We start from the raw sequence: 115,343 nt of genomic DNA, 5'->3' as shown, positions 1-115,343 counted from the left end.
GTCCAAAGTCGTAAGTCAGATTCGTTCTTTTGACTCATGACTTTAGGCTCATGACTAGCGACATTTTATGATTTACACGACACTAGTGCTTTCTGGAGATATCTTTACGGATCTTGCTTAAAAATTCAGGCGTGATGCCCAAATAGGAGGCTATTTGCGTACCAGGTAATCGTTGTGATAACTCGGGGTAATGATCTAAAAAACTCAGGTAACGTTCCTCGGCGGTTGAACTGATGGCCTGTAGTATGCGATTCTCCAGCTCTACATACCGGTTCTCTACAATCACCCGGAAATTCCTGTCGAACTTGGGGATATTGGTGAACAAATAAAACAGGTCTTCCTTTTTTATCTGCAAAATAACGGATGGCTCAATGGCTTCAATATAAACCCGGCTTGGTTTATCGGTATAAAAACTGTCGAGTTCCATTATCCAGTCATTTTCAGCAACAAACTGCAGGTTATGTTTAACGCCCTTTTTATCAACATGGAATATTTTAAAGCAGCCTTCAGCAACAAAGGTATAATGCTTGCAGATATCACCCTCCTGCAAAATGAATTGCCTGCGTCTTATTATCCTTTCGGTAACCCGACTCGCAAGCTCTGCCCGCTCAGCTTCATTAAGCGGCAGGTAGTTATCAAAGTTGGCGAAGAGTTTGTTGATAGTCACGGGTGCTTATAAAGATTGTTATTGGTTCGAATATACGAACTAAGGATGATTGGCGGGCAATGTAACGACATCGCCAATAGGTTTAATATCTTAAAAAAATACATTGATATGCCATGCTTATTATTAGCAATAAGTAATTTTAAAGATGCAAAGTTTGTTAAACGCGATACGGAGTTATATACCTCTTTCCACTGATGATGAAGAAGTAGTACATCAATTATTCCGTAAAAAGACATTGAGCAAAGGCGAGCACCTGCTTGAAGCGGGTAATGTTTGCCGTTACGTGGCATTTATTGAGACCGGGCTGGTACGCTATTACGCCACTGATGACAAAGAGGAAAAAACCAATTATTTTAACAAAGAAGGCGACTTTGTGTGCGATTATATGAGTTTTTTACCACAAACGGCATCCTTTGTAAGCATACAGGCACTGGAAGACACGATTTTATATGTGATCAATCAATCTGATCTGCAAACATTTTACAGGGATGTTGAGCATGGCGAAAGATTTGGCCGCCTGGGTATTGAATATGTTTTTGTACAGGCGATTAACCAGATAAGATCATTGTATATCGATCCGCCAGAGATACGCTATCAAAAATTTATTGCAAGTTACCCGGATATCAGCCAAAGGATACCCCAATATTATATTGCCTCCTACGTAGGTGTTAAGCCGCAATCATTGAGCCGTATCCGAAATCGTATGGCCGGCAAGCATTAATTAACCTGGGTGCATGAACGCCGGTTTTTGATTATAGAATTTTGTGTTATTAAAATATAATAACACATGAAAACAATTAATGAAATTACACCTTGGGGCACCCGCTCCGCATCCTATTGGATGACCCTGCTCATAGCAGCCGGAATTATTTTTGTAGGCCTCCGCTTTATTATTAACCCGGCAGCAGGCGCTGATGGCTATGGGATACCCTTTGCCAATGCAAAGGATTTTCCGTTTGGGAGAATAAAAGGGATACGCGATATATTTTCGGGCCTGGTGCTTTTACCATTTTTATTGATGCGGATGCGCTTTGCCACAGCCTGCGTATTTACCGCCGCCATTATTATACCGGCAACCGATTGCGCAATTGTACTGGCCACCAATGGAGCCGGCGATATACAGCATTTGCTCATCCACGGGTTAACGGCCTTATATATGGCTATAACCAGTTTTTTACTTTTCAGGAATAAACAAGCTTAAATTTTTCGATCATGACTATTTTAATAATAACACAAGGTAATGATATACTAATTTACCCCGCTATCCGAAGTTTCCAAACTTCGGATTAACTATGCCTGTAGTCTCCGACTACAGTACCTCAATCTCAGTATTAACACATCTTCATCTTTGGGGATCTTATTCATCTTATCATCCATAAAGCTTGCATATCAAAACATTCAAAACAAATACTTGATTATCAGATTTTTTATGTTACTTAGAGTTAAACTATAACCTATAAGGCAATATTTATTAATCTAGATTAAAACCCATAAAAACTTTTACCGCCATTATTTGATTATCACAAAATCATTACCATGCTGCAAGGTCTTTATTTATACGAAGTAATTTTGATGATAGGCGGGAGCATATTGTTTCTTGTACTGATTTTCTTACTCATTTGGGATGTTATAAAAGGCAAAAGCATTACCTCATTATTACCATTTTTTTTGTTCCCGATTATAATGATCGGGTGGTCAACCATAAAATCAATTAGCTATTCTAATGGTACAGTTGAAATACAAAAAACAGCCGACTCATTAGCCAAAAATCCCGCAGATACCACATTGCAGGTGAAACTGGAAAAATCGGTAGCTGCTTTTGATACCACCCGTGCCACCAAAGATACCGTAGCGCTTAATGCTATATCCAAAGCATATTACGCCCTCGGAAAATATACTGATGCCACCCGGTACAATCAAAAAACCTTAGCTATCAACCCCAACATGCAATCGGCGATCAATTTAAAAACAGGGATAGAAAAACAGGTTGCTATAAAAAACAATTTTAATAAAAGCATAACACAATTAAATACCTGTCTGGCAGCCATAGATGCCAATAAGGGCCAACCAAACACTGCCGTAACACGGCAAATTATTGGGACATTAAAAAACATAAAACAGCCTGTTTATACCGATGCAACATCGAGCCTGGTTATTGCTAAAGCGCTTGCCTCGGTAGATAAAAAAGAACAATCAATGCAAATTGTACAAAAGGTACTGGAGGCCGACCCGCAATCGCAGGAAACATTGCAGGTAAAACAGAATATTGAAGCCGGAAAATATAAACCGGTAGTAACAGATTCTGCGCAAACAAAAAGCCTCGACACCAAAAAATTCAACCTTATTATTAAAAAAGCAATTCCTGTTAAGCAATAAGGTATGTTACGCGATCATAATGGAGAGCCGGGTAATAATCGCTTACCCGGTTTTGGGGTATTTTAATAAAAGATAAATTTCCTTAAACAATTATTATCCGGCAAACATACTATTCAACTGCTCCAGCACCTCTTCCCGTCTTGTACGTAACCCGGCCGACATGCCTACCGCCGCTTCATATTCATCATTTTTCAGAGCCGCCATTGCGCCTTCAATAAACTCTGCAACCGGAATTCCGCCATGCGATTGGCTTTTATCTTCGCGCCTGTCGTGCCCAAGCTCGGTATCAACTGATGGCGGGATAATTTCATACACCTTTATACCGGTTTCGGCAAGCTGATAACGCAGCGATAGGGTTAAGGAATGCATAGCTGCTTTTGTGGCGCAGTAAATTGCCATCATGGCAATAGGCACAAACGCCAGGCCGGAAGTAACATTAATAATGGCCGCATCTTTTTTCCCGCTTAAATGAGGAACAAACAACGAAGTGAGATGAACCGGGGCAGTAAGATTGGTTTCAATTTCTGAACCTATTCTATTTAAGTCGATACTCTTTTTAAAATCGGTGATCAATTGCACACCGGCATTGTTGATCAGGATATTGGTATCCGGATGATTCTCGCTGATCCAGGCAGCCAGTTCAACCCTTTGCGCAGCATCGGCAACGTCAGATACTTTGGTGATGATTTCAGGCAGGCGGCTTTTGATAGCTTCCAATCTATCGGCCCGGCGACCGGTTATGATCACTTTACTGCCTTCCTTTATAAATTCTTCGGCAAAAGCAAGGCCTATGCCCGATGTTCCGCCGGTTATTAATATGGTGTTTCCTGATAAATTCATTTGGTGCTTTTTAATTATCTTGTGAAACAAAGATGAGTAGAAAAGCAGGTTAACGGTTTGCGAAAATCAATCCATCATTTGCAAATTTCAAATCAAAACAATTAAAACTCAACGCTATCAGGAATAACACCTGCAAAACATTTACCCTGTATATGGGTTTAAAAGCTAATTAATAGTTAGATATTCAAAATTTATACCATAACAGTGCAGTTTAACTCCGTTTACAAAAAGCCTTCTTTATTGAAATTCCTGTTCTTGTCCTTGTTTATCAATATTGGGGGATTTGCCTATAGTCAAACTGTTCCTGCCGATTCACTTAAAGCGGATTCACTGCATCCCGAAGTAGTTAAAAAAATGCCATCGCGCTCCTACAACATCAACAAGCAATATGATTTTGGCGATTTAACCCGCAATATTATCCACCCGCATAAAAAGGCCGATACTTTGCACCATGGCTCAGGTATTACAGTTGTACCAAATATAGCGGCAAATCCAACCATTGGTGCGCAGATAGGTATTAAAGCCGTGGCTGGCAGGCGATTAGGTACCGACCCAAGTACACTGCTTTCGGTTGGCGCAACATCAGCATCTATTACCAGTAAAGGCATCATTTACTTTTACCTCAACCATAATATATTTACTAATGCCAATAAATGGAATTTTCAGGGCAGCCTGGTAGTTTCAAAAACGGTAACGCCTGATTATGGCGTCGGAATAGGCCGCGACCTGTCCACAACCAATGATCTTGCTAAGATACTGGAAGACCCTACTCATAAGGTTTATCCTATCCATTCCTATTTTTTCCAGGTTAGGGAAAAGGCTTATAAGGAGATATCTAAAGGGCTTTTCCTGGGCGCAGGCATGTCGTTTGATATCAGGAGGGATATTCAAAACAAGGACAGTACCGACCATTCAACTCCATCCGGTGTATATAATACGCAGCACGACTTACCACAGGACCATTATTCGGCAAACGGCTTTCTGTTTAATGTGGAGTATACCACGCGAGATAACCCAAACCGGGCCTACAAAGGCATTTATTTTGATGCCGGCTTCAGGATCAACCAAACCTGGATAGGCAGTACAAAAAATGCGGTACAATTTACTACCGATATCAGGAAATACATCAGTTTATCAGAAGAAAACCCCGAAACAGTGTTTGCCCTATGGAACTGGGGCTCGTACCTGCTAAGCGGCACCATCCCTTATCTTGAGCTGCCGGGTACAGCCCGCGATGGTACTTTCCGGAGCGGCAGGGGCTACACCACCCAATACTTTAAAGGCACAGAGTTTAATGATACCGAGGCTGAATTCCGCTTCCCGATATTGGCCAACAAATTTATCAGCGGCGTGGCTTTCGGCAATTTGCAAACCGGCAATGACGAACAGGGCACTAAAATATTCCAGGTATTTCAACCGGGTTATGGCGCAGGCTTACGCGTGCTGTTCAACAAAGCAACCCGTACCAATTTGGCGCTTGATTATGCCTTCGGGAGGTTTGGCAACAAAGGCTTCTTCCTCAATTTGAATGAGGCCTTTTAAGGTATTTGTATGAATGATAGCTTTATTATCTTTACATAAAAGATCATCATCATGAAAATAGTCAGGGTTCAGTACACCACCACAAAGGAATACGCTGCCACTAACCAGGAGAACATTAAGGGGGTGGTAAATGAGTTAAAGCAGCTCAATCATCCGGGTATTAAATACAGTACTTATTTACTGCCGGATGGAAAAACCTTCATGCACTTCGACCAGTTTGAAAATGAAGAAGCGCACCAGTTTTTGATGTCGCTTACATCATTTAAAAAATTTGCCGATGAATTGGAGGCAAGTGGTTTGGAGGTAGAACCGAAGCTGGAATTGCCGGCTTTGGTGGCCTCTACTGAGGTGTTTTGGGGGTAAATGCGACTGGTTAACTACACACATATTGATCTATTTTGAAGATTAAAAAAGGGTGTCATACTGAGCGGTAGTCGAAGTATGCGGGCAAAGGCCTCTGCGCTCACCCTTCGACTATCGCTCAGGGTGACACCCATATCCAATACTTGTAGAGAACTTATTTTCTGCTCTCTTTAATCTAACCATAAATCCTAATTTTCCACAAAACCATCTTCCTACATTTAATGTACTATTAATGAACATTATACCTAAATTAAGGAAAGCAAATGGAAGCAACAAACACTTCAACCTATTGGCTCACACGCTTTGTGATCCTGCGTTTGCTGGGTGTAGTTTACGCAGTTGCTTTCCTGGTAACCATTAACCAGATCGTTCCTTTAATTGGCGCAAACGGATTACTCCCGGTTGATCTATATTTTAAAGAGATCAGCGATTCAATAGGGTCTACTACCGGCTTTGTGCGCCTGCCCTCCATATTCTGGTTTTGGCATTCAGATACAGCTTTATTAATATTCGCGTGGGTGGGCTTTGTATTGTCATGCATAGTTGTGGCAGGTTACGCTAATGCGCCCTTACTTGGTGTATTATGGTTTCTGTACCTGTCGTTTGTGCATGCCGGACAGGATTGGTATGGCTACGGCTGGGAGATCCAGCTTACCGAAACAGGTTTTCTGGCTATTTTTCTTTGCCCGCTGCTGGATATGCGACCATTTCCACGCTATGCGCCGCCCATGCCCATTATTGTTTTATTTCGATGGCTTACCTTTCGTATTATGCTTGGTGCCGGGCTGATCAAATTCCGGGGCGATAAGGTATGGCGCAACGCTACCGCGCTGTATTATCACTTTGAAACGCAACCCATCCCCGGTCCGCTGAGCAGGTGGTTTCATTTTTTGCCGCGGATAGTATTGAAAACAGGCGTATGGTTTAATTGGCTGGCAGAACTTATTGCACCATGGTTTGTGTTTTGGCCGAGACTTGCACGGCACATTGCCGGAGGGGTGATCATACTATTCCAGCTTACCCTCATCCTTAGCGGCAACCTTTCGTTCCTAAACTGGCTTACCGTTGTACCTGCGCTGGCTTGCTTTGATGATAGCTTTTGGGCGAAACTATTTCCTGAAAAACTGGTTAATAAGGCACAGATAGCCGCTGATAATGCTAAAACATCCACACCTATGCTCACCACCGCATGGAGCATTACGGTTATTGTTGCCCTGCTAAGTATACAACCTGTAATTAATATGTTGTCGCCTGTGCAGATCATGAATACTTCATTCGACCCGTTGGACCTTGTGAATACTTACGGCGCTTTCGGCAGCGTGGGCCAGCAGCATTTTAATGTGGTATTTGAAGGAACATCAGATGATAATCCCGGCGATAATGCCACCTGGAAACCTTATATATACAAAGGCCTGCCGGTTTCGCTTGATGAGCGGCCACCACAGATAGCGCCCTACCAGTTACGGCTCGACTGGCAGATGTGGTTCGCGGCCATGTCATCGCCGGATGAATACCCCTGGACTTATAACCTGGTGTGGAAGCTGCTGCACAACGATCCTGGCGCTGTAAGCTTATTTGCAGGCAATCCCTTTCCTAATAAACCACCACGATTTATAAGAGCTGTGCTTTACCGCTACTTCTTTGCAAAACCGGGCAATCCTCAGGGCCGCTAGTGGAACCGTGAGCAGATCAGTATATGGATACCACCCACAGCAGCCAATGATCCGCATTTGATAGAGTTTTTGACAAGCGTGGGTTGGCTGAGGTAATTTCGGAATTTGGATGTTCGATTTCGGATTTATTTTGTTTTTGCCTTGTTGGCGTCACTACAGGTGGCCGGGAGATAGGAAAAGGAAGCATTGGCCTCATGCGATTCCCGCCTTGGGGCGGGGAAGGGTGGGGTTTAGTAGTTTATTTGATTTTTAAACCCCTCCCTGCCACTTCAAACCCAATCACACCCCTCCCGTGGGAGGGATTTAAAAATCTCGTTGTGTGAAGTTTCTAAATCGCACTAATATGCTTGTAGTCTTCAGACTACCTGATGAAAAACACCCGCACCATGTTGGTGTTATCTCCAACACGCCACGAATTTACTAAGCCTTTTTAACCAGATAACGTTTCCTGAGCCATTCACGCACCGGCTCATCATAAAGCTTAAGGCAGGCGTAGGCAATGGTAACGGCAAGAATAAGCACTCCCAATCCAACCCAAATACCATACGCCATTGGTACCTTATTATCCACCACCCAGGCGGTGTAAAGGTATATGAGTGGGTAATGCGTGATGTAAATAGGATAAGAGATATCGCCAAAAAACTTGCAAACTTTAATACCCGACTTGCTCTTTATTTTACCACCCGCGCCTATGGACACGATCAGCGGGAAAAGAATAATAATGCAGAATGATTCATACAAACCGTTCATCCAGAGATGCTCAGGGCCGCCGATCCTCGGCATAAAAAGTATAATAACTATCATGAGGCTGCAAACAGCAAAGGCCCATTTAATATGTATCAGCTTTCCAACCCGGCATAATAGCATGCCTGCAAAAAATGGATAAAGCAAACGCGTAAAGCCAATATTAAGCTGGGTTTTATCAACGCTCCAACCACCAATAACATCGCCCTGTGGCCCCATTACGGTATAGTGGATCAGCAGTAAAGCGAATATTACTACAAATATGCTCAGCAATGTTTTAGAGAATTTACGGAATATCAGCGCATACAGAATATTAGCGATGTATTCAAAAAACAACGACCATGCCGGGCCATTCAGCGGGTGCATTTCCTGCCAGCCACGGATATCCAGGCCCGGTGTAAGCGGGATCATGGTGAAACCAACCAGCATAACTAGCAGCATTTTCCAAACCGGTATTTGGTTGATGATCGGAAAAAGCGTACCACCCTGAAAATAAAAAAGCAGTGCACCTATGATGGTACCCATAATAACCATTGGCTGTAAACGGATCAGGCGGCGTTTATAAAAGTCCCATTGGGTCATTTTTCCCCAACGGTCATCATAAGCATAAGCCACCACAAAACCCGACAGCAGGAAAAAGAAATCAACCGCCAGATAACCGTGATTAATCATTTGAGTGAAACGATTATCGTTTGCATAAGCTTCAAAAATATGAAAGGTAACAACCAAAATGGCAGCTACGCCACGCAGGCCGTCGAGGATTTCATAATGACTTTTAGTTTCGAGTTGAGCAGGAACTTGATTCATTTATTGGTAAAATAGGTAAAAGGGGTATTTGGAGTACGGTTTGTCCTTTGTTAAACGCGAAATATCATAACGCTTCAACAGGAAGCAATAATAAGATGATTTTAGGACAATCGCAATTTAAATCACACAGCTACCTGAGGCTTTTAATCTTTTTGTACAGCATCTCGTTTACGGGAGCTTGCAGGTTATATTGCTTACCCATTGCTAAAACAGTACCGGCAAATAAATCTACTTCTGTTTCCCGTCCGGCTTCCACATCCTGTAGCATAGAAGTTTTTCCCGCAGAATCTAAAGTGCCCAGAATTTTCAGGAAATCATCCACATCTGCCTGCGTTAAATTTACACCGTAATGGACCGAAAGCTCCATTACTTCCCCGGCTGCAGCCAGCATCAGCTCACGTGCCTCGCCCGGTAACTGAAAAGCACCGTATGGGGCTTTTAATACGGCAGAGGCTTGGTTTATGCCGGTGTTCATCATAAACTTGCTCCAAAGCGCTTTGTTCATATCAACCGGGACATTATAGGGGATCTGCGCCTTATCAAATAGTTCTTTCACAAACTTAACCCTGTCTGATAGTTCGTGATTATCCTTTTCGCCAAATACGATCTTACCCGGATTGGTATAACGGATCTCCGAGCTTTCGCGAACAGCATCCATCCCAACACCATACGCATACAGCAAATGTTCATGGCCAATTCCGTTGCCGATTAGTTCTTCGCTGGATATACCGTTGAGTAAAGAAATAACTATCGTATTTTCACCAATAAAGCTTTTAATATCCTGTATAGCCTGCGCGAGCTGGGCATTTTTTACGGCTATAATTACCAGGTCAGCTTCGCCATGACCATGGCTGGGGGTAATAAATTGAAAGGAGATTGTTTTACCGTTTACGGTTAGTCCCGTTTGCTGGATTGTTTGCTGCCGTTTTAGGTCTGCAATTATTTTTACTGAATCTGGGAAAGCATCATGTAATTTTGCCGCAATAAGGCCGCCTAACGCACCTAAGCCTAAAAGGTATATGTTTTTAACAGATTGATCAGGCATAATATGTACAGGTTGATTTAATATTACTCAACTTGTAGTCGCAAACTTACAAAATCTCTTCTTTCTTATGGTTCAGTTTGTAAACTGAAACCATGCGCCACCACGAGCTGGAAGCTCGCGGAAGCAGATGTAGAACCTCATAGGAATTGTTATTTGATTTATACAAACAATGGATTGATTGACACAAACAAGCATCGGGCTTTGCTTGTCATCTTTGTAAAAAAATTACAAGATGGAAAATAAAAATAAAATAGCACTGGTAACCGGCGGCAGCCGCGGACTGGGAAAAGACATGGCCTTACGCCTGGCAGAGAAAGGATTAGATATCATACTCACTTATAACAGCAACGAAGAAGCTGCACAAAACGTAGCTGCGCAAATTGAAAAACAAGGGCAAAAAGCAGCCATACTGCACTTAAATACTGGCGATCTTAAGTCATTTGCCTCTTTCGCCGCAAGGTTAAAAGATGTTTTAACCAATACCTTTAACACCGGCCATATTGATTATCTAATCAACAATGCCGGTATTGGTGGTTATTCACCCATTGCTGAGGTAACCGAAGAATTCTTTGACGGGCTAATGAACATCCATTTTAAAGGCGTCTATTTTCTTACCCAAAAGCTTTTACCGCTGATAAATGACGGCGGGGGCATTGTAAATATTTCGAGCGGACTTACCCGTGTTACAGTACCGGGCTCATCGGTATATGCCTCACTGAAAACGGCGGTGGAAACATTTACCAAATACCTGGCGAAGGAACTGGGTGAGCGAAAGATCAGGGCTAATGTTGTGGCTCCTGGAGCTGTCATGACCGATTTTGGTAACGCGCATCTTCGCTCTGATGAACAACTACAGAAAATGGTGAGCAGTGTAACCGCCTTAGGCAGGCCGGGCGTTGCGGAGGATATTGGCGGTGTAGTAGCCTTTTTATGTACCGAAGATGCCCGGTGGGTAAATGGGCAGCGTATTGAAGTTGCAGGTGGTATGCAATTATAATTGAAAACAGGTAATATTCAAAAAAGGGTGCCACCCTGGGGTACTCGAAAGCTAAGCGTAGAAGCCTTTGCCCACATGCTTCGAGTGCCTCAGCATGACACCTTATGTGATTAGTAGAAGAAACTTAACCCGCTGTACGAAGTTTAAAACTTCGTACCACTATGCTCGTAGTCTCCGACTACACAAAACTTCTACTTTTTTAAATTGAATTTAACTTGATCAAGATATTTTTCAAGTTTTTCAATGTTCTGTTTTTGCCCGTCATCAGCTTTATGTACCCTGATTATAGTTTCACGCATTTCTGCAGTATCGAATAGCATAGACCAATCCATTTGGGTTTCTTCACCTTTGGGTTCAAAAAGAATTGTAGCAATAAAATGCGGATTGAAGTGTTCAAACACAATTTTCTTAAACGGAACTATCTCCTTAAAAATGCTTCTGTTTGCATAGTCTGTCCCATCTGGGCCGTGCATTGTCAATGTCCATTCTCCACCTTCTTTTACATCCATTTTGTGAATAGTAGAGGTGAATCCGTTTGGCCCCCACCAATTTATAACATGTTCGGGGCTGGTCCAAACCTCCCACATCAATTCAATGGGAGCTTTAAATGTTCTTGTAATCTGCATTTCACGATTTTCTGTTCTTTCCATAATTTCTATCATTTTGAATTTTTGTTATATAATTATCAAGGTTATCAAACCGGGCTTCCCAAATCAGGCGTAATTGTTCCATCCAAAGGTCAATTTCTTTCATTTTATCGATTTTGATCTGATAATAAATCTCCCGGCCCAGTTGGTTTGATTCTACCAATCCACATTCGGTTAGTATTTGAATATGCTTGGAAATTGTGGACCTGGCGCCATCAAAATTATCGGCTATCGCACCTGCTGTAATGGTTTGTGAAGCAAGAAGAACCAGGATTGCCCTTCTTGTGGGGTCGGCTATTGCCTGAAAAATATCTCGTCTTAATATCATTATGCCGTCATTTGACGACAAATATACGTGACGCCAAATAACGACACAAATTTTATTTCATATTTTTTCGATTGACACAAAATGTAATCAACAAAGAATAATAAAAAAGGTATAAAATTGGTTGATATATCAACCAATTTTATACCTTTGCTGTATGACTCAAAAAAACGATCTTCCTGTTCCGCCAATATTGGTCGCACAAATTGGCCGTCTTTATAATAACATGTATAAAGGATGTGATAAAAATTTTCGTGAGCATGGATTTCCCCTCGAGATGGACCAGGTGCCGGTTCTTCTAAGCCTATATTACACAGGAGGGGTATCACAACAGGCTATCTGCTCAAACCTGCGACGTGATAAAGCATCCGTTAATAGAACAATATCTTTTTTAGTAAAAAACGATATGGCTATAGTTATTAAGGACACCGTTGATAAGCGAAAAACATGTGTGAAATTAACAGCAAAAGGAGAAAGCCTGGCAATGCAGGGCGATACTATAATTGAAAAGTATAACACTGCACTGGCAGCGGGGCTAACAGAAGTGGAAAGAAAAGAGTTTAACAAAATAATGCTGAAGTTGATCGAGATAGTCGATCCTCACTAACGTGACAATTTTTTAATCATAAAAAACATTTAACAAAAATGAAAACGAGCTTATTCTTGATAAGCATGCTATTGCCTGTACTTAGCTATTGCCAAAACGTTGATAGCATTAGCATGCACAAAAAATTTATAACAACTGCACCATTGCTGGGTGGTGTAACTGTAAGTAATGTTGTATCGCCTGTTGATGTTAACGGAAGTACTTTCACAATGCAGCAACCTATTGTTGATATCGGTATCCCCTTATATAAAGATTTTTCAGCAGCTCATCCCATTTTTATAAAGACAGGCATCCGTTACCAGGGCCTTTTCCTTTCAAACGAACATAATATAGGCAGTGATGAATTTCACTCTATAACCATTCCTTTGTTGGCAAACTATTCCCTTTCCAGCATCACCAGTATCTCATTTGTAGGCTTGGCAACCATAGGATCTGATTTTAACCGAAGTATCACAGCCGGGGATATTCTTTATACGGCCGGTATACGCATTGGTTTTCGCCCCAGTCAATCTTTCAAATATGGTATCACGCTCGCCTATACCAGCAACTACTCCGGCAAGTTCCTGCTGCCTATACCTGATATCGACTGGGCGATCAGTAACAAATTAAGTTTAACTGGCGTTATACCCGTCAGAGCATCCTTAAAGTATAAGCTATCAGAAATACAATCACTGGGTATTACAGCAGCAGTAAACGGAAGTATGTACCGGTTAAATGAGGGTGAGGAACAGCAATATATCCATTTGCAGCAGAATAGTGCAGGCCTCATTTACGACCTTAAACTTGCCCGGCGATGGAAATTAAATGTTATAGCCGGCCATACGTTTATGCAAAAGCTGCAAACATTTAATATAGATCAAAAAGTACCATTCGACGGGCTTACTAAGCTCAACGACCGGAAACCTAACATCTCCTACCGTCAAAATTCATTTATATTCCAGAGTGGGATTAGTTATGATTTTTAAAAATCTGACGGTTTATTTGTTATCGGTTTGTTGACCTTCAAACTTTTCGCTAACAGAAATCGCACGCTGTGCGAAGTTTCCAAACTTCGCACGACTATGCTTGTAGTCTCCGACTACATAAACGCAAAAAAGCCTCTAACAAAAGTTAAAGGCTTTTTTTATCCGGATAGCTTCAACAGAACTATAACCGAGAGCCATTTATTAGCTGCATTGCAGTCTTTAGGTTCCCTTTCATCATATCAAAGTGGAGCATAATTTTATTATTTAAAAACTACGCTTCCTTTTTTGCCTAAAGTTGCCACCTTTTCTTTCTTCCCTAAAACCGCTTTAATAGTTTTATAGACGTTTTTACCGGAATAACGGCCACTTACCTTCCAGGTCAATGTTTTAGTTTTATCGCTCCAAAAATAGGCTGTTGTTCTTGTATCGTCTTTGGTATAATTGTAGGATGTATCATCATCCTCAACCATTTTAAAGCTGCCGTTTTTTCCGGGGTAGATATGGATTTCAAGCGGAGTACTGGAAGTTTGTTCAGAATATTGAATAACAGGACCCACCGGAAGTATTGTACCTGCGCGAACATATACAGGTATTTCATCGAGCGCCTTATCAACTGCAATAGTTTTCGGGCCTCTGATCACATCGCCGCTATAGTAGTTATACCAGGTATCATTAGGGAAGTAGATTTTCCGTTTACCACCTTCATTCAATACCGGCGCAGCCAATAACCCCTTACCAACCAGCCATTCATCCGTCATGTTGGCAATGGTTGTATCTGTTGGAAACTCCATCACCAATGGCCGCATAATAGGGGCGCCGGTGTTATAGGCCTCATGCCCCAGGCTATAAATATAGGGGAGTAATTGATAGCGAAGGTTAAGCGCTTTGCGTATTGCTGCTTCGCCGTCATTGCCCCAAAGAAAAGGGAAACGCGCGGTGGTGCCAATATCGGAGTGGGAGCGCATGATCGGGAAAAATACGCCCGCCTGAAACCAGCGGACTAACAGCTCTTTAGCTGGTGTGCCGTGGAAGCCACCAATGTCGCAAGCACCGTAGTACATTCCTGCAAGGCTGAAATTAAGCAAGTCCTTAGGCACGTCAGCCAAATACGGCCAGGTTGAATAAATATCGCCGCTCCAGGTACAATAGCCAAATCGCTGATTACCCGGGCTAAATGACCTGTTTAGTGTAAAATGACGATAATTTGGCCGGGCGGATGCCAGCAAGTCGCGCTGGGCGGTATTCCACCAATAATAACAGGTATAATAAGATTCGCCTTCGTCGTCCCACCAGGCATCAACACCTGCGTTAAGTAGTGGCCTGGTTTTTTCTTCGAACCATTTTCGCAGCCCGGCATTGCTAAAGTTCAGATCACGGCTATCAGTTTTCGGGTTGATCAGCCAGCCGTTTTTCCTGGCTGTATCCAGCAGCAGGTTATTTCCCAGCCTTGGTTTACGGATACCAATAAATTTAATTCCCTGGCTTTTCAATTCGGCTATCTGTTTGGCCGGGTGGGGGAATAATTGGGGGTTAAATGTAAAATCGGTAAAGCCTTCCTTACCTTCTTTTTTTACTGAATAATCAGGTGTGGTGGTGTACCACTCAAAATCGAAGATAAAAGCATCTACCGGCAATTTATGCGTGCGGAATTTAGTTTCAACATTAGCTATATAAGCACTGTCGGCCCAACCCCATTGGCTTTGCAGGTAACCAAATGCCCATCTTGGCGGTAGTTTGGGCCGCCCAATAAGCTTTACATATCCGCTTGCACCATCATACATGGTTTTGGCAGGCCACAGATATAAATTTGCTGTTTTCCCGGCAAACGTCCAGGTTAAGGCCGTCTTATTCTGGGTCCGGTTCCAGGTTGCCGGGTTATTGTCATTTGCCGAAACGCCAAACGCACTGTAACCTGCGCTATTCCAAAAATAGGGAATGTCGGCAACGCCATTTCCCGCAGAAGAATTAGACTCGTTTTTTTCAAGCTTTTTTGTCGATTTATTTCCAGAGCCATAAAGCTCCCCTTCTGTAGTATGGGTGATTTTTATCGAAGTATCTGTAGATGAAAAAATGCCGTCACGGATAAGCATCCGGCCGTTAGCATCGTATAAAGACCATACCTCGGTATCAATATTAATCATCAATTTCCCATACGATGTTTTAATCCCGTATGACGGAGGCGACGAAATCACCGTATAAGACGTCATAGCTTTGTTGCTCTCGTCAATAAAAACACTTTTAATGGTGGATGGCGCTATAGAGTCGTTTAAGCTTAAACAAAATGCTGCATCTTTAACAGCTAATAACCCTATTTGCTGCCCACCTGCTTTTACCAATATTCCGTGTGGGATTTTAGTGATTTGAGCATTAGCAGTAAAAATTGCAGCCGACTGCAAAACAGCGATCAGTAATAAAATCAGTTGTCCTTTTTTAAGTTTCATTTTTGAGCAGGAAATTAGTGTTGTGGCTATTGAGCCATTGGTTGGTGCCAAGTTATAAATAATTTGCTAAACCGGTTTTGTGAATGGTGGTTTTTTTTAAATAATAAGTTCGTGAGTCATATGCTGATCGAATTTTAGTGCAGATCTTAAAATGTAGTAGCAAAGCATAACTTCGATCTACCTAAATATTATGGGCATCCTATACCAGGGTGATAATTAAATATTAAAGCCCAAAATCAACCAATTACAAACGTTTGCGTTACATTTTTACCCGGGGGCTTAAAATACTTGCTCTTGCCACAAAATGATTGACTTTCCCGAATTAATTATTAGTCATTTGGGATTTAGATGCTTAATTTAAAATAACCGTCAAACAAACGTTTGTGTTGAGTTGAGTGGTATATTAATTAGGCATTTGCTTTAATGCCTTCCTAAATTGGGATCGAATTAGTAAATATCTAACATTATTCACCTCTCTACTAATCAAATAAATTATGAACCAACCTTATTAACCCTTTAAAGAGGGTAAATAACAATCGATGCCAGAAGAGAATTTTCAAGAAAAAAATCAATAAAGCTAAAATGACTAAAGCTATAAAAAGGACTGTTTTATTATTCTCATTGTTGTTTTATACTATTGGGTTATTTGCCCAGGTAAAAAAGCAGCAAACACAGGTTTGGACCCCGGATAATGGTAACGGTACATTTACCAATCCCTTGATGTGGGGCGATTGGCCCGATCCTGATATTATTCGTGTGGGTGACGAATTCTATTTCATTTCCACCAGTATGCATTATGTTCCCGGTTGCCCTATTGCTAAATCAAAGGACCTGGTTAATTGGGAGATGGCAGGCTACGCTGTTCCGCGTTACGATGAGGATCCCCGCTATGATATGAAGGGCGGTAGTATGTATTTGAACGGTTCCTGGGCATCTACGCTTCGTTATCATAATGGCACCTTTTATGCCGGCTTTTGTACCCCGAGCGGATTCGGTACAAAAGAGGGACATTTTTCTATATGCACAGCTAAGGATGTCAATGGGCCATGGACCAGAACCATTTTTAAGGAATCACTGTATGACCCAGGCTTGTTTTTTGATGACGACGGAAAAGTTTATGTAGCGCACGGACAACAAAAACTATTCATAACGGAGTTGAACAGTGATGCCCGTTCCGTAAAAGTTCCTCAAAAAGAAATATACAACAATCCTAAATATCCCTACTTGGAGGGTTCTCATTTATACAAGGTAAATGGCAAATACTACCTGCTGGGGTCTACAGGCGGAACAAAGGGGCGACAGGTCTGTCTTCGTTCAGATAACATCTACGGGCCTTACGAATCAAAAGTAGTTATCAATGACGATCATACTTATCCCGGCAATGGACTGCATCAAGGGGGTATGGTACAATTGAAAGATGGTTCCTGGTGGTTTATTATTATGCAGGATCGCGGCCCTATTGGTCGCGTGCCTAACCTGGAGCCTGTTACATGGGTAGATGGCTGGCCCATGTTAGGAGAAAATGGCAAAGGAGTAGATACCTTTAAAAAGCCCAATGTAGGGGGCGTTTACCCTATCACAGTCCCCGCTACAGCTGATGAATTTAATTCGCCCAAGCTTGGTTTACAGTGGCAATGGAATCATAACCCCGATCCACAAAAATGGTCACTGACTGAACATAAAGGGTATATGCAATTGAAAGCGAACAACGCCAAAAATTTGGCTGATGCCCGCAATACGCTTACCCAACGTGTGCAAGGCCCCTATTCAGAAGGCTCGGTTGAAATGCAGGTGAACGGCATGAAAGATGGTGATGTAGCCGGATTTGGTGTTTTTCAGTTTCCTTATGCCTTTGTTTCGGTGCAACAAAACGGGACGAAAAGGACAATTGTAATGGTTAATAATGACACCACTATTACCACTGTAAACTTTACGGGTAATACGATTTGGTTTAAGGCCAGTGTTACACATATTGGCTTTAAAGCATCATTTGCTTATAGCGTTGATGGCAAAAACTATCAGCCTATAGGTAATGAATTGAAAATGGGACTGGGGTTAGATTGGACAGCCAATCGTTTTGCATTGTTCAACTATAATACCAATAAAACTGGCGTGGGTGGTTACGCTGATTTTAACTGGTTCCATTACACAAATATTGAACCGGCAAAAAGCTCCGCCAGCGTTCCTGTGATTAAGCAGTTCGCCCATCCCGACCGTATTAGATACGACGGGAACAGCATGAAGATTGAAGGCAAAGATTTTTTCATGTATAGTGCGGCCTTCCATTATTTTAGATGCCCGAAAGAACTATGGCGCGATAGATTTAAGAAAATAAAGGAAGCCGGTTTTAACACGGTTGAGACTTATGTGCCATGGAACTGGCACGAACGTGACATGCCTGCCAGCATCTCGGATACATCTAAATTTGATTTTACCGACCTGAAGGAGTGGCTAAAAATGGCGCAGGATGAATTTGGATTATATACCGTAGTTCGTCCGGGGCCATTTATTTGTGCGGAATGGTCTGGTGGTGGATATCCGCAATGGCTAGCAAAATATGGCCCAGGTAAGGGTGATTTTTGGCTACGTAGCGCCGATCCGGAACATATCAAATGGTCGGAGCATTGGTACAATGCAGTTTGTAAGGTGCTTGCCAAAGAGCAGCTTACCCGAAAGCCAAAAGGCAGTAAAGGGATTATTATGGTGCAGATTGAAAATGAGTATGATGCTTTTGATGGACCAGGCAAAGAGGATTTATTGAGAGCACTTTACAGATCGGCAAAAAACAATGGTATTGATGTGCCGATATTTACCTGCTTAACAGCTGAATGCCGTGAGAGTAAAAAGCCTGAGCTTTCACAGGTGTTCGATTGTGATAATTACTATGTCGGGTTAAATGAAGCACCGAGCTGTGCCTATCGTATGGCACAGTTGCGGCGCAGCCAGCCTGATGCTCCCGGGTTTGTTACCGAATTACAGGGTGGATGGTTTTCGCTGGTAACCGGCAGGCTCAGCGACGAAAACTATTCCGATGCCCGCCACTTTAACGCTATTGGGTTAATGAGTTTATTGGGTGGTGCCTCCGGCCTGAATTATTATATGTTTTATGGCGGAACCCATTTTGCTGGCTGGGGTGCGCGTGGCATGACTACCAGCTATGATTATAATGCTGCAATACGTGAGAATGGAGAATTATCACCTAAATATTTTGCCGCTAAAGGTATTGGCGAATTCATTAAAAAATATGGTGATAAACTTTTGTATACCCAGGGAGGTCCTTGCGAACTTAAAGTTGCGGGCAATGCTGCTCCCAAAGAACTTTTTGGTGGCGTGCGTATAGCACCCGATGGAACCAAGTTTGTTTTCCTGCATAATACCGATGCAAAAAAATCACTATCAGGTACAATAACAATTGTGCCCGGAAAAATTGTTCGTCCCGCTGATCCGATCTATAACATCAATCAGAATGGAGAGAAAGTACTTATCAGTACAACAGGTGCAGATACTTCGGCAAAGCTTACTATCAGCCCATTTGAGGTAAACTATGAACTTGCGGACCTTGGCGCTAAAGTGCTGGTAATACCTCCGGGTGCTACTCCCGATAAAGGGGAGTGGTGGCCCAAAAGCCAAACTACTGAAACTCATTTAAGCCAAGTCCCTGCTCGCGTTCGTATTGCTACTGCAGTTAAGCACGATGACCCTTTTGCAGAAGCAAAATGGCAACCATTGGAAGACGGAAAATCGCTGTCAGAAATAGGAGTGAATGATTTCCGGTATAGCTACTATCGCTGCCGGGTAAATCTTAATGCTGATCAGGTAGCAACTGAAACCAAGTTACTATTCAACATGTTTACGCGTGATATTGTTATGGCGCAGGTGAATGGCAAACTTGCCAAACGTATCTTCCCCGATAAAGCCGATGCACAATCATGGCCTACCCGTGATTGCTTTACCCGGATTGATTCAAACACATTCGATAATCAGTTTGATGTAACCGGATTACTAAAAAAAGGTGATAATGAAATTGTGGTGGTTTATGAAAATTTAGGCCATGCGCATGGCTATATGCCAATGGAAGAACTTGCCGGTATTAAGAAAGGCGGTTTATCAAATACTACAAAAAGCATTACGCAGCCGCTTCAATGGCAGGTAGCCCAGGATTTGGCCGGGGTTACTAACGGTTGGACTCTTCCGGATTTCGATGCGAAAAAATGGAAAAAGGTTGCGCTTGATACAATTACTGTTATACCACGGAAAGGAAATAGAATTCAACCTAAAAATACGCCAACGGCATTGGTTACCTGGTATAGAGTGGAATTTGAATTACCAGCCTCTGCCAGTCAATCAACATGGCTAGCCCGTATCAACGCATCCGGAAATGGCTATATGTGGCTGAATGGGAACAATATCGGCCGCCATTGGGAAGTGGGCCCGCAACGTGAATTTTATTTACCGGAATGTTGGCTGAAATTTGGGAAAGGTGAAAAGAATGTATTGGTATTTGGCCTACGACAAACAGATTCCGGCGCATTTATAAAGGCATTGGAAATTGCACCGTATTCAATATCATCAATAACCGCATTGTAAATTCGCTCTTTTATTAAGCTTTTTTCTATTGATAGTCAGTGCCCAAATTAAATGATGGTAAACAATTTATAAATCTATAACACTAACTGTATGCTGCAATTTATATCAAACTCCTATTCAAAAAGTTTAGGCCTTTTATTATTGGGTTTGCAGCTAATGCTGGCTAACTACACATTAGCCCAATCGCGCCAGGTTTTAGCAATTAACCAGGACTGGAAGTTTAAGAAAGCATCCTATAACACCAATATTGCTTTTGCCGATGGTAATTGGGAAAATGTGACTATCCCGCATACCTGGAATAATAAGGATATGCAGAGCGGCAAGGGCTTTTATACAGGTGATGCTTTTTATAAGAAAGAGATTGTTGCAAAAAATGAATGGAAAGATAAACGGGTTTTTATCCGCTTTGAAGGAGTAGGCACAGTTGCTGATTTATATGTGAATAATAAATTTATAGGTGAGCATAAAGGCGCTTACTCGGCTTTTTGTTTTGAGATCAGCAACTCATTAAAATATGATACGACCAACACCATCTTAGTAAAAGTTAATAATGAGGAACGCACTGACGTTATCCCAACCAACAATAGATTGTTTGGCGTATTTGGCGGAATTTATCGCCCTGCCGAACTGATTATTACCAATAAGATTAATATCACCACAACCGATTATGCCTCGCCGGGCATTTATATCAAACAAAATACCAGTAATAAAAAAGCCGATATTACAGTAACGGCCAAAATAGAAAACAAAGAAGACCACACGCGGCAAGTAATTGTGCAAACAGCGATCTGTGATAAGGATGGGAAAATAGTAAAACAAATACAGCGACAGGCAACGGTAAGACCGCAGGGCATCAATATCATTGATCAGCAACTTCAATTGGCCAATCCGCATTTGTGGAATGCCCGTAAAGACCCTTATTTATATTCGCTTACCACTTCAATCATTCAGGATGGTAAGGTAACAGACGCAGTTACCCAGCCACTTGGCTTGCGGTACTTTGCGATTGTAGCGGGTAAAGGGTTTTATTTGAATGGCGAGTCTTACCGTTTATATGGTGTTTGCCGCCACCAGGAATGGCAGAGCTCTGGCAGCGCATTAAGCAATAAACAGCACGAAACGGATCTGGATATGATCTATGAAATAGGTGCTACCTCTATCCGCTTTGCCCATTATCAGCAGGCTGAATATATTTACTCTAAATGCGATAGCCTGGGATTTGTGATCTGGGCCGAAATACCATTTGTAAACGCCGTTACCACGCACGAGGGCGATAATGTATATTATGGAGATGTTGACCACCCTGTTTCGGGCCAAATTGACCCAGGGGTTAGCTGACTTTTGGGTTGCAGCAAATGCTATAAAAGCATGTACAAAAATAGTTATTTAAAAGGTAATTTCATTAATGGCTGTTTTCTGGTTCAACATTACGTTTTCTTCTCATAGATTCTCCCTTTAACTCGATGCGGTGTGCATCATGAACGATCCGGTCAAGGATCGCATCAGCAACCGTTTTTTCACCGATCACTTCAAACCATTTGCTCACTGGCAACTGCGAAGTGATGATCAGCGAGGTCTTACCGTGCCTGTCCTCAATGATCTCCATTAGCGCAGCCCTGCTTTGTGCATCAAAAGGCTGGATACCAAAGTCGTCGAGTATGAGCAATTGCTGTCTTTCGATCTTAGCCAGCTCTTTCATGTAGGAGCCGTCCGCCTTGGCCATCTTCAGTTTAGCGAACAGTTTGGGTGTACTGGTGTACAATACCCGGTAGCCCAATACACAGGCCTGGTAGCCCACAGCAGAAGCAATATAGCTTTTACCGATACCGGTACTGCCGGTGATCAGCAGGTTCTCGAAGCGGTCAACAAACGTACAATCTGCCAGGCGCATGATCTGGTTGCGGTCGATACTTCGGTCGGCATGATAATGAACATCTTCAATTGAAGCTTTATAGCGGAACCGGGCATATAGGATCGTGCGTTCGATACGCCTGTTCTGCCGGTCGTCCCATTCTGCATCTACCAGGTGGGCCAGTAGTTCATCTGCCGTGTAATCGTTTGTTTTACCGGTTTCCATACTGCTTTTAAAGGCATGGAACATGCCGAAGAACTTCATCTTCCGCAGTTTGTCTAAGGTGCTTGTGTTCATGTTATTGTTGTTTTAAATGGTTATTTGTAATAGTCTTTTCCCCGGATATTACCATGATCAGGCATGGGTAGCTCATCGGCAAATATGCTTTCCTCATAGTTGTCCATCTTGTTTTCCAATATGGTTTGTATCGTTTTATAGCTATAAAGGCCATAACTGAGCCCTCGCTGACAGGCCATTATTAACCGGTCATTCCCTGCTTTTTTTGCAAAGCCAAGTACCCCCAGGCAGGATTTGTAAGCCTGTTCGGGGTGTTGTTTACGCTCCAGTATCTGAAGGATATATAGCCTGACATCCTCATGAATGGAGGCCGCCCAATTGAGGAACATATCTGGTGTCCAGTCACTTTTAAAGCGGTGAGCGCTGGCCATGTGTTCTTTGTCAGTAGTATAACCATAGGGGTTCTTTTCGCGCGGGTGCAAAGCGATACGCTCATAATTGGAGTAGATCTCTACAATAGTGCGGGAGTATAATAGCTTAACCCGCTTGCCGATGAAGCGATAAGGCACACTGTAATAGTGTTTATCAGGGCCGAGATTGACATGGCCATTCTTGATCACCCTGGCATAAAAGTGTTTTTTGAACTGGTAACGCAGGACAGGTAGCGGTGCCAGGGCCCCACGCTCGATCTCTTCAAACTGTAGTATCCTGCTATAATTGCGACCCTTAAGCAACTGGCTGTTATGGACTTCCAGGGCCTGCCAGATCGCTGTATTGAGTTCTGTTAAAGAATGGTAGACATGCTTGTTTAAAGGGGCGTATACCTTGGTATAAATGATCTTAACGGCACCTTCTACTAATGCCTTGTCACGCGGGCGGTACGCCCGCGCTGGTAGAATGGTAGTCCCATAATGGTCGGCGAAGTCTTCAAATGTTTCGTTAAGGGTTGGTTCATAGCGGCTGCTTTTGGTTACAGCCGCCTTCAGGTTATCCGGTACAATGGCGGCAGGAACGCCGCCGATAAAGTGCAGGGTATTCTCGCAGGCTGCGATAAAGTCTTCCTTTTGCTGGCTCATAACAGCCTCTACATAGGTGAGCTGACTGGCCCCAAGGATTGCTACAAAGACTTCTACTTCAATGACTTCACCGGTTTCCTTGTCCGTATAGCTCATCTTTTCACCCGCAAAATCAACGTATAGCTTGTCTCCGGCCTTGTGATCCATGTGCATGGTCGGGTTGACCCTGGTCTTCCATTGGTTGTAATACGTGCAAAACTGGGTGTACTTATAGCCGTCAGGAAACTCTTTGATATAGGCTTCCCACAGGAGTTGCCGGTTCATACCGGTCTTTTTGAGCTCTTTATCGACGTGCGGAAAGCAGCGCAGCATGGATTGCATACGGCTGCTTGGCTGGTTGTTTTCCCTGGTCTTGCCGAAAATATCTTCCAGTTCCTTATCATTCAGGCTATTAACTTCTTCAAAGGTAAAGCCGCTCTTCTTAAGGACGGCCAGGTACTTTCTTACGGTATTCCGGGATGAATCAATCTGGGCAGCTATAAATCGCGTGCTGCGACCCTGGCTGTTCATCCTTAAAATCTTTCTAATCTTACTCATGCTGATTGTCAAATTGGCCATCTTAGAACGGGTCTTTTGCCCTCAAAAGATGGTTGCTTCTACAGCATTTGCTACGAGTTTTGGTGGGTCAGTTTGCCCCGAAATACCATGGTCAGTTTGCCCCGAAACAGTGGGTCAGCTTGCGCCGAAATGGTGTGGTCTCATTCATCATAATCTCCACCTTGCCGCTGATATAGCTTTTTACCTGCTCGAAGTATTGCCTTAAACTCCCGTCCAGTTCGTCCACTTTCAACAGTATGCTTTCAAACATGATATCGCAGGCTGTTTTCAGGTCTCCCTTTTCTGCGATCAGCCTGCCTCTTTCGTCTTTCTTCCTTTGGTACTGGTTTAATAAAGTAACCTGTTTGACAAAGGCCTGGTACAGTTCGTTGAGCCGCCTGATCTTATGCACTTCGTCGGGCAACTGTATTTTATTGGCGTATGGGTTAATGACCTCATAAGGTTTTAACAGCCGGATACAGTTTTGCAGAAAAGCTTTGATGTCTTTTTCTTTGCCGGTATCGGTCAGGCCTGCCGCCTTGTCGTTCTGATATTGGATGATCTTTTGGGTCTGTGCCTTGCTTTCGTCAACGGCGATCAAAAAAGCCCTGCCCATATTGTCCTCATAGATTTCGCCTTTAGTAGTGGCCGACAGGCTGGCTATCGGCCCTCTTACCGTTTTTACCGCCGCCCGGATATTGCCGCTTTCGTCTTTGATACTGGTGCTGCTGGTCAGCACCTCCCGGCTCATCAGTTCCCGCAGGGCGAGTAGGGCTTCTTCTTTCATGCCGTCCAGGTCTTCAAAGCATAACAGCGTATGCGAGAGTTCGTATTCGCCGTAATTATAAAAGCTGCTTTCCGTTACCCTGGTCAATGCGGTTACATCTTCCGGCGGCATCAGCCCCGCTATTTTGATAATCAGGTGCGTTTTACCGCTGCCGCTGCTGCCCTGTACCAGGGCGTGCAGCGTGTCATTCATTTTGTAACTGGATGCGATACAGTATAAAAAGATACGGTTGGTTTCTTCGCCCGTTACGCCAGCCTTGCCGATCAGCGCATTGATATTTTGGATAAGGCCGGGTTTGTTTAAGAAGTCCAGGCACTTCTTTTTGCTTTCTTCGTTCATTTGGTATGCCGGTGCCCCGGTGGGGTTTTCGTTAGATTTTGTAACTTGTTTATCCCGTTCCGCTTCCAGCAGGTCGGTCAACAGGCTGATGTCTGTTTGTAATAAGTCTGCCCGTAAGTTCAGTTTATCGGCGGCCTCTTTCGTGTTGCGCTCCACATCCTTGTCATTATACAGGTCGTATTTTAAGCGGCTTTTCAGGTAGGGCAAAGCCGGGTTTTCTATCGCAAGCGTTATTTTTAAGCTGTCCAGTTCTTTTTTTAGCCCGCCCTGCACGTAATATTTGGCGGTGGCGGTCGTGAATTTGATTTGGTGGGGGTTACTGCAATCTAAGGCCGGGGTTGCAGGGCTGATAACGACTTCGTCATTTTTTTCAGTTGAAAAAAGAACCTGGCCGCTTTTGGGTTTTTGCTCCGCTCTTTCATCGAGCAGGTGGATTAACATTTCCGCTTCATGCCCCTGTGCCAGGCTATTGATGTCTTCGCCCTCCGGCGTTTGTACCGCTGTTATTTTTGTATTTGGTAATAATTCGGATAAGGATTTGCCGTACTTTTTTACCGCTGCCGTGCCTGCCTGGTCGCCGTCAAAGAAGAAGATCACTTCTTCCAGGTCTGTTAAGCCTTTGATCGCTTTTATATGTTCATCGGTCAGGCCATTGGTGCCGTAACAGGAAAGTACGCTGTAAGCTGCGGAGATCTGCGGGATTTGTAACAGCGTGGCCGCATCAATGATGGCTTCGGTCAATATCAGCTTTTTGGTATCAGGTTTCGGGTAAGCCGGGTACAGGCCTGCCCGGTCTTTCAGGTAAAAGTGTTTGCTTTCCTTGTCGTTTAAGGTGCTTCTAAAGTAAAGGCCTGCGATATGCCCGTCTTTGTCTTTCAGCCCGAATACCACGCACCATTTGCCGAAAACGTTATAAGCGGCTTCACCAGTTTTGCTTTTATTCCCGCTGTCCTGTAGCAAGCCCACTGCTATGCAGCTTTTGATCAGGGCTTCGTCTTTCCTGGTGCCGTGGTGGTACTGCCCTGCATTATAGCCGACCTCCGTTTGCTTAAAGTCAAGGCTACGGCTTTGCAGGTATTCCTGCGCTGGCTTGCTGTTATGCACCGCATTTTTAAAGTAGCTGAACATTTTGGTGAGTACCGCTTGCTTGGTTAACTGCTGCGCCTGGTTACCGGTGTTGTGGCCGCCGATCAGCTGCACCGCTTTTTCTATGGCCTCGTGCTTGGTCAGGTTTTCCTTGTGCATAATAAAGTCGATCACGTCCATACTCTTGCCGTGGGTGCTGCAATTGCTGCTGAAACAGTACGCCGTCTGCGTTTTGTAGTACACCTGCAAACTCGGCGTTTTATCTTCATGGAACGGGCAGCATAAACGGGCTTGCTTGTCAGGGTACAACTGGTAATGCTGTAATACCGACTTCATTAATAGCTGCGTTTTGATGTCTTCTATTTCCATTGAAATTTATTTTTACATTTCTGAAATCCTACAAACTTGCCGTAAAACTATAAAACCTGTATGACTAAAACAAACATTGATGATTTTTATCCTACAAGTTTTGTTTATATCTTTACATAATCACACATTTAGGTGCATTAAATCATACAAATATGACTTTCGGGGAACGTTTAACACTGGTGAGAAAAAGGAAGAATCTATCCCAGGCGGAGACTGGTAAAAAGATTGGTATCAATGGGGATGCCTACGGAAGATATGAACGTGGCGAAGTGAGGCCTACCATAGAAATGGCGGTAAAGATCGCCCAGGCTCTGGAAGTATCATTAGATTACCTCGCTGGTAACTCCGATATTGAACTGGATAAAAACACCCTTGACAGGGTACAGGAAGTAACTAAACTTACCGATAAGGACAAGGATCATATTTACATAACCCTTGATGCGCTTATTAGGGACTTTAAAAACAAAAAAGCTTATTCCCATTAATATTTTCAGACTATGGCAGAGACAATCCACATCGGCAGAAAGATAGGGCGCATAAGAGAATTGCGTGGCATCAAACAAGAGTTTTTGGCTTCTGAATTGGGCGTTAGCCAGCAGTCAATTTCCCGGATTGAGCAAAGCGAAACCGTAGAGGAAGACAAGCTGCAACAGATCGCCCAGGTGTTGGGCGTTACTGCCGAAGCCATTAAGAACTTTAGCGAAGAAGCCGTGATCAATATCATTTCAAGTACACTGCATGATAATGCAGGTTCTGTTAACAATAACTGTACCCTCAACTTTAACCCGATGGATAAGCTGCTCGAAGTAATTGAGGAGAACAAAAAGCTTTATGAACGTTTGCTGCAAAGCGAACGTGAAAAGGTTGAACTGCTGAAAGCAGGTAAATAACAAGCCGGTTATTTTAGCTTATACATTTTACGGATCGCTTCATTTTCCATAGTCGTTTCATGAAGTTGAAGCAGTACGGTATTTAACTCCTGAATAGTAAGAATGGCATGCATCCCCAATTTTGCAATAAGGATATGGGTGCCGGGCGGCACTTCTGCAAACTCTTTTTGGCTCACTAATTCGGTGGCCTGTTGGATAACCTTTAAACGTCTTTGGCTGGCCATTTCTTCGTTTACCAGGAAGTAATCCGGCGGCAGATCAAACAATTTGCCAAGCTTTATACCCTGCGCTGCCGATATATCGGCTAAACACAATTCTATTTCTTTATAGGTGGTTTCATCAACTTCTAAAAAAGCTGCCATCTTTTGCTCCGTTAAGCCTTTGGCTTTACGGGCTACATATAATATCCTGTTCATTGCAAGCCCGGTTTTGAGTGTTACCAGGCAGCAAAGTAAAAGCCCATTTATACCGTGCCGAACCCATCAGGTTTGTTCTTTACAAGCTGGCCGTTGTTTTATACAAGTGCAAAGCGGGGTTTAGGGGCGGCCAAGTTGCGCAGGCCGACCAATCCCTTACCGCCAACTGGCGGTAGGGCAAGTAAGTTTTTGGGGTACCCAAAAACACAACTTGCAACTATAAAAACAAACACCTTAACAGATAGTCAGATAGTTGTATATACAGCTAAACAGATAGCCTTAATGACAACAAAGCCCGGCATGGCCGGGCTTTGTTGAAACACCATTATAGCTATCAATCAATTTTATACTACAACTTACAATAGGTATTTATAAACTTTTAAAAGAAGTAAAAGTGAACCAAAGATGATTAACCACAACCAATATTTTTTATATGGTCGCCACTTTTCATCTGTTGAAACTTTGAGTATAATACCTATAAAAATCAGCAAAAGAGAAGAAAAAAAACTAAGAAATATACTAAGTGTCATATGATCAATTATTTAATTACCTGGCAAGTGATTCTATAATAAAAACTAACCCAACAATTATACCCATAATCGCAGTTATCCAAAAATGAATATATTGACTTATCCATTGCCCTTGCCAGTTGGTTTTTTCAGAAGCTGGCTTCTTCCTTATAATGTAAAACAACATAAGTAGTCCTCCAATAAAAAAAGCGATTCCCCAAAAAAAACGTTGCAAATCCATACTACTTTTCTTTCTTTTTATCTAAACTTTCTTTATACTTATCTACCACTTTATCTGTTTGGCTTTTAACACCTTGCAACATAAGGCTATTTAGTCCGCCAGCCATCACCTTCGATAACTCTGATGCTCCCGGCATTGCATCGTCGAGTGCTTTCTCCCCTAACTTTTCCAACCCTCTATTTACAGCCTCGTTGGTAACTGTAACAGCAGCTTTTTTATCATCACCTGTTATTAATTCAACCCCTACTTCGAGAAGTGTGCCTACGCCAGATACTATTGCACCTGAAGTTGCAACTGCGGCTCCCGGCGCTGCTCCAACTCCCGCTACAGGTGCCCCAGCAATTGCCATAACCGCACCCGCAGCAGCCGTTTTATCGCCTGTCTCCTGCATGCTTTTTGCTGTGCTTAAAAGTGCTTCTTTATGATCGGTAGTCCACTTTTGCGTTGCTACCCCTGCTTTAACAACTGCGGTTGCAGTTTGATTATAAGCGCTTTTGGTGGCTGATACAGCTGTATTATAAACAGCTTTCGTTGTAGCTACAGCATTATTATAACTACTTTTTGCTTGTTTTACTGCATTATCTAACCAATCCGGCCACTGGCCATCCGGGTCTTCAAATCTTATAGAATTATCAAACCCATAAACATAAGGTGACCATCTTCTACCTTTTTCCGCCATTGGGTCAATGGTTGTCCATCTTGCTATTACTGGATCGTACATTCGGTGACCATAGTCATAGACACCTAATTCTTCTTGAAGTTCTTTGCCATTGTAAAGGTACTCATTCTCCCCTGCACCACTTTTTCATTTAAAGAACGAACCGCCCTGCACGGCTTTTCAGCCGCCGTTTAGTGGCGTTAAGGTAAGGTTTTTATTTTCAATTGAAAAAAAGAAGAAGCCGTTTTGATTACCCCAGGCGATACCCGACCGCACCCACCGGACACTTTAACATAACAGCTTATTATCGTACTATCGTCCCATAATGCCATTATGTTAAGCAGCGAAGCTGCCCGTTGTCCGGCTTTCCCCATGCTTGCCCTGCGCACCTGGTGAATGGTAAAGCCGATCATCTGTACCGCAAAGGTAGCCGCCGAAGCCAGGGCAGTAAAGGGACTTTCGCGGCATAAACCCGCAAGCCTTTCACCCACATGGCCATTTATTCCACGTTCCCTTGACAGCCCCGTCTTCTCCCGCTTTTTGGTGCTTAACAGTTAATCAGCTAAACCTCTATGCCCTTATTTATATATGCAGATAGACCTATAGACAGCTAAAGGAATAGACCAATAAACAACTAAGCAGCTATACAACTATACGCAGGTAAAGCAATTAGCCGATAAGCAGCAAGTTTGTGTTTTTGTGTCCACAAAAACTACCACGATGCCTGTCGGCTCGTGGCAAACTTGCCTTTGCGCCCGCTGGTTGCAAAGGTCTTTCAGCAGTTCCCCGGCGACTTCGGAGCAATGGGGCAAGATTCGATTGTCGGACAATCGTTTATCTTGCTAAACGCCAAAAGCGTTTGGCCGCAAGATTCAATTGTATTACAATTGTACATCTTGCTGATTTATAAAAAGCTGTTTTTATCCGCCTGAAAGGCCAACGTTTTCGGGCTGGATGTAAGCGTGGGTAGAGGGCTGGCCGTGCGGCTTGCATCCGGCACGTAAACGCTCCAACGGGGGTTTGGGGGCTTTGGAAGATAGCCCCCAATTAAACACAATGCCATACGCCTGTGGCTTGCGCCTTGTCTGAACGGAGTGAGTAGCGCACTCTTTTTCTGTGCAGTGGCAGGGGTTGGGTCGGGCGGCTATTTAACATAATGGCCTTATGGGACGGCTTGGGTTTTGGCGGCGGAACGGTGCGGCCGTACCATAAGAAGCTGTTATGTTATGTAGCTTTGGTTTCGCGCGCAGGCAAGGCCGGGGATTATGCCAATGGATGGTGTTTTTGGATTTCCGTTTTCAGGGTTTCAATATGGCTCTGCTTGTATTTCTCGGTAGCATCCGGGCGTTTATGCCCGGCAAAGACCTGTACTACCCGCACGTCGTTCCCGGCGTTCAGCAGGTTCATGATGACGCTTTGCCTGATGACCTGCGCCGTCAAATGCCGTCCGGGGTACAGGTGGCCGTAAGTTTCTACCAGGTATTGTATTTCAGGAATACTCAAAGGCCGCCCTAATTTGGACAGTAAAAGTTTGGTGCTGCCGCCTGTTCTTTCGGTTATTAGTTTTGGCCTGGCTTCGCTGATATAACCATGCAGTAACATGACCTGCTCCGCTTTTAAAGCTAATGTCCGCTTATTGGTTTTGTCGGTGCCAGGCACGAAGATACTGGCAGCACTTAGGTTAATATGCTGAATGTCCAGCTGCATCATTTCCCCGATCTTTAAGCCCTGGTTAACAAATAAACTCATAACTGTTTTATTTCTGTCCGCTAAGAACGGGTATCTTTCTTTCCTGGGGAGTAATAGTTTTTGCAGATCTTCTGTGGTAAACAGGTCTTGTAATTGCAAGGGCTTGGTTTTATTGTCCCTTAACCGGATGGCCTTTGCAGGGTTGTCTTTGCGCTGCCCGGTATAATAAAGGTAATGGTAATATTTCTTTAAGGCTTGTAATATCCGGGTAACCGTCCGGGCGTTGCTGTACCTGCCCCGCAGTTCGCCGATATAGCCTGTTACTTCCTGATAGCCGTACCCGCTGGCTTTGGGGTGGCTTTGCAGGTAGATATTAATGTCCCTCGTATAGTTTTTAACGGTGGATGGCGGGTGCCGCTCCTGTAAGTATCCCTGTAATGTCATTTCAATTGCTGTAACTGTCTTTGATGGATATGGGTATAAACCTGCGTGGTATTCAGGCAGCTATGCCCTAAAAAGTCCCTTACATAAGTCATTTTTACGCCGTTTTCCAGCAGGTGGGAGGCGATGCTGTGCCGCAGGTGGTGCAAACTGATCTGCCCTTTTAAATGGGTAAGGGCTGATTTTTCCAGTAGTTTTTTTAACAGCGTATCATAACCCAAACCTTGCATCCTGCTACCGCTGTTGTTTAAGATAAACGCAGCCCCCTCCAAACCTCCCCCGGTTGGGGAGGCTTTTAGTGCATAGTGGCTGCGTTCATATAGCAGGTAGTTTTTAAGGCCGTCCGCTACTTTCTCCGTTAGCGGTATGGCTCGTCTTTTTTTGCCTTTGCCCTCCCTTACATACAAAAGCTGCGCCTTGAAATGGATGTCGTTTATATTCAGGGCTACCGCCTCGCTCCGGCGCAGGCCGCAGCCGTAAAACAGGTTAAGCGCAGCTTTGTCCCTTAACGTTCCGGCAGCTTCGTACAGGCCGCCGATTTCTGCCGGGCTTAATATGATCCTTTCCGCTTTTACAGGGGCGGCAAACGCTAATGCGCTCATGGGGTTTTCTTTGATCTGCCCGGTGCGTTCCAGGTACGCAAAGCATGTCCTGATGGCAAACAGGTGCTGGCTGATCGTGCTGCCGCTCAATGCGCCGCCCCGGTACAGGGTGGGGCGCTGCTGCAGGTAGGCATGGTGCGCCGTGATATGGCCTTGCTGTATTTTCCGGATGCTGTTAATTTGCTGCTGCTCCAGCCGGGATAAGAACTCTTGTAAACAACGGGGATAGGTTTTTACGCTGCTGCGCCCGTAACCTAATGCTTCCAGGTCGGCCTTATATTCCTTTAATAACCTATGATAGTTTGGCTGGTGTATGATGTATTTTTCCATGTGCTGGTTGGTGTTTTTGAGAAACAGTGAACGCCAGGGGTAAAAGCTTTTATTATCAATACTTTAAGTGTTCACGCTGGCGTTCACCTGTTTGTGAACGCCAGTCTTTTACAGGTTTTGCAGCTGGCTGGCCAGTTGCTCTTTTAGCCTTGCCCTTAATGCGGACATATCGTCCCAATGGGTTATTTTGTAATGAAAACCCCGGTTGATATGCCCGCCGCTTTGCCGGATGTATTCTAAGGATAACAGCTTGCTCATATAGTTATGTTGCAGGGTCTTGCCCATTTTAAGCTGCTGCCTTAACTCTATCCGGGTAAACTCGTGGTCTTTGCCCTTGCCGCTGATATAGCTTTTTACCTGCTCGAAGTATTGCCTTAAACTCCCGTCCAGTTCGTCCACTTTTAACAATATGCTTTCAAACATGATGTCGCAGGCGGTTTTCAGGTCTTCCTTTTCTGCGATCAGCCTGCCTTTATCGTCTTTGTTTCGCTGGTACTGGTTTAATAAAGTAACCTGTTTGACAAAGGCCTGGTACAGCTCGTTGAGCCGCCGTATTTTATGGGCTTCATCGGGCAGCTGTATTTTGTTGGCGTAGGGGTTAATGACCTCGTAAGGTTTTAGTAACCTGATACAATTTTGCAGAAAAGCTTTGATGTCTTTTTCTTTGCCGGTATCGGTCAGGCCTGCCGCCTTATCGTTCTGATATTGGATGATCTTTTGGGTCTGTGCCTTGCTTTCGTCAACGGCGATCAAAAAAGCCCTGCCCATATTATCCTCGTAGATTTCGCCTTTGGTGGTGGCCGACAAACTGGCTATCGGCCCTCTTACTGTTTTTACCGCCGCCCGGATGTTGCCGCTTTCGTCCTTGATGCTGGTGCTGCTGGTCAGCACCTCCCGGCTCATCAGCTCCCGCAGGGCTAACAAGGCTTCTTCTTTCATGCCGTCCAGGTCTTCAAAGCATAACAGCGTATGCGAGAGTTCATACTCCCCATAATTATAAAAGCTGCTTTCCGTTACCCTGGTCAATGCGGTTACATCTTCCGGCGGCATCAGCCCCGCTATTTTGATAATCAGGTGCGTTTTACCGCTGCCGCTGCTGCCCTGTACCAGGGCGTGCAGCGTATCGTTCATTTTGTAGCTGGATGCGATGCAGTATAAAAAGATACGGTTGGTTTCCTCGCCTGTTACGCCTGCCTTGCCGATCAGTGCGTTGATATTTTGGATAAGGCCGGGTTTGTTTAAGAAGTCCAGGCACTTCTTTTTGCTTTCTTCGTTCATTTGGTATGCCGGTGCCCCGGTGGGGTTTTCGTTAGATTTTGTAACTTGTTTATCCCGTTCCGCTTCCAGCAGGTCGGTCAACAGGCTGATGTCTGTTTGTAATAAGTCTGCCCGTAAGTTCAGTTTATCGGCGGCCTCTTTCGTGTTGCGCTCCACATCCTTGTCATTATACAGGTCGTATTTTAAGCGGCTTTTCAGGTAGGGCAAAGCCGGGTTTTCTATCGCAAGCGTTATTTTTAAGCTGTCCAGTTCTTTTTTTAGCCCGCCCTGCACGTAATATTTGGCGGTGGCGGTCGTGAATTTGATTTGGTGGGGGTTACTGCAATCTAAGGCCGGGGTTGCAGGGCTGATAACGACTTCGTCATTTTTTTCAGTTGAAAAAAGAACCTGGCCGCTTTTGGGTTTTTGCTCCGCTCTTTCATCGAGCAGGTGGATTAACATTTCCGCTTCATGCCCCTGTGCCAGGCTATTGATGTCTTCGCCCTCCGGCGTTTGTACCGCTGTTATTTTTGTATTTGGTAATAATTCGGATAAGGATTTGCCGTACTTTTTTACCGCTGCCGTGCCTGCCTGGTCGCCGTCAAAGAAGAAGATCACTTCTTCCAGGTCTGTTAAGCCTTTGATCGCTTTTATATGTTCATCGGTCAGGCCATTGGTGCCGTAACAGGAAAGTACGCTGTAAGCTGCGGAGATCTGCGGGATTTGTAACAGCGTGGCCGCATCAATGATGGCTTCGGTCAATATCAGCTTTTTGGTATCAGGTTTCGGGTAAGCCGGGTACAGGCCTGCCCGGTCTTTCAGGTAAAAGTGTTTGCTTTCCTTGTCGTTTAAGGTGCTTCTAAAGTAAAGGCCTGCGATATGCCCGTCTTTGTCTTTCAGCCCGAATACCACGCACCATTTGCCGAAAACGTTATAAGCGGCTTCACCAGTTTTGCTTTTATTCCCGCTGTCCTGTAGCAAGCCCACTGCTATGCAGCTTTTGATCAGGGCTTCGTCTTTCCTGGTGCCGTGGTGGTACTGCCCTGCATTATAGCCGACCTCCGTTTGCTTAAAGTCAAGGCTACGGCTTTGCAGGTATTCCTGCGCTGGCTTGCTGTTATGCACCGCATTTTTAAAGTAGCTGAACATTTTGGTGAGTACCGCTTGCTTGGTTAACTGCTGCGCCTGGTTACCGGTGTTGTGGCCGCCGATCAGCTGCACCGCTTTTTCTATGGCCTCGTGCTTGGTCAGGTTTTCCTTGTGCATAATAAAGTCGATCACGTCCATACTCTTGCCGTGGGTGCTGCAATTGCTGCTGAAACAGTACGCCGTCTGCGTTTTGTAGTACACCTGCAAACTCGGCGTTTTATCTTCATGGAACGGGCAGCATAAACGGGCTTGCTTGTCAGGGTACAACTGGTAATGCTGTAATACCGACTTCATTAATAGCTGCGTTTTGATGTCTTCTATTTCCATTGAAATTTATTTTTACATTTCTGAAATCCTACAAACTTGCCGTAAAACTATAAAACCTGTATGACTAAAACAAACATTGATGATTTTTATCCTACAAGTTTTGTTTATATCTTTACATAATCACACATTTAGGTGCATTAAATCATACAAATATGACTTTCGGGGAACGTTTAACACTGGTGAGAAAAAGGAAGAATCTATCCCAGGCGGAGACTGGTAAAAAGATTGGTATCAATGGGGATGCCTACGGAAGATATGAACGTGGCGAAGTGAGGCCTACCATAGAAATGGCGGTAAAGATCGCCCAGGCTCTGGAAGTATCATTAGATTACCTCGCTGGTAACTCCGATATTGAACTGGATAAAAACACCCTTGACAGGGTACAGGAAGTAACTAAACTTACCGATAAGGACAAGGATCATATTTACATAACCCTTGATGCGCTTATTAGGGACTTTAAAAACAAAAAAGCTTATTCCCATTAATATTTTCAGACTATGGCAGAGACAATCCACATCGGCAGAAAGATAGGGCGCATAAGAGAATTGCGTGGCATCAAACAAGAGTTTTTGGCTTCTGAATTGGGCGTTAGCCAGCAGTCAATTTCCCGGATTGAGCAAAGCGAAACCGTAGAGGAAGACAAGCTGCAACAGATCGCCCAGGTGTTGGGCGTTACTGCCGAAGCCATTAAGAACTTTAGCGAAGAAGCCGTGATCAATATCATTTCAAGTACACTGCATGATAATGCAGGTTCTGTTAACAATAACTGTACCCTCAACTTTAACCCGATGGATAAGCTGCTCGAAGTAATTGAGGAGAACAAAAAGCTTTATGAACGTTTGCTGCAAAGCGAACGTGAAAAGGTTGAACTGCTGAAAGCAGGTAAATAACAAGCCGGTTATTTTAGCTTATACATTTTACGGATCGCTTCATTTTCCATAGTCGTTTCATGAAGTTGAAGCAGTACGGTATTTAACTCCTGAATAGTAAGAATGGCATGCATCCCCAATTTTGCAATAAGGATATGGGTGCCGGGCGGCACTTCTGCAAACTCTTTTTGGCTCACTAATTCGGTGGCCTGTTGGATAACCTTTAAACGTCTTTGGCTGGCCATTTCTTCGTTTACCAGGAAGTAATCCGGCGGCAGATCAAACAATTTGCCAAGCTTTATACCCTGCGCTGCCGATATATCGGCTAAACACAATTCTATTTCTTTATAGGTGGTTTCATCAACTTCTAAAAAAGCTGCCATCTTTTGCTCCGTTAAGCCTTTGGCTTTACGGGCTACATATAATATCCTGTTCATTGCAAGCCCGGTTTTGAGTGTTACCAGGCAGCAAAGTAAAAGCCCATTTATACCGTGCCGAACCCATCAGGTTTGTTCTTTACAAGCTGGCCGTTGTTTTATACAAGTGCAAAGCGGGGTTTAGGGGCGGCCAAGTTGCGCAGGCCGACCAATCCCTTACCGCCAACTGGCGGTAGGGCAAGTAAGTTTTTGGGGTACCCAAAAACACAACTTGCAACTATAAAAACAAACACCTTAACAGATAGTCAGATAGTTGTATATACAGCTAAACAGATAGCCTTAATGACAACAAAGCCCGGCATGGCCGGGCTTTGTTGAAACACCATTATAGCTATCAATCAATTTTATACTACAACTTACAATAGGTATTTATAAACTTTTAAAAGAAGTAAAAGTGAACCAAAGATGATTAACCACAACCAATATTTTTTATATGGTCGCCACTTTTCATCTGTTGAAACTTTGAGTATAATACCTATAAAAATCAGCAAAAGAGAAGAAAAAAAACTAAGAAATATACTAAGTGTCATATGATCAATTATTTAATTACCTGGCAAGTGATTCTATAATAAAAACTAACCCAACAATTATACCCATAATCGCAGTTATCCAAAAATGAATATATTGACTTATCCATTGCCCTTGCCAGTTGGTTTTTTCAGAAGCTGGCTTCTTCCTTATAATGTAAAACAACATAAGTAGTCCTCCAATAAAAAAAGCGATTCCCCAAAAAAAACGTTGCAAATCCATACTACTTTTCTTTCTTTTTATCTAAACTTTCTTTATACTTATCTACCACTTTATCTGTTTGGCTTTTAACACCTTGCAACATAAGGCTATTTAGTCCGCCAGCCATCACCTTCGATAACTCTGATGCTCCCGGCATTGCATCGTCGAGTGCTTTCTCCCCTAACTTTTCCAACCCTCTATTTACAGCCTCGTTGGTAACTGTAACAGCAGCTTTTTTATCATCACCTGTTATTAATTCAACCCCTACTTCGAGAAGTGTGCCTACGCCAGATACTATTGCACCTGAAGTTGCAACTGCGGCTCCCGGCGCTGCTCCAACTCCCGCTACAGGTGCCCCAGCAATTGCCATAACCGCACCCGCAGCAGCCGTTTTATCGCCTGTCTCCTGCATGCTTTTTGCTGTGCTTAAAAGTGCTTCTTTATGATCGGTAGTCCACTTTTGCGTTGCTACCCCTGCTTTAACAACTGCGGTTGCAGTTTGATTATAAGCGCTTTTGGTGGCTGATACAGCTGTATTATAAACAGCTTTCGTTGTAGCTACAGCATTATTATAACTACTTTTTGCTTGTTTTACTGCATTATCTAACCAATCCGGCCACTGGCCATCCGGGTCTTCAAATCTTATAGAATTATCAAACCCATAAACATAAGGTGACCATCTTCTACCTTTTTCCGCCATTGGGTCAATGGTTGTCCATCTTGCTATTACTGGATCGTACATTCGGTGACCATAGTCATAGACACCTAATTCTTCTTGAAGTTCTTTGCCATTGTAAAGGTAGTTATTTTTAGGGTTAGTTGCCCCATGATTGATATCCATTCCAAATGGATAATAGTCATCGGATTGAATCATGCTTGCGGCCCCTGATTTGGTGTCGAAAGTCAACCTGATATTTCCCAGATGGTCCGTCAGATTATATTGATAGTCATAACTACTACCGCTTGTCGGAGGGATAGCTCTGCCTTCATCCGTTTGAATAAAAGCCATTACTCCGTTATCATATTCTATCCCGTCGATATAATCCGTGGTGGTAGTGACACTGTTCACAACGGATACTTTCCGCAACTTTTCGCCATTAGCATCATAAGTGATCGTTACCGTACCGCCGGTAATGCTGCTTAACTGCGGCAGGTTTAGGATGTTGGTAGTGGTAACTGCCCTTCCCCGGGAGTTATCCTGGATTACGTTTCCATTTGCGTCATAGCCATATGTAAAGGTGCCACTCTTGTAACCATTTACGCTCGCATCTGCGTTGATATCCTGTACCGACTGCAGCTGGTTAGTGGGAAGCCCCCCTACCAGATAGCTGTAGGTCAGTTGGTCAATGGTAGCACTGGCCCAGCTGCGCTGCAGGTTGCTGATATTGCCGTTCTGATCATAAAGAATTCCCTGTTCGCTGTAGCCATTGGAGCCAATTCCGCTGGTCAGGCGGTTCAGGTTGTCATAAAGATAAGCGTAGTACTGTTGAGATCCACCATTCGATGTCCACAGCTGCGTGCTGATATTGCCGTTGTATTGCGGTGTAAAACTGGTGACCAGGGTAGGGTTAACGGTGTTTTTATCATACTGCAGCTGTTCCGAAAAGTGGGGCGAGCTGGCGTTGATCAGCCAGCCACGTTCGTTATATCCGTAGGTGACTGTTTCGAAAGGATTGGCGGTTCCTACTGTATGCAGTTGTTTATTCAGCATCTGACCAAGTTCATTGTAGACCACTTTCGACAGTTGAATATTTACATCAGGAGCATTGGCGCCATTCTTTAATTGTTCCGAGGCAGTTGTCCTTCTTCCTTCCTGATCATAGTTATAAGCGGTCAAATCTGTCAAAACTAATGATGCGGCATTACTCACATTGGTATAATACAACCTTTGTGATGATATCAGATCATTTGTAAAATCGTAGCCATTGGTTACCGCATCATAATTATAAGGGCTAAGCAAGCCACCAAAATAACGCTGTTTGTAGGTTCCTGCTATTCTACCCCAATCGTCGTAATAAATTTCTGACCATAGCATATCCGGCGTACCGGCCCCTATGGTATTGAGCACCATTATTTTACTCCCTGTCAGTGAACCTTTGGTTAAAACTCCTGCACCTGCTGGTGCCGTATTAAAACCAGTTGGTTGACCAGTAAAACTATAGTCGTCATAATAATTAATTTTCAAAAAAGGATAACTTTGCCCGGTTGGGTAACTGGATCCATCGTACAAACTAGTAGTTCCCGCCAGGCGGCCTTCCCATAGCGGCAATGCGGTATTTGCATAAGTACTGATTAATGACTGCAGTTCCGTGATTGACGGTGCGGTGATATTGTTATCTGCGCTACTGCCCGCATATGTATAAATGCCAGTGATAATTATCCGACCCAATGCGTCATATTTCGTAAAGGTCCATTGCTGTACAGGCTTTCCGCGTTGGACTGCATCCTGGGTCATTACGACCTGATCGAGGTTGTTGTAGACTATAAATTCCCATCCCTTACCCGGAAGTTTCTTCTCTATCAGTCGGTTCCGCTGATCATAGTAATATTGATAGCATAAATTGTCCAATATTGTTTGTGAAGGTGCAGTCGCGTCTGCGCCGGACTGTGGCGTCAGAACAAACGCCAGGTTACCCAAATCATCATATACGTAATAGGTCGATAGCATCTGAACTGTCGTCCCCACTTGGTTATAGGTTCGTTTAAGTACAATATGTCCCTCTTTGTCTTTATATTCCTCGGAGGTACCTACGCAACCCATAGCCGATGTCCAGTTTTCATCCCTAGTGATCGTCAATAGTAACTGGCCCGGGCCATACGTCGCTGAACTCGTCCGTACCAGTTGTTGCTTCAACGTCGTTGGATTGATCGTGGTCGTGTACAAGGCCACTATCTTGCTACCTAGATTGGTAGATGCAGCCGTGCTGGAAAATGTACTGGTCTGATCATTTGTCGCATATAAAGTTCTTACAGTACGACCAGCGCTGTTGGCATCGCCTGATCCGGGAAGCTGCCACGTAGCACCGGCCTCACCCTGTTCGACTATACGGTCCAGCGGCGAGGATTCATAACCCGACTGAGCAAAAGAGGGCACTGTACCATTTACAGCGGCCATGGTCACAACGCCTGGCGCATTCCAGGAAGCGGCGGTCGAAACATTATAAAATGAAGCCTGATCTGTGATCGCAGTACTTTTATAACTACCATTACTTGAGGCAGTCATAGCAACATAGGGCAAATATTTCATTGCTTCACGGTCCTCAGGGTCATACACTACAGGAGTGACTATGTCCCTTTCACCGGGGCTTGCCTTGACTTGAACAGTTTGCAGGGCGCGTCCGAGTCCGTCGATATATTGAATGGTTTGATTGACGCCGCAGACAGTCATAGCTGCTATTTGTGCATCAGTAATTGTTGTTATGTTTCCGTTCCGGAGAGTATTTGTGGTGATATAATTATAAGCCGACGACGCAGCTGTATTGAGGGGGAGGCAACTAGCTGTAGTAACGGTGACAGAAGTCGTATACAACGTTGATCCGCTATTAGTCACTGCTCGCCTGTAATACACCGTACCTACAATGGTCGCGTTGCCAGGGCTGTAATTGACACCTGTCCCATTCAAGGTTATTGGTGTCCATGTTGTATTGTCCGGCGAGCTCTGCCACTGATAAACATAAGTTCCGGTACCACCTATTGCAGAAGTACCTGTTAATGTAGGGATAGTCGTACCGACCAGCACAGTTTGGGTTGCCGGAGCGATAGTTCCAGGACCGAATGGAGGCGGTGAAACAGTTACTATCGCTGTATTTGTCGGAAGGCTTACACCATTACTATTGTCGAGTCGTTCAAAAGAAGTTGTTGTTGTAAGCGCTGGTGAAGTATAAGTTGCAGACGTTGCACCGGGTATAAGTGTCCAGCTCCCGGTGCCCGTTAAGCTGTACCATTGATAACTATAGGTACCATTGCCCCCGGTGGGCGAGGTTTGCGTAAAGACAGGCGCAGTATTATAATTAATCGTCTGTGTTGATGGACTGATAGCGCCCGCGACGAGTTGCGGGTAAACTGTTATAAGTGAAAGGTTACTATTAGTTACCGCGTCAGTGTTGTTGTTTGTCACTACGACACGGTAATAAGTTGTCGAGGTCAGCGCCGTTGGCATAAAGCTGCCCCCTGTTGCATTGGCAATATTGGTAAATATATGAATATTGGGCGAACTTTGCCACTGATAACTATAGGTTCCAAGATTATCTACCGGGCTGATTACCGTTATTGCCCCGGGTGAGGTATTGTAATTAATACTCAGCGAAGCCGGACTGATTGTAGCCGAGGAAGAGGAAGTACCTACCTGTACCGCCAGACCAGTAGCAAGTATTGAACCATAGGCATTAGACTCAGAGCACTCAATCGACGCAACACCATTATATCCGGTACTCCATTGAACCGTTGCACTGCTTCCCGACCCATAAAGGGTACCTGCTGCGGCGGGTGAAAATTGCCAGGAATAAGTTACAGCACCAGTAGCGTTGACGACCGTATATACTGACTGTACGGTACCCGCTGCAACTGTTGCAGGCCCTGTTACCTGCCCTGCTACCGGTGGACCAGTCGGTATGCCAACATCCGGGGTGATATGCTGCGCGCTGGCGTTGGTCGTGAACAATATAGTACTGACAAACAAAAAAACAGCAAAACAATAGTTTATTTTTCTAATAAACAAATGTTGGTATATATGGTTATATAAGTGAGCAAAACTGATGTGGTTCATGTGTGATAAGATTAGGTGCTGTTCTTTTATTGTCCCTGGTAATGATAAGTCATATGCTTGACGATGCTACCATCCTTATCTTTAATATTGAGCAATCTCTGAAAGCTATCGTATTCATAAAACGTGGTCTCATTCTTTGCGTCAGTTGCACTTGTCATTCCTACCAGAGGGCTGTAGGTATAAGAAGTCATTAATGCGCCTATCGGGTACAATCGTAAATCGTCAATATATTGGGCACTGGCATTTCCTGCGACCGATACGTTAGCAGCGCTACTTAATTGCATAGTATGTTCGTAATAAGTCCAGCCAGTCGGCGACGTGGGGCCTATTTTCGTACTTTGAACTGTCCCTCCTGAAATCGTTGCCGGCCCGGCTTTTGACCAGTACGAAACCGTGTAAGTGCCAATGGGTATTGGATCTACAGTCGAAATAGTGGCTCCGGTAATATAACCGCAATACTGGCCCGTTCTTGCTGTTATAGTATTGTTCATGACACCGGCCGGAATATTCCAGTTATTGGGATTATTTAACCGGGTTGCACCTGGTGTCTCCGCTTCCTCGAAACTGGAAAAGGCGATTTTTGAGGAATTGGCATTTTTAACCTCTGCGACCGGATATCTACGGCTCACGTCCCATAAAAAGACAGTGCTTAAATTAGCGACCGTTTGCGTTGTATAAATATTGAAATCCTTTAACTTTTCATGATCGTAATCGAAACTCGCAGCCGCACGGTAATGACTGTCCCTAGCATAGGATCCTGCAGTGCTCATCGCCGTCGTAGCTAAAAGTGGTACAGACCGTACGTTAGATAACACAAAATTTGTAGTGCTACCTGTAGTTGCCAACGGTAATGGATTGGCAAGGTCGAGTGTATAGCTAGTAGATGGATAATCCCCTGTAGCAACCGGGTACTCTGTCACTGACCCGGATGTCACATTTAAGGTAGGTGAGGCACCCGTTGTAGATCTCAAAGTTACCTTTTCAATGGGGCTACCTACATTATTTATTGCGATCATCTGTTGAACGAAACCCGTCGGGTTAGCATAATCCTGAGGGTAAATATTTACATTTACGAGCGTTTCTCCTTTACTATCAGTCAAATAAGAACGCGTGATCTGACGATGAAGAGGATTGTCATAGGCATAGGTTTCGGACGTCGTAACGGGATTATTTCCGCTTACATCGTAGATCGTCGTTGTTTTACTGACAGGCAAATAGGAATAGGTATAATAACCATAAGCAGAGCCTTCACAAGCATAGGCTACGCTCGAAGCAGTACCCGGTGGACAAACAGTAAATGACCTTGCTTTGATGGATTTGACTAACGAGTTGCCCTTATTCAAAGCAGTATAAGTAAATGCGGTACTTTTTACAGGATGCCCTGTCGAATTATATACTGTTTCTTTTAATATTTTACCCCGTTCTTCTTCCAAAGAGATATAGGGTTGGTAATTAGTCTGTGTTTGAGAAAGGGTCGTCAATGGCGCTTCATCCAAATGCCCCGCGTCATTGGCGTGATCAAAATTTGTGTATAAATATTTTGTGTAACTGCCATCACTTCTCCTCTCAGTAACCTCTGAGTAACCGATGTGGCTGCCCATACTATTATTAGATACCGGCAAAACAGATTGTGAGGAAAAGAGATTGGAAATATAAGTGATGCCATTATTAGCGGTGCCGCTAACTACGTAATAGCTTCCAAATGTATATTGTCCCTGCCCGCCCAAATTACCGCTGGACAAGTAATTTGCCGGGGCCGTCAGATAATTATTATCATAATTAGTTACATAATAATAGTCCTTTTCGAAAGGTGTTGCGGCTGCATTAACAGGATCTGAACTAATGATACTTTTTATCCTAACCCCGCCCGCAATATAATCGGAAGTATAAGTTGCTAACTGCGTCCTATTGGAAGCCACACTCTTACTGTATTTATTAAGTTCATAACTAAATTGTGTAATTCCTCCAGTCGGGTACTTTATCTCATTCAGCATCGAAGTTGCCGCATAGCCTGCATTGGAATTAGGCTGTCTCCAATTAAAATAGCCTGTTGTATCTGGAATATTGGAAACATAATTAATCAATGCCGATGTATTATTCCAAAATCCCCAGTGGTCAGTTTGCCAGGCGAGATATCCCGGAGGTACAGTGCCTGATGGTGTGCCATTATAATAAAATTGATATGGCGGTTTAGCAGTGCCGTCCTGGCCAACTTCTATCAGGGAATTTAAAGTTAACCTGACTGTCGGATCGCTTGAATAGCTAAAATTGAATTGTTTGATCGGCGTTCCGGAGATTGGTCCATTGTATATCGAAATATTATTTAATTGCTTCCAGAAAAGATCGTTCCAAACCGATGTATAGTTATCTGAACCGCCGGGCACCGCATTAGTATGTACATTGCTTGCCTGAACAGATTGAGCACCAATTCCTGTGGAGCAATTACTTGAATCAAAGTTACCGCTGTTAAGAAAAGGTAATCGTGGTATTGTTGTTCCGGAAGATGACCCTGAAGTGGCAAATCCAGTGTTATCATAGACACTTTTTGCAACAAACAATTCCGTAGTATTACATCTATTGAACTGGATATTAAAGTTACTGGTTGAAATAGATGTCAGATAAGTCGGCCTTATAAGCTGTCCACTATATATATTACTTGAGAAACTTGTACTTTGACAAGCGTTAGCGTTAAATGCCCCACTAACATAGGTTTTTGTGCCATAATTGAAATTTACGCTGATCGCCAGTTGATTGATATAACTATCCGGTGTATAAGTGAAAGTTACCTTTTCGTTTTGATTTTTACTGATGATCTGGGTTAAATACCAGGAATTCGCCACCCATTGCGCATTATTCTGATTAAAATAATCCACACCATACTCAATTGCGCTTGCCATTCCAGCCGTATCAGTAACTGGTAATGAGGGATTTTTACCAAAAATATATTGTGTCCCATCATCGGTAGTTATGCAAAAACCGCTTATGGATTGAGAATATCCCCATTGAGCTACAAGGCTACTAGTTGGCGTCTTAAATGGCACGTTCATTAATTGACTTTTAATGACACTCAGCGGGGTTATGGTAACCGGCCGGTCACAGGAAATATACCAAGTCCCATCTGCCTGTAAATAAAACTTTCCGTTGTATCCTGGAAAATTAAAACTAAACTCATCCGGCTGACTGTCAGACTGGACAGGTTCATTATTTATTCCCGAAAGATAACAGGTTTCATTGGCTATATTAAAGACGTTAGTTTGACTATTCCAACTAGTACTATTCATTAGTGGTCTGTTGTCATCCGCATTTCCTTCGTCATTATAAAAAAAATAACCTGCATAGGGGCATGTAGAACTATTTAGAGGGGAGGCATTCGGATTTATCACGGTATTTTGTTCATCTGGTATATCATTTACCACCCTGGTAATTACTCCACCTGCATTTAATGACCACCCTAAACCTACCCAGCCCGGATGCTGGTCAGGCCTAAATCCTGAAGCGTGATAGCTCAGTGAGATAGGTACACTTATCTCCCTTTCTTTGAGCGTATAAAGTGGGATTTCAATTTGTGGCACACCGGTAAAGAAAGACACGGGATATTCACCATATAGTCCAAGATTTGCCGCATTCGGACTTTGCAGATTAACAGGAGGTAGCGGAATTTGCGCCTTTGCAGCAGAAAGAACAACTAAATTAACTATGATACAGGCAATGGGGTATAAAATACTTCTTTTCATGATTAAATTGGATGACAGGACAGGCCATAACTAAGCACAGGTTTTAGTGCAAAGCACATATATGATTACTACAATGGGTGGATAAGAAATGAGAATGAGGCGATCGATTCAGTCTGCCGGAACTTGGAACAGGATTTTCATAATTGCGACGGTTTAAGTTTTAGAATACTGCGTACAATTTATTAATTTAAAATCGCAAATAAAAATTTTAAATTTAAAAAAGTAAACTGAATCTCCTCATTCTCTGAACAGTTAATTTTTTATTCGAAACTTAAAGGAGGCCTTCAGCAATCCAGCGGTTAATATTACTGCGCCCATATGCTTAGTACGCTGTTGACTTTGAAAGACGGCTTGAATGGACGATATAAAATCTCAACACCTTTAGGTTAATCACATCGAGTAATAAATCTGAGAAATATAATTTAGCTTCATTCTGCAATGGCCTTTAGGTCTGCGACATTAATTGACTTCAAAAATTTCTACCAACCCGACCGGAATTGTTAAGGCCTGATCGTTTGATAACATAAAGGAACACACACCTGCTATAAAAATTTGTTGATTATCATAATAATGATGAGGTTAACGAATTATTGTAACAAAACCACTATATGTTTTACCATTCTTTTTAGAAACTATAAGGTAATAATACACACCTGAGGGAAGTTTCTTTCCATTTAAGTTGCCATTCCAGGGCGCATAATATCCGTCACTTTTAAACACTGATGTTCCATAACGATTAAACACTTTAATATGAAGATTTGGATCATCATCAAATCCTAATATCACCCAGGTATCATTGATACCGTCGTCATTCGGCGTAAAAGTATTCGGAATAAATATATTTGAACATTTATCTATTACATTGATTTGCTGCATTGCCTGGCAACCGTTACTGTCAATTACCATTAATGACACAGTTTGAGGGGTCTTCACCTCAAACCTATTGTCACCAACTGATCCATTCCAAAAATATTTGGTAAAGCCTGTTGGGGCTACGAGTGTAATGTATTGTTTTATCGTTTCGCAGATAGAAGTGTCTTTAATTGATAAAACGGGATTTGCCGAAAACTGGACATCGACACTCGTGTCTTTAACGCATCCACTGGGGGAAGTAACTTCAGCAGTATATATTCCAGAAGTATTTACAATAATTTTGTCTGTAGTTTCGCCCGTAGACCATTTTAATATTCCATTCAGATAACTTGCTATCAATGTCACACTCTGACCAACGCAAATGTTGGAGTTATCAGTTTGCTTGATATTTACAATAGGAACCGGATTAAAAGTTATTTTTGTTGGCAAGCTTATTTCCATACAATTAGCCCCAATTTTACTAGTTACCGTAACAGCATAGCTGGCAGGTATCGTAGTTACTATGCTAGTTAAATTACTATCACCCTGTATGATATTCCCATCGCGGCTCCAATTAATCCTATAATTTGAATCGGCAACTAAGTTAGTGTTCAACGTAGCTGGTTCTCCCATACAATATTCCATTTTGTCAGCAAATACAATCGGCGTAGGAAGATTGGCAAAATTGACTTGAACCTCCTGTGACGAAGTCCAACTATTTGCGCACGAGCTCACATCTACCTGGTATTTCCCGCTTTGACTAACTACGCATGAATCTGAAGTGATTCCATTAAAAGAATCGTTAAAAAACCAGCGGTAAGTGTATGATTGATCAGCTTTTACTTTCAGGGTAGTCGCTTTTTCGGCGCAAAAATTGAGTTGTTCGGGATAATTAAACGAGAAAACAGGTTGTTGAATTACACTAACCTGAACATGATTTGTTTGAACATGTGAACCACTACACAAATTTGTAAGGATAGCGTAATAGTCGCCTGTTGATGCGATCAGTAAAGTATCAGCTGTACTTCCAGCGAGTGGATTCGCATTTTTATACCATTGAACTATATTTCCCGCATATTTCGCAGTTGCCGTTACTGATGTGTTAACACAAATCTGTACTTTCTTTACCGAATCAGGTTGGTTTTTAAAACTTACAGCGTTAACGGGCGGTGAGTTAATTGAAATGTCATACTGGGGTACCAAATAATAAAGTCCATTATCTGTCGCAATCCATGCGCCATTTTCGCAAACAGGATTTATCGTTGCAGCATTTACGTAGATGTCATTAATCCTGCCATTGCCCAGTTTATCATAGTGAAAAAACGTATATTGATTTAAGTTATTCTGAAGGTTTAGAAGATCATAAACTGAATTACTAAAGTAAAGACCATTATCTGTACCAACCAGTAAATTATTTTTTATGTCACCCGGGGCAGTGATATCGGCGGGATTTCCAAAGGTGGTCAGACCTAATATAGATGTTATTTTATTTACCTTAATGCCAGACAGATATTGCCGGTGGGGTGAAGCTTCCGAATTGCTGTAATCCGCATCAGTCTGAAACAGGCCAAATTGACTTCCCCATAATATATCAAGATTACTTTCAAAGGGATAATCATAAATAAGCGGTGAAACTTTGAATATGGTATTAGTAGAATTACCATATTTATGCATACTTTGCCATACTGTATACAAAAGGATGTTACTTAAATTATTTTGTGTTACCTTATAATACACTATCGTATCGCCCGGAAAACTGTAGTTAAAAAAACCAGAATATATAGCAGTTCTATAAGTTGCCTCAAAAACTATTGCCGGGACAGGATCGGAACTTGCTGATGAAGTTTCCGCATCAATATTGTAATTAAATGTTCCCTTATTGGTTGCTACTAATAAGTTTAGATTATTATGGGCCGACAGGTTGAAGGCATTGGTTGCTATATTTGAATAATCAATACCTATTGAAGAAAGGGTATCACCAATGCCTTGATCATTACCTATAATCTTAATTTTGCCACCTTTGCATTGAATAAGCCCCGAATTTGCAGTGGCGATAAATAAAGTATCTTTGCTGCGACCGGCAATATCTACAAATTGTGAATTATTGTAACCTGCAAAAATATTTGTGTAATCGACGATAGACTTGGTAACATTATTTATTTGGAACACTTCATTATTTGCGCCTAAGACCCACACATAAGGATCATTAAAATCTTTCTTTACTTTTAGTATTTTTCTTCCGGAAAAAAAATGATCCGAAATAGTAAAATTGATATCTTGCGTAAAAGCTTTACCACCTATTAATGAAACACAAATTATTATTAATGTAATTCTGAAACGCATCGTAACAGATTAGGGACGTAAAACAAAATATTTAAAGATGCCATCTACTGTAAAAACCATAACAATATTAATTCGCCACAATCGGTAAAAACCTGCAAATAAAAGGCTTCAATTCTTTTCTTTTTAAACGTTAAATCTATACCGTTGCACACATGTAAGTCGACGCATAACGATACATCCGTAAAAAAAACGAAAACACCAAAACAAAGATTAATTTAAAATTCTTGAAATCTTCATAGCTTAATTGTGATATATTGGCAATAAATTGCCCGGTAACAGGTTGCTGAACAATATTAAAAGTTTATTCCCATTTTTCCTATTAATAAAATTATAAAGCAACAAAATATCTGGGAGCCGACAACATCTCCTATACCATGTATGCCCGAAGCTATATTAATTCATCTATGTTTGGTTAACTTGTAGAATAAGGGAGTTTTAAAAGCATTTGACAATTGAGTTTGCTTGAAAAGAAGGGATGACAACCACATCCGTTGTCCGATTTTTATAAATGAAATAGCATGTTATAACTATATAAAACAACTAATATAATTATAAATAAATTTTTTCATTTTGTTTATAATCATTAGATTAGTCAATCCAACTCATTTTAAAAATGAAGCCTAAACTACACTTGCCAAACCGAAAGGTCAAGGCCTACACGCTAACTGAAATACTAGTTGTATTGATCATTATCGGTATACTGGTGTTGCTTGCCCTGCCCAACCTTTTACCCATCGTTACCAAAGCCAAAACGGTCGAGGCTAAACTACAGTTAACTCACGTACAGGAATTGGAAAAGAATTATTTTTACGAACATTCCAAATATACGAAGGATCTTGGCGATATAGGCTTTATACAGGAGCCCCTGAGCACCGACAACAAGGATGCAAGGGCCAATTACCGCATTGAGATCACGGATGCGACCAATACGACTTTTACGGCCAAGGCGACCGCTGTGGTAGATTTTAACGGGAACGGCGTGTTTAATGTATGGGAGATCAACCAGGACAAAACGCTGACTGAAACGACCAAAGATTAAGTGTTGGTAGCTTCTGAAATTATTGTGTTGCTGGTGCTGCTGACAATCTTCCTGGAGGATACCAGTATCCGCGAAGTTCACATGGTGCTGTTTCCTTTACTGGCGGGGGCGTTGTTGATCGCAGGGTTAAAGCACGGGGCCGGTTTCCAGGCGCTGTGGGAGTCCGCCAGCGTCAATCTGCTGTTCCTGATGTTGGTTCTACTGCTGCTGACGGCATGGTTCTCTTTAAAAGAAAAACGCGTGGTCAATGTGACCTTACAACTGCTGGGATGGGGCGACATTTGGTTCCTGGTTTGTATCGCTCTTTATTTTTCGATTTTAAATTATTTATTTTTTTACATAGCGAGCCTCCTCGCAGTGGTGGTCTTATGGTCAGCCTGGAGATTTATTTCAAAAAAAAACAACCAGCATATCCCGCTCGCGGGCATGCAGGCGCTGATGCTGGCGATTTACCTTAGCTGCGATTGGTGGTTGATCCACTTTAATGCGGTCAGTGACAACTGGCTGTTACGTTTTATTTACCAATGGACCTGAACCGAGATATAACTTTATTAACCGAGAATATTCACTGGCTGAGCAAGGAACAGGCATGGCATTACCGCATTTTACCCAAAAGCCGCGGCGCGGGAGCCCTGTTCTTTTATTGTGAAGACACAGCCGACCTGGACAACCTGGGTGCTGAGCTGGAGATCATCTTCGGGCTGGAGATCCAGCTCGAAAAAATTGCTGCATCACAGGTATCCCGTCTGCTGGCCAAATATTACTTAAAACACGAAACGGCCAAAAGCTCGGCGCAGCTGAATACTACCCATAATGCAGATGACTTTTTAAACAACCTGATCCAGGAGGCCAAAAACCTCAAAAGCAGCGATATACATATAGAAAGCTATGAGCATAAATGCCGGGTAAGGGTCAGGATCGACGGGATGATGGTGGAACGTTACCTCCTTAAACGCGAAGACTACCCCGCGTTGATCAATAAGATCAAGATCAAGGCCAACCTGGATATATCGGAAAAGCGCCTGCCGCAGGATGGCCGGATCAATTTTATACACCAGGGCGAGCAATTTGATATCCGGGTCTCCGTCCTCCCTACCCTATATGGCGAAAAAGTAGTGCTCCGGCTCCTGAACAGTGATGCTACGGAGATCGACCTTAACAGCCTGGGCTTTTCGGATTTTGACCTGGAGAATTACCTACAGGGTGCCAAAATGCCCAACGGGATCCTGCTGATCAGCGGCCCGACCGGTTCCGGGAAGACGACAACGCTGTACGCGACCTTAAAGCTGCTCAATAAGGAGACCAGGAATGTATTAACTATAGAGGACCCGATCGAATATACGCTCGAAGGCATCAACCAGGTCCAGTTAAAGGAATCCATCGGCCTGGGGTTCGCTTCGGCGCTACGGACCTTTCTCCGGCAGGATCCCGATGTGATCATGGTGGGTGAGATCAGGGATACTGAAACGGCCAATATGGCGATACGGGCCGCGCTAACGGGCCACCTCGTGCTATCCACCATTCACACCAATTCCGCCTGGGGTACCGTTTCCCGCCTGATCGATATGGGCGTGCAGCCCTTCCTGGTGGCGAGTACACTGAACACGACGGTCGCGCAGCGGCTCGTCAGGCTGCTCTGCCCTTCTTGCAAGGAACAGCAGGAATTTGACCAGGGCCTATACCCAAGGCAATTTAAGCCCTACAGCAAGGTGGACAACCATTTCATCCCAAAGGGCTGCGATACCTGTCATTTTACCGGTTATAAAGGGCGCAAGGCCGTTTATGAGGTCATACCGATCGACCAGGAACTGGCCACCGAGATAAAGGCCGGCAACATGAACGTAAATGAACTGTTAAAAGAACGCGGCATACATACCCTGGCTGAAAATGCCTTTAATTTATTTAGCGACGGATTAACCTCCATCGAAGAGATCTACCCCCTATTACTTAATTATTGATGATGAATAAATTTTTTACGCTGCTTAGTCTGGTATTGCTGTTATCCTTTTTCGCAGGCCGGGCACGCGCCCAAAATAAAGACAGGACACAGCTCATCCAGCAACGACTGGAGTCGATCGTCGTAGAGGTGCCTGGTCTCGGCCAGAAAGTACAATTAATGGTGACCGGTATTTCCATACAGGACTATCTGAACGTGTTGGCCAAAACGAATAAGCTCAGCATTAGTATTGACCCTAAGCTTAATTTCCAGGTATACGATACCTTCAACGGTGTTACAGCGGAAAATATACTGGTCCTGCTGGCCCAGAAATATAACCTGGATATCACCACGGTAGGGGCGATTATTTACATCACCCCTTACCAAGATCCGGCCCAGTTTGCCAAGCCACCTGCAAAAGATATCGCTGTAAAGTTCGATCAGCAAAGCGGCAATATATCCATGATGCTGGACAACGACAGCCTTGCAGCCGTTGGTAAAAAGATCACGCAGGTTTCCGGCAATAATGTGATTATACCCAATGCTTTGCAGAACAAACTGGTATCGGCCTTTATTCAAAATGCGCCCTTTGAAACGGCGATGGAAAAACTCGCCTTTTCCAACGGCATCAAAATGGTTAGGACCAATGACAACTTTTATCTTTTCCAGCCGCTGGATGAAAACGAGGAGCTCTATGTCAACGGGGACAAGCATACCGGTGTGCGCAGGACCTTTAAAACGGAAAACCCGAACAGCCATCCTATGGGCGGTCTCTTTACCCGGATGGTTAACGGCCAGAACCTGATCTCCGCCGATGCCGCAGGGACGCCTATAGCCGACCTGGTTAAACAGGCCTCGCAGGAAATGAACATCAATTATTCCATCTATTCTGAATTAAAAGGGGCGATCAATATCCATGTACGTGATGTCAGCTATGAAGATTTTCTCAGCCTGGTTTTAAAAGGTACCGAATATACCTTTCATACGGACAATGGCGTGTACCTGATTGGCGATGCCCAGCAGGAAGGCTTGCGTACTTTCCGGGCGATCAAGCTACAGAACCGCTCGATCGACACTGTCGTTGCAATGATCCCAGCCGAATGGAAAAAAAGTGTCGAGATCAAAGAGTTCCGCGAGCAAAATACGTTAATCTTATCGGGTTCCGGCGCGAATCTTGCAGAAATGGCCGACTTCATCAAACAGCTGGACGTGCTGGTGCCATCCGTACTCGTAGAGGTTACGATGATCGATATCAATAAAAGCAGGTCGGTCTCCACGGGCATAGGAGCCGGTGTTTCCGACAGCGTGAAGACGGGCGGCACGATCCTGCCCGGCATGAACTTTACCTTTAGCTCCTCTTCGGTCAATAACGCCCTGAACGGCGTGGGAAAACTGGTCGGCGTGAACTTGGGCCATGTGGTACCCAACTTCTATGTCAGTCTGAGCGCCCTGGAAACCAATGGCAATGTCGAAGTGAGATCCGTACCAAAGCTACTGGCTTTGAACGGCCATACCGCTACCATCAGTATCGGCAACTCGGTTTATTACAAAAACTCCACGCAAAGCTTTATACCCACCAATGCCTCCTCCTCCTCAACTGTATTGACCAATGCCTATATCGAAAGTGATGCAAATATGAAAATCTCCGTTAAACCGGTCATTTCCGGCAATGACCAGATCACCTTAGGCATCAAAATTGATATTTCCGATTTCACATCGATCCCCACCGATGGCTCCCCTCCGCCGAAGTCCACCAGTAGCTATGAGACCAGTATGAGGATCAATAATGAGGATATGATCCTGCTGGGCGGAATAGAGCGGACGGAAAAGGACGACAATGTTTCCGGCTTCCCAATCCTGTCAAGAATCCCGATATTAAAATATATATTCAGTAATAAAACCAAAGCGACCAAGAAAGTGATCTCTGTTATTTATATCAGGCCGATCATTATGCGTTAACTACAAGATCATGCTGAAACCATATTACAGGATCAATGAAGCCACCGGCGTTGCCATCCATATCTCCGCTGACGGGAATGCGGAGTTGAACGCCTGCGCCGTATCAGTTGACAAAAACCAGCTGAGCATCGAAAAGAAGGTGATGGGACTGACGACTGTAACAGACCTGAAAAAACATTTTTCAGGTAATTCTGTCGCCGTTAACTTGTCCGGGAAAGGCGTATTACATAAACAAACCCCGCTTATCGAGGAGCTCAGTGAGCATAACTTTGGCCAAGTCTTTTTAAATGCCCATATCCATGATTTCTATGTCCAGCATTTCCAATCGGGAAATATATCTTTTATCAGCGTCGTACGCAGGACAGAGGCGGACAAATGGCTCCGAGCCCTGGAAACCGCCGGTTATACGCCATTAGTATTAAGCCTTGGGCCATTCGTGCTGGAGCAGGCACAGAACCAGCTCAATGTTTATGACAGCAGCCTGGTCTTTGACGGGCACAGTGTTGAACGCAACGACAGCATGGAATGGACCAGTTACCGGTATGCGGAAAATAACCATGCACCCGCTTCGTTAAAGGTCTCGCTGGAGCAGCTACATGAGAAACTTCTCCTCCCTTATGCCTCAGCTTTCCAACTGGTCATGGCAGACCGCCTGCAACCGACCGCCGCCGGCGTGCGGGAGCTCGGCCAGCGCCTGGAAACCCTGCTGGCGAAAAAAAAACTGACCGTAAACGCGGCTGCGATCCTGGTGGCTTTCTTTATTTTACTGTTGGTCAATTTTGTCCTTTTCTCCTCGCTCTATAGCGAAAATAACCAGTTAACGGACAAGGTAAGCCAATTAACTCAAAGCAGCATCAGCGTCCAGGGTGTACAGGACCAGGTCACCCAAAAAGTAGCCTTGCTGAAAGAGCTGGGATGGGATGGCGGCATCAATAAAAGCGCGCTGGTGGACCAGTTGGCGGCCCTGATGCCGGAAGACATTACCCTGGACGCGGTTTCCGTTAACCCGGTCGACCAGGAACAAAGCAGGCTACAGAAAACAGTGGCCTTTCATGATGGGCAGATTACCCTCACGGGGCATTCCGACAAGATCATCCCGCTAAACGAATGGATCGCCAGGATCAAAACGAAAGCCTGGGTGAAAAACATACAGATGGATAACTACTCCTTTAACAATGAACAAAATACAGGCCTGTTTACCGTAGTCATCAATTATTAGCATGCTGAAAAAACTACCCATTAAAAATGACTACCTACTGATCATCGGAGCCCTTCTTTTGTTCGTGATGGGCTATGAGCTAGCTTTCAAAAAAACATTTGAGGCCTGGCAGACCAATAAGGAACTAAAACAAAAACTGTCTTCGGCTCAGGGACTGGGGGGCCAGCCTGACTACCTAGAGCGTAAAAACAGCAACCTGGACAAGCTCATCAAACTATACCAAGCCGACACAACGGCCCTGCGGAATAACCTGATCAACAGCGTCACCCTATTGGCAGATCGGCAAAATGTAAAACTGGCAGAAGTGCCTGCGCAGGACGCCAGCTTTACCTCGGCGCATTTTATGATCGAAAAACTGGACTTTGAAGGTGATTACTTTTCGCTCTTAAAAATGAGCAGCCTGCTCCAAAAACAAAGTGCAATCGGCATCATCCGCTCCGAAAACTGGAAAGTAACCGGCATCAGGAACAATGGTGATAAAATAAAGAAACTGGTTTTAGAGGTCTACCTGGAAATCTCCCGGTAAACCCATATTCTCTTTTATTGCAAACTATTGCTCATCTGGAACAAAGGCAGGTACATCGAAACCAGGATGATGCCCACGATCAGGCCCAGGAAAATAATAATTAGCGGCTCCATCACACTGCTGAGCGCTGCGGTCTTGTATTCCACCTCTTCTATATACTGTTCCGAGACCTTTTCAAAAAAATAATCCAACTGGTTGGTTTCCTCGCCCACCTTGATAAGCTGTATCATCTTCGGCGGATAGATCGAAAATTGCTGCAGGCTTTCATGCAGCGACCTGCCGCTCATGATATCGTCTTCGACCTTTTGCAGCGAGGATTCGATCGGGTAATAACCGATCATCTGCCGGATCAGGGCGATGGAGCGTAAAAGCGGCAACTGGGCGTTGATCAGCAGTCGCATCGAATTACAAAAGCGGGCGAGATAGATCTTCTGGACCAGGCCACCTACGACCGGGATCCGTAATAATACCAGCGCGGCCAGCTTCCGGTATTGCTCCGTTTTACGCACGCTGAAGATCAGTATAAAAACAAGCACTACGAAGAGCATAAACCAGGGGAAGTAATCCTGCATCCCTTTGGAAATGTTGATGATCTTCGCTGTGATCCAGGGTAACTGCCCGCCAAAACGTTTAAAGACATCACCAAACATCGGCACCACGAACTTCAGCATAAAAAACACCGCGCCAAAGGAAGTGCACATGACCACCACCGGGTAAGTTAATGCCGAAACGATCTTGCGGCGCTGCTTGATTTTATTTTTGTAAAAAGTAGCCATATCCTGCAGCACCTCGATCAATTTGCCCGACTCTTCCCCGATCTGCAGGCTGAATATCTCGTACAAGGAAAACCGGCCGCTTTTTTGCAAGGCCTGCGAAAAGGTAACTCCATGCAATACGTCATTTTGTATGGACTGGTAAAGTGCCTTGTCCTTTTCATTTTTAAGATCGGCGGTGATGAGCTCAAAACTGCTCTTTAAATTCACTCCCGCCCGCAGGAGCGAACTCAGTTCCAGGTACAGCGATTCCTTCTTTTTATCATTCAGTTCCTTGCTCCCAAAACTGATATCCTTGTTGAGCAGTTCCATCAGTCCGCCACTTGTCTTTGGCGTGCCGGTTTTACCCGGGATTTTCTTTTCGTACCTATTAAGATCAATTGATGGCATTATGGTTTCTTGCTAAAAGATTTACTGAACTGTATTGTTTCTGATAATGATACGGAATATTCCCGTTTTTAAGCACGATAAAAAAACTGAGTTCGTCAATGCGGTTCTGCTCGCTGTCAGCGCTTACTTCGCTGATGGGCTGAGTTTCAAACAATGTAGTGAGGCCCCCGCTTTGTATTTTGAAGGTATCAATGACCGGACCTTTCCTGACAATAAAACCCAGCGCGAATACATAGCTTACGCTATCTGATGGACTGGAAAGCAACAGACCGTCCTGTGTTTTGCTGATCAGCGCCGCATGCGCGAAATCTTTGGCCAGTAACTGGTCGATACGTGACAAAACCGTTAAGCCATCATTTTTTTTTTGATAGCCCATGTAAGACTGGCTTACAATGGAATAGGCTGTATAAGTAATACCTATAACGATTGCAGTTATCATCATCGTGATGGTGACTTCCATGATGGTGAAGGCATTTACTTTCTTCTCAATCATTTCTATTGGGAATAATTTTGTGTGCTTCTGCCATCTTCTCACCATTGACATCATAAGCGACCAAGTCAATCTCCAAAAGGCTGCCATCTGCGTCATAGCTTTTCACTTGCTGTTCTATTCTTAAAATATCAACATTAAAAATCCGGGAGCTTACCGCATCATCCTTTTCATCATTTTGCAATGTTTCGTTTAGCAATGCTCCGGCACGAATCTCCAATTCGGAAAGCCCTGACTTCGTGACATTTGCGTAAATTATCATTGCTATGCCAAATACCACCATGATAATTATCATAGAGATTAATACTTCTATAATGGTTGAAGCCTTAACTCTTGGTCTTATCATAAACTTGCTTACAGTCATTGCAGAACTTCTTGTTTTTTTCCGGTTATCAGGCGGATTTTTTACCGTTGAATAAATCAATGTGCAACATGAATGGTATCCATCTTTTTCTTTCTATAGAATTCCAGCTTCCTCCAGAATGAGGTGGTGTCCTTCAACTTCAATACATTGTTTCTATATGTGCCGCTTTCTCTGATGTAACCATTTTCATCACATAGAAAATATTTTCCTGAACGCTGTCCTTTCTTCCAGGTGTATTGCTGGATCAGATTCCCGCTTTCATTCCAGGCCTTCCATATGCCGTCTTTCAGGCCTTCTTTAAAAACACCTTCTTCTTTTAAATTCTTGTTGGGATAATATGCTTTATACCAACCATTCAGCAGCCGTCCGCTAAAGCCGCCCTGAGTTGTGTGAATCATATTTGCGCTGTACCAGAAATAAAACCGGTCGTTGAATAACTCGGGTGCGTCGCTTACCGGCAGGATCTCTGCCTGGATATTGAGACTGTCCGCTGAAACATGCACCTTATCAAGTCCTGACGGCGGCAATTGCTGCCCAAAGCCTAATACAGGCAGTAATAATAGTATAAAAAATGCTCTTTCAATCTTACCCATGGTGAATAACTATATATTTTACTTTACCATTAAAACGTACTTTGACAGAGTCCTGCATATTTTTTAAGAGTTTAACGTTATCGCTGACCTCGCCTTCTGCCAGCATTGCACTTTTACCGTTAATTTGTAAAATAGCAATCAACTTTTTGGTTTCCGGATTGCGGATATAACCTGTATATTTTATAAAATCCCAATTGAAAACCGGCTGCGGTGCAATTGCGGACCGGAGTTCTACACGTTTTTTAATGATTTTATTGGTATCCACAGTTTTTACCAGCCCAAAGGGGTCACTGTATTTTAAATTCAAAGTGCTCGTGTCCCTTTTTACCGCATAGTCATTATAAGGCTCTTTGGTAAATGCCGCAGGCGTGTCATCACTGATATCGTCTGTCTTCACATAGGCAACGAACCTGTAAATGATCAGCCCCCAGACGACCAGTACAGCGACGCCCAGCGCATAGGTAAGCCTCTTGTTTTTCATAACTATTGCAGGACAAAACTTCTTAACACGCTTGTCGTTCCTTCGTTGCCGGCTGCGTCAACAGCGGACACCTTCCAGTAAATCTTATCCCCAGAAGCGCCAAGGGTAAAATTATAGTCCGTTGTATTTACTGATACCGGAAAGGTAGAATTATAGCTTGTAGTCGAGTCGCTCTTAAAAACATATACTTTATAGGATTTAGAACCGGACACTCCCGTCCATTGCAAATTCACCGGTGAACTGACCGTTATACTATTTGCCGGTGACGACAATACCACCTGCGCCGGGGGAATATTATCAAAGGTCACCGTGTTCGACAAGGACCATACGGAATAAGCTGTATCATTCTCAGCCCTTACCCGCCATTGGTAAGTTTGGTTTTTAGGAAAAGTGAAGTTTAGTTGCTGCGTTGCGATCACCTTGTTGTAGACTAATTTGGTGGTATCTGTGAAACTATTGGTATCGACCTGCAACTGGTATTTGGTCGCGCCGTATAAAGCTCCCCAGGACAATGCCACCGTAGTTTGATTAGTCAGGTAATTATTGGCTGGTGAAGTTAGTAGAACTGCTTGTTGTTTGATAGAGGAAGCGGCTACGGTTAATGTCCTTGGATTAGCGTATGCTGTTTGTGAACTCCCGTTCTCTGCCATAACCCGCCACTGGTAACTGCCCGGATTAAGGTTAGCCGTAAATTTATTGGTAGAAACAATCGTATCCAGTACCAACCCACCCGGCGAAGCAAAAGTCCGGCTAACCACCTGTAAGTGATAAGATATTGCATGATCTACCGCGTCCCACCAGAAATTGATTGCATAGCTGGGACTGATATACTGATCGGTTGGTGCTTCCAGCTGTAAATTGCTTTTGCTGATCGAAGGTTCAATAATATCCTGGCACGAATACAATACCTGCATGATACTTATAGTAAGAAAAAGATAAAGAGTAGGTTTAAATTTCATTATGACTAAATTATAAATTAGTCTTGTGTTTTTTTAATTAAATGTTAAAATGGACTAAATTTTCACTTTATTCATTGAATACAAAGATGACGTTAGCTTGTTCCAAGCTATTCCGGTTTGCTTATACTTGCAACTGTAGTCTATTTTACAATACGTGAATTTAGTCATATTAATTATGGCTGGTCAACATGTGTCCAACCGAAATTTATCCTAAACGGTCAACATAATGTATATCCACTATGGTAGTTCCGAAAAAGTTATATTCTTTGTTAATTGCAAAACGTAATTGCATATTAAAGCTAAAAACTAATTTACTGACAGAATGATAGTAAAAACTACAACTACCTTATCGTTATGTCTATAACTATATAAGAAAAATTATTGTAAAAAAAATATTCCGCTACTTTCCTCTGTGAGCTCCTCCAATAAAAATACACAACACTACAAAAACCATTATTATCGCAAATATCACATAAGACCAACCATTTGCAAAGTTTAGTGTATAACGGTTTGCAACGGGATCATAAACAAAAATTTTTTTTGTCGTCCGGTCAAAGTAAAACAAAAATTTATAGTATTTATCTTCGTTTTCACGTGCCATTATTTATTGAAATTTAAAAACATAATGATCAGCATTAATTTTATTAATGGTTATTGAATGCTAATATATCCATGATAAACGTAAGTTTAAAAGCTCATATTGCAAAATATTCTTTTAACAAATTCCAATCACTTTCTTCTAAAGCCGCTTTACGTATAATTGCGAGTTTCACTCCCTTATGATATATTGTCATTATATTTTTTTTTAGTGACATGCTTATTTCCTTTCTTAAATACACTTTAGATGGGCGGGAAAATAATAATTTGTTGATGTAATCTATTGAAAGTTGTTCTTCGTCAAGCTTTATGAAATGAGGTTCAAGTTTATTCAAATAAATCACAATAATGCTTCCGAAACCTACAAGTGTAGTACTTATTTGAAGTTCCGAAGCTACAGCCAAGTTCGATTTAAGGAAAATCAATACCGTTGTTATTGCCCCTAACCCAAAAAGATAATATAGACTTTTAGTTAAATAATAACTTCGGAATATGATTGTCGTGTGTCCTATGTTTTTCATAATTGATTTGGTGGTATTATGATATGTATTGGTGGCAGCGGTTTTGGTTTCGGTTTTGGTGCTGGTTTTGGCTTCGGTGTTGGTTTTGGAGCCGGCTTCGGTGCAGGCGTTGGCGCAGGTTTTGGTGCTGGCGCAGGTGTAGGCGCTGGTGCAGGCGCTGGTGCAGGTGCAGGTGCTGGTGCTGGTGCTGGTGCTGGTACATCTGGTTTTTTAGTTTCATCTTTGGGGGTGCTGACAACCTGCCCGTAGCTATATTCACCAATATCGATAAAACCCGCGGCAAAGTCTAATAAACCTTTTCCAGTAAATACATCGACCCCAATATTAATAGTTGAACCAATAAATTGTCCATCATCGTTTTGATTACCATGATCTTCATCATAGACATGACCTACGGCTTCAGGAAGCGAGCCTGGGATTTCGACTTTTTCATCTTGAAAACTGTTAAGGAAATTAGCGAGCCCCAATCCAAATGTCGTAACGCCGTAAGCTGAAAGCGCAACTCCTCCAACAATCGCAACTCCGGTTGGAGCACCTGCTGTTGCAATAGTGATACCACCTGCAAATGCTACTCCACCGCCAAACATTCCACCGAGTCCATTGAACATTTGACCCAATCTTGGCCATTCACCATCTGGATCAAAAAAGACAATGGGTGAATTAAATGCATATGCATAAGGTGAATATCTTCTGAATTTTTCTCCTTCCGGATCGTAAACTGTCCAACGTCCTATCACCGGATCATAGAACCGTGCACCATAATCGTATAGGTTCAGGTCTGCCTGAAATTCCTTTTTATTGTAGAGATAGTTATTGGGCGGAAAACCTATCGAATGATTTATGTCTAAACCAAAAGGATAATAATCATCCGACTGAATCATATTTGCGGCACCGGTTGATTTGGTGTCAAAGGTCAACCGGACGTTGCCCAAGTGATCCACAAGGTCATATTCATAGTTATAACTAGTACCTGTTGTTGGCGGGACAGCCCTGCCTTCATCCGTTTGAATAAAGGTCAGAGCGCCATTATCATATTCTATGCCGTCAATATAATCCGTAGTGGTAGTAACCCCCTGCGGACTGGATACCTTGCGCAGCTTTCTGCCGCTGGCATCATAGATGATCGTCACCGTACCACCGGAAAAACTGCTTACCTGTGGAAGGTTTAGGATATTTGTCGTTGTAACCGTTCTTCCACGAAAGTTATCTTGGATCACATTTCCGTTGGGATCGTAGCCGTAAGTGAAAGTGCCATACTTGTAACCATGTACGCTTGCATCAGCATTGACATCCTGCACAGATTGCAGTTGATTGGTGGGAAGTCCTCCTACTAGATAATTATAGTTTAACTGATCAATGATTGCGCCTGCCCAACTGCGCTGCAGGTTGCTGATGTTGCCGTTCTGATCATAAATGATCCCCTGCTCGCTATAACCATTGGAGCCAATGCCACTCGTCAGTCGATTCAAATTGTCGTACAGGTAGGCATAATATTGTTGCTGACCACCATTCGATGTCCACAACTGTGTAGCGACATTACCATTATATTGCGGAGCAAAACTGGTAACTAGGGTGGGATTAATGGTATTGTTATTATACTGCAGCTTTTCTGAGAATAAAGCCGCGCTGTTATTAATAAGCCAGCCGCGTTCATTGTAACCATAAGTCACCGTCTGGAAAGGATTTCCCGTGCCTACCGTATGCAGCTGTTTGGTAACAAGTAATCCAAGCTCGTTATATATACCCTTCGATAGTTGTACATTCACATCAGGAGTATTGCCGCCGTTTTGGATTTGTTCCGATGCGGTTTGTTCCCTTCCCTCTTGGTCATAGGTATAGGCAGTCGTTATCGTATTAACTGGAGTGGCACCGCCAGCTGTATTATAAAAATAACGGGTAACAGTATTAACCTCGTTGGCAAAGTCCAGCCCATAAACAATATCATCATAATTAAAAGTAGATACAGCGCCTCCCTGGTAATGCTGTTTGACGGTTTCGATGTTCCTGCCCAAGTCGTCATAATAATTGACTGTCCAGAGCATCGCGCCGGCGTTGGCATTATCCAGTACCGCCGTTTTTGTAGCCGTCAAAAGACTATTAGTCATAAGAGATGGAGTAGTTTTGTGTTGCGTCGGGATACCCGGAGCGGTATAGTCATCGTAATAACTAATGCTTAATATCTGGTCAAGTGTCTGGGGATAGCTACTGATCGTATAACCTGTGGTCGTATTGGATGGAGTTCGGACATCCCATTGCGGCGCACCGTAGACAGCTATCCGCAATGCTGTCGGTGAAATAACTGTATTGTTATTGCTCCATAGTCCCGTCATGATTACTCTTCCTAAAGCGTCATACTTGGTGATCAGCCATTGATTCTTTGCGTAAAGATTAGGGTCCTGACTCGCCACAACCTGATCGGCTTTATTGTAAACCATGTATTCCCATCCCTTGCCCGGAACAGCTTTGGCCGTCATCCGGTTGCGCTCATCATACTGGTACTGGTAGCACAAGTTGTTTAGCGTGGTCTGGCTGATTGCCATGGTCGCATCTCCACCTGCCATTGGCGGTAATACGAAAGCGAGATTCCCGTTGATGTCATAAACATAATAGGTCGACAAAACTTCTACTGACCCTGATTTCAGGTTATAAGCACGTTTGAGTACGATATGGCCAACTATATCTTTATATTCCTCGGTTGTCCCCGCCCGGCCCATAGCTGTCGTATAATTTTCATCTTCGGTAACATTTACGGTTAACTGGCCGGCATTATAAGTAGCGGTATTATTCGCGCGGCCCAGTGTCCGTGAGCCATCACTGTTGATTGTCGCTGTATACAACGCTACCTGCATACTGGTAGAGGGACTTGAGCTCCAAGAAGTCGCATTGTTAAATGCGTAAATGGGTCTGACCGTATGATTGCCGCTAATTTGCCAGTCCGCGCCATCGGCGCCCTGGTTTGTTATCCGGTTTAGTGGTGAATTTTCATAAACAGTTTGTGCATAGGGGTAGGTAGTATTCACATGATCTGTGGAATTAACCTGGTAAAAAGCATATTGATCCCCGCTGGTATAACCGTTGCTGCCACTCAACGCACTGTAGCGGTAACCGCCGGCTGTGCCAGTAGACGTACTGTAAGGATTGTATTTATATACCTCTCTTCCCAACTGATCATAGGCTATAGGCTGAACTATATCCTTTCCTGTACCTGAAGCGCCCTGTATAACTTTCTGCATCGGCCTTCCCAATCCGTCAAAGTAAGTGTAACCAATATCTACCTGGCCGATGGAAAGACCCGTAAGACCGGCTATCGTAGTAATGTTTGGTGTTCGAACATTAGTTTCTTCCACATAGTTATAATCCAGGTTATTGGGGTTATAGGCTACCGCATAACTTGTCGTGGCCGAGCTTCCGTTACACCCGGTCGCAATAACACTAACTGTAGCAATTCCGCTAAATGACGTATTCCATGTCACCGTTCCCGTAGTACTGTTCCCGCTGATCGTACCCGCACCTGCTGGGCTTAGCGCCCAGGAATAACCTGTAGAATTTGAAGCTGATGCAGTATAGGTACCACTCGTAGTCCCAGCGCTCACACTGCCGGGACCTGTGATTGTGCCAAGATTACTAACCCCTTGTGATGCGGTAATCGTAACTGCAGCCAGTTGAGCGCCTGAACAAGTGTTATGTATTACCGCAAAATAACTGCCGGGTTGGGTGACCACATATGTCTGTACATTTGTGTTATTTTGTGGTGCGCCATTGTAAAACCATTGGTACGTATAATCTGTTCCGGCTACCGTTGGTTGCACCGTTAAATTTATTGATCCACCTCCGCATGGCAATGCTGTTCCGTTAGGTGTGGTTATTGTTCCACCTGCTGCCGTTGTTTCATAGTTGATTGTAGTGGTTGCTACCGTAGTTGGTGTCGTGCAGGCAGCCGAAGTTGCGGTCACCGAATAAGCTCCTCCTATATAATCAGGAACATTGCTCCATGTCAGTGCAGAGCCTGTGCCAGTAAGGGTTCCCTCAAATTGGGCACCGTTCCCATTAAGTGTATAAGTTATACCGGATTGAGATCCGGACATGGTTATGGTTACAGTGTTGCTGCAAACGTATCCATTGGGTGTTAACGTATAATGCGTAAAGTTACAGTTCTGACCAAAAGATCTGGTATAGGATCCCAGTAATAAGATTAACGCGATAACAAATAAAGATTGTTTATAAGGTTTCATCAGGTTCTTTTTTTATTGTGATCTGCAATTAGTTTAATACAAGGGTGGATGGTGCCGAGGTAGTCCCAGTCGGCGCCGGATAGGTTGCCGAGTAGCAGGTGATCGTGAACCTATAGGTATGACCATTCCGAGGCAGTGTAATCTGCACTGGTGAACTGCACCCGTTGTTGCCCTGATTGGTTACGTTCGTAGTCATGTCCGTATATGTCAGTTGTGTTCCGGTGCATCCGCTTACAGGTGTAAAGTTTATGGTCACCACTCCTGCAGATTCCGATATTCCTGTAATTACCGGCTGGTTAGTCACCGCCGCATAGTTATAGGCATATGCCTTGACGATGCTACCCGTTTGATCAGAGATCGCATTCAATCTTTCAAAGTTATCATAGCTATAATAAGTGAACTGCGATTTTGCATTTGCCGAGCCTTTTAAACCAACCAGGGGTTCATAAACATAACTCGTCATTTGAGCACTCTGGGGATATAGTCTCAATTCATCGATTGCCCCGTTGCCGTTGATGCTTACAGCAGACACACCGGTAACCACATGCTGAAAATAGGTCCATACCGGACTGGCCAGCGACGGGATACTCGTTCCCTGGCTCACCGACTGCGATCCGGAAACCGTGTAAGAACCGTTCTTACTCCAGTAACTTACGATGTATGTCTGCGCAGGATTAAGTACGCCAGAGACTAGCGGCGCTCCACTAACCGATGCGGTTAGGTTATAGTAATAATGCCCTGCTGCCGCACTCCCACTTATAATACTGCCAGATGTGATACCAGTCCAGTTTCCCGAAGGCGCAACTATATCACCTGCGACTGCATATTCGAAAGAATTATAAGCGATGTCGTTAAATCCACTTGAGGTATAATATTGGTAGGTCGGATAGGATACATTGGCGGTAAATCCATAGTAGTTTTGGAATCCTGCCATTGTATACACGGTGAAGGACAGTGTGTATGTACCGGGAGGCACATTGGCGATGGAAGCAGAAGCGGCCGTAGAACCACAGGAGCTTGTTCCGCCGGGAGTTGAAGTACATAAGTTAACCTCTGTAAAATAATGCCCGTTGGTTAATATGCATCCTATGGTCGATGAGTTATTACCAGATAGGCCGTTGTTACTGTAGGCAACTGACACGTTTACGCTCCCAGTTCGCTGAACGATTATCGTATTGGAAACAGAGCCGTTTATTGAACCTGGAACAAAGGCGGTATAACTCGATGTCGTTGCCGGATTCGAGCCGGAAATATTCGAATAGATGTTATTGGCATTTTGCACCGTGGCAACGGGTTTGCTGCCATTATAGTCCCATACATAACCCGTCACGCGACCAGCATTGTCCAAAGTTGAGGAAACATTGCCAAAACTGTCATAGAACAGGCTTTGCTTTAAAATGTAATGGCCGTCCAGGTTTAATTGCCCGGGTGTAAGTACCCCGGAATAGGTTGATGGTGTTTTAGCACTAAATGCATTTGTACCTGTAGCCTCAAAGTTATAGGCCGCGTCGTTATACAACTTTCCGCTACCATAGGATTGGTATGTATGTACTTCCCCACCGGTGACATATTCCGTTCCTCCGGTTGTCACCGTCTGTATTTTTTCTATAACCACATTGTTCATATTCTGCGTCACCATCATACTGTATGGGTTCGTGTTGCTACTGGTCGCAAAATTATAGGGATACAAATACCTGGTCTTTTCTACATTACCGTCGCTGTTTGTAATATCCTGCTCTATCAGGTTTTGGTACTGATCATAGGTGTTGTTCTTAGTAGTAGCCAAGAAATTATTGGCTCCGGTAAGGTTAAGGTCAAAGCTGGTTGTTGCTTCTGAAATCGGAACGAACGGATAATAATATAATTGATAAGACGTGCGGGATATAGCCCCCACATTATTAGTCGAGCAAATAGTAAGTTGTGACGAGGCGACCGCATTGGCGGTGTAAGTTGGTGCAGGACTGGTGGCATTGGTTACCGTATTTGAGTAATTGATTGCATCGGACAAAACAGGATGCCCTGCTTGATTATAACTCGTTTTGTTCAGCAGCTTACCTCGTTCGTAAGCCAACGAGGTACTATAGAAATAATCTATTCCATTTTTATTAATATTACTTAATGGTGCAATATCCTGATACCCATTGTCATCATTGGTAAAATTATATATAGTGTAACTACCGTCAGAAAGCACCTCCGCTACATTGGTGTAACCTATATGTGTTCCGGTGCTACTTGCTGTTAATGGAAATACTGGACTAGATGAATAAGATTGGTAGGTGAAGGAATGGCTGCTTAAATCTGTTCCGCTAATCGTGAAATTATAGAGTGGTTGGCTGTCCAGGATACCACTTGACGGTAATGAGGACAGTTGTGCTGTAGGCGTATAACCATTTACGTAATAATACTTTTTGGTTAGGCTATTTCCGTTGTTATCTATGCTTGTTATATGGTTGATCCGCAATCCGCCAGTAACGCCCGTGACTGCCGCCGGGGCCACCCCGCTGCTGCGATTAATGGCCTGGCTGTACGTGTTGGGCTCATAGTAAAAATTGGCGGCACCACCTGTGGGATAAGTTAACGAGGTCAGTATTTCCGCCTGGGTCTGAACTCCTGTAGGGTCTGGAGCGCGTATCGCGGTATTGGTGACTGCAAAAGTTGTAGTGTTACCATTATTAAATCCCCAGGAATCCGTATTACTGGCTAAATATCCAGCTAACGCTAAAGGGTTATATGTAAAGTTGTAATTCTGAACAGCCAACGAGTTTCTATCATTAATGCTAATAGCATTTAAATGCAGTCTTTTGGTAGGGTCATTATTATAACTGAAGTTCGCCGATCTCTCCACAACTCCACTAGATGAATTTACAATATTAAACCCGTCACATTTCAACCAGATACAACGGCTGGCGTAACCTATATTAGGATCTTCAGCTGGCAAAGTATTGGTTCCGAAATAAGGAATAATAGTTGACGTCATAATTGTATTGTCAGCTAAATATGGACTTGGAAAATCACTTGGGGGAGGGTTGATGCTATAACCCGCGCTTTGGTATACCTGGGCATAGGGGTTGGCTGATGAACCAAATGGCGAGGTGTAAGCAGCAGTTGCATATTTCAATTCCGCAGTCGCTGATTTCTTAAAATCAATCTCTAGGTCTTCTGTCGGCATGGTTATCTTTGTCAGATAGACCGGAAAAATTAAGCTGCCAGAAAAACCTGAGGAGCCTGGATTACCGCCGGAACAAGACATCGACGGCGTACCAAAGCTTCCCGGGCTAGTTCCCTGGCCCTGGTTTGCACTATAGCTGAATCCGATAGTGCTTTCCAGCGGACCCCGTTCATAAGAAAGATTAATCGTTTCAGATTGATCCGCAGAAATAATCTTGGTCAGATACCAGGAAGTGGCAGTAAGGGAACTTGTTCTTACTCCGTTAGGGATCATAACATCGGTAAATTCGATTCCTGTGTTATAGGTATCATTGCTGCCAAAAATATATTGATTACCAGCCTCATCAGTGATCGTAAATCTCATAAAGGTCTTAGACATCTCGCCACTACCTCCCAGATCAGTATTGTAGATATAGGGATAAGCCAAATCTGCTGCCTGGAATGATACCTTAAGGTTTTTATCGCACTGAACTTGCCAATTGCCATTTTGGTCTAAAAAGAACTTCCCTGAATAACCGAGGAAGTTAAAATCAAATTCATCCGGCTGTTCATCCGCGTCTATCCCTTCACTATGATTGGTACCATAATAAAGTACGGCAGTATTGACAGCCGCAGCTGTGGCCCAATTCGCCGCTGATATGTTACCGTGTGTATAGTAATAACCCATGGCGCCTTCGCTGGATCTGTTATACTCATCAATCAGACCGTTGGGCTTTCGCGTTATTAATCCGCCAGCCTGAAGACTCCAGCCATTACCAACCCATCCTGGGTGAACTTCCGGCCGGAGACCCGAAGCGTTATAACTCATCGAAATTGGCATGTTGATCTTATTCCCTTTGACTGTGTAAAGAGGTACACTGATATTGGGAATACCCGTAAAATAGGACACTGGCAGCTCCGTATACAGGCCCAAACTAGACGCATTGGGGCTCGGGATAGCCACTGACCACCCCTGCCATTGCTGAGCGCACAAATTATTTACGCTACCTGCCGTTAGAACAAAAAACAATGCTATTCTCTTTAGCGAATTCATAAAAATATTGAGTAAAATAGTGTAAAATCCTTTTTTGGGACAAAGGCATGCCACACATGCCGGGTAAAGCATAGTAATAAATACGCAGTAATATACGGCGGTATATAATTACAGGCTAATCTGAAATTAGGAAAATCTTCATGACATTAATTGTGATATAGGTTTAAAAATGATTGGTTTATTTATAAGAGGTTGCTGAACAATATTAAAAGTTTATTTACACATTTCCAATTTATTATAAAAAATAAATAAACATATTCTCAGTTAAATAATTCATAAATCTCTCACTTCAGCCCCCTTTAACCTGGGTACTACTTTCACCCCCAGAACCGATGGCGCGAAATCGATAGGCATTAACATCACAATGAGTTGAACGAGGTTGAGAGTTTAGATGTTTATGATAAGTTTCCCTCAATGTGTTTGTTGGACATGTAAAAAAAAATCTCAATATTTATCATCTGAAACCTTTGTACGTCTCATGCATAGTTATAATAAATCGTCAATTCAATTTGCAATAAATTGCTTTTTATTTTATTCACACAATGATTAAATCCTCAGCTTTATATATTGTCATCATATTTGCTTTGGTTATCGGTGTTATTTGTTCATCGCTAATTGTGACGGGTTATTTCTATAGACTTCAATATCAAAAAGCAAATAGGCGCAGTCAGTTGAATAATAATCTAGCATCCGCCACAAATATAATTTTGGCCAGCGATGATACCAGTTATGCGAATCAAAAGTCGTTTAGTCTCTATAACTTAGAAAATGACTCTGTTTCTACCCAAAGAATCTTTTGGGGCCTTTATGATATAGGTATCGCAAAAGCTTTTATTCAGCACGACACGTTATATAATATTTTCAGCATTGCGAATTTGATTGATTCAACAAAATGGGCGGCGCTATATTTTTCAGATAATAATGGCTCGCTTGGAATTAGCGGAAATTCGATGATCCGCGGAAATATATTCATCCCGGCGGGAGGTGTCAAACCAGCCTATGTCGACGGAAAATTTTACAACGGCGATAAAAGAATTGTCATAGGTAATAAAAATCAAAGTAGTCCTACTCTACCAATATTGGCAGATGGTAGATTGCACCATTTAATCGCGCTATATCAATCTCAGCTTGGTGCTGAAGATTATACCACAAAAAATGATTCAATTGTAAATTCTTTTAATAATCAAACTCAATTCATCAATTTAGGAAAAAAGATTGCAATATTTCAAAAGCTATATTTTAAGGGAAATATTATCATACATTCCGACACAACTATCACTATAGATAGCACTACACGAATGGATAATGTAATGGTATTTGCGAAATCTATTATTATTCGAGACGGCTTTCGCGGTAAAGCTCAGTTTTTCGCTCAAGACTCTTTAAGTGTCGGCAAAAACTGTCAACTTAATTATCCATCTTGTTTGGGAATATTAAGAAAAAAGTCGCCCCTGGTTAAAAAAAATGCTTTTTTGAAGATTGGACCAAATGCCAAAATTAGTGGTGCCGTTATTTTTTTTGAAGAAAAAGATTACCAGGAATCAATAAGCGCGAACTTGGCTACCATTGGAAAAAATTCTATTATAAACGGTCAAATATATTCAAACGATCAGATCCTTTTTCAAGACTCGGTTCGGGTAAATGGAAGCATTTTTGCAACCCGATTTTTATATCAAAGTTCCTATTCAGCTTACACCAATTATTTAGTAAATATTAAAATAGATGAAAGATCATTATCACGTTACTATCTAACAAGCACGCTTTTTCCTGTGGCAAAAAACAAAGAAAGAGTTCTTGAATGGCTTGAAAGTAACTAATCACGATACTAATGATGCCCACGAACCCTTAGTTCAATTGCAAAAAATATTTTGTATTAGCAAGTTCGATCATCCCGGCCTGATTGCTAAAGTTCTCTTTCACATTACAAATATTGATTTCCCGCTTAAACGCTACTAGCATATATCTTATTTAGAATGGCTTCTCTCATTTTGTCTAAACTTAGTGGACTTAGGCCCTGTCGGCGGAAAGTAAGCCAACGAATTAACTGTTTTCATCATGATTAAATAATTGATTTTAGCTTATTGCATGATAAGATTCAGGTGTTTTCAACTAGTGCCGCTGTCAGCTAAGTGACTGAATTATTAGTTTTTAGTTTATTTGATTAAAGATAAAGTAGAAAGGTATTTTATCATCCATGACCTTGTTTGCGCAGGTCCCCGGAGCAGACCCGGCTTAAGCGCTGTCCTCAAAAAATATCGCCGAGGGGAACTGGACCGTGCAACGTTGCAATTATTGTAGCGATTCCTGCCTATAATAAAACGGACCAACGTACCGCTGACAGCAACATTAGAGAATCCTACTTCAGATAAATATCTGAAACGAACATTTTTTGGCTTAACAATCGAAAGAATTAATGCTGGATTTTTTGTTAAAAGCTCATACGCCGTGAAAAAATTTATGAAGTAAAGCAACCTTGTTCTTGACTTGCGACTTCTCGTATATGTTCTGGATGTGATTCTCGACTGTTTTCCCCGCTATAAAAAGCTTTTCAGAAATCTCCTTATAGGATAAGCCCTGCCTGACCAGTAACACTATTTCGATTTCACGGCCAGTGAGCCGATAATACCGACACGTCTGCTCGAAGACTACCGTTTCCGAATTTTTATTGGCCAGTTCTATCAGGCGTTGATATTCCTTCCTTGCTGACTTAATTGATTTCCAGATAAAAAGAAAAGTAATTCCGATGATGCCCGTATTCGTGCATAACACTTCAATCAGCTGGCTGCTTTCGACTGCCCCGAAAAAGGCTAATGATGCCCATGGCGTGATAGCGCAGTACATTGTAATTTCTTCCAGATATTTATGGCGATTCCTTTCTTTCCTGTGCTTTTTCCTGATTGCCTGAAGCATCACCCAAAGCAATACCATGGCATATATAAATGGCACCACCATTCCATACTTAATATCCCGGTTCAGATTGCCGTTAATCGTATAAATCACCACAAAAAAGAGCAGGTACGGCAGGATCAGGAAGAGCGGCACGCCAAAGTAAGCGTGCCAGCGAAGAGGTGGCAAATCGCAGGCTTTATAAAAATAAAAAGGAAAATAAGAAGCCGTCAGGAAGCCGCTTCCGTAAGCGATCATCATCTGGGTGGAGATAGGGATGCCGATCTTGGGGTCGGGAAAAAGGCCGCCGGTAATATTGTAAACCAACATCAGCGTTAGCAAAATGAGGTATAATAACCGGTTCAGATCCTGCGTGTATATTATGGAGATGTTGACCACCCTGTTTCGGGCCAAATTGACCCAGGGGTTAGCTGACTTTTGGGTTGCAGCAAATGCTATAAAAGCATGTACAAAAATAGTTATTTAAAAGGTAATTTCATTAATGGCTGTTTTCTGGTTCAACATTACGTTTTCTTCTCATAGATTCTCCCTTTAACTCGATGCGGTGTGCATCATGAACGATCCGGTCAAGGATCGCATCAGCAACCGTTTTTTCACCGATCACTTCAAACCATTTGCTCACTGGCAACTGCGAAGTGATGATCAGCGAGGTCTTACCGTGCCTGTCCTCAATGATCTCCATTAGCGCAGCCCTGCTTTGTGCATCAAAAGGCTGGATACCAAAGTCGTCGAGTATGAGCAATTGCTGTCTTTCGATCTTAGCCAGCTCTTTCATGTAGGAGCCGTCCGCCTTGGCCATCTTCAGTTTAGCGAACAGTTTGGGTGTACTGGTGTACAATACCCGGTAGCCCAATACACAGGCCTGGTAGCCCACAGCAGAAGCAATATAGCTTTTACCGATACCGGTACTGCCGGTGATCAGCAGGTTCTCGAAGCGGTCAACAAACGTACAATCTGCCAGGCGCATGATCTGGTTGCGGTCGATACTTCGGTCGGCATGATAATGAACATCTTCAATTGAAGCTTTATAGCGGAACCGGGCATATAGGATCGTGCGTTCGATACGCCTGTTCTGCCGGTCGTCCCATTCTGCATCTACCAGGTGGGCCAGTAGTTCATCTGCCGTGTAATCGTTTGTTTTACCGGTTTCCATACTGCTTTTAAAGGCATGGAACATGCCGAAGAACTTCATCTTCCGCAGTTTGTCTAAGGTGCTTGTGTTCATGTTATTGTTGTTTTAAATGGTTATTTGTAATAGTCTTTTCCCCGGATATTACCATGATCAGGCATGGGTAGCTCATCGGCAAATATGCTTTCCTCATAGTTGTCCATCTTGTTTTCCAATATGGTTTGTATCGTTTTATAGCTATAAAGGCCATAACTGAGCCCTCGCTGACAGGCCATTATTAACCGGTCATTCCCTGCTTTTTTTGCAAAGCCAAGTACCCCCAGGCAGGATTTGTAAGCCTGTTCGGGGTGTTGTTTACGCTCCAGTATCTGAAGGATATATAGCCTGACATCCTCATGAATGGAGGCCGCCCAATTGAGGAACATATCTGGTGTCCAGTCACTTTTAAAGCGGTGAGCGCTGGCCATGTGTTCTTTGTCAGTAGTATAACCATAGGGGTTCTTTTCGCGCGGGTGCAAAGCGATACGCTCATAATTGGAGTAGATCTCTACAATAGTGCGGGAGTATAATAGCTTAACCCGCTTGCCGATGAAGCGATAAGGCACACTGTAATAGTGTTTATCAGGGCCGAGATTGACATGGCCATTCTTGATCACCCTGGCATAAAAGTGTTTTTTGAACTGGTAACGCAGGACAGGTAGCGGTGCCAGGGCCCCACGCTCGATCTCTTCAAACTGTAGTATCCTGCTATAATTGCGACCCTTAAGCAACTGGCTGTTATGGACTTCCAGGGCCTGCCAGATCGCTGTATTGAGTTCTGTTAAAGAATGGTAGACATGCTTGTTTAAAGGGGCGTATACCTTGGTATAAATGATCTTAACGGCACCTTCTACTAATGCCTTGTCACGCGGGCGGTACGCCCGCGCTGGTAGAATGGTAGTCCCATAATGGTCGGCGAAGTCTTCAAATGTTTCGTTAAGGGTTGGTTCATAGCGGCTGCTTTTGGTTACAGCCGCCTTCAGGTTATCCGGTACAATGGCGGCAGGAACGCCGCCGATAAAGTGCAGGGTATTCTCGCAGGCTGCGATAAAGTCTTCCTTTTGCTGGCTCATAACAGCCTCTACATAGGTGAGCTGACTGGCCCCAAGGATTGCTACAAAGACTTCTACTTCAATGACTTCACCGGTTTCCTTGTCCGTATAGCTCATCTTTTCACCCGCAAAATCAACGTATAGCTTGTCTCCGGCCTTGTGATCCATGTGCATGGTCGGGTTGACCCTGGTCTTCCATTGGTTGTAATACGTGCAAAACTGGGTGTACTTATAGCCGTCAGGAAACTCTTTGATATAGGCTTCCCACAGGAGTTGCCGGTTCATACCGGTCTTTTTGAGCTCTTTATCGACGTGCGGAAAGCAGCGCAGCATGGATTGCATACGGCTGCTTGGCTGGTTGTTTTCCCTGGTCTTGCCGAAAATATCTTCCAGTTCCTTATCATTCAGGCTATTAACTTCTTCAAAGGTAAAGCCGCTCTTCTTAAGGACGGCCAGGTACTTTCTTACGGTATTCCGGGATGAATCAATCTGGGCAGCTATAAATCGCGTGCTGCGACCCTGGCTGTTCATCCTTAAAATCTTTCTAATCTTACTCATGCTGATTGTCAAATTGGCCATCTTAGAACGGGTCTTTTGCCCTCAAAAGATGGTTGCTTCTACAGCATTTGCTACGAGTTTTGGTGGGTCAGTTTGCCCCGAAATACCATGGTCAGTTTGCCCCGAAACAGTGGGTCAGCTTGCGCCGAAATGGTGTGGTCTCATTCATCATAATCTCCACAGTTGATGGCCGAAAGTCTGAATGGTCTTTAAAACCTTAGCGCGGTTGCCTGGCGCGGTAATCCGGCCTGCGGCTTCGGTGCGGAAAAAAGATAAATTTCGGTACATCGTTTTACCCTGGGCCGGTAACCGAACTATTGGCGCTGTTGTGAATGAACTATGCAGGAAAGCGATATCGTCAAGAAATTGCGTTTTCAAACCAATCAATTGAGAATTGAAAAGAAGTGCCTCTGCGGATTTGGGTGGCCGTCCCTGGTGAATATAATTTTCCGTTTGTTCAAAATCCAGGTCCGACAGATATTCCCTTATTTCAGGTTTGGAACTTTCTTGGAGAAAATCCCTGATATCAGGATTTTGAAAGGGTAATACTAGGATCATGGGACTTAAAAATGGCTCTATCTCATGAACTGGTTTTATCAGCCCCTCATCAAAACAGGTTTCCGCAAAAAAGTCGATCTTATCCGCCTGCTCCACAATTTGCTGCTGCCTGGTAAAGGCCTTGGGGTCGGTAAAACCTTGCTTGGCAGCCTCGGCATGTGAAATTACTTGTTTTTCAGTAACAGCGTCCCCCTTATCCCCGTTCACATATTCAAAATTGCCTGTGACGGCGCTTGCAATACGATAGTTTGATTGTGCAGGTACGAAAAATGGAAAATCATAGAATCCTTTCCAGCCAATCGCTGCCTCCGGCGCTAAAGCCTGATACTGGATACCCATCAGGTCGAACAGTTCTTCTTGTTTTTCATACAGCAATTTCATAAAGTGGCCGGTATCATTAACCTGGTTAGGTAACACCGGCAAGCTGTCTTTACTATCATTAAAACAATAATAGAAACGCAGGCCGGTATGTGAAGCGGTTAATAGCCGGATCACTTCGTCAATCTTTGAAGACTTCCTATCGACAAAAAATAAATACGGCCGGTTGTTCGGCATAAACTTTAGATATTCATCTAAATTGATGCTGAACTTTACGTGGAACCGATAAGGGTCATCTAAGCCGTTTCGCTGGATCAGTTCAAAATAGGTGAGCGAGTTGCTGATCTGCAAAAGATCCTTCGGTACAAAACTGAGGAAACGAATGATCTGATTTTGAAATTCAACCGGAGGAAGAAATGAATACGTTTTCGGCTGCTCATCCATCACGAGGACGTAGTAAATCGCACTCCTTTGGCCGAATCTATACTGTAACCGGTCGTGCATCTGTAAGGCATCCATTCATTCCAAATTTAAAGATTTAGTAAGATACGATTTTAAGAAATGCTGGGAAATTTGTATCTTTATTTGAGCCAAAGTCAAGCTAAGAACCGTTAACAATACGTTAACAGAAAAAAGAAAGGCAGCTACTTGAGTAAGTAACTGCCTGATTCTGAGGTAGCGGGAGCAGGACTCGAACCTACGACCTTCGGGTTATGAGCCCGACGAGCTACCAACTGCTCCATCCCGCACTATTTTTATTATTACGATCCGCTTCATTACTGCGAAAAGTGTGCCATTTAAACCAAAAATGCAATTTACATCCTGTTTAAATTGGACTGCAAAGATATAATTCGTTTCTTTGCAGTCCAAATATTATTTCATTTATTTTTTTATGACCCACAGAGCTGGTTTTGTAAGCATTATTGGAAAGCCCAACGCAGGGAAATCAACCCTGATGAACGCGCTGGTGGGCGAAAAAATGTCTATCATCACACCCAAGGCGCAAACAACGCGCCACCGTATTTTAGGTATTGTTAACGAACCCGACTATCAAATAGTCTTCTCTGATACCCCCGGCGTTATCAAACCGCACTATGCTTTACACGAAAGCATGATGCATCAGGTAGATGGCTCCATAGTTGATGCCGATCTGATTTTACTGGTTACCGACATTTACGAGGAGTACGATGAAGAGGATGTACTGAAAAAACTGGCAGGCACACAGGCCCCGGTAGCAGTACTGATCAATAAAGTAGATCAATCCGACGAGGAAACAGTGAAGGCCAAGGTAGAGTTTTGGCAGGAGAAATTGAACCCAAAAGCGATCTTCGCCATATCAGCACTAAAAGATTATAACGTGCTTGCGGTAATGAATTTCGTGATCGAGCATTTGCCCGAGCACCCCGCATATTATGAAAAAGACGCACTTACCGATCGTAACGACCGTTTCTTTGCATCAGAAATGATACGGGCGCAAATATTCAAACAATACAAAAAAGAGATACCCTACAGCAGTGAGGTAATAGTAACCGCTTTTGTTGAGGGCGAAAAACTGCACCGCATTAGTGCCGAAATAATTGTGGAACGCGATTCGCAAAAGAATATACTGATAGGCAAGAACGGCAGCATGCTTAAAATAGTTGGCACCTATGCCCGCCGCGATATGGAAGATTTTTTCCAAAAGAAGATCTTTTTAGAGATGTTTGTAAAAGTTATTCCCGACTGGCGCAGCAAAAAAAATTACCTGAAAAAATTTGGGTACGAATAAACAGACACAAGAGTCAGGAAGCAAGAGTCAAGATTTAAGGATCGGGATGTAGCTAAGATTCACAATAAATATTTAAATTAGAATTAAGAGAAACTCAGGGTGGCCACTATCGGCTTTTCCTGATTCTTGACTCTTAATTCTTGATTCTAACACAAACATGAGCAATATAGTAGCCATAGTGGGCAGGCCCAACGTAGGCAAATCAACTTTATATAACCGTTTAACTGAGAGCCGCAAGGCTATTGTCGACGATTTTAGCGGCGTAACCCGCGACAGGCACTACGGCGTATCCGAGTGGACCAACCATTCATTTACCGTTGTTGATACCGGCGGTTATGTAGCCAATTCCGACGATGTGTTCGAGGCCGCTATCCGCGAGCAGGTGATCATCGCCATTGAGGAAGCCACCGTTATACTGTTTATGGTTGATGTAACCACCGGCATTACCGACCTGGACGATGAGATAGCATCTCTTCTCCGCAAAAGCAAAAAACCTGTATTTGTAGTAGTTAATAAGCTGGATAACACCTCGCTTTTAGCCGATTCAATGGTATTTTACAGTTTAGGGTTAGGTGAGTTATATAACATCTCATCAATGACAGGCTCCGGAACAGGTGAATTGCTGGACGATGTGGTAAAACATTTTGACGATGAGCCAACTGAACCTAACACCTTGCCAAAATATGCCATTGTAGGCAGGCCGAATGTGGGTAAATCATCCATCATCAACTCGCTGATTGGTAAGGAGCGTAATATTGTAACGCCGATAGCAGGTACTACCCGCGATTCCATCCACATACATTACAACCAGTACGGGCATGATTTTATGCTGATAGATACTGCCGGGATGCGTAAAAAAACCAAGGTTAAGGAAAACATCGAGTTTTATTCTGTAATGCGTACCATAAAGGCAATTGAGGAAGCCGATGTTATTATACTCATGATTGATGCTGTTGAAGGTATTGAAGCGCAGGACATCAATATTTTCCACCTTGCCGAAAAGAATAAAAAAGGCGTAGTAATCGTAGTAAACAAATGGGATCTGATCGAAAAGAACAACAAAACGATCAAAGTTTTTGAAGAAATGATCAGGCAAAAAATAGCACCGTTTACCGATGTGCCTATCGTTTTCACGTCCGTTACCGAAAAGCAACGTGTGTTAAAAGTGATTGAAACCGCTAACCAGGTTTATGCTAACCGTGCAAAACGTATCCCTACCTCAAAATTAAACGAGGTAATGCTGCCTATCATCGAGGCTATACCGCCCCCATCTATCAAAGGTAAATACGTTAAGATAAAATACATCACCCAAATTGCAGGCACATCACCCATGTTCGCATTCTTTTGCAACCTGCCGCAGTATGTTAAGGAACCTTATTACCGTTTTGTAGAAAACAAACTAAGGGAAAACTTTGATTTCAACGGCGCACCGGTACAGGTTTGGTTTAGGCAGAAGTAATTTTTTGATGTGCACCAGATGTGCAGATATGCGAGTGTGCAGATTTCAGATGTGCAAATGATTTTTCAGCTTCGGTATTTATGCAAGAGTGAAGTTTCATTTGCACATCTGAAATCTGCACATCCGCACATCTATCTATTGCACCGCCTCTATAGCTTTCCTAAAGGCTTCATCATCGCTGTTAACGGTTTGATAGTACGCTTCATCGCCCCATTTAAAACGGGCCGCATAGGCTTTTAACAACGTTTCTATGGGCGCCCGGGATACCTTGATCTCATAGGAGTCCATTTCCTTTATGGTTTGCGATGCGTAAAGGATAAAGTCCCCATATTGCAGGTCGTTCACTGCGTAATTATTAATAAACTTATCGGCCGAGGCATATTTATTCAGCTCGGGCTGCAGCTTGTCTATCACATAAGCGGTAAACAACTGGTTATCGGCAAGTGCCTGAACCAGGTTGGTATCCATGGTGGTATCAGCAGGTACAAAAATATCAGGCATAATACCACCGCCGCTAAAAACTTTTTTGCCGCTGGCTGTATGGTAGGGCGATGATTTTTTAAAAGCGCTATCGTCCATATTGCTTTGTGCCGAAAACAGCTCGCCTTTTTTCATGCGTTCGGCCAGTTCATTATGGTAGCTATCAATACCACCGGCGTATGATTTTTGTATTGATCTGCCCGATGGGGTATAATACCTGGCCACAGTTAAGTTAACTGCCGAACCATCGCTAAACGGGAACTGTTGCTGCACCAAACCTTTTCCAAAAGAGCGACGGCCAACAATAACGGCCCTGTCCAGATCCTGCAAGGCGCCTGCCAATATTTCACTTGCCGAGGCAGAGTATTCGTCAATCAGCACCGCTAACTTACCATGCTGAAACTCACCCGAATCTGTGGCAAAATAATCCGTACGGTTTTCATGTATGCCTTTGGTATAAACTATCAGCTTGCCCTTGGTTAAAAACTCGTTAGCCAGCGCGGTAGCCGTATTCAGGTAACCGCCGCCATTGCCGCGGATATCAAGCACAAGCTTTGTCATACCCTGGCTTTTCAGCTTGCCCAGCGCAACGCGGAAATCATTATCGGTTGTTGAAGCAAACTTGCTGATCTTAATGTAGCCCACATTATCAGCAGCCATATAAGCGGCATCCATACTGCTAAGGGCAACATGGCCACGCTGTATGCGATAAAACCTTTGTGTATCATCAGGCTCAATCACATTGAAGGCCATTTCCTTTCTTTTCTCGTCGGTGAGGATCTTATCTATTTTATCACCGGTGATCTTCGCGCCCGAAACTTTTTGATTATTGATGGTCAACACCCTGTCGCCCGTGCTTAAACCAGCTTTATTAGCGGGCCCGTTGGGATATATCTGGGTAATGTAAAGGGTATCGCGCAATAACTGGTACTCTATACCAAAGCCATTAAAGCCGCCTTCCAGCTTTTCGTTAATGGCCAATGCCTGCTGCGGGGGCAGGTACATGGAGTGCGGGTCGAGGTTTTGCAGCAGGTTGTTAACGGTTACACCCTCAACACTATCCACGTTAACAGAGTCAACATAATTCTGGCGCACCAGTTGCAGTACTTTGGTAAGTTTATCACCTTTTCCGGGTGAGGTATTGAGGTAATGGGAGGCAAAATTATTGTCGCCAACAAGCAGGCCGATAGCAATACCCACCAAAATCAACAACACTGATCTGAAAATTATGCCCGCGCCCCTTTTCATATTAAAATAGTAACGCAAAACTAACAAATTCAGACGATTAGTTGAAATTTTAACACTTAACTTTTGCTTAAATTGTAATTTTTTACCTGATTTATTAGTCTGTTGATCAGTAGCTAATGCAAAAAAGCATTTATTGATTTTATGGGCAAAGAAATAATTACCCAGAGTTTACAATTGAACTATATTTTAATAAATTTAACAATATTATAAACCACTGTTAGCCATTTGCTTTCTGTTGCTGAAAGGATGGATCTACTAATTAAATTGTTATGCCACACATACCACTAGATGAAAATTTACCAGGCATTACCGGCTTGTTAAATTACCGGCAGGATACCGCTCTCCCCATAAGGCAGCTTACACAAATTTTGCTGCGCGGCGAATCAACCTTAACAGAGGCTGAGCGCGAACTGATCGCTACGGTGGTTTCGCAGGGAAATGAGTGTAAATTCTGCACCGCGGCACATACCGCCGCAGCTGATGTACTTTTGGGCGAACGCGAAACAGCCGAAAAGGTAAAACACGACCCGGACAACGCGCCTGTCAGCCAAAAGATGAAGTATTTGCTGGAGATTGCCCGTAGAACACAATCCGACGCCCGCACAGTAAGCACCGAACTTGTAGCCGATGCCCGCGATGCCGGGGCAACCGACCTGGAGATACATGATACGGTATTAATCGCAGGCCTATTTTGTTTATACAATAAATATGTTGATGGGCTGGCAAGCGTTACCCCAACCGAGCCTGCGTTTTATGACCGCCTGGCAAATATCTTAAAAACCAGCGGCTATATGCCCTCGGCAAACCGCTACGCAAGCTTAAACACCACCACCTGATGAATAGCCGCACCAAACCATTGTTATTCTGGGCAGGCATCGCACTACTGGTCATTCCCGGGTTAGTGCATGCATATTTGTTGATGCCTTTCCCGGGTAGTCAGGACCTGAATGCCATAACTGTTGCTTATTATCTTGAAAAGACAGTAAACTCCTTACGCTTTATTGGCGCTGCATTGCTGGTTTGGTATGCCATAAAATATTATGCTAAAAATTCAACAGGGCATAAGATCACCAAAGCGTTGGTGCTGGCGCTTTGCCTGGTCAGCTTTTATTTTACTGATGTAATGTTTAAGGCCGAAACCATGTTCCAGGAGCCGCAGGTTATCAAATTCGCCAATGTAATGACCAACAAAGTCCCCATGAATATGGTGGTAATTGGTGTAGTTAATAATGGTGTTGCTAAAGCCTATCCGCTGGTATACCTGGGCTATCACCATAAGATACAGGACAATGTGGGCAATGAACCCGTGCTGGTCACCTATTGTACCATGTGCCGCACGGGCAGGGTTTACAGCCCCGTGATCAACGGGGCGAGGCAAACATTCCGCCTGGTGGGGGCTAGGCATTACAATGCGATTATTGAGGATCAGAAAACAAAAACATGGTGGTACCAGGCCACAGGCATAGCGGCAGTTGGCAAACTAAAAGGCGAGTATCTGCAGGAGCTTCCTTACGAACAATCCACCCTTTCCGCATGGATCAGCAAACACCCCTCGTCGCTTATATTACAACCTGATACAAATTACGTTCAGGATTATAAGGACCTAAAAAATTACGACCGCTTACAGGCCGTTGATAAGGATAGCACCATAAAGAACAAGGACACCCTGATGCGCAAAAGCTGGGTGCTTGGCGTAATAGTAAACGGACAGACAAAGGCTTACGACTGGCGGCAGCTGTTCAAAAAACATCTAATAAATGACAACCTGAACAAAACACCAATACTGGTAGCCATAGAGAGCGACAGCCTTACCTTCCACGCCTTCAACACCAATGTAAATGGCAAAACGCTCCATTTTAATTTGGATGCAAAGGGACAATTAACCGATCAGGAAACTGCATCAATATGGGATTGGGATGGATTGGCTACAGCAGGAGCACTAAAAGGCAGTCGCCTTACTAAAATACAGGCATACCAGGAGTATTGGCACTCGTGGAAACATTTCCATCCAAATACACTGTTCTGGAAAAATTAATGCTAACGCTGCCGCGGGTTTAGCGCAGCGTAACCCGTGGTGCTGCATTGCGACAGTTTCCAACTGTCGCAACAATTGTAAAAAATCATGTAATTTTGCGGTATAAACATCCCGCAATGGAATTTACAACCGAAAAAAGCTCCAACTATAATAACCTCGAACTGATGCCTGTTAAGGAGATCCTGCAGCATATGAACGAGGAGGACCAAACCGTGCCGCTTGCTGTGGCAAAGGCTTTACCGCAGATAGAAAAACTGGTGGAAGTAACCGCTGCCAGAATGAAGGCGGGTGGCCGCCTGTTTTACATTGGCGCAGGCACCAGCGGCAGGCTGGGGGTAGTTGACGCATCAGAATGCCCGCCAACTTTCGGCGTACCCTTTGATATGGTGGTAGGCATTATTGCCGGTGGCGACACGGCCATTCGCAAATCAGTTGAATATGCAGAAGACGATATTGAGCAAGCCTGGATAGACCTGCAGGAATTTAACATCAACGATAAAGATGTGCTGGTAGGCATAGCAGCATCGGGTACTACGCCTTATGTTATCGGTGGACTAAAAATGGCTAACCAGCATAATATTGCCACCGGCTGCATAGTTTGTAATAGTGGTAGTCCGGTTGCAGCAGAGGCAAAATACCCGGTTGAGGTAGTAACAGGGCCGGAGTTTTTAACCGGATCAACCCGCATGAAGGCAGGCACCGCGCAAAAACTGGTATTGAATATGCTGAGCACCGCGACAATGATACAGCTGGGCAAAGTAAAAGGTAACAGAATGGTAGATATGCAATTAAGCAATAACAAACTGGTTGACCGCGGCACCCGCATGGTAATGAATGAAACCGGCCTCGACGAACAAACTGCCGCCAAATTATTAAAACAAGAAGGCAGCGTTAGGAAGGCTGTAGATTTCTATAAAAAGTAATTTTATGTGCAGATATGCGGATGTGCAAATGTGCAGATGACAAAAATTGAACATTTGCTTAATACGCATATTAGAATAAATCCGCACATTTGCATATAAATAAGAAAAAGTCTCACCCTTTAGGGGGAGATTTAGAGGGGGCTTATGCACGAAATAGAACCATATTATCGGTGGAGAGATGACTACATTGCATCAGAAGACGAATTTTCGCCTTTTTATGCAACGCAGTACAGTGAGTTTGAGTTTGATAAACAGGTATACAATTACCTGCTGCATCCGCAGTGGGATTCATTTGGCTCTAACACGCTTTACCTTAAAGTACTTTATACCGATTATGACCGTGGCTACACCATCATCGAACTGATAGGCGAGTGGAACGATGCCATTAATAACGATATCATGCTCATGAAACGGGAGCTTATCGACCTGATGGTTGACCAGGGCATCACCCAATTCATCCTCATCGGCGAAAATGTGCTGAACTTCCACTCTTCGGATGATTGTTATTATGAGGAATGGTTCCAGGAGGTAGAGGATGGCTGGATAGCCGGCATCAATTTCCGTGAGCATGTGATCGACGAGTTCAAGAGCAACAATATTGATTACTACATCAACTTTGGCGGCGAGCTTGATGAGCTTAACTGGCGCGGATTAAAACCCTTACAGGTATTTAAAAAGGTTGAGGAACAGCTGATAAAGAGATTGAATTAGTTTTGATAATTACACTAAACTATTTAATTTCACGTTGGTCTAACACCCATGGTGTGATTTTAGCATATCACATTAAATGAGTAAATTTGTATTAATAAAAAAGAATAATTTTTAAATAAAAATGGAAAATAACAGTTCTAACTACGTTTACAATAGCGTAACACAATTAGACGACAGCGAAAGCTCATCACGCAAATATCTAGCTAAAGTATTCGCATGGATGTTCGTAGCCTTAGGCGTTTCCGCTTTTGTCGCTTTTGAATTTGCAACAAATTTAAGCTTATTGAGCCTGATCATTGATCCTACTACGGGCGGCTTTACTGGCTTAGGTTATGTAGCTATATTTGCACCACTTGCCTTTTCGCTGGTAATTAATTTTGGCTTTAACCGTATATCATACGTAGGTATGATAGCTATATTTTTGGCTTACGCGGCAACTATAGGCGTTACCTTAAGTATTTTCGGGCTTATCTATACATCCAGCTCCATATTTACCGTATTCTTAAGCGCGGCTTTTGTTTTCGGTGTAATGGCTGTATCAGGTTACAAAACAACCATGGACCTTTCCAAATTTGGGTCCATCATGTATGTAATATTTATCGGTGCTTTGGGTGTAAGCCTTATTAACTTCTTTATGCATAGCGATCAGTTAAGCTATATCATCAGCTTTGTGTTTGTAGCAGTTATGATAGGCCTTACCGCTTATTACATGCAAATGCTTAAACGCATTGGTGCAGGTGTTGAGTTTGGTACCGAAAGCACTAATAAATTAGTGATCATAGGTGCTTTTATCCTTTATACTACATTCATCAACCTGTTTATGTCCATGATGCGTATTTTTGGCAGAAGAAGATAATCGTAAACACATTATTTAAAAGAGCTGCCTCATAAAAAGGCAGCTCTTTTTGTTTTAGCCCATTGTTATCCTGAACGTAGTGAAGGATCTTCTTCAACTTGCATGGCCGCCATACAGATAGCAGAAGATTTTTTCGCTCACACCGTCAAGGCACCACCCTGCTCAAGAGATAGTTCTCCCTCCGGTCGAAATGACAGTAGGGTTATAGAGGGGCTAAATCACCCTATTGCATATTACAAGTTTATTGCGCACCTTTGCAGTGCTTATAGAGAAAGATGGAGGGATTAGACCCTGCGATGTCTTAGCAACCTGTGCTTCACAAGGTGCTACATTCTACTTAACCAGCTTCAAAAATCGGTTAGGAAAGATAAGCGAAAGTCAATATATCACCCGACTTTTCGACGTAAGCGTGTTTTTATTTAGTATCAGGTAGCTAGTATCAAGTAGCAAGATAATTTTATTATCCGCATTTGAGTTTAGCCGTATCAGGTGATTTTTTCATACTTGATACTTGATACTAAATACTTGCTACTCAACAAAATGGATATTAGAAAAGAATTAGAGAAACGTATACTCGTTATTGACGGCGCAATGGGTACCATGATACAACGGTACCAATTAACCGAGGCGGATTTTCGCGGGGAACGTTTTAAGGATCATGCATCAGACCTGCAGGGCAATAACGACCTGCTGAATATCACACGCCCGGATGTGATCAAGGCTATCCATGCTGATTATTTGGATGCCGGGGCAGATATCATAGAAACCAACACTTTCAGCACACAAATAATTTCACTGGCTGATTATCACCTGGAATACTTAGCTTATGAACTAAGCTTTGAAGGCGCGCGCCTTGCCCGTGAAGTTGCCGACGAATACAATAAAAAAACACCGGAGAAACCACGCTTTGTAGCCGGAGCCGTTGGCCCTACAAACCGTACCGCATCATTATCGCCGGATGTTAACGACCCGGGCTACCGTGCCGTTACCTTTGACGACCTGGCCGAAGCTTATTACGATCAGGTTCGCGGCCTTGTTGATGGCGGCTCGGATATGCTGCTGGTTGAAACCATATTTGATACCCTGAATGCCAAAGCGGCATTATTTGCTATAAACCGCTATGCCGATGAATCAGGCAAGCATTTGCCTATCATGATCTCGGGTACTATTACCGATGCATCAGGCCGTACTTTATCGGGCCAAACAGTTGAGGCATTCTGGAATTCTATCCGCCATGCTAACTTGTTATCCGTAGGCTTAAACTGCGCTTTGGGGGCAAGGGAAATGCGCCCGCACCTGGAGGAACTTTCTAATATAGCCGATGTATTTATCTCGGCCTATCCTAATGCGGGTTTGCCAAATGAGTTTGGTCAGTATGATGAAACAGCTCACGAAACCGCCCACCAGGTGGATGATTTTATGCAAGCCGGGCTGGTGAACATAGTAGGTGGTTGTTGTGGCACTACGCCCGAACACATTAAATGCATTGCCGATAAAGCGGCGCAATATCCCGCAAGGTTAATACCCGAAATAGCGCCAAACATGCGCCTGAGCGGACTGGAAGCCGTTACACTAACGCCCGAAAGCGTGTTCATGAACGTGGGTGAACGTACCAATATCACAGGCTCGCCAAAATTCTCCAAACTGATTTTGGGCGAGGATTACGAGGCTGCCCTAACCGTTGCCCTGCAGCAGGTTGAAGGCGGCGCGCAGGTGATCGACATCAACATGGATGAGGGCATGATCGATTCGGAAGCGGTGATGGTGAAGTTCCTGAATCTTGTTGCTTCTGAACCTGACATTGCCAAGCTGCCCATCATGGTGGATTCATCAAAATGGACGGTTATTGAAGCCGGGTTGAAATGCCTACAAGGCAAGGGTATCGTTAACTCCATCTCATTAAAAGAAGGTGAAGAGAAATTTAAGGAATACGCCCGCAAAATATTAAGCTATGGTGCCGCCACGGTAGTAATGGCCTTCGATGAAACAGGTCAGGCTGATTCATTGGAACGCCGTAAGGAGATCTGCGAGCGGTCATATAACATATTGGTTAACGAAGTTGGTTTCCCACCACAGGATATCATTTTCGATCCGAACATATTAACCGTAGCCACCGGTTTAGAAGAACACAACAACTACGCGGTTGATTTTATTGATGCCACACGCTGGATAAAACAAAACCTGCCGCACGCCAAAGTGAGTGGCGGGGTAAGTAATATTTCGTTCTCGTTCCGTGGTAATAACACGGTTCGCGAGGCTATGCACTCGGCATTTTTATACCATGCCATACAGGCCGGCATGGATATGGGCATTGTTAACGCCGGTATGCTTGAGGTATACCAGGAGATCCCAAAAGATTTGCTTGAACTCGTTGAAGATGTTTTATTAAACCGCCGTCCGGATGCTACCGAGCGTTTGGTTGAGTTTGCCGATAACATCAAGAGTAAAGGCAAGGTAATTGTACGCGATGAGGAATGGCGCAAGGATCCGGTTGAAAAACGTTTATCGCACGCGCTGGTAAAAGGTATTATTGAATACCTGGATGATGATGTGGAAGAAGCGCGCCAAAAATATGCCCGTCCGCTTGAAGTGATTGAAGGTCCGCTAATGGATGGGATGAATATTGTTGGTGACCTGTTTGGTTCAGGTAAGATGTTCCTGCCACAGGTAGTAAAATCAGCCCGTGTAATGAAAAAAGCGGTTGCTTATCTATTGCCTTATATCGAACTGGAAAAACAACGTGTTTTAGCCTCCGGCGAAGATACCGCAGCCGATGCCCGCGCCAATGCCGGTAAAATTTTAATGGCTACAGTTAAAGGCGATGTGCACGATATCGGTAAAAATATTGTGGGCGTAGTGTTGGCCTGTAATAACTTTGAGGTGATCGATCTTGGGGTGATGGTGCCTGCACAACGCATAATTGAAGAAGCCATTAAGCAAAATGTCGACATTATTGGCCTGAGCGGATTGATCACGCCGTCATTGGATGAAATGGTGCATTTCGCCAAGGAAATGGAACGCAATAACTTTACTATTCCGTTGATTATCGGCGGAGCTACAACATCACGTATACATGCGGCGGTTAAGGTAGCACCAAACTATTCAGGCGCTGCTATACACGTATTGGATGCATCTCGCAGCGTTACTGTTTGCAGTAGTTTGATGAGTGAAACCGGTCGTGATGAGTACATACAGGGTATTAAGGATGAATACGCCAAAGCCCGTGAGGCGCACCTGAATAAAAAATCGGATAAGCGTTTCGTCAGCATTGATGACGCCCGGAACATGAAGTGCCAGATCAACCTTAACGGTATGATGCCGCCAAAACCAACCTTTACAGGCACCAAGGTTTTTGAAGCATTCCCGCTGGAAGAGCTAGTGCCGTATATCGACTGGACACCATTTTTCCACACCTGGGAACTGCGCGGCAGCTACCCTAAAATATTTGATGATAAGTACGTAGGCATCGAGGCAAAAAAACTATACGATGATGCGCAGGAACTGTTGAAACGTATTGTTAAGGATAAACTGTTGCAGGCTAACGCCGTGATCGGTTTTTGGCCAGCCAATAGTGTGGGCGATGACATTGAGTTGTATACCGATGATAGCCGTACACAGGTTTTAGAAACGATCTACACGCTGCGCCAGCAATCAGAGAAAGTTAAAGGTGAACCATATTATGCCTTGTCAGATTTTATCGCCCCTAAAGATAGCGGCGTACCTGATTATTGGGGTGGCTTTGCAGTAACTGCAGGTGTTGGTTGTGATGAGCTGGTTGCCGAATTTGAAGCCGATCATGACGACTATAACAGCATCATGGCTAAAGCCCTTGCTGATCGTTTAGCAGAAGCTTTTGCTGAAAAAATGCACGAGCTGGTACGCAAAGATTACTGGGGCTATGCTAAAACCGAGCAATTGGATACCGAAAAACTTATCAAGGAAGAATACCAGGGTATTCGTCCGGCACCGGGTTATCCCGCCTGTCCGGATCATACAGAGAAGATCACCCTATTTGAATTGCTGAAAGCCGAGGATAACGCACACATGCACCTAACCGAAAGCCTGGCAATGACACCGGCTGCCTCCGTAAGCGGGTTCTACTTCGCGCACCCACAGGCAAGGTATTTTGGCTTGGGTAAGATCAGTAAGGATCAGATAGAGGATTACGCAAAGCGGAAGACAATGGACGTAGAAACAGTGGAGCGCTGGTTAGGACCAAATCTTAACTATTAGCCCCCCAGCCCCCTAAAGGGGGAGCAATTAAACATAAAATACATAACTTACACTAATAAAAAAATTCCCCCTTTAGGGGGCTAGGGGGCATGAAAATAACCGATCACATTACTAACGCTAACGGCAAAACACTCTTCTCATTCGAACTATTACCACCGGTAAAGGGGCGCAGCATACAGGAAATTTATGATGCTATTGACCCGCTGATGGAGTTTAATCCGCCGTTTATTGATGTTACCTATCACCGCGAGGATTATATCTACAAAAAGCATGAAAGTGGTTTATTGGAGAAGGTATCCTACCGTAAACGCCCGGGTACTGTTGCTATTTGTGCTGCTATCATCAATCGTTATAAGGTGGATGCTGTTCCACATTTAATATGTGGTGGTTTTACCAAGGAAGAAACTGAGAACGCGCTGATTGACCTGCAATTTTTGGGTATCGACAATGTGCTGGTATTACGCGGTGATGCCCGCCATGCCGATCCGTCATTTGTGCCAACTCCGGGCGGTCATGCCTATGCATGCGAGCTGCTGGAGCAGGTTACCAACATGAACAAGGGTAAATATTTATACGAGGACCACGATGTGGTAAATGCCGATTTCTGCATCGGCGTTGCCGGATACCCAGAAAAGCATTTCGAGTCGCCGAACCTGAAAACCGATTTCAGGTACCTGAAACAAAAGGTAGACAACGGCGCCAATTTTATTGTTACCCAGATGTTTTATGATAACAATAAATACAAGGAGTTTGTAAAGCTTTGTCGTGAGAATGGTATCAATGTGCCCATCATTCCGGGATTGAAGCCCATTACCTCATCAAAACAATTGATCAACCTGCCAAAAATATTCCATATTGATATCCCTGAAGATCTTGCCGATGCGGTACAGGCCTGCAAATCAGAAAAAGATGTAAAGGATGTAGGTATCGAGTGGATGATAAACCAATGCAAGGAGCTGATAGAGTTCGGCGCACCTGTATTGCATTTTTATACCATGAGTAATCCGGGGCCTACTAAGAGGATTGCTGAGGCGATATTTTAATCGTTATTATCTTATTGTCATTCTGAGCGCTAGCGAAGGCCCTTTACGCGGGGTATACCGCCGGATAGGTTCTTCGCTAGCGCTCAGAATGACAAACTTTATATTTTCTTACTAAGAATTGCGCTCGTCTGTGACGAGTGCTTAACATGGTTCGGCGATTGCATCGCGACCACCTACTCACTTTTCAAACTCTTCACCGGGTTAGCCAGCGCCGCCTTAATTGATTGATAACTCACCGTAAGTAAAGTGATCAGCACTGCCCCAACACCTGTTAAGGCAAATATCCACCAAGCAATTGCGGAGTGATACTCATAGTGCCGCAGCCAGTTATTCATAAAAATATAAGCTGTTGGGGTGGCTATGATGATAGAGATCACTACCAAACCAATAAAATCTGTCGACAGCAACTTCCACAGGTTAAATACGGATGCGCCCAATACCTTGCGTACGCCGATCTCCTTAATACGCTGCTCTGCCATAAACGATGCCATGCCGAACAGACCCAGACAGCTGATGAAAATTGCTAGTCCGGCAAAGCAGCTGGCCAGTTTGCCAATGCGTTCTTCATCATCAAACTTCTTGGCATATTCCTGGTCAACAAACTGGTATACAAAAGGCTGTTGAGGATTATATTGTTTAAATACGTCGCCTATTTTATCAATTGCTGCGCTGGCGCTTGCATTAGGGTTGATCTTTAAAACGATCATTGATCCAGCATCTTTTGACAAGTAATAAACAGCTGGTTTTATCTGCTCATATGGCGACCCGGTAATAATATCCTTAATAACGCCAACCACCTTAAATTGATCGCCATTCCATTTAATGGTTGAGCCTACCGGGTTTTTTAGGCCCATAAAATGCACGGCAGTTTCATTAATGATCAATGCCGATGAGTCAGAAAGGAAATCCCTCGAAAAATCACGCCCGCCGGTAAATTGCCAGGCTACCGTTTTACCATAATCGTAGGATACACCTGCCTGCTGAAAATCAACACTCAGGCTGGGGTCTTTACCTTGCCAGTCGAAACCGCTGCTGCTGCCCCATTGCTCGGTTGGCGGCGCGCTTGATTCAGATACATTTGCTACTACCCCAGTTTTAAAAAGCTCGGACTTTACCACATCGAAATGGTCATGAACATCGTGTGCTACCATAGGCACTGTGATGAGCCCATCGCGGGTATAACCTACCGGGCGGTTCTTTGCAAACTGTATCTGGCGGAAAACTACTATTGTCCCGATGATCAGTACAACAGATACCGTAAACTGTACAACCACCAATACCTTGCGCGGTATGGCCGCCAATCTACCCACCCGGAACGAGCCTTTTAACACTTTAACCGGATTGAATGATGACAAATAAAACGCAGGGTAACTACCGGCAATTAACCCGGTTATCAAACTAAAACTGATACATGAGAGCCAAAACAAAGGATTTGTCCATAATATGCTCATGCTTTTACCTGCCACACTGTTAAAAAATGGCAGCGCCAATTGAACAAATAGCAATGATAGAACAAAGGCGATAAAAACATACACCAATGATTCTGCAAAAAACTGGTAGATCAACTGATCGCGCAGGGAGCCCACCGCTTTGCGGATGCCCACTTCCTTTGCCCGCTTCTCTGAACGGGCGGTGCTCAAATTCATAAAATTAATACAGGCCAGCAGCAAAACAAAAATACCGATGATACCAAATAGCCACACATACTGTATGCGGCCGCCAATGTTCAACCCGTTTTTAAAATCACTGTACAAATGCCATTTACTCATCGGGAACAGGAACAGCGCCGGTTTCTTTTTAGCCAGTTCCGTACTTACCCTACGCAGTTTCGCATCCCTTATTTTTAATGATACCGATGCAAAGTCGGTATTATCGGCCATTTGCACATATATCCTGAAAGCATTCGGGCGCCAGGTATCGATTACTGATTTTATCCAGCTGTTATGTAAATAGGTTTGCCAAGTGGCTAAAAATGCAAAGCCGCTAAAATCGGAGTTATCCGGAAAATCCTGGTATACGCCGGCTACTTTTACATTATCACGGCTGTCAATTTTCAGCATCTTGTTCATTGGGTCGGCATCACCAAAATAAGCTTTGGCTGTTGATTGGGATAACAAAACAGCTGTTGGGTCGTTTAACGCGCTGCGCGATCCCTCTATCATTTTAAGGCCAAGCAATTCCGGTGCCTGCGGTTCAAAATAGCAGCCCCATTCAGTTAGCTTTTTATCGCCCAGGGTTAAAATATGGTTGCCTGTACCGGCGCTCATCACTACATATTTAAAATTGCTGCCATAACTCTTGCGTAATTCTTCGGCCAAAGGATAGGGGACATTGGTCCAGGTTTGCACCTCGCCATTATTGGTTACGTTTTGTACTACCTGTGCAATGCGGCTGTAATTAGGATTGTCCTTATTGAATGATACCTCATCATATATCCAAAGGCCTATCATAATGGCTACCGCCATACCAACGGATAACCCCACTATATTGATAAACGAATGCGCCTTGTTTTTTACAAGGTTGCGCCAGGCTATTTTAAAGTAGTTTTTAATCATCTCAATATGCAGTTAATGAACAAGTTACGCCTGTTTATCTATCAATATAATGCCAAAATTATAATTAGCTGATTATAAAATATTTATGATCACACGTATCCAAGCCGTGTATCGTAACCGAACAACAAAACGTTCGCTTTTGGGCGATAGAAAGTGTTTTTGGGGGATGATGAAACAGCAGTACGAACAATACCTTGACCAATTAAAACGGCTTTTGGATCAGATGCAATAATTACATCCCCATCCGGTTATACCCAACAGTTTCGCGGTATAATTGGGGCGATACCTCGGCATTGGTCTTAAAAAACCGACTGAAATAACTTTCATCATTATACCCCAGTTCGTATGCTATTTCCTTAACTGTTTTGTTAGTGAGGTAAAGCTCTCTTTTGGCCTCGATGATGATGCGCTCTGCGATCATATTGGTAAGCGTTTTATTAAAATGCGTTTTGGTGATCTTTGCCAATGCCTTGGGCGATATGTTCAGCATATCGGCATAATTACTTACCGCATGCTTGGTTTTGTAATGCTGCTCAATATAATCCTTTAATTTTTGTAGGATAAAAGGCTCTTCAGTATCCGCAACCGCCAACGTCGCATCCGGCTGCTGACTGGTTTTTAAGCGTGAAGCATTAATGAGGAAGATCTTAAGATAAGATACCAGCAATTCATATTGTGCCAATGCCGGGTTTTGCATTTCGGCTTTTACCTGTTCCAAAATATTGTTTAAGATAGCAGCCGCGCTTGCATCAACCAATACATATGGCGGGTTATAAATATTATTGAACAGCACACCATTACAAGCCACCTCCTGCTGGTGCTTATGAATGCAGAAAAAATCAGGGTGAAATTGCAGGGCAATACCCTCTATTTTACTATCGGCCAAAAACATAAATGGCTGATAGATGGCAAAGGCAAATAAGGTGTTTTCTTTAAATGCATATTCTGAAAAATCCGCCTTTACCTTACCACTACCCCTTGTAACCCAAATGAGCGAGTAAAAGTTATTACGCTGCAAATGGTCGAAATAACTATTATCACCAAAGGTAAACAGCTTAAATGCCAGGTTGCCTTTCTGGGGGTCGACTAAAGTAAAGGTGGATTGATCATTCATTGTTATTCTATCTTACAGCTTGCGGTCGGCCTCGGCAATAGGCAGGTCATTTATGCTGGCGTACCTTTTTTGCATGTAACCTTTTTCATCAAATTCCCAAAGCTCGTTTCCATAACTGCGGTACCATTGCCCGGCAGCATCATGCCATTCATATTCAAATCTTACCGCCATGCGGTTTTCCTTAAAGCCCCAAAGTTCTTTTTTCAGTTTATAATCCAGTTCCTTTTCCCATTTGCGGGTCAGGAATTCCTTTACCTCTTCGCGGCCATTGATAAATTCCGTGCGGTTGCGCCATTCGGTATCAATAGTATAAGCCAGTGATACTTTCTCCGGGTTCTTTGAGTTCCACGCATCTTCGGCAGCCTGCACTTTTTGCTGGGCAGTTTCCATGTTAAATGGAGGTATAGGGTATCTGATCTCGTTTTCCATAGCTTTTGAAAATTGTTAATCAAACATACCAATTCAACAAGTCGAATTGGTATGTCATCTGTAAATTTACAGTGCGGTTGCTAAAGGAAAATCAACCGGGATCTCCGTTAAATTATGGAGGTAGTTCATAGCTGTCTTATCGCTGATCTGTAAGATCAGATCAATCAGGTTGGCATTGGTGTAGCCGTGCGCGTAAAAGTCGTCAACCAGGTCGCCATCTGCTTTGCCGCGGGTAGCGGTAATATTTGCAGCCAGGGCAACCAAGGCATTCAACTTAGGGTCGGTGCTGGTACCTTTTCTTATATCCAGTAATTGCTCATCGGTAAAGCCGTTCATTTTACCCAACACTATATGCGCGCTCTGGCAGTAAACACATTCGTTAACCTGGCTCACAATAAGGTTAACCGCTTCTTTTTCTTTGTTTGATAAAGATGTTTTTGCATTCTGGTAGGACAGGAACCGCGCAAGACCATTGTCAGAGTAAGCTATGGTAGCGTACAGGTTTGGCACAAAGCCTAAAGCCTTTTGTAGGTTATCAAATATGGTTTGATTTGCAGGGCTTACTTCATCGCGGGTTGGTACTGAAAATTGTGTTTTCATTTTGTTGGATATTATTGATGTCGTTATTGACAATACAAATATTCAACATATAATATCCTTGTAAAATGGACAAACAACGCATCATTATGGACAAATTTCCAGGCTGCTGACCATAGTGTTCGGAAGATATATTTTCTTACAAATATTAAGCATGAGGTCACACTGAGGCATTCGAAGTGTGCGGGCAAAGGCCTTTACGCTTATGCTTCGAGTGCCTGCATGACACCTTTTTTTTAATCTTCCGAATACCTATGGCCTACTGACAACAAAAACTATGGCGTGAAAATTGCGTATAGATCAGCAATGGAACAGCTAAGTTTTTTTCCTGAAGCGGGGCAGAGTAAAGGCTTACCGCCAGAACTTTTGGACTACCGCCCGGGCATATTCAGCCCGGAGCAAAGCAAATACCTGATGGCTAAATTCATTACGGAAATGCCCTGGCAGCAAAAGATCATAAAAATGTATGACAAGCACCTGCTTACACCCAGGCTCACCGTTTGGGTAGGCGATCAGGGCACGGATTACACCTTCTCCGGCGAAAAGTATGATCCGCTGCCATGGACGGATGAATTACAGACCATCAGGGAGCGCGTACAAATATTATCAGGCATTAATTTTAACAGCGTATTGCTCAACTACTATCGCGATGGCAACGATTCGGTAGCCTGGCATAGTGATAATGAAGACGAATTGGGTAAACACCCGGTTGTAGCCTCCGTGTCTTTCGGCCAAGTGAGGAGCTTTGATATCCGCAATAAAAAGGATCACACCCAAAAATATTCAATAAAGCTGGAAGATGGTTCCTACCTGCTAATGAAAGGTGACCTGCAGGAAAACTGGGAGCACCGCATAGCCAAATCAACCAAACCAATGAAGGAACGGGTTAATTTAACTTTTAGAGTTATAAAACATAAATAACAGGGATTGTCAATGTTTCAAATAGCGATGGGTTTGAAACTCTGGAGCGTTCGAAAGAAGCGGGGCCTTGTGCGATTCCCCTCTTGAGAGGGGTGTAGGGGTGTGTCATTATACATGCGGAATAACACACCCCTGCTACCGCACTATCAACGCGCCCCCTCTCAAGAGGGGAATTCTTAACGCTTCAAACACTCTTGGACTTTAACCCTATAGCTACGATACGAATCAAATACCATTATTGCAGCAGGCAACTAAAACCTTACCTTTGCCGTTTATTAAATAAATTAAATATTGGATACGCCCAACCCTAAAAAAAAGGACTTTGATTTTGCCGCCGGCGAATTATTGCTGGTGAATAAACCATATAAATGGACCAGCTTTGATGTGGTTGGCAAAATACGCAACTCCTTTAAGCCGCTTAAACTAAAGGTTGGCCATGCCGGCACGCTTGATCCGCTGGCTACAGGCCTGCTCATCATCTGCACCGGTAAAATGACCAAGCAGATAGATACCTTTCAGGCTGAGGAAAAGGAATATACCGGCACACTGATTTTGGGAGCTACCACCCCATCATACGATATGGAAACCGAACCGGATGAGAAATTCGATACCAGCCATATTACCGATGAGCAGATAAGGGCCGCCTGCGCGCAGTTTACAGGCGACATTCAGCAATACCCACCCGCGCACTCCGCCATTAAAATTGATGGGGAGCGTTTGTATGAAAAAGCCCGTCGCGGCGAGGAAGTTGAACTGCGCCTGCGCAACGTAACCATAACTGAATTTGAAATAACCCGTATTGAGTTGCCCGAAGTTGATTTCAGGGTTGTATGCAGCAAGGGTACTTATATCCGCTCGCTGGTAAATGATTTTGGCAAGGCATTAAACAGCGGCGCATATCTATCAAAATTAAGGCGTACACGCAGCGGTAATTATAAAGTTGCTGATGCCTGGGAAGTGATGGAGTTAGTTGGTACCATACGTGAGTTAAAAGCACAAACCGAAGCGTAAATTAGTATTTTTGTTTTCAATTCTCTTTCTGACCCCATATCTATGAAGATCTATCATCACATTGATGAATTTAAAGCTGTAGAAAATGCCGTAGTTACTATCGGCACGTTTGACGGCGTACACCTTGGGCACCGCAAAATTATAGCGCGGATAAAGGAACTGGCTGACGAAATTGGCGGCGAAACGGTAATCCTTACTTTTTTCCCGCATCCGCGGATGATATTACATCCGGAGGATGAAAGCATAAAGCTTATCAATACCATAAATGAGAAAGCTGCATTGCTGGAGCAATTGGGCGTTGACCATTTAATTATCACCCCATTTTCGAGGGATTTCTCTAACCAAACAGCAGAGGGATATATCCGCGATGTGCTGGTGAACAAGATCGGCACCAAAAAAATTGTGATCGGTTACGACCATCGCTTTGGTAAGGACAGGCAGGGCGGACTGGATGACCTGCTAAAACTGGGTCCTGTTTATGGCTTTGAGGTTGTTGAAATTCCCGAACAGGATATTAACGATGTTGCCGTAAGCTCAACCCGTATCCGCAATGCGTTATCAGAGGGCAAAATAGAACTGGCCAATACCTTTTTAGGCTATCCGTTCTATATCACCGGCAAAGTAGTACGCGGTGATCAGATTGGCAGGCAAATTGGCTATCCGACAGCCAATATTGTGATTGAGGAACGCTACAAGCTCATCCCATCCGATGGGATATTCGCCGCTAAGATCAACATACAAGGCAAGCTATACAAAGGCATGGCTTATATCGGCAGCCGACCTACCATAAATGGTATTACCCGTAACATCGAGATAAATATTTTTGATTTTAACCAGGAAATCTATAACGAACAGGTTACGCTGCATTTCTACAACTATGTTCGCGACGACGTGAAGTTTACCGGACTTGATGAACTGAAAGTACAGCTGGCACAGGATAAAGTGGATGTCCTTGAATTATTAAGTGGGCAGTGAGCAGTTTGCAGTGGGCAGTTAACAGTAATGAAATTTGAGAAAATAAATCAACCACTCACCTAATCAACCCAAAACTAGTGCTTGAAAAAATGCAGATAAACCTGTTTCACCACGTGGTAAGCAGCAAAAGCAAAGAATAAAACCGCAATGGCCGTATTAATAACACGGGTGCTGAGCGCGAACTTACTTTGTATGTATTTGGCAAATTTTGCATACAGAAACAGGCATATAAATGCTCCCGCCGCCGAGCCGATACTAAAAATAACCAAAGCAAGCTTGCCATCTTCAATCCACTCGTGGGTAATTAGATAGGTACCGGTAATCATCCAAAAAGGAATCTGCATCGGGTTTAAAAACCCTAATAGGATGCCGTATTTTATACTATCGCGTTCTGAATATGTTTTTTGAGGCGGTTTATTACGGTGTGCCCAGGTTATTACGCCCATTACAGTAAATAAAACCATCATTACCCAGTCAATAATAACATCGAGCCTTACCTCGCCCGATAGCCACTTGGCCGCATGCATAATAAAGTAGGTAAAAAAGAACTCTACGCATGAAAAGGCAATTATAAATTGCACCGCCTGCTTTAATCCCCGGTTAACGGTTATCTGCACAAGGGTCAGGTTAATATTTCCCGGAGGTATATAACCAACAAAATTGGCTATAAGCCCGATGAAAAAGGTAAGGAATATCATTACCGTAAAGATATGGTATGGATGTGCAGATATGCAAATTGGTTTAATGTGCGGATGTGCAAATATGCGGATGTGCGAATGAATAGACAATTATGGATTGGTATCAGAATCATAAAAATCGATCTGCACATTAAATAATATCTGCACATTTGCACATCCGCATATTTGCACATTTATAATATTTGCACATCGAAAACAACATGCCTGTAGATAAAATTGTTTCATTACTCCCTGCCGCTACCGAAATAGTTTGCGCGCTTGGCCTCGAAGATAAGCTGGTGGGCCGTTCGCATGAATGTGATTACCCGGAGAGCATTAAACATTTACCGATATGCTCCGAAGCTAATTTCCCTGATGATTTGAGCAGTGCTGCTATTGATGTTCGGGTAAAAGAGATACTGGCTGATGCATTATCAGTTTATACTGTTAAGCGCGAAGTGATCAAAGAGCTTATGCCCGATGTAGTGATCACCCAGGCACAATGCGAGGTTTGCGCGGTATCCTTAAATGATGTGGAAGAAGCGCTGGATAATTATTTAAATAAACAGGCACATATGGTATCCCTTCAGCCCAATACTTTTCAGGATATATTTACGGATATAAGAACGGTGGCTGTCGCTTTAAATGTAGAAACAGCCGGTAATACTTTGATTGAAGACCTGGAGGAGCGCGTTGATATCATCCGCCATAAATTAAAATATGTGGAAAGCAGACCAACGGTTGCCTGTATTGAATGGCTGGAACCGCTCATGGTATCGGGCAACTGGATACCCGAATTGGTGAGCATAGCCGGAGGCAGCAGTATTTTGGCCGAGGCAGGCAAGCATTCACCATTTGTAAAATGGGAGGATATTCAGCATCAGGATCCGGAAATTATTGTAGTAATGCCTTGCGGTTTTTCTATTGAGCGTACCATAAGGGAGATAGACCTGCTGCTTAACCTGCCGGGGTTTGCAGCCATGAAAGCTGTTAAAAACAATCGCTTTTATATTGCCGATGGCAACCAGTACTTTAACCGCCCCGGCCCGCGGATAGTTGATTCTGTAGAGATCTTAGCAGAGATCATTCATCCCAAACTTTTTAACTTTGGCTATGAGGGTAATGGCTGGATAAAATTTTCTTTTTAAAATAATTTAAAAAGTATTGCAGTCATTTTAAAAATAGTATTTTAGTTTTTCTTTTCATATTAAACTAATACTGAATTAAATATGCGCCGCTTATTTGTCCTGATTTTTGCTGTTGCTTTTTGCATTAAAGCCACAGCCCAAGCTCCTGTTCCAACTTTTGATGCCCATAAGCTGAACATCAGCTGGCAAGCAGTACAAAACAATTACCAAAACAAAGCCGAATCATTAAACGCTTTGGTTATTACCAATACCGGCAAAACAACATTGCCGGCATCGGGTTGGAAATTGCATTTTAACTCGGCGCGTGGTATTGCCTCTGCCACGGTTAGCGGCAATGCGGTTATCACCAAATTAAACGGCGACTTATTCACCATCACCCCAACTGCAACTTTTACCGCTTTAAAGCCCGGCGCATCGGCAACCATTCAGTTTGTGAGCGATGAACTGGTCATCAATTTTACCGATGCACCCGAAGGCATTTATCTCGTATGGGATGCACAACCCGAAAAAGGCTATGCCACCGGTGATTTTACGGTATTACCCTTTAAACCTAACTATCCAGGACTGGTTACCCCGGCTATCATCTATAATCAGAACCAAAAAATACAAGATGTACCCGAGCAGCAGCTAACAAAAATATTCCCTACGCCGGCAAGTTATAAGGAAACTACCGGCACTTTCAACCTTACGGCTGACGTTCAGTTTACTACCGATGGTAAGTTTTCCAAAGAAATACTGGGCTTTGAAGCCGACCTGCAAACCCTCTTCGGCAAAAAGCTGGCGAGCAAATCAGTAGCAAATATCATCAGCCTAAAATATAAAGACGGCTTGGGTGATGAGGGATACGAGCTTAGCGTACAACCAACCGCCATTATTATAAGCGCTACCAATGCGGCTGGCGCTTTTTATGGCATACAATCGTTAAAAACATTAATACCGGCAGCGGCTTATGCCCATGCGCAAAAGATAGTAGAAATACCATGTGTTGAAGTAAAGGACCAGCCGCGTTTCCCATATCGTGCTTTATTGCTTGATGTTGCCCGTAACTTTCAAACCAAGGAGCAGGTGTTGAAATTGCTTGATGTGATGGCGCTGTACAAGCTGAATGTGTTCCACTTCCATTTATCGGATGATGAAGGCTGGCGTATTGAGCTGCCAACTTTGCCTGAATTAACTCAAATCGGCTCGCAGCGCGGCCATACTTTGGATAGCAAAATTTTTTTACCTGCATCGCATGGTTCAGGTCCGGAAACAGGCAGATTAGCAGGCAGTGGTTTTTACACTCGTGCTGATTATATCGAGATCTTAAAATATGCTACTGCCCGCCATATTACGGTAATGCCTGAGATTGAGACGCCGGGCCATGCCCGTGCATCCATCAAAGCTATGGATGCCCGTTACCGCCGTTTAATGGCCGAAGGTAAACAGGCCGAAGCGGTAAAATATTTGCTGCGTGACCTGAATGATAAATCAGAGTACAACTCAGTTCAGTACTGGAATGATAACGTGATCGATGTATCGCTGCCGTCAACCTATACTTTTTTCGAAACGGTGATCAATGATATTGCAGGCATTTACAAAGAAGCCGGAGCGCCATTAAACACCATACATTTTGGTGGTGATGAAGTGCCCGCACATGTTTGGGAACAGTCGCCTGCTTATTTAACTTTGAAGGCTAGTCACCCTGAAATAAGCGGCACCGGCGACCTGTGGTATTACTTTTATGGCCGTATTAACCAACTGTTAAAAGACAAAGGTTTAACCCTTGCGGGATGGGAAGAAATGGGCCTGCGCAAAACCATGCTTGATGGCAAGGCTGCTTACGTACCAAACCCCGATTTCACCCCATACCACCTGCAAACCGAAGTATGGAACAATTCCATAGGCAGCGGTCAGGAAGATCTGGCCTATAAACTGGCAAATGCTGGTTACAAAGTGGTGCTTTCATCAGTAACCAACCTGTATTTTGATATGGCCCACTACAAATCATTTGATGAGCCGGGCTATTACTGGGGCGCTTTTGTTGATATTGATAAACCATTCTCGTTTATTCCTTATGATTACTTTAAAAACACTTCGGTTGATCGTGATGGTCTGCCAATAAACAAAAGCATTTTCATCGGCAAACAACGCCTTACCGATTATGGTAAAACCAATATTGCCGGCCTGCAAGGCTGTTTATGGGGCGAAAACATTAAAACCCCAGAGCGCATGGAGTATATGATTTTCCCATCAGTACTGGGCCTGGCCGAGCGTGCCTGGGCACAGGACCCGCAATGGGCAACTGAACCGGATACTACTAAAAGCAGCGCCATGTACCAACAGGCGTGGGCAAACTTTTTAAACGTATTGGGCAAACGCGAGCTGCCCCGTTTAACTTATTTAAATGGCGGATACAGCTATCGCATACCAAAACCGGGTGTTATGATGCGTGGCGGCGAATACAAGGCGAACATGCAGTTCCCGGGCTTTACTATCCGCTATACAACTGATGGAAAAGACCCTGACACCAAAAGCAAAGTTTATAACGATGCTGTTATAGTGACCGGAAACAACGTAAAATTCCGTGCTTTTGACAATAAAGGCCGCGGAGGGAACGTTTCGGAATAAGTTAAACCAACTAAGCGATAGGCATATTTTTTTCGCGAGATATGCCTATCGCTGTACTATTAAGCCGTATAGGTTATGTACCTACGGCACATATATATCTCCCCGTTTATCTTTATCTACCGATATTTAACCCCGATGGGGTTTTAAATCATAGGGGGGGGTAATAATATCAAATCGTCACCTTAATCCCCACATAATAATTACGCGGTGGCGCGGGGTTATAATAGCGGTTGCCAACGGCGTTAAGGTCATCGCCTAAACTATAGTTTTCATTCAGGATATTATCAACCCCACCATAAATCTCGAATTTCGTTTTATGACTGAACAAATGCTGCCAGCCAATCTTCGCTTCCAGTAAATTATAATGCGGCGCAAAAACGGTATTGCCATCATTAAGCGGCAGCCGCGAGGTATAATTGTGCTGAATGAAAAAATATAATGATTGTGGGAATCTAACCTGCAAACTGCTGATCAAAACCTGTTGCGGCACACCGGTAAGCTGGTTATGCGTGGTGCTGAAAGTAAACTTATCCAGCGTTACCGACTCGTTAAGCTGCAGACCACGTATAAAGCTGTCGTCATTTTGCCTGATGAGCCAGTCGGTAAAATACAGTTCAAAACCAGGTTGGTTAGTACCGCCCGAGTTCAGGTAAGTTTCCGTTTCATTCGGGTTGATGTGCAGGATAATGGCATTTTGCAGTTTATATAAAAACACCGAAGCATCTAAAAACATACTTTCATCATCATTACGCAAGCGGAAACCAGTTTCATAGTTCCAGCCATATTCAGCCTGTAAACTGGTGTTAATCACATTATCTGTAGGGCGGATTTCGGCAGTAGTTGGCGTTGAATAACCACGACTTACCGACGCACGCCACGCAAAGTTATTGGTGATCTGGTAGGATAGGGCAAGCCTTGGCATTAGTTGAGCCGTAAATGGGCGATTGGTAAAATCGGGTTCATCATTCGGGTATACGTTCCTGAATTTATAATCGTAAAAATTGAGGCTCATGGCTGCTTCCACGTGCAGGCGCTTATAAAAATCAGCGCTGTAACGGGCGAAAAAGAAATGCTGGTTGGTATTTATCTTATCCAGGGTTTGGGCAGTGTCGCGCGTGCCCATGTTATTGCCGTAGTTGTTAATATCCGAGTTGGTTTGCTGCCATTCCAAACCTACATTGGCTTTCCAGCTATAGTTTGGGTGTTGTTGCCCGGTCAATTCAAAATAGGTACGCATACCGAAAGTACCCTCGTAACGCTGTTCATAATTGGTGATGAACGGGTTATAAAAATTAACATAACTACCGTAAACCGATAGTACATTCCTGATATTATCTGTTATATGCGCCTCGTTCACCAAACCACCCATCAGCATTTTTGTGCCGATAGCGATTTTTTGCTCAATAGCGCCGGGTATGGTTTTAGTCGGCAGTCTGGCGCTGCGCGGGTCGGCCTCCATCTGGCTTAGGGTTAAGCCGCCGGGCGTTTTATAAAAGAGATCGGAGTAAAAGGCCAGTATTTTAAGATTATCAGCAGTGCTGATCTTCCACCTGTCAACCGCCTGGAAATAATTGCGGTACATGCTGCTGTTTTGACGGTAACCCCCATAAGTTTCATAAGCCTGGTTTATATTCAGCTGGTTATTGGCATTATGATCCTGAAAGGCGAAGCTTTCATGCAATAACGAATAGGAGCCGCCATCAACCGCTGCGGATATAAAACTGCTATCAGCATAACGGTTTACCGGGCTTATCAATACTACTCCGCCCGAATTTGCGCCAAACAAACTGCCATCAGGTCCTTTTAATATCTCGATGCCTTGCACGCTGTTTACATCAATAGCGTTGAGATAGGTATTACCGCCTGCATCAGTTAAAGGTATCTCATCAAAATAGATCTTCACATCGCGGATCCCAAATGGCGATCGCAATAAACTACCACGGATAGACAAGCGGTAACTGCCTGGCGAGCGCTCCTCCATACGCACACCGGGTACGGTGTTCATGGCAGATACTAAGGAATTATCGGGTTGTAATTTTAACTGTGCCGGGGTGAGCACACTAACCGATGCTGGCACAGCAAGCACTTTCTGTTCGGATAGATAGCCTCTTACCGTAACCTGGTTTAATTGCCGGGTGCTGTCTTTCTTTAACGAATCAGTGTTTTTTTGGGCGAATAAAGCGCCGCTGAACAGTAGAACAAGTAATAGGGTAGCGTAAAATTTGATCACAAAAGGCTGTTAAGTATGCGTAAAAATACGATTTGTTTGCTGTAATCATCTATTCATCATTCTCATCCTGAGGAACGAAGGATCTGCCCTGTTCTTAAACATGGCGGATAGATCCTTCGTTCCTCAGGATGACAAATAGAGTAGTACTGTGTGCTGTAATATTAGCCATCCCACCTCCATGATCTAACTGTAAAAAACATCCCCTTTACTGATCAGCCTTTAGGCGCATCGCTATAATTTAATTTTTTGCAAACAAATGCAAAAAATTATGCTGTTTGCTATTACTAAAATATTAGATTGCATACGCCAATATTGCCATTGACCTCATAGTTAAATAATTAACCCCTTGTGAACTTTTTTTTATTTTTATCGAAATCTGCCCATTTGTAACAAACGTTATATAGAAATTAGGATACCGTATCAATGAAAAAATATATTTTTGAAGATAAACCATTGTGACCCCTGAACTTTGATGCGCCCAATAATTTTTGCTATTCTATTCCCATTCATATTAATTGCTGCTACTTTACAAGTCCGGGCACAGCAACCAACCAGCTGCGACGGCAGTTTAGGCGACCCGGTTATCAATCAAACCTTTGGTTCGGGCTCAAACCCCGGCGCTCCGTTACCGGCAGGTGTTACCAATATGACCTACACCACCAGTAACTGCCCGGAGGATGGTTATTATACCATTGTTAACAGTATTAACCTCAATCAAAATTGTCATACTACCTGGCAAAGTGTAACATCAGACCATACCGGGAACCCTAACGGTTATATGATGGTCGTTAATGCATCGGCCCAGCCAAGCGTTTTTTTTACACAAAGCGCACCAACGTTGTGCCCCGGCACTACCTATCAGTTTTCTGCCTATATACTTAATCTCATAACACTTGCTGCCAGTGGCCCAGGGGTTAGTGAGCCTAATATTACTTTTTCTGTACTAGCTCCTGACGGAACAGTGCTGGCAACGAAATCAACAGGTACAATTGACGCAACACAGGACCCTGTTTGGAACCAGGAAAGTTTATATTTTACTACACCCGATAATGTTTCGTCGGTAACAGTTGCAATGACAAATAATGCACCCGGGGGCAATGGCAACGATTTAATTTTGGATGACATTACCTTCAGGGCTTGCGGCCCGGTAATTGATGCTGGGTTTGGTTCTGTTACGGGACCAGCAGCCCAACCGCTATGCCAGGGCGCCAATGCTACTCTTACTTTAGATGCCAAGGTTGGAGGCAATACTAATCCCAACTATCAATGGCAATCCTACCATACCAATGGTGGGTGGGTTGATACAGCCGGACAAACCGCCCCATCACTTAATGTCGTTTTTCAGAATGCGGTGCCGGGTTCGTATCAATACAGGGTGGGTATAACCAACGGAACCAGCACATTAGCCAGTTGCCGCACCTATTCGGCGCCGTTAATTGTTAATGTCTCAACAAACCCGGTAATAGGGGGCGTTCCGCTAACTCAATCAATATGCGAGGGCGACACTTTAAGCATCTTAGCTACAGGCGGGGTAACTTATCAGTGGTCGGGGCCTAACTTATCGCCAATTAGTGAAAATCCCTTAGTTATTAATGGAATTACGTTGGCGGATGCCGGTAAATATACAGTAACCGCATACAATCAATATTCTTGCCCTAGTACTGCATCAACGCAAATTACAGTAAATCCAAAGCCTGTTGCTACGATCAGCGGCATTACAACAATATGTGCAGGCAAAAGCACCCAGCTTGTTGCTCAGGGCGGGGTAGCATACCAATGGTCGCCGGCTGGTAGTTTGAATGATCCTACAGTGCCCAACCCAATCGCCACCCCTACGGATACGACTACTTACACCGTTAAGGTTTATAATCAAGCTAAATGTTACGCTACCGAAACAGCTACTGTAAACGTGTTAAAAACACCGGTGGCCAATGCCGGGCCCAACAAGATCATAGTTGAGGGGCAATCGGTTAAACTTAATGGCAGCGCTCAAAATGGCGATGTTTTTTACTGGACGCCTAATTCTTATATATCGGGTTCTAACACATTAGACCCCATTGTTACCCCAAATCAGGATGCTACCTATACACTGCACGTTACATCAACAAGCAATTGCGGTATTGATAGCAGCAAGGTATTTGTAAGAGTATATCAACATGTGGAAATACCCAATACATTTTCTCCTAATAACGACGGCATTAATGATCTTTGGAATATCGCCGCTTTAAGCACCTATCCTGAAAGCCTATTACAGGTTTTTAACCGTTATGGCACACAAGTATTCCAAAGCATTGGCTATAGTAAACCATGGGATGGTAAATATAACGGCCGGGTACTACCCGCCGGCACCTACTATTATGTTATCGACCTGAAAAACAATACACCCAAAATATCAGGCTGGGTAGTAATAGTGCGGTGATCAGTTAAACCCGAAGAAGTAATTAAAGCCTAACTCATACTGTTTAAGCTTACCTGTATAGCCCGGGCTGCCGCTAGTTAAAGTAGCAGGAAAGGCATAACCCAGATAAAATTCGTAATGGTTATCAATTACCACGCCTGCTTTTATGGGTACATTAAACCAGAATGACGATAACTTAGGGTATTTATCTTTTACAATTGTTGTATCAGATGAAGTGTGGGTAAAGGTGTATTTATTATAGGCGGATAGGTTTGCAGATATACCAACGTTAATATAGGCCTTAAACTCTATTTCATTATATATATTATAAATCAATTGTGGCGCTACAGAAAACGTATATTGCCTGATCTTGCTTAAACTATTAACAGCTCCCGACGTATCCTTCGTATCAGGAAAGTTGTACTTATTTGCCGAGAGTGACAGCTCCGCTCGAAACACCATCCGTTCCGTTTTTTTGTTTAAGAACACATTGTAACCTAATGATATCTTTGGAAAAATTGAGCTGCTGTTAGGGAATTTAGCCGGGCCATTTAATCCCAGCACATTATCATTAATAGCCAATCCGGCAAACCACCAATGCCGTATGGTATCAAATTTTTCCTTGGTATCGCCATTAATTGCCTTTGCTATTTTTACCAGGTCGATCTTCACATATTTTGATTTGGTGATCATGGTGGCCAGCGTATCTGCATTGGCGACAGAGTCTCTTTCCGCGGCTATCCGCTGGTTTTTAACCTTGGCTATAGCGCTTTTACTAAGCGCCTTTACCCTGTATGTCGTTTTTGATTTTCGCTTTATCTGTTTGGTAACAGCTACCTGATTAGCCGCGGCGGCTGCCGCTAAAGCAGCGGCGGCTGCCGCTTTAGCTTTTGCCGTATCAACAATTGGCTTATATTTTAGTGCCAGGTACCTGAACTGGTTGCGGTAGGTTGTATCGGTTTGTATACCGCCGAGGGTTTTACCCTGATAATAAACCCTGTAGGCAAGTTCACGCGGTTCCTCATACATACTTTCCGAAACATAATACCGGGTTTTTATGCTATCAGTATAACTAAAGAGCGTAACATTGTTGCCGGTGGTAAGTATCTGTAAAAATACATTTTGAGCTATAAAATTGGTGTCTATTCCAGTTTTTAACTTTGCCTTATCAACATGATCCTGGCTAATGTTTATGATGTAGCGCCTGTAGGTGTCACTCCCTTTTATCGCAAATTCCCTTGCGGTAAAAACCGTAAAGGTTTGAACCGGGCTATCATGAAGATCTTTTCTAAAATTTATCGTATCCGGGTTTTTCTCCCATTTTTTATATTCAATATAGCCTTTTACGGTGTCACCGGTTAAGCCTACTATGTAGCCGTGTTTATAAGTTCCCTGGGCGTTTGAAAAAATTGGAGCAATAAGAATTAAAACTAATAAATAGTATAAAAATTTCATTGTGATAGCAGATTGGCAGGCTTAAAAATACCAAATAATATTGGCATTGTAAACATGTTTAACAATGAAAATCAGGCAATTAACTCCAAATAAGTCAAAAATAACCACACGGTTAAACCGGGTTTAATCAACCCTTAATAATAAACTAAAGATTAAGCGATGAAATCAGAAAGCGATGAATTTCTCTATCTGCTCATCAGTAAAACGAAGAGTATCCTCTTTAAAAAAGCTGCCGCTCTCATCCAGCTCGGTTTTAATATTGGCTATGTGCAACTTTAACGGCATTACATGCAAGTTTATGTAATGGCAAACCCCTGTAAAATGGTCGATACCGCGTATATTGCCATATTTGCCTGCTGATACACCTACCAGGGCAGCCTTTTTTTCATAAAAGCTTTCGGGAAAATCACAGGCATCAATAAACACTTTTAACACGCCGGGGAAACTGCCGTTATACTCAGGTATTACAAATAAAAACTTATCGGTTTGGGTAATAATATCCTGTATAGGCTTAAATGCTTCGCTGCGTTTGCCAAACAAATCGGTCTCCAATAAATTTGGCGGCAGCTGCATTAATGATAGCAAACCAGCTTCAGCACCCATTTGGTGCATTCTTTTATGGTAATATTGCGCCACTTTAAACGTTGTGCTTCCGGGCCTGTTGGTTGATGAGATTATGGTGATCATTTTTTATTTAAGCGTTGCGGGCCATATGTTGCAGATTGTGTGTAAGTAAGGGTAAAAATGTGAGTAAAATATCATTATTCAACCTTAACCTGCATCGCCAAATCGCAATCAATTAGTTAATTTTGTATCTTAGCGCGGGCTAAAAAAACTTTACGAAGTTAGAAATTTATGTTTCTGTTTTCACTGGTTATAATTCCTGGTTTTTAAATTTTTTGAATATACACAATGAGTAAAATAATTGCTTTAGCCAACCAAAAAGGTGGCGTAGGAAAAACTACATCATCCATAAATCTGGCTGCAAGTTTAGCCGTATTGGAATACCGTACGCTGCTTGTTGATGCTGATCCGCAGGCCAATTCAACATCAGGCATCGGGTTTGATCCACGCAATATTAAGAATAGCATTTACGAATGTATAATTAATGATATTGACCCGCACGATGCCATACAGCATACGGATACCCCAAATCTTGACTTGCTGCCTGCCCACATCGATCTGGTAGGTGCCGAGATAGAGATGATAAACCTGGAGAACCGCGAGTTTAAAATGAAGCATGTGCTCAACAGCTTACGCGATGAGTACGACTTTATTATAATTGACTGCTCGCCATCACTGGGCCTTATCACCATAAACGCTTTAACCGCTGCCGATTCGGTAATTATACCGGTACAGTGCGAGTATTTTGCGTTGGAGGGTTTGGGCAAGTTGCTGAATACCATAAAAATTGTACAGTCGCGCTTAAATACCGAGCTTAAAATCGAGGGCATTTTATTAACCATGTATGATGTGCGCCTGCGCCTGTCAAACCAGGTGGTTGAGGAAGTGAAAACGCATTTTGAAGACATGGTATTTGATACCATTATACAACGCAATACAAGGTTAAGCGAAGCGCCAAGCTTTGGTGTATCAGTAATTATGCACGATGCCACTTGCAAGGGCGCCATAAATTACCTTAACCTTGCACGCGAAATTATACGTAAAAACGGTTTGGTTGTAGATGAAACCACCGCAACTATAGAAACAGCATAATAATGAGTAATGAAAAACGAAACGCCCTTGGAAAAGGGTTAAGCGCCCTGTTGAATGATTCTGCTAGTGTAATGCCCGATAAGAACAGCGCTGTTTCTGCTCCTGCCGAAGTAAATAGCATGGGCTCTGTGAACGAGATAAAGATTGCTGAGATTGAGGTTAACCCTTTTCAACCCCGTACCGAGTTTGACCAGCAGGCATTAAGCGAGCTATCCGACTCCATAAAATTACAGGGGTTGATACAACCTATAACTGTAAGGCGTATAAATGCGCACAGCTACCAGCTTATATCGGGCGAACGCCGTTTGCGCGCCTCAAAACTGGCCGGTTTAACGCAAATACCTGCTTATGTACGTACCGCCAATGACCAGCAAATGCTGGAAATGGCGCTGATAGAGAACATACAGCGTGAAAACCTTAACGCTATGGAGGTAGCCTTAAGCTTTCAGCGGATGATAGAGGAGTGCAGCCTTAAACAGGAGGAGCTTGGTGATCGCGTAAGCAAAAACCGTTCAACCGTAACCAATTATTTAAGGTTATTAAAGCTGCCGCCCGCTATACAAGCATCCATCCGTGATGGGCAGATCAGCATGGGCCACGCACGCGCGCTCATATCTGTTGAGGATCCTGCAAAACAATTATTTATACATCAGCATATTATAAAGGATGGTTTATCCGTTCGTAAGGTTGAAGAACTGGTACGTGAAATACAAAAGGCACCGGTAAAAAAAGAGGGCAAACAGCCCGAACCCATGTCGTACTCGCTGCAAAAGATAGAGGATGATCTGGCTTCAAAATTTAGTACAAGAGTAAAGCTCAAAGTTGGCAGCCAGGGAAAAGGTATGATAGAAATACCTTTTTTATCGGAAGACGACCTTGGGCGGATCCTTGAAATGTTGGATTGGTAAAAAATGTGTAAACACCTGCTTATAATCATCCTGTTAACGGGCTTTGCTTTTTCAGCAATGGCGCAAAAACCCCAAACAGATACCATAAGAAATAAAAAGGACAGCCTGAACATGAAGCGCGATTCGGCTACTTCGAAGCGCTTTATACCCAAAGTAACCAAAGAAGAAAAAAAGTATCACCCCGATAGTTTGCATGATCCGCATAAAGCTGTAGTGCGCTCTTTAATGATACCCGGCTGGGGCCAGCTATACAATAACCAATGGTGGAAAGTGCCCATTATATATGCCGGCCTGGGCCTGTTGGTTGATGTGGTAATATTTAACCAACGCCAGTACGGGCCACTCTTAATTGTGGCGCGTTACTATGAACGGGGACAAACGCCCGGCACAAAGGACCCTCAATATGCTTTGTATACGGCTTACGTTAATGCCGGTATACCTGCCCAAACCGTATATGACGAGGTTAACGGCTATATACGCAACCGCGACCTGGGTATATTAGGCTTTATGGCTGCCTGGGGAATACAAGCGGTTGATGCCTATATTGATGCCAAATTTAAGCACTCCTATACTATGGATACTGACTTCTCATTCAACATCCAGCCTACTATAATTAACCAGCAGAACTTTGCAATGCAGGGCTTTAACGGACCTGTTATTCCGGGGTTAAAGCTCACCTTTGTGCTTAAATAACCGGCAACATCAGTTTGCAGGAAACCTTGCAAATATTACACATCTCCCCGAAAATATAAATGCCCCTATTATTCCCGGTTTAAAACTTACCTTTACGCTCAAATAGTTTTGGTTTTAAGCCGGATAATTCGCATTATCGCCAAACAGAAATAAAAGAACAGCCAATGAAGATTGCATTATTAGGTTACGGTAAAATGGGTAAAATAATTGAAAAAATAGCCATTGACCGCAAGCACGAAATTGTATTAACTATAGATCATGACAACATGCATGAGCTCACCGTAGAAAATTTAAAAAAGGCCGATGTTGCTATTGAGTTTACTACGCCCTCGTCTGTTTTAAGCAATATACATAAGTGTTTTGAGGCCGGCATACCCGTAGTTGTAGGCACAACAGGCTGGTATGAACATTTACCTGCATTAAAAGCGCAACATGAACCAAATGGCAGCACTATACTTTATGCGTCAAACTTTAGCATTGGCGTAAATATATTCTTCCATGTAAATAAAATACTGGCTAAGCTGATGAACAATTATCCTTACTACGAAGTACAGGTTGAGGAAATTCATCATACCCAAAAACTGGATTCGCCAAGCGGCACTGCCATAACCATCGCCGAAGGTATTATTGAAAATCTGGATGCCAAAAGAGACTGGGCAAACATTTTAATAAACGACAACGACAATACCGTTGATGACAATGTTAAAAATGAGCAATTGCTGATCGAATCACACCGGATTGACAGCGTACCGGGCACACATACGGTAATCTATGATTCAGAAGTGGATACCCTTGAATTTAAGCATACCGCCCATAACCGCAATGGTTTTGCCTTAGGCGCAGTACTTGCTGCCGAGTGGATAAAGGATAAAAAAGGGTTCCACTCCATACAGGACATGTTTAACTTTAGCGTTTAATAAAATTTGCCTCCCCAATATTTAAAGAATATGAACTGGAAATTCTGGAACAGAAAAACTAAGAGCAAAACTGCCCCTAAAAAGAAGAAGAGCAAGACCCGTGAGTGGGCAGATGCCATAATTTTTGCCGTAATAGCAGCTACCATCATCCGTTCATTTTTTGTTGAGGCTTATACCATACCTACACCATCAATGGAAAGATCATTACTGGTGGGTGATTTTCTATTTGTCAGCAAGTTGAATTATGGTCCGCGTGTACCCATGACGCCTATCGCTTTCCCGTTTGCGCACCATACCATGCCGCTTTTGGGCACCAAGGCATATTGGGATGGCATTGAACTACCCTATTACCGTTTACCCGGCTTTAGCGATGTTAAAAAAGGCGATGTAGTGGTATTTAACTACCCAATGGATGCCGATTCGCCGTATTACCGCCCGGTTGATAAACGCGAAAACTATATTAAACGCTGCCAGGGTGGCCCCGGCGATACCCTGAGTGTTGTTGATGCCCAGGTTTATGTAAATGGCAAAGCTATGCCAAACCCTCCGGGCGAGCAGATAGATTATACTTACTCTACCATAGGGCAGGACCTTAACCCACAGGTAGCCAGCGATCTTAATATATCTTATTATGATCCAAATAATCTTGGCGCCCCTACTATGACCGCGGCATCGGCAAGTGTGTTAAAAGGTTACTCCAACGTAAAAAACTTAACACCAAGATTAGAGCAAAAGGGTGTGATTGATCCCTTTAACCCGGTTTACCCGCGCAAATATCCAAAGTATTCAATAGGTGATAAATTCCCGCTGTTTAAATGGAACGTAGATAATTACGGCCCTATCATTATCCCTAAAAAGGGCTGGACAGTTACCTTAGATAGCCTTACTTTCCCGGTATATGGCCGCGCTATTGAAATATATGAGCACAATAAGGTCAGCGTATCAGGTAATGATATTTTAATCAATGGTGTAAAAACCAACACTTATACCTTTAAAATGAACTACTACTGGATGATGGGCGATAACCGCCATGATTCAGAAGATTCACGCTATTGGGGGTTTGTACCAGAAGACCATATTGTAGGCAAAGCATTATTTATTTGGATGAGCTGGGATGATAATGCATCGTTCTTTGGCAAAATACGCTGGAGCAGGTTATTCAATATCATACATTAGCAATTGAATGAACTGGAAATTCTGGAGAAGGAAAAGTAAACCCAAAACAAGGAAGAGGAAAAGTGGGAAAAGGGAATGGGTTGATGCCATAATTTTCGCTCTAATTGCAGCACTAATTATCCGGGTATTTTTTATGGAGGCTTTCGTTATCCCCAGCGGGTCAATGGAAGGCACACTACTAGTGGGCGATTACCTGTTTGTAAGCAAGGTTAGCTATGGCGCACGCACGCCCATAACGCCTGTATCATACCCGTTTGCACAGCATACCATGCCACTTTTGGGCACCAAAGCTTATTGGAGCGGCTTGCAGTTGCCTTATTACCGCTTACCGGGCCTTGGCCATGTTAAAAGGGGTGATGTAATTGTGTTTAACTATCCCATGGATATTGATTCGCCGCTGTGCAGGCCTATTGATAAGCAGGAAAACTACATAAAGCGCTGCGAGGGCATTGCTGGTGACACCCTATCCATACTGAACGCCCAGGTTTACATCAACAATAAGCCAGAACCCAACCCGGTAAACTATCAACCATCCTATTTGGTACATACCGAAGTGACGGGCATCGATCCGAAAGTTATAAAGGAATTGGGCATTACCATCAGGCAACAAATCACCCCCGAAGATATAGAACTGTTGATGACACCACAGGCTGCTGAACATTTAAAGGGCAATCCGATAGTAAAGAGCATTCATCAATATTATCAGCTAAGGGGTGTTTATGATCCCGATATTTTTCCGCATGATCCACGCCTGAGATGGAACGTGGATAATTACGGCCCTATCATCATCCCTAAAAAGGGCTGGACTGTAAAACTCGACAGTATGAATTTCCCGGTTTACCGCCGTGCCATACAGATTTATGAAAACAATAAGGTAGAGCTAATTGGTAATGACATCCTCATCAACGGCAAAAAAACCGATACTTATACCTTTAAAATGGATTATTACTGGATGATGGGCGATAATCGCCATAACTCCGAAGATTCCCGCTTTTGGGGCTTTGTACCCGAAGATCATATTGTGGGCAAGGCTTTGTTTACGTGGATGAGTGTGGACAGCAGTAAATCA

The 115,343-nt window shown here is 43.4% G+C and carries 86 protein-coding genes, 1 tRNA gene, 1 pseudogene and 1 riboswitch (1 of these 89 running past the window's edge); of the genes and pseudogenes, 45 read left to right on the top strand and 43 right to left on the bottom strand.

The features are described from left to right. Positions 1-82: 82 nt before the first annotated feature. A complete protein-coding gene (locus BLU33_RS23750) occupies positions 83-667 on the bottom strand; it encodes a Crp/Fnr family transcriptional regulator (protein ID WP_091379373.1) in 585 nt (194 codons plus the stop codon). A gap of 145 nt (positions 668-812) precedes the next feature. Here BLU33_RS23750 and BLU33_RS23745 point away from each other — a divergent pair, with 145 nt between their 5' ends. The 3 genes from BLU33_RS23745 (at position 813) to BLU33_RS23735 (ending at position 3,043) form a co-directional block, all read left to right on the top strand. Next, the gene (locus tag BLU33_RS23745) at positions 813-1,388 is read left to right on the top strand and encodes a Crp/Fnr family transcriptional regulator (RefSeq protein ID WP_091379370.1); all 576 of its coding nucleotides are present in this window, start codon (positions 813-815) and stop codon (positions 1,386-1,388) included. Positions 1,389-1,454: 66 nt separating this feature from the next. Continuing rightward, on the top strand, positions 1,455-1,868 hold the full coding sequence (locus tag BLU33_RS23740; RefSeq protein ID WP_091379367.1) for a DUF4267 domain-containing protein: 414 nt from the start codon (positions 1,455-1,457) through the stop codon (positions 1,866-1,868). Positions 1,869-2,203: 335 nt separating this feature from the next. Next, complete coding sequence (locus tag BLU33_RS23735; protein WP_091379364.1) at positions 2,204-3,043, top strand: hypothetical protein; 840 nt, start codon at positions 2,204-2,206, stop codon at positions 3,041-3,043. 93 nt (positions 3,044-3,136) lie between these two features. Here the strand turns inward: BLU33_RS23735 and BLU33_RS23730 are convergent, their stop codons facing one another. Next, a complete protein-coding gene (locus BLU33_RS23730; protein ID WP_091379361.1) occupies positions 3,137-3,883 on the bottom strand; it encodes an SDR family oxidoreductase in 747 nt (248 codons plus the stop codon). Between the two features lie 204 nt (positions 3,884-4,087). Here BLU33_RS23730 and BLU33_RS23725 point away from each other — a divergent pair, with 204 nt between their 5' ends. The 3 genes from BLU33_RS23725 to BLU33_RS23715 all read left to right on the top strand — a co-directional run bounded on the left by BLU33_RS23725 (position 4,088) and on the right by BLU33_RS23715 (position 7,461). Continuing rightward, complete coding sequence (locus BLU33_RS23725) at positions 4,088-5,425, top strand: BamA/TamA family outer membrane protein (protein ID WP_091379356.1); 1,338 nt, start codon at positions 4,088-4,090, stop codon at positions 5,423-5,425. A gap of 51 nt (positions 5,426-5,476) precedes the next feature. Beyond that, entirely contained in the window at positions 5,477-5,788 is a 312-nt protein-coding gene (locus BLU33_RS23720; RefSeq protein WP_091379353.1) for a hypothetical protein, read from the top strand. Between the two features lie 263 nt (positions 5,789-6,051). Then, positions 6,052-7,461 (top strand): lipase maturation factor family protein, encoded by a 1,410-nt coding sequence (locus BLU33_RS23715; protein WP_197684537.1) that lies wholly within the window; start codon positions 6,052-6,054, stop codon positions 7,459-7,461. A gap of 420 nt (positions 7,462-7,881) precedes the next feature. Here BLU33_RS23715 and BLU33_RS23705 read toward each other — a convergent pair whose 3' ends face one another. Then, the gene (locus tag BLU33_RS23705) at positions 7,882-9,012 is read right to left on the bottom strand and encodes an acyltransferase family protein (protein WP_091379346.1); all 1,131 of its coding nucleotides are present in this window, start codon (positions 9,010-9,012) and stop codon (positions 7,882-7,884) included. A gap of 130 nt (positions 9,013-9,142) precedes the next feature. Next, positions 9,143-10,057, bottom strand: coding sequence for a ketopantoate reductase family protein (locus tag BLU33_RS23700; RefSeq protein WP_091379343.1), 915 nt, complete (start codon positions 10,055-10,057; stop codon positions 9,143-9,145). 232 nt (positions 10,058-10,289) lie between these two features. On the opposite strand from BLU33_RS23700, the gene BLU33_RS23695 reads away from it, so the two are divergent. Beyond that, on the top strand, positions 10,290-11,054 hold the full coding sequence (locus tag BLU33_RS23695) for an SDR family NAD(P)-dependent oxidoreductase (protein WP_091379340.1): 765 nt from the start codon (positions 10,290-10,292) through the stop codon (positions 11,052-11,054). Between the two features lie 191 nt (positions 11,055-11,245). Here the strand turns inward: BLU33_RS23695 and BLU33_RS23690 are convergent, their stop codons facing one another. Together BLU33_RS23690 and BLU33_RS23685 are read right to left on the bottom strand one after the other, a co-directional pair. Continuing rightward, a complete protein-coding gene (locus tag BLU33_RS23690; protein WP_091380948.1) occupies positions 11,246-11,704 on the bottom strand; it encodes an SRPBCC family protein in 459 nt (152 codons plus the stop codon). Beyond that, a complete protein-coding gene (locus BLU33_RS23685) occupies positions 11,682-12,029 on the bottom strand; it encodes an ArsR/SmtB family transcription factor (protein ID WP_091379337.1) in 348 nt (115 codons plus the stop codon). The genes BLU33_RS23690 and BLU33_RS23685 overlap by 23 nt, the downstream gene beginning before the upstream one ends. 154 nt (positions 12,030-12,183) lie before the next feature. Here BLU33_RS23685 and BLU33_RS23680 point away from each other — a divergent pair, with 154 nt between their 5' ends. Continuing rightward, positions 12,184-12,633, top strand: coding sequence for a MarR family winged helix-turn-helix transcriptional regulator (locus tag BLU33_RS23680; RefSeq protein ID WP_091379334.1), 450 nt, complete (start codon positions 12,184-12,186; stop codon positions 12,631-12,633). A 38-nt stretch (positions 12,634-12,671) separates the two neighbouring features. Next, positions 12,672-13,598, top strand: coding sequence for a DUF6268 family outer membrane beta-barrel protein (locus BLU33_RS23675; RefSeq protein ID WP_091379331.1), 927 nt, complete (start codon positions 12,672-12,674; stop codon positions 13,596-13,598). 260 nt (positions 13,599-13,858) lie between these two features. Here BLU33_RS23675 and BLU33_RS23670 read toward each other — a convergent pair whose 3' ends face one another. After that, positions 13,859-16,039: a glycoside hydrolase family 31 protein gene (locus BLU33_RS23670; RefSeq protein WP_091379327.1), complete on the bottom strand. Its 2,181-nt coding sequence runs from the start codon at positions 16,037-16,039 to the stop codon at positions 13,859-13,861. Positions 16,040-16,621: 582 nt separating this feature from the next. Here BLU33_RS23670 and BLU33_RS25440 point away from each other — a divergent pair. Further along, the gene (locus BLU33_RS25440) at positions 16,622-20,626 is read left to right on the top strand and encodes a beta-galactosidase (RefSeq protein ID WP_197684536.1); all 4,005 of its coding nucleotides are present in this window, start codon (positions 16,622-16,624) and stop codon (positions 20,624-20,626) included. A 90-nt stretch (positions 20,627-20,716) separates the two neighbouring features. After that, on the top strand, positions 20,717-21,964 hold the full coding sequence (locus BLU33_RS23660; RefSeq protein ID WP_091379324.1) for a glycoside hydrolase family 2 protein: 1,248 nt from the start codon (positions 20,717-20,719) through the stop codon (positions 21,962-21,964). Between the two features lie 64 nt (positions 21,965-22,028). On the opposite strand, the gene istB (BLU33_RS23655) is transcribed toward BLU33_RS23660, so the two are convergent. From istB (BLU33_RS23655) to BLU33_RS23645, 3 genes are all read right to left on the bottom strand, one after another. Further along, positions 22,029-22,775, bottom strand: a complete 747-nt coding sequence (gene istB, locus BLU33_RS23655) for an IS21-like element helper ATPase IstB (RefSeq protein ID WP_091369152.1) — start codon at positions 22,773-22,775, stop codon at positions 22,029-22,031. 20 nt (positions 22,776-22,795) lie between these two features. Next, positions 22,796-24,328 (bottom strand): IS21 family transposase, encoded by a 1,533-nt coding sequence (istA, locus tag BLU33_RS23650; RefSeq protein WP_232009318.1) that lies wholly within the window; start codon positions 24,326-24,328, stop codon positions 22,796-22,798. Between the two features lie 112 nt (positions 24,329-24,440). Continuing rightward, a complete protein-coding gene (locus tag BLU33_RS23645) occupies positions 24,441-26,909 on the bottom strand; it encodes a CHC2 zinc finger domain-containing protein (RefSeq protein WP_091379321.1) in 2,469 nt (822 codons plus the stop codon). A 152-nt stretch (positions 26,910-27,061) separates the two neighbouring features. On the opposite strand from BLU33_RS23645, the gene BLU33_RS23640 reads away from it, so the two are divergent. Together BLU33_RS23640 and BLU33_RS23635 are read left to right on the top strand one after the other, a co-directional pair. After that, positions 27,062-27,394 carry a helix-turn-helix domain-containing protein gene (locus tag BLU33_RS23640; RefSeq protein WP_091379303.1) on the top strand — a complete coding sequence of 111 codons (333 nt, stop codon included), beginning with the start codon at positions 27,062-27,064 and terminating at the stop codon, positions 27,392-27,394. 12 nt (positions 27,395-27,406) lie between these two features. Beyond that, positions 27,407-27,799 carry a helix-turn-helix domain-containing protein gene (locus BLU33_RS23635; protein WP_091379300.1) on the top strand — a complete coding sequence of 131 codons (393 nt, stop codon included), beginning with the start codon at positions 27,407-27,409 and terminating at the stop codon, positions 27,797-27,799. Positions 27,800-27,807: 8 nt separating this feature from the next. Here the strand turns inward: BLU33_RS23635 and BLU33_RS23630 are convergent, their stop codons facing one another. Then, a complete protein-coding gene (locus BLU33_RS23630) occupies positions 27,808-28,215 on the bottom strand; it encodes a hypothetical protein (RefSeq protein WP_091379298.1) in 408 nt (135 codons plus the stop codon). 54 nt (positions 28,216-28,269) lie between these two features. On the opposite strand from BLU33_RS23630, the gene BLU33_RS23625 reads away from it, so the two are divergent. Further along, the gene (locus tag BLU33_RS23625) at positions 28,270-28,533 is read left to right on the top strand and encodes a hypothetical protein (RefSeq protein ID WP_091379295.1); all 264 of its coding nucleotides are present in this window, start codon (positions 28,270-28,272) and stop codon (positions 28,531-28,533) included. 433 nt (positions 28,534-28,966) lie between these two features. Here the strand turns inward: BLU33_RS23625 and BLU33_RS23615 are convergent. The 5 genes and pseudogenes from BLU33_RS23615 to BLU33_RS23590 form a co-directional block, all read right to left on the bottom strand. After that, positions 28,967-29,698: pseudogene (locus tag BLU33_RS23615) on the bottom strand (RHS repeat-associated core domain-containing protein); the annotation flags it as partial. A gap of 125 nt (positions 29,699-29,823) precedes the next feature. Further along, entirely contained in the window at positions 29,824-30,114 is a 291-nt protein-coding gene (locus tag BLU33_RS23610) for a hypothetical protein (RefSeq protein ID WP_091379318.1), read from the bottom strand. Positions 30,115-30,886: 772 nt separating this feature from the next. Further along, positions 30,887-31,756, bottom strand: coding sequence for a tyrosine-type recombinase/integrase (locus tag BLU33_RS23600; protein ID WP_091379312.1), 870 nt, complete (start codon positions 31,754-31,756; stop codon positions 30,887-30,889). Next, the gene (locus tag BLU33_RS23595; protein WP_091379309.1) at positions 31,753-32,685 is read right to left on the bottom strand and encodes a tyrosine-type recombinase/integrase; all 933 of its coding nucleotides are present in this window, start codon (positions 32,683-32,685) and stop codon (positions 31,753-31,755) included. The genes BLU33_RS23600 and BLU33_RS23595 overlap by 4 nt, the downstream gene beginning before the upstream one ends. 108 nt (positions 32,686-32,793) lie before the next feature. After that, positions 32,794-35,418, bottom strand: a complete 2,625-nt coding sequence (locus BLU33_RS23590) for a CHC2 zinc finger domain-containing protein (protein WP_091379306.1) — start codon at positions 35,416-35,418, stop codon at positions 32,794-32,796. Between the two features lie 152 nt (positions 35,419-35,570). On the opposite strand from BLU33_RS23590, the gene BLU33_RS23585 reads away from it, so the two are divergent. Further along, on the top strand, positions 35,571-35,903 hold the full coding sequence (locus BLU33_RS23585; protein ID WP_091379303.1) for a helix-turn-helix domain-containing protein: 333 nt from the start codon (positions 35,571-35,573) through the stop codon (positions 35,901-35,903). A 12-nt stretch (positions 35,904-35,915) separates the two neighbouring features. Beyond that, on the top strand, positions 35,916-36,308 hold the full coding sequence (locus BLU33_RS23580) for a helix-turn-helix domain-containing protein (protein WP_091379300.1): 393 nt from the start codon (positions 35,916-35,918) through the stop codon (positions 36,306-36,308). 8 nt (positions 36,309-36,316) lie between these two features. On the opposite strand, the gene BLU33_RS23575 is transcribed toward BLU33_RS23580, so the two are convergent. Then, positions 36,317-36,724: a hypothetical protein gene (locus BLU33_RS23575; RefSeq protein WP_091379298.1), complete on the bottom strand. Its 408-nt coding sequence runs from the start codon at positions 36,722-36,724 to the stop codon at positions 36,317-36,319. Between the two features lie 54 nt (positions 36,725-36,778). Between BLU33_RS23575 and BLU33_RS23570 the strand changes: the two genes are divergently transcribed. Then, the gene (locus BLU33_RS23570) at positions 36,779-37,042 is read left to right on the top strand and encodes a hypothetical protein (protein ID WP_091379295.1); all 264 of its coding nucleotides are present in this window, start codon (positions 36,779-36,781) and stop codon (positions 37,040-37,042) included. A 433-nt stretch (positions 37,043-37,475) separates the two neighbouring features. On the opposite strand, the gene BLU33_RS23560 is transcribed toward BLU33_RS23570, so the two are convergent. The 3 genes from BLU33_RS23560 to BLU33_RS23550 all read right to left on the bottom strand — a co-directional run bounded on the left by BLU33_RS23560 (position 37,476) and on the right by BLU33_RS23550 (position 49,147). Then, complete coding sequence (locus BLU33_RS23560) at positions 37,476-42,218, bottom strand: DUF6443 domain-containing protein (RefSeq protein ID WP_091379290.1); 4,743 nt, start codon at positions 42,216-42,218, stop codon at positions 37,476-37,478. 26 nt (positions 42,219-42,244) lie between these two features. Next, complete coding sequence (locus tag BLU33_RS23555; protein WP_091379287.1) at positions 42,245-45,952, bottom strand: RHS repeat domain-containing protein; 3,708 nt, start codon at positions 45,950-45,952, stop codon at positions 42,245-42,247. Between the two features lie 579 nt (positions 45,953-46,531). Continuing rightward, a complete protein-coding gene (locus tag BLU33_RS23550) occupies positions 46,532-49,147 on the bottom strand; it encodes a gliding motility-associated C-terminal domain-containing protein (protein WP_091379284.1) in 2,616 nt (871 codons plus the stop codon). 613 nt (positions 49,148-49,760) lie between these two features. Between BLU33_RS23550 and BLU33_RS23545 the strand changes: the two genes are divergently transcribed. Genes BLU33_RS23545 through BLU33_RS23520 form a run of 6 tightly spaced genes read left to right on the top strand, consistent with a single transcriptional unit; the run spans position 49,761 to position 55,826 of the window. Beyond that, on the top strand, positions 49,761-50,186 hold the full coding sequence (locus BLU33_RS23545) for a type IV pilin protein (RefSeq protein ID WP_091379281.1): 426 nt from the start codon (positions 49,761-49,763) through the stop codon (positions 50,184-50,186). Positions 50,187-50,189: 3 nt separating this feature from the next. Then, positions 50,190-50,720, top strand: a complete 531-nt coding sequence (locus BLU33_RS23540) for a hypothetical protein (protein ID WP_091379277.1) — start codon at positions 50,190-50,192, stop codon at positions 50,718-50,720. Next, positions 50,711-52,144, top strand: coding sequence for a GspE/PulE family protein (locus BLU33_RS23535; protein ID WP_091379274.1), 1,434 nt, complete (start codon positions 50,711-50,713; stop codon positions 52,142-52,144). Before BLU33_RS23540 ends, BLU33_RS23535 begins: the two co-directional genes overlap by 10 nt. Further along, positions 52,144-54,081, top strand: a complete 1,938-nt coding sequence (locus BLU33_RS23530) for a type II secretion system protein GspD (protein ID WP_091379271.1) — start codon at positions 52,144-52,146, stop codon at positions 54,079-54,081. The genes BLU33_RS23535 and BLU33_RS23530 overlap by 1 nt, the downstream gene beginning before the upstream one ends. 10 nt (positions 54,082-54,091) lie before the next feature. Then, on the top strand, positions 54,092-55,300 hold the full coding sequence (locus tag BLU33_RS23525) for a hypothetical protein (protein ID WP_091379268.1): 1,209 nt from the start codon (positions 54,092-54,094) through the stop codon (positions 55,298-55,300). Between the two features lies 1 nt (position 55,301). Then, a complete protein-coding gene (locus BLU33_RS23520; RefSeq protein WP_091379265.1) occupies positions 55,302-55,826 on the top strand; it encodes a hypothetical protein in 525 nt (174 codons plus the stop codon). Positions 55,827-55,840: 14 nt separating this feature from the next. Here BLU33_RS23520 and BLU33_RS23515 read toward each other — a convergent pair whose 3' ends face one another. The 9 genes from BLU33_RS23515 to BLU33_RS23470 all read right to left on the bottom strand — a co-directional run bounded on the left by BLU33_RS23515 (position 55,841) and on the right by BLU33_RS23470 (position 69,427). Continuing rightward, positions 55,841-56,989: a type II secretion system F family protein gene (locus tag BLU33_RS23515; protein ID WP_091379263.1), complete on the bottom strand. Its 1,149-nt coding sequence runs from the start codon at positions 56,987-56,989 to the stop codon at positions 55,841-55,843. Further along, positions 56,976-57,482, bottom strand: coding sequence for a PulJ/GspJ family protein (locus tag BLU33_RS23510; protein ID WP_091379260.1), 507 nt, complete (start codon positions 57,480-57,482; stop codon positions 56,976-56,978). The genes BLU33_RS23515 and BLU33_RS23510 overlap by 14 nt, the downstream gene beginning before the upstream one ends. After that, entirely contained in the window at positions 57,475-57,825 is a 351-nt protein-coding gene (locus BLU33_RS23505) for a hypothetical protein (RefSeq protein WP_157682347.1), read from the bottom strand. The genes BLU33_RS23510 and BLU33_RS23505 overlap by 8 nt, the downstream gene beginning before the upstream one ends. A gap of 74 nt (positions 57,826-57,899) precedes the next feature. Beyond that, a complete protein-coding gene (locus BLU33_RS23500) occupies positions 57,900-58,436 on the bottom strand; it encodes a toxin-antitoxin system YwqK family antitoxin (RefSeq protein WP_091379254.1) in 537 nt (178 codons plus the stop codon). Then, complete coding sequence (locus BLU33_RS23495; RefSeq protein ID WP_091379250.1) at positions 58,429-58,917, bottom strand: hypothetical protein; 489 nt, start codon at positions 58,915-58,917, stop codon at positions 58,429-58,431. The genes BLU33_RS23500 and BLU33_RS23495 overlap by 8 nt, the downstream gene beginning before the upstream one ends. Before the next feature lie 2 nt (positions 58,918-58,919). Then, positions 58,920-59,876 carry a hypothetical protein gene (locus tag BLU33_RS23490; protein ID WP_091379247.1) on the bottom strand — a complete coding sequence of 319 codons (957 nt, stop codon included), beginning with the start codon at positions 59,874-59,876 and terminating at the stop codon, positions 58,920-58,922. 695 nt (positions 59,877-60,571) lie between these two features. After that, positions 60,572-60,994, bottom strand: coding sequence for a hypothetical protein (locus BLU33_RS23480; protein ID WP_091379241.1), 423 nt, complete (start codon positions 60,992-60,994; stop codon positions 60,572-60,574). Continuing rightward, on the bottom strand, positions 60,991-65,226 hold the full coding sequence (locus tag BLU33_RS23475; protein WP_091379237.1) for a DUF6443 domain-containing protein: 4,236 nt from the start codon (positions 65,224-65,226) through the stop codon (positions 60,991-60,993). The genes BLU33_RS23480 and BLU33_RS23475 overlap by 4 nt, the downstream gene beginning before the upstream one ends. A gap of 28 nt (positions 65,227-65,254) precedes the next feature. After that, a complete protein-coding gene (locus BLU33_RS23470) occupies positions 65,255-69,427 on the bottom strand; it encodes a hypothetical protein (protein ID WP_157682345.1) in 4,173 nt (1,390 codons plus the stop codon). A 542-nt stretch (positions 69,428-69,969) separates the two neighbouring features. On the opposite strand from BLU33_RS23470, the gene BLU33_RS23465 reads away from it, so the two are divergent. Next, positions 69,970-71,244: a hypothetical protein gene (locus tag BLU33_RS23465; RefSeq protein WP_091379230.1), complete on the top strand. Its 1,275-nt coding sequence runs from the start codon at positions 69,970-69,972 to the stop codon at positions 71,242-71,244. 619 nt (positions 71,245-71,863) lie between these two features. On the opposite strand, the gene BLU33_RS23460 is transcribed toward BLU33_RS23465, so the two are convergent. The 5 genes from BLU33_RS23460 to BLU33_RS23440 all read right to left on the bottom strand — a co-directional run bounded on the left by BLU33_RS23460 (position 71,864) and on the right by BLU33_RS23440 (position 76,737). Beyond that, positions 71,864-72,643, bottom strand: a complete 780-nt coding sequence (locus BLU33_RS23460; protein ID WP_091379227.1) for a response regulator transcription factor — start codon at positions 72,641-72,643, stop codon at positions 71,864-71,866. A 169-nt stretch (positions 72,644-72,812) separates the two neighbouring features. Further along, a complete protein-coding gene (istB, locus tag BLU33_RS23455; protein ID WP_091369152.1) occupies positions 72,813-73,559 on the bottom strand; it encodes an IS21-like element helper ATPase IstB in 747 nt (248 codons plus the stop codon). Positions 73,560-73,579: 20 nt separating this feature from the next. Then, the gene (gene istA, locus BLU33_RS23450) at positions 73,580-75,112 is read right to left on the bottom strand and encodes an IS21 family transposase (protein WP_232009318.1); all 1,533 of its coding nucleotides are present in this window, start codon (positions 75,110-75,112) and stop codon (positions 73,580-73,582) included. Between the two features lie 168 nt (positions 75,113-75,280). After that, entirely contained in the window at positions 75,281-76,507 is a 1,227-nt protein-coding gene (locus BLU33_RS23445) for a hypothetical protein (protein ID WP_157682343.1), read from the bottom strand. Positions 76,508-76,664: 157 nt separating this feature from the next. After that, positions 76,665-76,737: transfer RNA gene (locus BLU33_RS23440), tRNA-Met, on the bottom strand. A gap of 143 nt (positions 76,738-76,880) precedes the next feature. Between BLU33_RS23440 and era the strand changes: the two genes are divergently transcribed. Together era and der are read left to right on the top strand one after the other, a co-directional pair. After that, a complete protein-coding gene (gene era, locus BLU33_RS23435; RefSeq protein ID WP_091379221.1) occupies positions 76,881-77,756 on the top strand; it encodes a GTPase Era in 876 nt (291 codons plus the stop codon). A gap of 157 nt (positions 77,757-77,913) precedes the next feature. Next, entirely contained in the window at positions 77,914-79,215 is a 1,302-nt protein-coding gene (der, locus tag BLU33_RS23430; protein ID WP_091379217.1) for a ribosome biogenesis GTPase Der, read from the top strand. A 135-nt stretch (positions 79,216-79,350) separates the two neighbouring features. On the opposite strand, the gene BLU33_RS23425 is transcribed toward der, so the two are convergent. Then, positions 79,351-80,943 carry a S41 family peptidase gene (locus tag BLU33_RS23425; RefSeq protein WP_091379214.1) on the bottom strand — a complete coding sequence of 531 codons (1,593 nt, stop codon included), beginning with the start codon at positions 80,941-80,943 and terminating at the stop codon, positions 79,351-79,353. A 269-nt stretch (positions 80,944-81,212) separates the two neighbouring features. On the opposite strand from BLU33_RS23425, the gene BLU33_RS23420 reads away from it, so the two are divergent. From BLU33_RS23420 to metF, 7 genes are all read left to right on the top strand, one after another. Next, complete coding sequence (locus BLU33_RS23420) at positions 81,213-81,779, top strand: carboxymuconolactone decarboxylase family protein (RefSeq protein ID WP_091379211.1); 567 nt, start codon at positions 81,213-81,215, stop codon at positions 81,777-81,779. Then, a complete protein-coding gene (locus BLU33_RS23415; RefSeq protein ID WP_091379209.1) occupies positions 81,779-82,978 on the top strand; it encodes a DUF3179 domain-containing (seleno)protein in 1,200 nt (399 codons plus the stop codon). The genes BLU33_RS23420 and BLU33_RS23415 overlap by 1 nt, the downstream gene beginning before the upstream one ends. Positions 82,979-83,094: 116 nt before the next feature. Continuing rightward, a complete protein-coding gene (gene murQ, locus BLU33_RS23410) occupies positions 83,095-83,901 on the top strand; it encodes an N-acetylmuramic acid 6-phosphate etherase (protein WP_091379205.1) in 807 nt (268 codons plus the stop codon). Positions 83,902-84,045: 144 nt separating this feature from the next. After that, positions 84,046-84,612: a hypothetical protein gene (locus BLU33_RS23405; RefSeq protein ID WP_091379202.1), complete on the top strand. Its 567-nt coding sequence runs from the start codon at positions 84,046-84,048 to the stop codon at positions 84,610-84,612. Positions 84,613-84,733: 121 nt separating this feature from the next. Continuing rightward, a complete protein-coding gene (locus BLU33_RS23400; RefSeq protein WP_091379197.1) occupies positions 84,734-85,468 on the top strand; it encodes a Bax inhibitor-1/YccA family protein in 735 nt (244 codons plus the stop codon). Positions 85,469-85,728: 260 nt separating this feature from the next. Next, positions 85,729-85,842, top strand: a riboswitch (SAM riboswitch). Positions 85,843-86,008: 166 nt separating this feature from the next. Further along, a complete protein-coding gene (metH, locus tag BLU33_RS23395) occupies positions 86,009-89,701 on the top strand; it encodes a methionine synthase (RefSeq protein WP_091380941.1) in 3,693 nt (1,230 codons plus the stop codon). Between the two features lie 89 nt (positions 89,702-89,790). Continuing rightward, complete coding sequence (gene metF, locus BLU33_RS23390) at positions 89,791-90,744, top strand: methylenetetrahydrofolate reductase [NAD(P)H] (RefSeq protein ID WP_091379194.1); 954 nt, start codon at positions 89,791-89,793, stop codon at positions 90,742-90,744. Positions 90,745-90,917: 173 nt separating this feature from the next. On the opposite strand, the gene BLU33_RS23385 is transcribed toward metF, so the two are convergent. The 4 genes from BLU33_RS23385 to BLU33_RS23370 form a co-directional block, all read right to left on the bottom strand. Next, entirely contained in the window at positions 90,918-93,299 is a 2,382-nt protein-coding gene (locus BLU33_RS23385) for an ABC transporter permease (protein WP_091379189.1), read from the bottom strand. A 232-nt stretch (positions 93,300-93,531) separates the two neighbouring features. Then, complete coding sequence (locus BLU33_RS23380) at positions 93,532-94,413, bottom strand: helix-turn-helix domain-containing protein (protein WP_091379186.1); 882 nt, start codon at positions 94,411-94,413, stop codon at positions 93,532-93,534. A 12-nt stretch (positions 94,414-94,425) separates the two neighbouring features. Beyond that, the gene (locus BLU33_RS23375) at positions 94,426-94,842 is read right to left on the bottom strand and encodes a nuclear transport factor 2 family protein (protein ID WP_091379184.1); all 417 of its coding nucleotides are present in this window, start codon (positions 94,840-94,842) and stop codon (positions 94,426-94,428) included. A gap of 66 nt (positions 94,843-94,908) precedes the next feature. Continuing rightward, entirely contained in the window at positions 94,909-95,442 is a 534-nt protein-coding gene (locus BLU33_RS23370) for a carboxymuconolactone decarboxylase family protein (RefSeq protein ID WP_091379181.1), read from the bottom strand. A 303-nt stretch (positions 95,443-95,745) separates the two neighbouring features. Between BLU33_RS23370 and BLU33_RS23365 the strand changes: the two genes are divergently transcribed. From BLU33_RS23365 to BLU33_RS23355, 3 genes are all read left to right on the top strand, one after another. Next, positions 95,746-96,360: an alpha-ketoglutarate-dependent dioxygenase AlkB family protein gene (locus BLU33_RS23365; protein ID WP_091379179.1), complete on the top strand. Its 615-nt coding sequence runs from the start codon at positions 95,746-95,748 to the stop codon at positions 96,358-96,360. A gap of 291 nt (positions 96,361-96,651) precedes the next feature. After that, positions 96,652-97,371, top strand: coding sequence for a tRNA pseudouridine(55) synthase TruB (gene truB / locus BLU33_RS23360; protein WP_091379176.1), 720 nt, complete (start codon positions 96,652-96,654; stop codon positions 97,369-97,371). A gap of 42 nt (positions 97,372-97,413) precedes the next feature. After that, positions 97,414-98,346: a bifunctional riboflavin kinase/FAD synthetase gene (locus BLU33_RS23355; RefSeq protein WP_091379173.1), complete on the top strand. Its 933-nt coding sequence runs from the start codon at positions 97,414-97,416 to the stop codon at positions 98,344-98,346. 74 nt (positions 98,347-98,420) lie between these two features. Here BLU33_RS23355 and BLU33_RS23350 read toward each other — a convergent pair whose 3' ends face one another. Then, entirely contained in the window at positions 98,421-99,044 is a 624-nt protein-coding gene (locus tag BLU33_RS23350; RefSeq protein WP_091379171.1) for a LysE family transporter, read from the bottom strand. Positions 99,045-99,244: 200 nt separating this feature from the next. Between BLU33_RS23350 and BLU33_RS23345 the strand changes: the two genes are divergently transcribed. Together BLU33_RS23345 and BLU33_RS23340 are read left to right on the top strand one after the other, a co-directional pair. Further along, positions 99,245-100,171 (top strand): cobalamin-binding protein, encoded by a 927-nt coding sequence (locus BLU33_RS23345; RefSeq protein WP_091379169.1) that lies wholly within the window; start codon positions 99,245-99,247, stop codon positions 100,169-100,171. An 81-nt stretch (positions 100,172-100,252) separates the two neighbouring features. Beyond that, positions 100,253-102,781, top strand: coding sequence for a family 20 glycosylhydrolase (locus BLU33_RS23340; protein ID WP_091379166.1), 2,529 nt, complete (start codon positions 100,253-100,255; stop codon positions 102,779-102,781). 169 nt (positions 102,782-102,950) lie between these two features. Here BLU33_RS23340 and BLU33_RS23335 read toward each other — a convergent pair whose 3' ends face one another. After that, positions 102,951-105,011, bottom strand: a complete 2,061-nt coding sequence (locus BLU33_RS23335) for a TonB-dependent receptor (RefSeq protein ID WP_091379164.1) — start codon at positions 105,009-105,011, stop codon at positions 102,951-102,953. A 472-nt stretch (positions 105,012-105,483) separates the two neighbouring features. Here BLU33_RS23335 and BLU33_RS23330 point away from each other — a divergent pair, with 472 nt between their 5' ends. After that, on the top strand, positions 105,484-107,430 hold the full coding sequence (locus tag BLU33_RS23330) for a gliding motility-associated C-terminal domain-containing protein (protein WP_091379161.1): 1,947 nt from the start codon (positions 105,484-105,486) through the stop codon (positions 107,428-107,430). Here BLU33_RS23330 and BLU33_RS23325 read toward each other — a convergent pair whose 3' ends face one another. Further along, positions 107,431-108,864, bottom strand: a complete 1,434-nt coding sequence (locus BLU33_RS23325; RefSeq protein ID WP_091379159.1) for a porin family protein — start codon at positions 108,862-108,864, stop codon at positions 107,431-107,433. 165 nt (positions 108,865-109,029) lie between these two features. Further along, positions 109,030-109,551, bottom strand: coding sequence for an NADPH-dependent FMN reductase (locus BLU33_RS23320; RefSeq protein ID WP_091379156.1), 522 nt, complete (start codon positions 109,549-109,551; stop codon positions 109,030-109,032). Between the two features lie 225 nt (positions 109,552-109,776). Here BLU33_RS23320 and BLU33_RS23315 point away from each other — a divergent pair, with 225 nt between their 5' ends. The 6 genes from BLU33_RS23315 to lepB (BLU33_RS23290) form a co-directional block, all read left to right on the top strand. Beyond that, positions 109,777-110,580, top strand: a complete 804-nt coding sequence (locus BLU33_RS23315) for a ParA family protein (protein WP_091379153.1) — start codon at positions 109,777-109,779, stop codon at positions 110,578-110,580. Between the two features lie 2 nt (positions 110,581-110,582). Next, complete coding sequence (locus tag BLU33_RS23310; RefSeq protein WP_172829290.1) at positions 110,583-111,488, top strand: ParB/RepB/Spo0J family partition protein; 906 nt, start codon at positions 110,583-110,585, stop codon at positions 111,486-111,488. A gap of 3 nt (positions 111,489-111,491) precedes the next feature. Then, a complete protein-coding gene (locus BLU33_RS23305) occupies positions 111,492-112,181 on the top strand; it encodes a DUF5683 domain-containing protein (RefSeq protein ID WP_091379148.1) in 690 nt (229 codons plus the stop codon). A 164-nt stretch (positions 112,182-112,345) separates the two neighbouring features. Continuing rightward, on the top strand, positions 112,346-113,098 hold the full coding sequence (gene dapB, locus BLU33_RS23300) for a 4-hydroxy-tetrahydrodipicolinate reductase (RefSeq protein ID WP_091379144.1): 753 nt from the start codon (positions 112,346-112,348) through the stop codon (positions 113,096-113,098). Positions 113,099-113,128: 30 nt separating this feature from the next. Then, the gene (gene lepB / locus BLU33_RS23295) at positions 113,129-114,274 is read left to right on the top strand and encodes a signal peptidase I (RefSeq protein ID WP_091379141.1); all 1,146 of its coding nucleotides are present in this window, start codon (positions 113,129-113,131) and stop codon (positions 114,272-114,274) included. A 7-nt stretch (positions 114,275-114,281) separates the two neighbouring features. Continuing rightward, positions 114,282-115,343 carry the 5' portion of a signal peptidase I gene (gene lepB / locus BLU33_RS23290; protein WP_091379138.1) on the top strand. Its footprint extends 48 nt past the window's final position, so 1,062 of the gene's 1,110 nt are visible here — the first part of the coding sequence; it begins with the start codon at positions 114,282-114,284; its stop codon lies beyond the right edge, outside the window.

The sequence above is a fragment of the Mucilaginibacter mallensis genome, assembly GCF_900105165.1.
In the GTDB taxonomy this organism is placed as follows: Bacteria; Bacteroidota; Bacteroidia; order Sphingobacteriales; family Sphingobacteriaceae; genus Mucilaginibacter; species Mucilaginibacter mallensis.
The sequence above is the reverse complement of the archived record's forward strand: the minus strand, read 5'-3'. Positions and strand labels throughout refer to the sequence as shown.

Coding starts and splice junctions, on each gene's coding strand:
- BLU33_RS23745 (WP_091379370.1), top strand. CDS start 813: ATGCAAAGTTTGTTAAACGCGATACGGAGTTATATACCTCTTTCCACT.
- BLU33_RS23740 (WP_091379367.1), top strand. CDS start 1,455: ATGAAAACAATTAATGAAATTACACCTTGGGGCACCCGCTCCGCATCC.
- BLU33_RS23735 (WP_091379364.1), top strand. CDS start 2,204: ATGCTGCAAGGTCTTTATTTATACGAAGTAATTTTGATGATAGGCGGG.
- BLU33_RS23730 (WP_091379361.1), bottom strand. CDS start 3,883: ATGAATTTATCAGGAAACACCATATTAATAACCGGCGGAACATCGGGC.
- BLU33_RS23720 (WP_091379353.1), top strand. CDS start 5,477: ATGAAAATAGTCAGGGTTCAGTACACCACCACAAAGGAATACGCTGCC.
- BLU33_RS23715 (WP_197684537.1), top strand. CDS start 6,052: ATGGAAGCAACAAACACTTCAACCTATTGGCTCACACGCTTTGTGATC.
- BLU33_RS23705 (WP_091379346.1), bottom strand. CDS start 9,012: ATGAATCAAGTTCCTGCTCAACTCGAAACTAAAAGTCATTATGAAATC.
- BLU33_RS23700 (WP_091379343.1), bottom strand. CDS start 10,057: ATGCCTGATCAATCTGTTAAAAACATATACCTTTTAGGCTTAGGTGCG.
- BLU33_RS23695 (WP_091379340.1), top strand. CDS start 10,290: ATGGAAAATAAAAATAAAATAGCACTGGTAACCGGCGGCAGCCGCGGA.
- BLU33_RS23690 (WP_091380948.1), bottom strand. CDS start 11,704: ATGGAAAGAACAGAAAATCGTGAAATGCAGATTACAAGAACATTTAAA.
- BLU33_RS23685 (WP_091379337.1), bottom strand. CDS start 12,029: ATGATATTAAGACGAGATATTTTTCAGGCAATAGCCGACCCCACAAGA.
- BLU33_RS23680 (WP_091379334.1), top strand. CDS start 12,184: ATGACTCAAAAAAACGATCTTCCTGTTCCGCCAATATTGGTCGCACAA.
- BLU33_RS23675 (WP_091379331.1), top strand. CDS start 12,672: ATGAAAACGAGCTTATTCTTGATAAGCATGCTATTGCCTGTACTTAGC.
- BLU33_RS23670 (WP_091379327.1), bottom strand. CDS start 16,039: ATGAAACTTAAAAAAGGACAACTGATTTTATTACTGATCGCTGTTTTG.
- BLU33_RS25440 (WP_197684536.1), top strand. CDS start 16,622: ATGACTAAAGCTATAAAAAGGACTGTTTTATTATTCTCATTGTTGTTT.
- BLU33_RS23660 (WP_091379324.1), top strand. CDS start 20,717: ATGCTGCAATTTATATCAAACTCCTATTCAAAAAGTTTAGGCCTTTTA.
- istB (WP_091369152.1), bottom strand. CDS start 22,775: ATGAACACAAGCACCTTAGACAAACTGCGGAAGATGAAGTTCTTCGGC.
- istA (WP_232009318.1), bottom strand. CDS start 24,328: ATGAGTAAGATTAGAAAGATTTTAAGGATGAACAGCCAGGGTCGCAGC.
- BLU33_RS23645 (WP_091379321.1), bottom strand. CDS start 26,909: ATGGAAATAGAAGACATCAAAACGCAGCTATTAATGAAGTCGGTATTA.
- BLU33_RS23640 (WP_091379303.1), top strand. CDS start 27,062: ATGACTTTCGGGGAACGTTTAACACTGGTGAGAAAAAGGAAGAATCTA.
- BLU33_RS23635 (WP_091379300.1), top strand. CDS start 27,407: ATGGCAGAGACAATCCACATCGGCAGAAAGATAGGGCGCATAAGAGAA.
- BLU33_RS23630 (WP_091379298.1), bottom strand. CDS start 28,215: ATGAACAGGATATTATATGTAGCCCGTAAAGCCAAAGGCTTAACGGAG.
- BLU33_RS23600 (WP_091379312.1), bottom strand. CDS start 31,756: ATGACATTACAGGGATACTTACAGGAGCGGCACCCGCCATCCACCGTT.
- BLU33_RS23595 (WP_091379309.1), bottom strand. CDS start 32,685: ATGGAAAAATACATCATACACCAGCCAAACTATCATAGGTTATTAAAG.
- BLU33_RS23590 (WP_091379306.1), bottom strand. CDS start 35,418: ATGGAAATAGAAGACATCAAAACGCAGCTATTAATGAAGTCGGTATTA.
- BLU33_RS23585 (WP_091379303.1), top strand. CDS start 35,571: ATGACTTTCGGGGAACGTTTAACACTGGTGAGAAAAAGGAAGAATCTA.
- BLU33_RS23580 (WP_091379300.1), top strand. CDS start 35,916: ATGGCAGAGACAATCCACATCGGCAGAAAGATAGGGCGCATAAGAGAA.
- BLU33_RS23575 (WP_091379298.1), bottom strand. CDS start 36,724: ATGAACAGGATATTATATGTAGCCCGTAAAGCCAAAGGCTTAACGGAG.
- BLU33_RS23560 (WP_091379290.1), bottom strand. CDS start 42,218: ATGAACCACATCAGTTTTGCTCACTTATATAACCATATATACCAACAT.
- BLU33_RS23555 (WP_091379287.1), bottom strand. CDS start 45,952: ATGAAAAGAAGTATTTTATACCCCATTGCCTGTATCATAGTTAATTTA.
- BLU33_RS23550 (WP_091379284.1), bottom strand. CDS start 49,147: ATGCGTTTCAGAATTACATTAATAATAATTTGTGTTTCATTAATAGGT.
- BLU33_RS23545 (WP_091379281.1), top strand. CDS start 49,761: ATGAAGCCTAAACTACACTTGCCAAACCGAAAGGTCAAGGCCTACACG.
- BLU33_RS23535 (WP_091379274.1), top strand. CDS start 50,711: ATGGACCTGAACCGAGATATAACTTTATTAACCGAGAATATTCACTGG.
- BLU33_RS23530 (WP_091379271.1), top strand. CDS start 52,144: ATGATGAATAAATTTTTTACGCTGCTTAGTCTGGTATTGCTGTTATCC.
- BLU33_RS23525 (WP_091379268.1), top strand. CDS start 54,092: ATGCTGAAACCATATTACAGGATCAATGAAGCCACCGGCGTTGCCATC.
- BLU33_RS23520 (WP_091379265.1), top strand. CDS start 55,302: ATGCTGAAAAAACTACCCATTAAAAATGACTACCTACTGATCATCGGA.
- BLU33_RS23515 (WP_091379263.1), bottom strand. CDS start 56,989: ATGCCATCAATTGATCTTAATAGGTACGAAAAGAAAATCCCGGGTAAA.
- BLU33_RS23510 (WP_091379260.1), bottom strand. CDS start 57,482: ATGATTGAGAAGAAAGTAAATGCCTTCACCATCATGGAAGTCACCATC.
- BLU33_RS23505 (WP_157682347.1), bottom strand. CDS start 57,825: ATGATAAGACCAAGAGTTAAGGCTTCAACCATTATAGAAGTATTAATC.
- BLU33_RS23500 (WP_091379254.1), bottom strand. CDS start 58,436: ATGGGTAAGATTGAAAGAGCATTTTTTATACTATTATTACTGCCTGTA.
- BLU33_RS23495 (WP_091379250.1), bottom strand. CDS start 58,917: ATGAAAAACAAGAGGCTTACCTATGCGCTGGGCGTCGCTGTACTGGTC.
- BLU33_RS23490 (WP_091379247.1), bottom strand. CDS start 59,876: ATGAAATTTAAACCTACTCTTTATCTTTTTCTTACTATAAGTATCATG.
- BLU33_RS23480 (WP_091379241.1), bottom strand. CDS start 60,994: ATGAAAAACATAGGACACACGACAATCATATTCCGAAGTTATTATTTA.
- BLU33_RS23475 (WP_091379237.1), bottom strand. CDS start 65,226: ATGAAACCTTATAAACAATCTTTATTTGTTATCGCGTTAATCTTATTA.
- BLU33_RS23470 (WP_157682345.1), bottom strand. CDS start 69,427: ATGAATTCGCTAAAGAGAATAGCATTGTTTTTTGTTCTAACGGCAGGT.
- BLU33_RS23465 (WP_091379230.1), top strand. CDS start 69,970: ATGATTAAATCCTCAGCTTTATATATTGTCATCATATTTGCTTTGGTT.
- BLU33_RS23460 (WP_091379227.1), bottom strand. CDS start 72,643: ATGTTGGTTTACAATATTACCGGCGGCCTTTTTCCCGACCCCAAGATC.
- istB (WP_091369152.1), bottom strand. CDS start 73,559: ATGAACACAAGCACCTTAGACAAACTGCGGAAGATGAAGTTCTTCGGC.
- istA (WP_232009318.1), bottom strand. CDS start 75,112: ATGAGTAAGATTAGAAAGATTTTAAGGATGAACAGCCAGGGTCGCAGC.
- BLU33_RS23445 (WP_157682343.1), bottom strand. CDS start 76,507: ATGGATGCCTTACAGATGCACGACCGGTTACAGTATAGATTCGGCCAA.
- era (WP_091379221.1), top strand. CDS start 76,881: ATGACCCACAGAGCTGGTTTTGTAAGCATTATTGGAAAGCCCAACGCA.
- der (WP_091379217.1), top strand. CDS start 77,914: ATGAGCAATATAGTAGCCATAGTGGGCAGGCCCAACGTAGGCAAATCA.
- BLU33_RS23425 (WP_091379214.1), bottom strand. CDS start 80,943: ATGAAAAGGGGCGCGGGCATAATTTTCAGATCAGTGTTGTTGATTTTG.
- BLU33_RS23420 (WP_091379211.1), top strand. CDS start 81,213: ATGCCACACATACCACTAGATGAAAATTTACCAGGCATTACCGGCTTG.
- BLU33_RS23415 (WP_091379209.1), top strand. CDS start 81,779: ATGAATAGCCGCACCAAACCATTGTTATTCTGGGCAGGCATCGCACTA.
- murQ (WP_091379205.1), top strand. CDS start 83,095: ATGGAATTTACAACCGAAAAAAGCTCCAACTATAATAACCTCGAACTG.
- BLU33_RS23405 (WP_091379202.1), top strand. CDS start 84,046: ATGCACGAAATAGAACCATATTATCGGTGGAGAGATGACTACATTGCA.
- BLU33_RS23400 (WP_091379197.1), top strand. CDS start 84,734: ATGGAAAATAACAGTTCTAACTACGTTTACAATAGCGTAACACAATTA.
- metH (WP_091380941.1), top strand. CDS start 86,009: ATGGATATTAGAAAAGAATTAGAGAAACGTATACTCGTTATTGACGGC.
- metF (WP_091379194.1), top strand. CDS start 89,791: ATGAAAATAACCGATCACATTACTAACGCTAACGGCAAAACACTCTTC.
- BLU33_RS23385 (WP_091379189.1), bottom strand. CDS start 93,299: ATGATTAAAAACTACTTTAAAATAGCCTGGCGCAACCTTGTAAAAAAC.
- BLU33_RS23380 (WP_091379186.1), bottom strand. CDS start 94,413: ATGAATGATCAATCCACCTTTACTTTAGTCGACCCCCAGAAAGGCAAC.
- BLU33_RS23375 (WP_091379184.1), bottom strand. CDS start 94,842: ATGGAAAACGAGATCAGATACCCTATACCTCCATTTAACATGGAAACT.
- BLU33_RS23370 (WP_091379181.1), bottom strand. CDS start 95,442: ATGAAAACACAATTTTCAGTACCAACCCGCGATGAAGTAAGCCCTGCA.
- BLU33_RS23365 (WP_091379179.1), top strand. CDS start 95,746: ATGGAACAGCTAAGTTTTTTTCCTGAAGCGGGGCAGAGTAAAGGCTTA.
- BLU33_RS23355 (WP_091379173.1), top strand. CDS start 97,414: ATGAAGATCTATCATCACATTGATGAATTTAAAGCTGTAGAAAATGCC.
- BLU33_RS23350 (WP_091379171.1), bottom strand. CDS start 99,044: ATGATATTCCTTACCTTTTTCATCGGGCTTATAGCCAATTTTGTTGGT.
- BLU33_RS23345 (WP_091379169.1), top strand. CDS start 99,245: ATGCCTGTAGATAAAATTGTTTCATTACTCCCTGCCGCTACCGAAATA.
- BLU33_RS23340 (WP_091379166.1), top strand. CDS start 100,253: ATGCGCCGCTTATTTGTCCTGATTTTTGCTGTTGCTTTTTGCATTAAA.
- BLU33_RS23330 (WP_091379161.1), top strand. CDS start 105,484: ATGCGCCCAATAATTTTTGCTATTCTATTCCCATTCATATTAATTGCT.
- BLU33_RS23325 (WP_091379159.1), bottom strand. CDS start 108,864: ATGAAATTTTTATACTATTTATTAGTTTTAATTCTTATTGCTCCAATT.
- BLU33_RS23320 (WP_091379156.1), bottom strand. CDS start 109,551: ATGATCACCATAATCTCATCAACCAACAGGCCCGGAAGCACAACGTTT.
- BLU33_RS23315 (WP_091379153.1), top strand. CDS start 109,777: ATGAGTAAAATAATTGCTTTAGCCAACCAAAAAGGTGGCGTAGGAAAA.
- BLU33_RS23310 (WP_172829290.1), top strand. CDS start 110,583: ATGAGTAATGAAAAACGAAACGCCCTTGGAAAAGGGTTAAGCGCCCTG.
- BLU33_RS23305 (WP_091379148.1), top strand. CDS start 111,492: ATGTGTAAACACCTGCTTATAATCATCCTGTTAACGGGCTTTGCTTTT.
- dapB (WP_091379144.1), top strand. CDS start 112,346: ATGAAGATTGCATTATTAGGTTACGGTAAAATGGGTAAAATAATTGAA.
- lepB (WP_091379141.1), top strand. CDS start 113,129: ATGAACTGGAAATTCTGGAACAGAAAAACTAAGAGCAAAACTGCCCCT.